The 113,046-nt window shown below is 72.4% G+C and carries 97 protein-coding genes and 3 pseudogenes (1 of these 100 cut by a window edge); 56 read left to right on the forward strand and 44 right to left on the reverse strand.

Annotated elements, in window-relative coordinates:
* Window positions 1-18 precede the first annotated feature (18 nt).
* Window positions 19-438 (reverse strand): organic hydroperoxide resistance protein, encoded by a 420-nt coding sequence (locus tag ACIQVL_RS04370; RefSeq protein WP_403428110.1) that lies wholly within the window; start codon window positions 436-438, stop codon window positions 19-21.
* Window positions 439-534: 96 nt separating this feature from the next.
* Window positions 535-1,533 (reverse strand): NADP-dependent oxidoreductase, encoded by a 999-nt coding sequence (locus ACIQVL_RS04375; protein ID WP_403474317.1) that lies wholly within the window; start codon window positions 1,531-1,533, stop codon window positions 535-537.
* Between the two features lie 91 nt (window positions 1,534-1,624).
* Between ACIQVL_RS04375 and ACIQVL_RS04380 the strand changes: the two genes are divergently transcribed.
* From ACIQVL_RS04380 to ACIQVL_RS04395, 4 genes are all read left to right on the forward strand, one after another.
* On the forward strand, window positions 1,625-2,074 hold the full coding sequence (locus tag ACIQVL_RS04380) for a MarR family transcriptional regulator (protein WP_362598700.1): 450 nt from the start codon (window positions 1,625-1,627) through the stop codon (window positions 2,072-2,074).
* A 119-nt stretch (window positions 2,075-2,193) separates the two neighbouring features.
* Window positions 2,194-3,081 carry a LysR family transcriptional regulator gene (locus ACIQVL_RS04385; protein WP_403474318.1) on the forward strand — a complete coding sequence of 296 codons (888 nt, stop codon included), beginning with the start codon at window positions 2,194-2,196 and terminating at the stop codon, window positions 3,079-3,081.
* An 85-nt stretch (window positions 3,082-3,166) separates the two neighbouring features.
* The gene (locus ACIQVL_RS04390) at window positions 3,167-3,946 is read left to right on the forward strand and encodes an inositol monophosphatase family protein (RefSeq protein ID WP_403474319.1); all 780 of its coding nucleotides are present in this window, start codon (window positions 3,167-3,169) and stop codon (window positions 3,944-3,946) included.
* Window positions 3,943-4,557, forward strand: a complete 615-nt coding sequence (locus ACIQVL_RS04395) for an NAD(P)-dependent oxidoreductase (RefSeq protein ID WP_403428102.1) — start codon at window positions 3,943-3,945, stop codon at window positions 4,555-4,557. Before ACIQVL_RS04390 ends, ACIQVL_RS04395 begins: the two co-directional genes overlap by 4 nt.
* 106 nt (window positions 4,558-4,663) lie before the next feature.
* On the opposite strand, the gene ACIQVL_RS04400 is transcribed toward ACIQVL_RS04395, so the two are convergent.
* Window positions 4,664-5,521, reverse strand: a complete 858-nt coding sequence (locus ACIQVL_RS04400; RefSeq protein WP_403474320.1) for a hypothetical protein — start codon at window positions 5,519-5,521, stop codon at window positions 4,664-4,666.
* A 201-nt stretch (window positions 5,522-5,722) separates the two neighbouring features.
* Between ACIQVL_RS04400 and ACIQVL_RS04405 the strand changes: the two genes are divergently transcribed.
* The 8 genes from ACIQVL_RS04405 (at window position 5,723) to ACIQVL_RS04440 (ending at window position 16,139) form a co-directional block, all read left to right on the forward strand.
* A complete protein-coding gene (locus ACIQVL_RS04405) occupies window positions 5,723-6,883 on the forward strand; it encodes a mandelate racemase/muconate lactonizing enzyme family protein (RefSeq protein WP_403474321.1) in 1,161 nt (386 codons plus the stop codon).
* On the forward strand, window positions 6,880-7,884 hold the full coding sequence (locus tag ACIQVL_RS04410) for a zinc-binding dehydrogenase (protein WP_403428098.1): 1,005 nt from the start codon (window positions 6,880-6,882) through the stop codon (window positions 7,882-7,884). Before ACIQVL_RS04405 ends, ACIQVL_RS04410 begins: the two co-directional genes overlap by 4 nt.
* Before the next feature lie 113 nt (window positions 7,885-7,997).
* A complete protein-coding gene (locus ACIQVL_RS04415; protein ID WP_403474322.1) occupies window positions 7,998-8,975 on the forward strand; it encodes a hypothetical protein in 978 nt (325 codons plus the stop codon).
* Window positions 8,976-9,093: 118 nt separating this feature from the next.
* Window positions 9,094-10,203 carry a multiple monosaccharide ABC transporter substrate-binding protein gene (gene chvE / locus ACIQVL_RS04420; protein WP_403428094.1) on the forward strand — a complete coding sequence of 370 codons (1,110 nt, stop codon included), beginning with the start codon at window positions 9,094-9,096 and terminating at the stop codon, window positions 10,201-10,203.
* A gap of 44 nt (window positions 10,204-10,247) precedes the next feature.
* Window positions 10,248-11,810 carry a multiple monosaccharide ABC transporter ATP-binding protein gene (gene mmsA, locus ACIQVL_RS04425; protein ID WP_403428092.1) on the forward strand — a complete coding sequence of 521 codons (1,563 nt, stop codon included), beginning with the start codon at window positions 10,248-10,250 and terminating at the stop codon, window positions 11,808-11,810.
* Window positions 11,807-13,051: a multiple monosaccharide ABC transporter permease gene (gene mmsB, locus ACIQVL_RS04430; RefSeq protein ID WP_403428089.1), complete on the forward strand. Its 1,245-nt coding sequence runs from the start codon at window positions 11,807-11,809 to the stop codon at window positions 13,049-13,051. Before mmsA ends, mmsB begins: the two co-directional genes overlap by 4 nt.
* A gap of 53 nt (window positions 13,052-13,104) precedes the next feature.
* Entirely contained in the window at window positions 13,105-14,259 is a 1,155-nt protein-coding gene (locus ACIQVL_RS04435) for an aldose epimerase family protein (protein WP_403428086.1), read from the forward strand.
* A 233-nt stretch (window positions 14,260-14,492) separates the two neighbouring features.
* Complete coding sequence (locus tag ACIQVL_RS04440) at window positions 14,493-16,139, forward strand: pyridoxal phosphate-dependent aminotransferase (protein WP_403474323.1); 1,647 nt, start codon at window positions 14,493-14,495, stop codon at window positions 16,137-16,139.
* A 36-nt stretch (window positions 16,140-16,175) separates the two neighbouring features.
* Here the strand turns inward: ACIQVL_RS04440 and ACIQVL_RS04445 are convergent, their stop codons facing one another.
* Window positions 16,176-17,117, reverse strand: coding sequence for an NADP-dependent oxidoreductase (locus tag ACIQVL_RS04445; protein WP_403474324.1), 942 nt, complete (start codon window positions 17,115-17,117; stop codon window positions 16,176-16,178).
* A gap of 110 nt (window positions 17,118-17,227) precedes the next feature.
* Here ACIQVL_RS04445 and ACIQVL_RS04450 point away from each other — a divergent pair, with 110 nt between their 5' ends.
* Entirely contained in the window at window positions 17,228-17,794 is a 567-nt protein-coding gene (locus tag ACIQVL_RS04450; RefSeq protein ID WP_403474325.1) for a TetR family transcriptional regulator, read from the forward strand.
* Window positions 17,795-17,833: 39 nt separating this feature from the next.
* Here ACIQVL_RS04450 and ACIQVL_RS04455 read toward each other — a convergent pair whose 3' ends face one another.
* From ACIQVL_RS04455 to ACIQVL_RS04475, 5 genes are all read right to left on the reverse strand, one after another.
* On the reverse strand, window positions 17,834-19,444 hold the full coding sequence (locus ACIQVL_RS04455; RefSeq protein WP_403474326.1) for a methyltransferase: 1,611 nt from the start codon (window positions 19,442-19,444) through the stop codon (window positions 17,834-17,836).
* A gap of 62 nt (window positions 19,445-19,506) precedes the next feature.
* Window positions 19,507-20,697, reverse strand: a complete 1,191-nt coding sequence (locus ACIQVL_RS04460; RefSeq protein WP_403474327.1) for a 4-hydroxybenzoate 3-monooxygenase — start codon at window positions 20,695-20,697, stop codon at window positions 19,507-19,509.
* A gap of 301 nt (window positions 20,698-20,998) precedes the next feature.
* Window positions 20,999-21,949, reverse strand: coding sequence for a UTP--glucose-1-phosphate uridylyltransferase (locus ACIQVL_RS04465; RefSeq protein WP_403428075.1), 951 nt, complete (start codon window positions 21,947-21,949; stop codon window positions 20,999-21,001).
* Between the two features lie 128 nt (window positions 21,950-22,077).
* On the reverse strand, window positions 22,078-23,370 hold the full coding sequence (locus ACIQVL_RS04470) for a CaiB/BaiF CoA transferase family protein (protein ID WP_403474328.1): 1,293 nt from the start codon (window positions 23,368-23,370) through the stop codon (window positions 22,078-22,080).
* 5 nt (window positions 23,371-23,375) lie between these two features.
* A complete protein-coding gene (locus tag ACIQVL_RS04475; protein WP_403474329.1) occupies window positions 23,376-24,602 on the reverse strand; it encodes an acyl-CoA dehydrogenase family protein in 1,227 nt (408 codons plus the stop codon).
* A 311-nt stretch (window positions 24,603-24,913) separates the two neighbouring features.
* Between ACIQVL_RS04475 and ACIQVL_RS04480 the strand changes: the two genes are divergently transcribed.
* On the forward strand, window positions 24,914-25,672 hold the full coding sequence (locus tag ACIQVL_RS04480) for an intradiol ring-cleavage dioxygenase (RefSeq protein ID WP_403474330.1): 759 nt from the start codon (window positions 24,914-24,916) through the stop codon (window positions 25,670-25,672).
* Between the two features lie 41 nt (window positions 25,673-25,713).
* Here the strand turns inward: ACIQVL_RS04480 and ACIQVL_RS04485 are convergent, their stop codons facing one another.
* Window positions 25,714-26,178: an ATP-binding protein gene (locus ACIQVL_RS04485; protein WP_403474331.1), complete on the reverse strand. Its 465-nt coding sequence runs from the start codon at window positions 26,176-26,178 to the stop codon at window positions 25,714-25,716.
* 120 nt (window positions 26,179-26,298) lie between these two features.
* Between ACIQVL_RS04485 and ACIQVL_RS04490 the strand changes: the two genes are divergently transcribed.
* From ACIQVL_RS04490 to ACIQVL_RS04500, 3 genes are all read left to right on the forward strand, one after another.
* Window positions 26,299-27,129, forward strand: coding sequence for a Scr1 family TA system antitoxin-like transcriptional regulator (locus ACIQVL_RS04490; RefSeq protein WP_403474332.1), 831 nt, complete (start codon window positions 26,299-26,301; stop codon window positions 27,127-27,129).
* On the forward strand, window positions 27,126-27,368 hold the full coding sequence (locus ACIQVL_RS04495; protein WP_403474333.1) for a DUF397 domain-containing protein: 243 nt from the start codon (window positions 27,126-27,128) through the stop codon (window positions 27,366-27,368). Before ACIQVL_RS04490 ends, ACIQVL_RS04495 begins: the two co-directional genes overlap by 4 nt.
* A gap of 270 nt (window positions 27,369-27,638) precedes the next feature.
* A complete protein-coding gene (locus ACIQVL_RS04500; protein ID WP_403474334.1) occupies window positions 27,639-28,160 on the forward strand; it encodes a hypothetical protein in 522 nt (173 codons plus the stop codon).
* Window positions 28,161-28,164: 4 nt separating this feature from the next.
* Here ACIQVL_RS04500 and ACIQVL_RS04505 read toward each other — a convergent pair whose 3' ends face one another.
* Window positions 28,165-28,635, reverse strand: a complete 471-nt coding sequence (locus ACIQVL_RS04505; protein ID WP_403428060.1) for a pyridoxamine 5'-phosphate oxidase family protein — start codon at window positions 28,633-28,635, stop codon at window positions 28,165-28,167.
* 87 nt (window positions 28,636-28,722) lie between these two features.
* Window positions 28,723-29,115 carry a nuclear transport factor 2 family protein gene (locus ACIQVL_RS04510; RefSeq protein WP_403474335.1) on the reverse strand — a complete coding sequence of 131 codons (393 nt, stop codon included), beginning with the start codon at window positions 29,113-29,115 and terminating at the stop codon, window positions 28,723-28,725.
* A 122-nt stretch (window positions 29,116-29,237) separates the two neighbouring features.
* Between ACIQVL_RS04510 and ACIQVL_RS04515 the strand changes: the two genes are divergently transcribed.
* Together ACIQVL_RS04515 and ACIQVL_RS04520 are read left to right on the forward strand one after the other, a co-directional pair.
* Window positions 29,238-30,029: a helix-turn-helix domain-containing protein gene (locus tag ACIQVL_RS04515; RefSeq protein ID WP_403474336.1), complete on the forward strand. Its 792-nt coding sequence runs from the start codon at window positions 29,238-29,240 to the stop codon at window positions 30,027-30,029.
* Window positions 30,030-30,121: 92 nt separating this feature from the next.
* Window positions 30,122-30,673 carry a hypothetical protein gene (locus ACIQVL_RS04520; RefSeq protein WP_403474337.1) on the forward strand — a complete coding sequence of 184 codons (552 nt, stop codon included), beginning with the start codon at window positions 30,122-30,124 and terminating at the stop codon, window positions 30,671-30,673.
* Here the strand turns inward: ACIQVL_RS04520 and ACIQVL_RS04525 are convergent.
* Entirely contained in the window at window positions 30,657-31,322 is a 666-nt protein-coding gene (locus ACIQVL_RS04525) for a Type 1 glutamine amidotransferase-like domain-containing protein (RefSeq protein ID WP_403474338.1), read from the reverse strand. The two genes, ACIQVL_RS04520 and ACIQVL_RS04525, sit on opposite strands and share 17 nt — an antisense overlap.
* A gap of 65 nt (window positions 31,323-31,387) precedes the next feature.
* On the opposite strand from ACIQVL_RS04525, the gene ACIQVL_RS04530 reads away from it, so the two are divergent.
* On the forward strand, window positions 31,388-32,374 hold the full coding sequence (locus tag ACIQVL_RS04530; RefSeq protein WP_403428050.1) for a GlxA family transcriptional regulator: 987 nt from the start codon (window positions 31,388-31,390) through the stop codon (window positions 32,372-32,374).
* Here the strand turns inward: ACIQVL_RS04530 and ACIQVL_RS04535 are convergent.
* Together ACIQVL_RS04535 and ACIQVL_RS04540 are read right to left on the reverse strand one after the other, a co-directional pair.
* Window positions 32,332-33,006, reverse strand: coding sequence for an RNA polymerase sigma factor (locus ACIQVL_RS04535; protein ID WP_403474339.1), 675 nt, complete (start codon window positions 33,004-33,006; stop codon window positions 32,332-32,334). The two genes, ACIQVL_RS04530 and ACIQVL_RS04535, sit on opposite strands and share 43 nt — an antisense overlap.
* Window positions 33,007-33,138: 132 nt before the next feature.
* The gene (locus tag ACIQVL_RS04540) at window positions 33,139-34,590 is read right to left on the reverse strand and encodes a carboxylesterase/lipase family protein (protein ID WP_403428046.1); all 1,452 of its coding nucleotides are present in this window, start codon (window positions 34,588-34,590) and stop codon (window positions 33,139-33,141) included.
* A 112-nt stretch (window positions 34,591-34,702) separates the two neighbouring features.
* Between ACIQVL_RS04540 and ACIQVL_RS04545 the strand changes: the two genes are divergently transcribed.
* Entirely contained in the window at window positions 34,703-35,680 is a 978-nt protein-coding gene (locus tag ACIQVL_RS04545) for an AsnC family transcriptional regulator (RefSeq protein ID WP_403428044.1), read from the forward strand.
* A 9-nt stretch (window positions 35,681-35,689) separates the two neighbouring features.
* Here ACIQVL_RS04545 and ACIQVL_RS04550 read toward each other — a convergent pair whose 3' ends face one another.
* Window positions 35,690-36,358 (reverse strand): DUF4360 domain-containing protein, encoded by a 669-nt coding sequence (locus ACIQVL_RS04550; RefSeq protein WP_403428042.1) that lies wholly within the window; start codon window positions 36,356-36,358, stop codon window positions 35,690-35,692.
* 182 nt (window positions 36,359-36,540) lie between these two features.
* A complete protein-coding gene (locus ACIQVL_RS04555) occupies window positions 36,541-36,999 on the reverse strand; it encodes an Rrf2 family transcriptional regulator (RefSeq protein WP_093503415.1) in 459 nt (152 codons plus the stop codon).
* 73 nt (window positions 37,000-37,072) lie between these two features.
* On the opposite strand from ACIQVL_RS04555, the gene ACIQVL_RS04560 reads away from it, so the two are divergent.
* Complete coding sequence (locus ACIQVL_RS04560) at window positions 37,073-40,054, forward strand: beta-galactosidase (protein WP_403474340.1); 2,982 nt, start codon at window positions 37,073-37,075, stop codon at window positions 40,052-40,054.
* Window positions 40,055-40,114: 60 nt separating this feature from the next.
* On the opposite strand, the gene ACIQVL_RS04565 is transcribed toward ACIQVL_RS04560, so the two are convergent.
* The 5 genes from ACIQVL_RS04565 to ACIQVL_RS04585 are packed head-to-tail and all read right to left on the reverse strand — an operon-like array spanning window position 40,115 to window position 45,858.
* Complete coding sequence (locus ACIQVL_RS04565) at window positions 40,115-41,626, reverse strand: alpha-N-arabinofuranosidase (protein WP_403474341.1); 1,512 nt, start codon at window positions 41,624-41,626, stop codon at window positions 40,115-40,117.
* Window positions 41,627-41,649: 23 nt separating this feature from the next.
* Window positions 41,650-42,708, reverse strand: a complete 1,059-nt coding sequence (locus ACIQVL_RS04570) for an arabinan endo-1,5-alpha-L-arabinosidase (RefSeq protein WP_403474342.1) — start codon at window positions 42,706-42,708, stop codon at window positions 41,650-41,652.
* Window positions 42,705-43,577 carry a carbohydrate ABC transporter permease gene (locus ACIQVL_RS04575; protein WP_403474343.1) on the reverse strand — a complete coding sequence of 291 codons (873 nt, stop codon included), beginning with the start codon at window positions 43,575-43,577 and terminating at the stop codon, window positions 42,705-42,707. Before ACIQVL_RS04575 ends, ACIQVL_RS04570 begins: the two co-directional genes overlap by 4 nt.
* On the reverse strand, window positions 43,574-44,512 hold the full coding sequence (locus ACIQVL_RS04580; RefSeq protein ID WP_403474344.1) for a carbohydrate ABC transporter permease: 939 nt from the start codon (window positions 44,510-44,512) through the stop codon (window positions 43,574-43,576). Before ACIQVL_RS04580 ends, ACIQVL_RS04575 begins: the two co-directional genes overlap by 4 nt.
* Window positions 44,509-45,858 (reverse strand): extracellular solute-binding protein, encoded by a 1,350-nt coding sequence (locus ACIQVL_RS04585; protein ID WP_403474345.1) that lies wholly within the window; start codon window positions 45,856-45,858, stop codon window positions 44,509-44,511. Before ACIQVL_RS04585 ends, ACIQVL_RS04580 begins: the two co-directional genes overlap by 4 nt.
* Before the next feature lie 255 nt (window positions 45,859-46,113).
* Here ACIQVL_RS04585 and ACIQVL_RS04590 point away from each other — a divergent pair, with 255 nt between their 5' ends.
* Genes ACIQVL_RS04590 through ACIQVL_RS04600 form a run of 3 tightly spaced genes read left to right on the forward strand, consistent with a single transcriptional unit; the run spans window position 46,114 to window position 49,368 of the window.
* Window positions 46,114-46,737, forward strand: a complete 624-nt coding sequence (locus ACIQVL_RS04590) for a toxin-antitoxin system, toxin component family protein (protein WP_403428029.1) — start codon at window positions 46,114-46,116, stop codon at window positions 46,735-46,737.
* A complete protein-coding gene (locus ACIQVL_RS04595; protein ID WP_403428027.1) occupies window positions 46,734-47,972 on the forward strand; it encodes an MAB_1171c family putative transporter in 1,239 nt (412 codons plus the stop codon). The genes ACIQVL_RS04590 and ACIQVL_RS04595 overlap by 4 nt, the downstream gene beginning before the upstream one ends.
* Window positions 47,965-49,368, forward strand: a complete 1,404-nt coding sequence (locus ACIQVL_RS04600) for an NAD(P)/FAD-dependent oxidoreductase (RefSeq protein ID WP_403474346.1) — start codon at window positions 47,965-47,967, stop codon at window positions 49,366-49,368. The genes ACIQVL_RS04595 and ACIQVL_RS04600 overlap by 8 nt, the downstream gene beginning before the upstream one ends.
* A gap of 210 nt (window positions 49,369-49,578) precedes the next feature.
* On the opposite strand, the gene ACIQVL_RS04605 is transcribed toward ACIQVL_RS04600, so the two are convergent.
* Together ACIQVL_RS04605 and ACIQVL_RS04610 are read right to left on the reverse strand one after the other, a co-directional pair.
* A complete protein-coding gene (locus ACIQVL_RS04605; protein ID WP_403428023.1) occupies window positions 49,579-50,439 on the reverse strand; it encodes an SMP-30/gluconolactonase/LRE family protein in 861 nt (286 codons plus the stop codon).
* Complete coding sequence (locus ACIQVL_RS04610) at window positions 50,436-51,209, reverse strand: IclR family transcriptional regulator (RefSeq protein WP_403428021.1); 774 nt, start codon at window positions 51,207-51,209, stop codon at window positions 50,436-50,438. The genes ACIQVL_RS04605 and ACIQVL_RS04610 overlap by 4 nt, the downstream gene beginning before the upstream one ends.
* A 175-nt stretch (window positions 51,210-51,384) precedes the next feature.
* Here ACIQVL_RS04610 and ACIQVL_RS04615 point away from each other — a divergent pair, with 175 nt between their 5' ends.
* The gene (locus ACIQVL_RS04615; protein ID WP_403428019.1) at window positions 51,385-51,939 is read left to right on the forward strand and encodes a hypothetical protein; all 555 of its coding nucleotides are present in this window, start codon (window positions 51,385-51,387) and stop codon (window positions 51,937-51,939) included.
* On the opposite strand, the gene ACIQVL_RS04620 is transcribed toward ACIQVL_RS04615, so the two are convergent.
* Window positions 51,920-52,795, reverse strand: coding sequence for a RimK family alpha-L-glutamate ligase (locus ACIQVL_RS04620; protein ID WP_403474347.1), 876 nt, complete (start codon window positions 52,793-52,795; stop codon window positions 51,920-51,922). The genes ACIQVL_RS04615 and ACIQVL_RS04620 overlap by 20 nt on opposite strands.
* A gap of 167 nt (window positions 52,796-52,962) precedes the next feature.
* Between ACIQVL_RS04620 and ACIQVL_RS04625 the strand changes: the two genes are divergently transcribed.
* The 10 genes from ACIQVL_RS04625 (at window position 52,963) to ACIQVL_RS04670 (ending at window position 67,888) form a co-directional block, all read left to right on the forward strand.
* A complete protein-coding gene (locus ACIQVL_RS04625; protein WP_403428013.1) occupies window positions 52,963-54,039 on the forward strand; it encodes a MerR family transcriptional regulator in 1,077 nt (358 codons plus the stop codon).
* A gap of 86 nt (window positions 54,040-54,125) precedes the next feature.
* Window positions 54,126-54,737: an O-methyltransferase gene (locus tag ACIQVL_RS04630; protein WP_403474348.1), complete on the forward strand. Its 612-nt coding sequence runs from the start codon at window positions 54,126-54,128 to the stop codon at window positions 54,735-54,737.
* A gap of 114 nt (window positions 54,738-54,851) precedes the next feature.
* Window positions 54,852-56,294: an acyl-CoA synthetase gene (locus tag ACIQVL_RS04635; protein WP_403474349.1), complete on the forward strand. Its 1,443-nt coding sequence runs from the start codon at window positions 54,852-54,854 to the stop codon at window positions 56,292-56,294.
* 4 nt (window positions 56,295-56,298) lie between these two features.
* Window positions 56,299-57,693 carry a carboxyl transferase domain-containing protein gene (locus tag ACIQVL_RS04640; protein WP_403428008.1) on the forward strand — a complete coding sequence of 465 codons (1,395 nt, stop codon included), beginning with the start codon at window positions 56,299-56,301 and terminating at the stop codon, window positions 57,691-57,693.
* 498 nt (window positions 57,694-58,191) lie between these two features.
* Entirely contained in the window at window positions 58,192-58,530 is a 339-nt protein-coding gene (locus ACIQVL_RS04645) for a CU044_2847 family protein (protein ID WP_403428006.1), read from the forward strand.
* The gene (locus tag ACIQVL_RS04650) at window positions 58,527-60,191 is read left to right on the forward strand and encodes a trypsin-like peptidase domain-containing protein (protein WP_403428004.1); all 1,665 of its coding nucleotides are present in this window, start codon (window positions 58,527-58,529) and stop codon (window positions 60,189-60,191) included. Before ACIQVL_RS04645 ends, ACIQVL_RS04650 begins: the two co-directional genes overlap by 4 nt.
* 35 nt (window positions 60,192-60,226) lie before the next feature.
* Window positions 60,227-61,252, forward strand: a complete 1,026-nt coding sequence (locus ACIQVL_RS04655) for an AAA family ATPase (RefSeq protein WP_403428003.1) — start codon at window positions 60,227-60,229, stop codon at window positions 61,250-61,252.
* Window positions 61,242-66,059 carry an SAV_2336 N-terminal domain-related protein gene (locus ACIQVL_RS04660; protein WP_403474350.1) on the forward strand — a complete coding sequence of 1,606 codons (4,818 nt, stop codon included), beginning with the start codon at window positions 61,242-61,244 and terminating at the stop codon, window positions 66,057-66,059. Before ACIQVL_RS04655 ends, ACIQVL_RS04660 begins: the two co-directional genes overlap by 11 nt.
* Window positions 66,060-66,195: 136 nt before the next feature.
* Window positions 66,196-67,233: a rod shape-determining protein gene (locus ACIQVL_RS04665; protein WP_403428000.1), complete on the forward strand. Its 1,038-nt coding sequence runs from the start codon at window positions 66,196-66,198 to the stop codon at window positions 67,231-67,233.
* A gap of 127 nt (window positions 67,234-67,360) precedes the next feature.
* Window positions 67,361-67,888 (forward strand): hypothetical protein, encoded by a 528-nt coding sequence (locus tag ACIQVL_RS04670; RefSeq protein WP_403428184.1) that lies wholly within the window; start codon window positions 67,361-67,363, stop codon window positions 67,886-67,888.
* A gap of 20 nt (window positions 67,889-67,908) precedes the next feature.
* On the opposite strand, the gene ACIQVL_RS04675 is transcribed toward ACIQVL_RS04670, so the two are convergent.
* Window positions 67,909-68,820: a DUF4231 domain-containing protein gene (locus ACIQVL_RS04675; RefSeq protein ID WP_403427998.1), complete on the reverse strand. Its 912-nt coding sequence runs from the start codon at window positions 68,818-68,820 to the stop codon at window positions 67,909-67,911.
* Window positions 68,821-69,760: 940 nt separating this feature from the next.
* On the opposite strand from ACIQVL_RS04675, the gene ACIQVL_RS04680 reads away from it, so the two are divergent.
* Window positions 69,761-71,464: a dolichyl-phosphate-mannose--protein mannosyltransferase gene (locus tag ACIQVL_RS04680; protein ID WP_403474793.1), complete on the forward strand. Its 1,704-nt coding sequence runs from the start codon at window positions 69,761-69,763 to the stop codon at window positions 71,462-71,464.
* Window positions 71,465-71,516: 52 nt separating this feature from the next.
* On the opposite strand, the gene ACIQVL_RS04685 is transcribed toward ACIQVL_RS04680, so the two are convergent.
* Both ACIQVL_RS04685 and ACIQVL_RS04690 read right to left on the reverse strand, forming a co-directional pair.
* Window positions 71,517-72,134 (reverse strand): DJ-1/PfpI family protein, encoded by a 618-nt coding sequence (locus tag ACIQVL_RS04685; RefSeq protein WP_403428181.1) that lies wholly within the window; start codon window positions 72,132-72,134, stop codon window positions 71,517-71,519.
* Window positions 72,135-72,193: 59 nt separating this feature from the next.
* Window positions 72,194-73,525, reverse strand: coding sequence for an alpha/beta hydrolase (locus tag ACIQVL_RS04690; protein ID WP_403474351.1), 1,332 nt, complete (start codon window positions 73,523-73,525; stop codon window positions 72,194-72,196).
* A 196-nt stretch (window positions 73,526-73,721) separates the two neighbouring features.
* On the opposite strand from ACIQVL_RS04690, the gene ACIQVL_RS04695 reads away from it, so the two are divergent.
* Both ACIQVL_RS04695 and ACIQVL_RS04700 read left to right on the forward strand, forming a co-directional pair.
* Window positions 73,722-76,988: an AAA family ATPase gene (locus ACIQVL_RS04695; RefSeq protein WP_403474352.1), complete on the forward strand. Its 3,267-nt coding sequence runs from the start codon at window positions 73,722-73,724 to the stop codon at window positions 76,986-76,988.
* 126 nt (window positions 76,989-77,114) lie between these two features.
* The gene (locus ACIQVL_RS04700; protein ID WP_403427992.1) at window positions 77,115-78,740 is read left to right on the forward strand and encodes a protease pro-enzyme activation domain-containing protein; all 1,626 of its coding nucleotides are present in this window, start codon (window positions 77,115-77,117) and stop codon (window positions 78,738-78,740) included.
* 84 nt (window positions 78,741-78,824) lie between these two features.
* Here the strand turns inward: ACIQVL_RS04700 and ACIQVL_RS04705 are convergent, their stop codons facing one another.
* Together ACIQVL_RS04705 and ACIQVL_RS04710 are read right to left on the reverse strand one after the other, a co-directional pair.
* The gene (locus ACIQVL_RS04705) at window positions 78,825-79,625 is read right to left on the reverse strand and encodes a hypothetical protein (RefSeq protein WP_403474353.1); all 801 of its coding nucleotides are present in this window, start codon (window positions 79,623-79,625) and stop codon (window positions 78,825-78,827) included.
* Window positions 79,626-79,778: 153 nt separating this feature from the next.
* Window positions 79,779-81,665 carry a hypothetical protein gene (locus ACIQVL_RS04710; RefSeq protein WP_403474354.1) on the reverse strand — a complete coding sequence of 629 codons (1,887 nt, stop codon included), beginning with the start codon at window positions 81,663-81,665 and terminating at the stop codon, window positions 79,779-79,781.
* A gap of 272 nt (window positions 81,666-81,937) precedes the next feature.
* On the opposite strand from ACIQVL_RS04710, the gene ACIQVL_RS04715 reads away from it, so the two are divergent.
* From ACIQVL_RS04715 to ACIQVL_RS04725, 3 genes are read left to right on the forward strand one after another with little or no spacing between them, the layout of a single operon-like run.
* Window positions 81,938-83,656 carry a GH25 family lysozyme gene (locus ACIQVL_RS04715; protein ID WP_403474355.1) on the forward strand — a complete coding sequence of 573 codons (1,719 nt, stop codon included), beginning with the start codon at window positions 81,938-81,940 and terminating at the stop codon, window positions 83,654-83,656.
* A 26-nt stretch (window positions 83,657-83,682) separates the two neighbouring features.
* Entirely contained in the window at window positions 83,683-84,117 is a 435-nt protein-coding gene (locus ACIQVL_RS04720) for a hypothetical protein (protein WP_403427983.1), read from the forward strand.
* Window positions 84,118-84,154: 37 nt separating this feature from the next.
* Window positions 84,155-84,901 carry a D-Ala-D-Ala carboxypeptidase family metallohydrolase gene (locus ACIQVL_RS04725; RefSeq protein WP_403474356.1) on the forward strand — a complete coding sequence of 249 codons (747 nt, stop codon included), beginning with the start codon at window positions 84,155-84,157 and terminating at the stop codon, window positions 84,899-84,901.
* A gap of 61 nt (window positions 84,902-84,962) precedes the next feature.
* Here ACIQVL_RS04725 and ACIQVL_RS04730 read toward each other — a convergent pair whose 3' ends face one another.
* The gene (locus ACIQVL_RS04730) at window positions 84,963-86,000 is read right to left on the reverse strand and encodes a helix-turn-helix domain-containing protein (RefSeq protein WP_403474358.1); all 1,038 of its coding nucleotides are present in this window, start codon (window positions 85,998-86,000) and stop codon (window positions 84,963-84,965) included.
* Between the two features lie 159 nt (window positions 86,001-86,159).
* A complete protein-coding gene (locus ACIQVL_RS04735) occupies window positions 86,160-87,146 on the reverse strand; it encodes an alpha/beta hydrolase family protein (RefSeq protein WP_403474359.1) in 987 nt (328 codons plus the stop codon).
* Between the two features lie 487 nt (window positions 87,147-87,633).
* Between ACIQVL_RS04735 and ACIQVL_RS04740 the strand changes: the two genes are divergently transcribed.
* Both ACIQVL_RS04740 and ACIQVL_RS04745 read left to right on the forward strand, forming a co-directional pair.
* Window positions 87,634-87,993 carry a hypothetical protein gene (locus ACIQVL_RS04740; protein WP_403427975.1) on the forward strand — a complete coding sequence of 120 codons (360 nt, stop codon included), beginning with the start codon at window positions 87,634-87,636 and terminating at the stop codon, window positions 87,991-87,993.
* A 181-nt stretch (window positions 87,994-88,174) separates the two neighbouring features.
* Entirely contained in the window at window positions 88,175-88,510 is a 336-nt protein-coding gene (locus tag ACIQVL_RS04745) for a hypothetical protein (RefSeq protein WP_403427973.1), read from the forward strand.
* A gap of 86 nt (window positions 88,511-88,596) precedes the next feature.
* Here ACIQVL_RS04745 and ACIQVL_RS04750 read toward each other — a convergent pair whose 3' ends face one another.
* A complete protein-coding gene (locus ACIQVL_RS04750; RefSeq protein WP_403427972.1) occupies window positions 88,597-90,192 on the reverse strand; it encodes a cation acetate symporter in 1,596 nt (531 codons plus the stop codon).
* The gene (locus tag ACIQVL_RS04755; RefSeq protein WP_403427970.1) at window positions 90,189-90,581 is read right to left on the reverse strand and encodes a DUF485 domain-containing protein; all 393 of its coding nucleotides are present in this window, start codon (window positions 90,579-90,581) and stop codon (window positions 90,189-90,191) included. Before ACIQVL_RS04755 ends, ACIQVL_RS04750 begins: the two co-directional genes overlap by 4 nt.
* Before the next feature lie 586 nt (window positions 90,582-91,167).
* Here ACIQVL_RS04755 and ACIQVL_RS04760 point away from each other — a divergent pair.
* The 3 genes from ACIQVL_RS04760 to ACIQVL_RS04770 are packed head-to-tail and all read left to right on the forward strand — an operon-like array spanning window position 91,168 to window position 94,719.
* Window positions 91,168-93,696: a nitrate- and nitrite sensing domain-containing protein gene (locus ACIQVL_RS04760; RefSeq protein WP_403474360.1), complete on the forward strand. Its 2,529-nt coding sequence runs from the start codon at window positions 91,168-91,170 to the stop codon at window positions 93,694-93,696.
* Window positions 93,693-94,127 carry a roadblock/LC7 domain-containing protein gene (locus tag ACIQVL_RS04765; RefSeq protein WP_403427966.1) on the forward strand — a complete coding sequence of 145 codons (435 nt, stop codon included), beginning with the start codon at window positions 93,693-93,695 and terminating at the stop codon, window positions 94,125-94,127. Before ACIQVL_RS04760 ends, ACIQVL_RS04765 begins: the two co-directional genes overlap by 4 nt.
* 16 nt (window positions 94,128-94,143) lie before the next feature.
* Window positions 94,144-94,719: a DUF742 domain-containing protein gene (locus ACIQVL_RS04770; protein ID WP_403474361.1), complete on the forward strand. Its 576-nt coding sequence runs from the start codon at window positions 94,144-94,146 to the stop codon at window positions 94,717-94,719.
* 16 nt (window positions 94,720-94,735) lie between these two features.
* On the opposite strand, the gene ACIQVL_RS04775 is transcribed toward ACIQVL_RS04770, so the two are convergent.
* A complete protein-coding gene (locus ACIQVL_RS04775) occupies window positions 94,736-97,645 on the reverse strand; it encodes an AfsR/SARP family transcriptional regulator (RefSeq protein WP_403474362.1) in 2,910 nt (969 codons plus the stop codon).
* A 197-nt stretch (window positions 97,646-97,842) separates the two neighbouring features.
* On the opposite strand from ACIQVL_RS04775, the gene ACIQVL_RS04780 reads away from it, so the two are divergent.
* The 4 genes and pseudogenes from ACIQVL_RS04780 (at window position 97,843) to ACIQVL_RS04795 (ending at window position 100,619) form a co-directional block, all read left to right on the forward strand.
* The gene (locus ACIQVL_RS04780) at window positions 97,843-98,700 is read left to right on the forward strand and encodes an IclR family transcriptional regulator (RefSeq protein ID WP_403474363.1); all 858 of its coding nucleotides are present in this window, start codon (window positions 97,843-97,845) and stop codon (window positions 98,698-98,700) included.
* Window positions 98,701-98,786: 86 nt separating this feature from the next.
* A pseudogene (locus ACIQVL_RS04785) lies at window positions 98,787-99,302 on the forward strand (MFS transporter); the annotation flags it as partial.
* Between the two features lie 133 nt (window positions 99,303-99,435).
* Entirely contained in the window at window positions 99,436-100,173 is a 738-nt protein-coding gene (locus ACIQVL_RS04790; RefSeq protein ID WP_403427959.1) for a hypothetical protein, read from the forward strand.
* The gene (locus tag ACIQVL_RS04795; RefSeq protein WP_403474364.1) at window positions 100,170-100,619 is read left to right on the forward strand and encodes a DnaJ domain-containing protein; all 450 of its coding nucleotides are present in this window, start codon (window positions 100,170-100,172) and stop codon (window positions 100,617-100,619) included. The genes ACIQVL_RS04790 and ACIQVL_RS04795 overlap by 4 nt, the downstream gene beginning before the upstream one ends.
* A 10-nt stretch (window positions 100,620-100,629) precedes the next feature.
* Here ACIQVL_RS04795 and ACIQVL_RS04800 read toward each other — a convergent pair whose 3' ends face one another.
* The 5 genes from ACIQVL_RS04800 to ACIQVL_RS04820 all read right to left on the reverse strand — a co-directional run bounded on the left by ACIQVL_RS04800 (window position 100,630) and on the right by ACIQVL_RS04820 (window position 105,627).
* Entirely contained in the window at window positions 100,630-102,675 is a 2,046-nt protein-coding gene (locus tag ACIQVL_RS04800) for a M48 family metalloprotease (protein ID WP_403427955.1), read from the reverse strand.
* A complete protein-coding gene (locus ACIQVL_RS04805; protein ID WP_403474365.1) occupies window positions 102,672-103,379 on the reverse strand; it encodes an RNA polymerase sigma factor in 708 nt (235 codons plus the stop codon). The genes ACIQVL_RS04800 and ACIQVL_RS04805 overlap by 4 nt, the downstream gene beginning before the upstream one ends.
* Window positions 103,376-103,630: a hypothetical protein gene (locus tag ACIQVL_RS04810; protein WP_403474366.1), complete on the reverse strand. Its 255-nt coding sequence runs from the start codon at window positions 103,628-103,630 to the stop codon at window positions 103,376-103,378. The genes ACIQVL_RS04805 and ACIQVL_RS04810 overlap by 4 nt, the downstream gene beginning before the upstream one ends.
* Before the next feature lie 64 nt (window positions 103,631-103,694).
* Window positions 103,695-104,042 carry a hypothetical protein gene (locus ACIQVL_RS04815; protein WP_403474367.1) on the reverse strand — a complete coding sequence of 116 codons (348 nt, stop codon included), beginning with the start codon at window positions 104,040-104,042 and terminating at the stop codon, window positions 103,695-103,697.
* Window positions 104,043-104,184: 142 nt separating this feature from the next.
* Window positions 104,185-105,627: an MFS transporter gene (locus ACIQVL_RS04820; RefSeq protein ID WP_403474368.1), complete on the reverse strand. Its 1,443-nt coding sequence runs from the start codon at window positions 105,625-105,627 to the stop codon at window positions 104,185-104,187.
* 202 nt (window positions 105,628-105,829) lie between these two features.
* On the opposite strand from ACIQVL_RS04820, the gene ACIQVL_RS04825 reads away from it, so the two are divergent.
* Window positions 105,830-106,711 carry a helix-turn-helix transcriptional regulator gene (locus tag ACIQVL_RS04825; protein ID WP_403474369.1) on the forward strand — a complete coding sequence of 294 codons (882 nt, stop codon included), beginning with the start codon at window positions 105,830-105,832 and terminating at the stop codon, window positions 106,709-106,711.
* A gap of 79 nt (window positions 106,712-106,790) precedes the next feature.
* On the opposite strand, the gene ACIQVL_RS04830 is transcribed toward ACIQVL_RS04825, so the two are convergent.
* Both ACIQVL_RS04830 and ACIQVL_RS04835 read right to left on the reverse strand, forming a co-directional pair.
* On the reverse strand, window positions 106,791-107,132 hold the full coding sequence (locus ACIQVL_RS04830; protein ID WP_403427943.1) for a hypothetical protein: 342 nt from the start codon (window positions 107,130-107,132) through the stop codon (window positions 106,791-106,793).
* Window positions 107,133-107,159: 27 nt separating this feature from the next.
* Window positions 107,160-107,312 (reverse strand): annotated as a pseudogene (locus ACIQVL_RS04835) (IS701 family transposase); the annotation flags it as partial.
* Between the two features lie 108 nt (window positions 107,313-107,420).
* Here ACIQVL_RS04835 and ACIQVL_RS04840 point away from each other — a divergent pair.
* The 3 genes from ACIQVL_RS04840 to ACIQVL_RS04850 all read left to right on the forward strand — a co-directional run bounded on the left by ACIQVL_RS04840 (window position 107,421) and on the right by ACIQVL_RS04850 (window position 110,745).
* Window positions 107,421-107,825 carry a type II toxin-antitoxin system PemK/MazF family toxin gene (locus tag ACIQVL_RS04840; protein ID WP_403427941.1) on the forward strand — a complete coding sequence of 135 codons (405 nt, stop codon included), beginning with the start codon at window positions 107,421-107,423 and terminating at the stop codon, window positions 107,823-107,825.
* Between the two features lie 763 nt (window positions 107,826-108,588).
* Window positions 108,589-109,047: a nitroreductase family deazaflavin-dependent oxidoreductase gene (locus ACIQVL_RS04845; RefSeq protein WP_403427938.1), complete on the forward strand. Its 459-nt coding sequence runs from the start codon at window positions 108,589-108,591 to the stop codon at window positions 109,045-109,047.
* A gap of 69 nt (window positions 109,048-109,116) precedes the next feature.
* A complete protein-coding gene (locus ACIQVL_RS04850) occupies window positions 109,117-110,745 on the forward strand; it encodes a CocE/NonD family hydrolase (RefSeq protein ID WP_403474370.1) in 1,629 nt (542 codons plus the stop codon).
* 331 nt (window positions 110,746-111,076) lie between these two features.
* On the opposite strand, the pseudogene ACIQVL_RS04855 reads toward ACIQVL_RS04850, so the two are convergent.
* Window positions 111,077-111,706 (reverse strand): annotated as a pseudogene (locus ACIQVL_RS04855) (carboxylesterase family protein); the annotation flags it as partial.
* Here ACIQVL_RS04855 and ACIQVL_RS04860 point away from each other — a divergent pair.
* On the forward strand, window positions 111,665-112,057 hold the full coding sequence (locus ACIQVL_RS04860) for an SDR family NAD(P)-dependent oxidoreductase (RefSeq protein WP_403474371.1): 393 nt from the start codon (window positions 111,665-111,667) through the stop codon (window positions 112,055-112,057). The pseudogene ACIQVL_RS04855 and the gene ACIQVL_RS04860 overlap by 42 nt on opposite strands.
* 104 nt (window positions 112,058-112,161) lie before the next feature.
* Here ACIQVL_RS04860 and ACIQVL_RS04865 read toward each other — a convergent pair whose 3' ends face one another.
* Window positions 112,162-113,046, reverse strand: partial view of an oxidoreductase gene (locus ACIQVL_RS04865; RefSeq protein WP_403474372.1) — the 3' portion only. Its footprint extends 39 nt past the window's final position; only the last 885 of its 924 coding nucleotides appear in the window; its start codon lies off the right edge, out of view; it ends in the stop codon at window positions 112,162-112,164.

Here is a 113,046-nt window from a genome sequence, read left to right on the forward strand (position 1 = left end):
CTACGCCAACGACGGACGTCAGGCCAGCGTCACGCCGATGTTCCCGCGTGTCGCCTTCGAGTACGGGCAGACCCCGTGCGCCTGCTCGACGAGGTCACGGGCGGCCTTCTCCTCGACGCCCGGAATCTCCGCCGAGATCTCGACGATGATCCCGAACCCCTCCGCGTTCCTGCCGAGCCCGACCTTCGCGGTCACCCGGGACCCTGACACGTCGACCCCGGCCTGTCGGGCGACGACCGCCAGCGCTCCCTGGAAGCACGCGCTGTACCCGGCGGCGAACAGCTGCTCCGGGTTGGTCCCGGCGCCGCTGCCGCCCAGTTCCTTCGGCGGGTTGACGACGAGGTCGAGCCGGCCGTCGTCGGTGGCGACCCGGCCGTCACGGCCGTTCTCGGCGGTGGCGACGGCGGTGTAGAGGACGTCGGACTGCTGAATGGGCATGCGGTTTCTTCTCTCCTCGGTCCGCCGCGACTCGCGCCCACGATCGACGGCGGTTTCGGAAAGAAGTTACCGCATGCCGGAAACGGCAGGCCAGACCTACAGCTTGACGATCATCTTTCCGGTGTTGTCGCCGCGCAGGACCCCGAGGAACGCCTCCAGGTTGTTCTCGATGCCCTCGACGACCGTCTCGCGGTACTTCAGCTGCCCGGAGGCCACCCACGGGCCGACCTCGGCGACGAACTGCGGCTGCAGGTCGTAGTGGTCGCCGACCAGGAAGCCCTCGATCCGGCCGCGGGTCTGGATGAGGCGGGCGAGGTTCTTCGGGCCGGGGGCGGGCTCGGTGTTGTTGTAGACGGAGATCATGCCGCAGACCGCGATCCGGCCGTCCCGGTTGAGCTGCCCGATGGCCGCCTCCAGGTGGTCGCCTCCGACGTTGTCGAAGTAGACGTCCACGCCGTCGGGCGCGGCCGCCCGCAGCTGCTCGGCGACCGAGCCGTTCTTGTAGTTGAAGGCCGCGTCGAAGCCGTACTCCTCGACCAGCAGCTTGACCTTGTCGTCGGAACCGGCCGAGCCGATCACCCGCGAGGCGCCCTTGAGCTTGGCGATCTGGCCGACCTGGCTGCCGACCGCGCCGGCCGCGCCGGAGACGAAGACCGAGTCGCCCTCCTTGAAGGAGGCGGTGCGCAGCAGGCCGGCGTAGGCGGTGAGACCGGTCATGCCGAGCACGCCGAGGTACGTCGACAGGGGCGCGGCGCCGGCGTCGACCTTGACGGCGTTCTTCGCGTCCATGACCGCGTACTCGCGCCAGCCGAAGAAGTGCAGGACGTGGTCGCCGGCCGCGATGCCCTCGGCGTTCGACTCGACGACCTCGCCGACCGCGCCGCCCTGCATGACCTTGCCCAGCTCGAAGGGGGCGGCGTAGGACTTGGCGGCACTCATTCGGCCGCGCATGTACGGGTCGACGGAGAGGTACTTGTTCCGCACGAGCACCTGCTCCTCGCCCGGTGTGGGGACCTCGGCCTCGACCAGGGCGAACTCCTCCGGCTTCGGCCAGCCGACGGGACGGCTCAGCAGGTGCCACTCGCGGTTGATCATGACATGCGCCTTTCCGAAATTACTTCAGTACCTGAAACAACCATGCGCCTGAATATTTCATGATGTCAAGTAACGCGGTACCCTGGAGCGCATGTCGTCCACACGGTCCACCCCCGCGCAGACCCGCCGCCCCGACGCCCTGACCCTGGAGGTCGTCGAGCTCATCGGGGACGTCGTGGCCCGTTTCTACGCGGACTACGAGGAGGCGGCGGGCGAGCACACGCTGACCGGGGCGCAGGCCCGGCTGCTCAGCCTGCTCTCGCTGGAGCCGCTGCCGATGCGGAAGCTGGCGCAGAAGCTGAAGTGCGAGCCGTCGAACGTGACGGGGATCGTGGACCGGCTGGAGGCGCGCGGGCTCGTGGAGCGCCGGCCCGACCCGGCCGACCGCCGGGTGAAACTGGCCGCGGCGACGGACGAGGGGCGCCGGGTCGCCCGCGACCTGCGCGAGGGGCTGCGCTTCGCGCGGGAGCCGCTGGCGGGGCTTTCGGACGAGGAACGACTGTCGTTGCGGGATCTGCTGCGCAGGATGCTCGACGCGTAGGCGCTTCGCCGGGAGGCCGCGGTGGGTTGTTCGTCGGCTGACCGCCGGTGGGGGCTTGTCGCGCAGTTCCCCGCGCCCCTTCGGGGCGCTGCCCAGCGGGGGAGCCTAGAGTCACCGGGATGCAGATGGATCTCAACCTCCTGACGGTACTCGACGCGCTGCTGGAGGAGGGGAGCGTGACGGGGGCGGCCGACCGGCTTCGGCTCTCCGCGCCCGCGGTCAGTCGGAGTCTGGGCCGGATCAGGCGGCTGACCGGCGATCAGATCCTGGTGCGTACCGGCCGGACGATGACGGCGACGCCGTACGCGCTGGCGGTGCGGGCGGACCTGCACCGGCTGGTACAGGAGGCGCAGGGGCTGCTGGCGCCGCAGCGGCGGCTGGATCTGGCCACGCTGGAGCGGACGTTCACCCTGCAGTTCCACGACGCCGTCACCACCGCGATCGGCCCCGGGCTCCTCGAGGCCGTACGGGACCGGGCGCCCGGTGTGCGGCTGCGGTTCCTGGCCGAGGCCGGTACGGACACGAACGACCTGCGGCACGGGCAGGTGGACATCGAGGTCGGCGCCACCGAGCCGGCCGCCCCCGAGATCCGTTCACAGACGCTGGGCGAGGACCGGCTGATGGTCGCCGTGCCCGGGGACCGTCCGGGCGGGCGGCTGACCCTCGCGCAGTACGCCGCGGCCGACCATGTCCTCGTGTCCCGGCGAGGCCGCCTGCGGGATCCGGTCGACGAGGCCCTGGAGGAGCACGGTCTCCGGCGCCGGACGGTCGCCGCGGTGCCGACGGCGGCGGCAGCACTGGATTTCGCGCGGGGCAACGACGTGCTGGTGACCGTGCCGGCGCGGATGTGCGGGGAGGCCGTCGCACAGCGGGGACTGCGGCTGACGGACCTGCCGGTGACCGTGGCACCCGTACCGCTGATCGCGGCCTGGCACCAGCGCTACGAGGACGACCACGCCCACCGGTGGCTGCGTGAGCAGGTCAGGGCCATGATTGCGTCTCGGTAAATCCAGAGTTGAGAACGTTGCACTGGACGCAACTACGGTCCGGGCCCTTCACTGGTGTCAACGCCGGCGAAGGGGAGGAAAACCCATGGAACTCCTGGAGAAAGTCGTCGAGATCGCCCGCGAGGCGGGCGAGCGGCTGCTGAAGACGTACTCGGCCGAGGCGCGCCCGAAGAGCCGCGCCGACATGTACGCCTTCGGCCGGCGGATCGAGGGCAGCACCAGCGAATACCTGGAGGCCGCGCTGCGCGAGCTGCGGCCCGGGGCCGGCTGGGTCACCGACGAGCTGGAGGGCAGCGACCTGCCCGCGGGCGAATGGTGGGCGACCGACGGGATCGAGGGGGCCGTCAACCACGTCCACGGGCTGCCCGAGTGGTCGGTCAACATCACGCTGATCCGGGACAACGTCCCCGTGCTGACCGTCGTGCGGATGCCGGTGCCGGACCTGACCTACACCGCCGTACGGGGCGAGGGCGCCTTCCTCGACGGGGTGCGGCTGCGCGTGTCGGAGAAGCGGAGCCTGGACGCGGCGGTCGTCACGGCCAGCCAGGCGCCCGGCAGCCCGGAGGCCAACGGGCGCTTCGGCGGCGCGGTGGCCGCGATGATGGGCGTGTCGCTGCTGGTGCGCAACACCATCCCGACCACGTTCCCGCTGCTGGCCGTCGCCTCCGGGCAGTACGACGTCTTCTGGCAGTACGAGCCCGACCTGCCGGGTGTCGCGGCCGGCGCGCTGCTGGTCTCCGAGGCCGGCGGAACCGTCACCGACCTGCGCGGTGAGCCGTGGCGGCCGGGCAGCCCCGACGTCCTGATCGCCGCGCCGGGCCTCCACGAGGCCGCCCGCGCCGTCCTGGGCGCCGTCGCGTCATGAACGTCACGATCCTCGGCGCGTCCGGCGGTACCGGACTGCAGCTGACCCGGCAGGCCCTCGAACGCGGGCACACGGTGGTGGCCGTCGCACGCGATCCCGGGCGGATCTCCGTGCCGGACGGGACCCGGCTGACCCGGATCGCCGCGGACGTCCGCGATGCGGCACGGCTGGCCGAGGCGCTGCGGGACAGTACGACCGTGCTGTCCGGGCTCGGCATCAGCGGCGGCAGCGAGCCGGGCATCCTGACGGCGGGCGCGCGGGCGGCCGTCGACGCGGGCGCCCGGGTGATCTGGCTCGGCGCCTTCGGCACCGGTGCGACCGCGCAGGCGGCCGGCGGGTTCACCCGCAACCTGCTGCGGACGTTCATGAAGTCCGAGATGGACGACCGGGTGACGGCGTGCGAGGTGGTGACCGAGGCCGGTGGCACGGTGTTCCACGCCGGGCCGCTGGCGGACACGCCGCTGAGCGCGAGCCGGCGCACGCTCGGCGTGGAGGAGGCGCCGAGGAGGTTCTTCCCGGCGCGGGTGGGGCGGGCGACGGTCGCGGCGGCGATGCTGGACGAGGCCGAGAGCGGGAGCCATCCGGGGCGGACGTTGATTCCGGTGGACTGAGGAAGGGTTTGCTGGGTTTGCTCCAGTGGACGGTTCGGGTGCGGGCGGATGGGGGCCGGTCACGCGGTTCCTCCCCCGGCGCCGCCTCAGGGGCGCGACGCCCCGCCTACGAACACCACCACAGGAACCGGGTGCACGTCTTGCTCGGGGACGGGGAGGGCGACGGGTCCGACGTCGTCGGGGTCGCCGTCGGGGTCGATCCCGTCGTGGATGTCGCCGTCGCCGTCGGCCTGCCGGTGACCGGGTTCGTCGTCGCCGACTGGGCGTCCGTGTCCTTCGGGGAGGCCGAAGGGGAGGCGGACGCCTTGTCCTTCGAGGAGGACGGGGACGGGGAGGCGGAGGGGTCGGCCGAGGCGGAGTCCGTCGCGCCGGTCGCGCCGGAGGTGTCGTCCAGGGGCTGGGCCGTCGTGGTCGGGGACGACGTCGACGTACCGCCGTCGGCGGTGTCGCCGCCCGCCGAGGCCGGGCCGGGGCTGGTGAACGGTATGGCGTCCGTACCGAGTTCGGCGAGGCTCAGGCCGCCGGCCGCCAGCACGCACGCCGCGGCCACCAGCAGGACCCTGCGGCGCCGGCGGCGATGGGCCGCGGCCTTGCGGTCGCGACGGCTCCCGTCGGGTGCGGACTGCGGCTCCTCGGGATCCTCGGCGAGGGCCTCGGCGGCCTGCCCCCGGCTCCGGCCGCCGCGCCCGCGCGCCGCCCGCCGCCGGTCGGCCCGGCCGACCGACGGCACTCCGTCGTCCTCGGCCTCGGCGTCCTCGGCCTCGGCGCCCTCGGTGTCCGCCGGGCCGTGGTCGTACCCGCCGCCGGCGAACCGCGGCTCCGTGTACGGGGTTTCACCGGGCGTGACCGGTGCGGAGGTGGACGCTTCCGGCGCTGACGCGCGTAGCGTTTCGGCGGCGGTGCCGCACCCCGGGCAGGCGAGGGCGCCGTTGAGGTGCCGTCGGCACGGGTGGCAGTAGTCCATGACGCGGGAAGACTAAGTTCCCCACGAGTCACTTAACCAGCCACCCCTGTGAAGGTTCTGTGGGGGACCGAAAAACGTAGCGCAAGCCTTGCCGAAACCGTTACCTGTTCGACCCATTGACACCCCTGCCGCCCCGTCCTTACTGTCACGCCAGCATTTCGAACGTGTGACGAAATCTCGAACAGCTGAGGGGCAACTGCCGTGCGCATCACCGGAATCAGCACACACGTGGTCGGGACGCCGTGGCGCAACCTGACGTACGTCCAGGTGCACACCGACGAGGGGATCACGGGAGTCGGCGAGACCCGGATGCTCGGTCACACCGACGCGCTGATCGGCTATCTGCGAGAGGCCGAGGCCAACCACATTCTCGGTTCGGACCCGTTCGCGGTGGAAGACCTGGTGCGCCGGATGAAGTACGGCGACTACGGCCGGGCGGGTGAGATCGTCATGTCCGGGATCGCCGTGATCGAGATGGCGTGCTGGGACATCAAGGGCAAGGCCCTGGGCGTGCCCGTGTGGCAGCTGCTCGGCGGGAAGGTGACCGACAGGGTCAAGGCGTACGCCAACGGCTGGTACACCACCGAGCGGACCCCGGAGGCCTATCACAAGGCCGCCCAGGGGGTCATGGAGCGCGGGTACAAGGCACTGAAGATCGACCCGTTCGGCACCGGCCACTTCGAGCTGGACCACGAGCAGACCCTGTACGCCGTGTCGCTCATCGAGGCCGTGCGGGACGCCATCGGGCCGGACGCCGAGCTGATGCTGGAGATGCACGGCCGGTTCTCGCCCTCCACCGCGGTACGGCTCGTGCGCGAGCTCGCGCCCTTCAAGCCGGCCTGGCTGGAGGAGCCGTGCCCGCCGGAGAACCTGAAGGCGCTGGAGAAGGTCGCCGCCAAGGTGGACATCCCGGTCGCCACCGGTGAGCGCATCCACGACCGCATCGAGTTCCGCGAGCTCTTCGAGAGCCAGGCCGTGGACGTCATCCAGCCGGACGTCGGCCATATCGGTGGAATCTGGGAGACCAGGAAGCTCGCCGCCACCGCCGAGACGCACTACGTGCTGGTCGCCCCGCACAACGTCGGCGGCTCGGTGCTCACCGCCGCCTCCCTCCAGGTCGGGTTCACCTCCCCGAACTTCAAGATCCTGGAGCACTTCAACGACTTCGCCGACGCCGAGATCAAGAAGGTCGTCAGGGGCGCCCCGGAGGTCGTGGACGGCTACTTCCACCTGTCGGACGCCCCTGGGCTCGGGGTCGAGTTCGACGCCGACGCGGCCGCCGAGTTCCCGCAGCAGCAGGCCCGGTTCGACCTGTGGGCCGAGGGCTGGGAGCAGCGCAAGCCGAAGGGGACGTCGAAGTGAGCTCCCAGGTCGTCGTCGAGGCGCCGGGCGTCCAGCGGGTCGAGGAGCACACGCCCCGCGAGCCGGGTCCGGGCGAGGCGCTGGTCGCCGTGCACGCGGTCGGGATTTGCGGAAGCGACCGCGAGGTGTACCAGGGGAACCGGCCCGAGGGGTACGTCCGGTACCCGCTGACGCCGGGCCACGAGTGGTCCGGGACGGTGCGGGCGGTCGGCGCCGGGGTGCCCGCCTCGCTGGTCGGGCGCAAGGTGGTCGGCGAGGGGTTCCGGAACTGCCAGGTGTGCGACCGCTGCCACGCCGGGGAGACCACCCTGTGCACCGACGGCTACGAGGAGACCGGCTTCACCCAGCCGGGCGCCATGGCCGCCACCCTCACCCTCCCGGCCCGCCTGCTGCACGCCCTCCCGGACGACGCCGACCTCACCGCCGCGGCCCTCCTTGAGCCCGCCGCCTGCATCGCGGCCGCCGCGCTCAAGGGCAACGCGCAGCCGGGCGAGCGGGTCGCGGTGGTCGGCACCGGGACGCTCGGGATGTTCGCCGTGCAGTTCCTGCGCGCGATCTCGCCGGGCGAGCTGCTGGTCGTCGGGACCAGGAACGACCGTGAGGCGCTCTCCCGGTCGTTCGGGGCCACCGACTTCCGCACCAGGGACCAGGAACTCCCCGACGACTTCGACGTCGTCATCGAGACCGCCGGGTCCGCGTCCGCCGCGCGCACCGCCGCCTCCCTGCTCAGGCGCGGCGGACGCCTGGTCCTGACCGGCATCCCGGCCGCGGGCGCCGACGGCCTGGACCCGACCGACCTCGTCGTACGGCAACTGGAGGTGCACACCGTCTTCGGGGCGCCGCCGGACGCCTGGTCGCACACGGTCCGCGTCTTCGCGGCCGGCCTCCTCGACCCGTTGCCGCTGGTCACGCACGAGCTGCCGCTGACCGAGTTCCCGCACGCCATCGAGCTGGTGGGGGCCGGTGATCCGAAGGTGGGCAAGGTGCTGCTCCGCCCCTAGGCGTACGCCGGCCGCGGCGTGCCCTGACCTCGCCGTGGCCGGCGTACCACCAAAGTCTTTCTCTGCCCCGAGCCGCGAACCTTGTCCGAAATACCGAACACGAAGGACAGCTTGTGACGACCGACGCTTCCGTTACGGCGGCCCGCCGACCCGGTGAGCAGGCGCTCGCCGCCCTCGGCCTGGGCGCGCCCGCTCTCGACCCCGCCGACGCCTCCGCCCACAACTTCCCGGGCGGCGGCAAGTGGCGCACCGAGATCCCCTCCTGCGAGGGTCCCGAGGCGCTGGCCGTCGTCCTCAAGGAGTCCTCGCGGCTCGACGTCCCGATCCACCGGATCAGCCAGGGCAGCGGCGTGTGGATGCTCTCCGACGCCGAGATCACCGAGATGGTCGAGGCGACCAACGAACGGGACATCGAGCTCTGCCTGTTCACCGGCCCGCGCGGCACCTGGGACATCGGCGGCTCGGTGCGCTCCGACTCGCGGGGGGCCGGGCTGCGCGCCCGCGGCCACGACGCCGTCGCCGGCTGTGTCGAGGACGCGGTCCGGGCGACCGAACTGGGCGTCAAGTGCCTGCTCGTCGCCGACGAGGGGGTGCTGTGGACGCTGCACCGGGCCCGGCAGGCGGGGATCATCCCGGCCGACACGACCCTGAAGGTCTCGGCGCTGGTCGGCCCCGTCAACCCGGCCTCGTACTCCGTCTTCGAGCACCTCGGCGCCGACTCGATCAACGTGCCGAGCGACCTGACGCTCGATCACCTCACCGAGATCCGGCGGGTGTCGGGCGCCCCCATGGACATGTACATCGAGGCCCCCGACGACCTCGGCGGCTACATCCGGATGTACGAGGTCGCCGAGCTGATCCGGCGCGGGGCGCCGATCTACCTGAAGTTCGGGCTGTCCAAGGCGCCCGGCATCTACCCGTGGGGCACGCACCTGCGGGACGTGACGCTGGACACCGCGCGGGAGCGGGTGCGGCGGGGGCGGCTGGCGCTGGACCTGCTGGCGCGGCACGGGGCGGACGGGGACATGGCGCCGCTGGGGTCGCGGCTGCCGGGGGTTCTCAACCGATTCCCCACCGAGGGTTCTGCCTGATGAGCGTCGGGAACTGCGGGTCCGTCGTGGCTGGTCGCGCAGTTCCCCGCGCCCCTACGGGGCGCTTCAAAACACCTGCAATGCATCTCAACGACGAGAAGAACAGGGACCGATCACCATGCGCACTCGTAGAAGCGCTCTCACCCTCATAGCCGGGGCCGCCTCCCTCGCCCTGACGCTGTCCGCGTGCGGGCAGAGCGGTGAGGGCGGCAGCAAGGAGGACAGCGGCAGTGCCAAGGGCGGCACGATCGGCATCGCGATGCCGACCAAGTCCTCCGAGCGTTGGATCGCGGACGGCAAGAACGTCGTCAAGGACCTGGAGTCCAAGGGTTACAAGACCAAGCTGGTCTACGGCGAGGACGACCCGGACCAGCAGGTCTCGCAGATCGAGAACCTGATCACGCAGGGCGTCAAGGGCCTGATCATCGCGGCCATCGACAACAAGTCCCTGAACAACGTGCTCCAGGAGGCCGCGGACGCCAACATCCCGGTCATCGCCTACGACCGGCTGATCCTCGGCACGAAGAACGTCGACTACTACGCGTCCTTCGACAACGAGAAGGTCGGCGTCGAGCAGGGCACCTACATCGTGCACAAGCTGGGCCTGGACAGCGGCAAGAAGGGCCCGTTCAACATCGAGCTGTTCGCCGGCTCCAACGACGACAACAACACCAAGTACTTCTTCAGCGGCGCGATGAGCGTGCTCCAGCCGTACATCGACAAGAAGCAGCTGGTGGTCAAGTCCGGGCAGACCGCGCTCAACAAGGTCACCACCCTGCGCTGGGACGGCGCGACCGCGCAGTCCCGCATGGAGGACATCCTCACCTCCTCCTACAAGTCCGCCAAGGTCGACGCGGTGCTCTCGCCGTACGACGGCATCTCGATCGGCATCATCGCCGCGCTGAAGTCGGACGGCTACGGCTCCGGCAGCCAGCCGCTGCCCGTCATCACCGGGCAGGACGCCGAGCTGGCCTCGGTGAAGTCGATCATCGCGGGCGAGCAGACGCAGACCGTCTACAAGGACACCCGGCAGCTCGCCAAGGTCGCCGCGACCATGGTCGACGACGTCCTGAACAAGAAGACGCCGGAGACGAACGACACCAAGACGTACGACAACGGCTCCAAGGTCGTGCCGGCCTACCTGCTGCAGCCGGTGAGCGTCGACAAGTCGAACTACGAGGAAGTCCTCGTCAAGGGCGGCTACTACACCGACGCCGAGCTCAAGTGACCCGAGTCCCCCACTAGTTGTCCTACTGATTGGAAGGCACGACCATGGCGGGACCCGTCCTGGAAATGCGCTCGATCGTCAAGACCTTTCCCGGCGTCAAGGCGCTGTCGGACGTCACACTGACCGTCCGCCAGGGCGAGGTCCACGCCATCTGCGGGGAGAACGGCGCCGGCAAGTCGACCCTGATGAAGGTCCTCTCCGGCGTCCACCCGCACGGCACCTACGAGGGGGACATCCTCTTCGAGGGTGAGCTCTGCAGGTTCGGTGACATCCGGGCGAGCGAGCAGCGCGGCATCGTCATCATCCACCAGGAGCTGGCGCTGTCGCCGTACCTGTCGCTGGCCGAGAACATCTTCCTCGGCAACGAACACGCCAAGGGCGGGTTCATCGACTGGCGCGAGACCCTGCGGCACGCCACCGAACTGCTGCGCCGGGTCGGTCTCGACGACCACCCGGAGACCCGCGTCACCGACATCGGCGTGGGCAAGCAGCAGCTGGTGGAGATCGCGAAGGCGCTGTCGAAGAAGGTGAAGCTGCTCATCCTGGATGAGCCGACGGCCGCCCTGAACGACGAGGACAGCGGCAAACTCCTCGACCTGATCCTGGAGTTGAAGAACCAGGGCATCACCTCGATCATCATCTCGCACAAGCTCAACGAGATCCGCAAGGTCGCCGACTCGGTGACGATCATCCGGGACGGCCACTCCATCGAGACCCTCGACGTGAAGTCGCAGGACACGACGGAGGAGCGGATCATCTCGGGCATGGTGGGCCGCGACCTGGACCACCGCTTCCCCGAGCGCACCCCCTACGAGGGCGCGGCGGACGCGGCGCCGGCGCTGGAGATCCGCGACTGGACCGTGCGGCACCCGATCGACCACGAGCGCAAGGTCGTCGACGACGTGTCGATCCACGTCCGGCGCGGCGAGATCGTCGGCATCGCGGGCCTGATGGGCGCCGGCCGCACCGAACTCGCGATGAACGTCTTCGGGCGGACCTACGGCCGCTACGACGGCGGCACGGTCCTCAAGGACGGCACCGAGATCCGTACCAAGTCGGTCGCCGAGGCGGTCGGGCACGGCATCGCGTACGTCACCGAGGACCGCAAGCACTACGGCCTCAACCTGATCGACACCATCAACCGCAACATCTCGCTGACCGCGCTGAACAAGGTCGCCCGGCGCGGGATCGTGGACGAGCACGAGGAGCGGCAGGTCTCCGAGGGCTACCGCACGTCCATGAACATCAAGGCGCCGACGGTCTTCGAGCCGGTGGGCAAGCTGTCGGGCGGCAACCAGCAGAAGGTCGTCCTCAGCAAGTGGATCTTCGCGGGTCCCGACGTGCTGATCCTCGACGAGCCGACCCGCGGCATCGACGTCGGCGCCAAGTACGAGATCTACACGGTCATCGACCAGCTCGCCGCGCAGGGCAAGGCGGTCGTCTTCATCTCCTCCGAGCTGCCCGAACTGCTCGGCATGTGCGACCGCATCTACACGATGGCCGCGGGCCGCCTGACCGGTGAGGTGCCGCGCGCCGAGGCCACGCAGGAAGTGCTGATGCGCCATATGACGAAAGACAAGGCGAAGGACAAAGAGGTATCGCGATGAGCACGGATGTCACCGCCAAGAGCCCGGCGCCGGCGCCGCCGGGCAGGAGCGGGTCGGCCGCCGACGGGAACCTGCTCCGGCTGGTCCTGGACGGGCTGCGCCGCAACATGCGCCAGTACGGCATGCTGATCGCGCTCGGCCTGATCGTCGCCCTGTTCGCGGTGTGGACGGACGGCGACCTGCTGCTGCCGCGCAACGTCTCCAACCTGGTCCTGCAGAACAGCTACATCCTGATCCTGGCCATCGGCATGATGATGGTGATCATCGCCGGGCACATCGACCTGTCGGTCGGCTCGCTGACCGCGTTCGTGGGCGCCTTCGCGGCCGTCCTGACGGTCAACCACGGCGTGCCGTGGCCGGTCGCGTTGATCCTGTGCCTGGTGATGGGCGCCGTGGCCGGCTCGATGCAAGGGTTCCTGATCGCCTACCTGGGCATACCGTCGTTCATCGTCACCCTCGCCGGGATGCTGCTCTTCCGCGGTCTGACCGAGATCCTGCTCCAGGGCCAGACCATCGGCCCGTTCCCGAACGGGCTGCAGAACCTGGGCAACGGCTTCCTCCCCGAGGTCGGCCCGGACACCAACTACCACAACATCACGCTGCTGCTGGGGATCGTGCTGATCGCCGCCGTGGTCTGGCAGGAGTTCCGGGACCGGCGCCGCCAGCAGGAGTTCGCCCTGGAGGTGCCGCCCACCCGGCTGTTCCTGCTGAAGCTGACCGCGCTGGTCGCCGCGATCCTCGTCCTCACCATGCTGCTCGCCAGCTACAAGGGCGCCCCGATCATCCTGATCGTCCTGGGCGCGCTGGTCGTCGGCTACGGCTACGTGATGCGCAACGCGGTCTTCGGCCGGCACATCTACGCGATCGGCGGCAACCTGCCGGCGGCCAAGCTGTCCGGCGTCAAGGACAAGAAGGTCTCCTTCTACGTCTTCCTGAACATGGGCGTGCTCGCGGCCCTGGCCGGCCTGGTGGTAGCGGCCCGGCTGAACGCGGCCTCGCCGAAGGCGGGCGACGGCTTCGAACTGGAGGCGATCGCCTCCTCGTTCATCGGCGGCGCCTCCATGAGCGGCGGTGTCGGCACCATCCTCGGCGCCATCATCGGCGGTCTCGTCCTCGGCGTGCTGAACAACGGCATGAACCTCCTCAGCGTCGGCACCGACTGGCAACAGGTCATCAAGGGCCTCGCCCTCCTCGCGGCGGTCGGCTTCGACGTGTGGAACAAGCGCAAGTCCGGTTCGTAGTCAGTCAGGGCCCCGCCGGAAGGCGGGGCCCCTCCTATATGCAGGAGCCGCACATGGAACTGAACAGACGCACGGTCATCGCAGGAGCCGCGGCAGCGGGCATCGCCGCCACCACCCTCGGCGCGGGCAGTGCCGAGGCCGCCTCGGGGGGCAGGAAGCCGGTGAAGGAGCTCTTCGGCACCCTCGCCGACGGGACCAAGGTCCACCGCTGGTCCCTGGAGAACGGCGGCACCCGCCTGAAGGTCCTCTCCTACGGCGGCATCATCCAGTCCCTGGAGATCCCGGACCGGCACGGCAGGTACGCCAACGTGTCGCTCGGCTACGACAACCTCGCCGCGTACGTCGCCGGGACCACCTTCTTCGGCGCGACCATCGGCCGGTACGGGAACCGGATCGCCAAGGGCCAGTTCACCCTCGACGGCAAGAGCTACCAGCTCTCCGTCAACGACGGCGTCAACAGCCTGCACGGCGGTGCCAAGGGCTTCAACACGAAGGTCTGGGACATCGAGGGCTTCACCTCGGGCTCCGACGTCGGCCTGCACCTGTACTACACGAGCGTCGACGGCGAGATGGGCTACCCGGGCACCCTGAAGACCAAGGTGACCTTCACCCTGGACCGGCACGGCGACTGGACCATCGACTACGAGGCCACCACCGACAAGGCGACCGTGGTCAACCTCACCAACCACACCTACTGGAACCTCGCCGGTGAGGGCAACGGCACGATCGAGGACCACGAGCTGACGATCGCCGCCGGCCGCTACACGCCCACCGACTCGGGCCTGATCCCGACGGGCGAGCTGGCCACGGTCTCCGGCACCCCCTTCGACTTCCGCAAGGGCAAGCCGGTCGGCCGGGACATCCGCGCGGGCCACCCCCAGCAGGTGCAGGCCAAGGGCTTCGACCACAACTGGGTCCTCGACAAGGGCGTCACCGCCAAGCCGGAGCACATCGCCACGCTGCGCGACCCGCGCTCCGGCCGCACCCTGAAGATCGCCACGGACCAGCCGGGGCTGCAGTTCTACTCGGGCAACTTCCTCGACGGCACCCTCACCGGCACCTCCGGCCGCACCTACCGGCAGGGCGACGGACTGTGCCTGGAGACCCAGCACTTCCCCGACTCGCCGAACCACGCGAGCTTCCCGTCGACGGTGCTGCGGCCGGGGCAGGTGTACAGGACCCGGACGGTTCACTCGTTCGGGGCCTGAGCCGAGACAGCGTGGGCGCGGCCGGTAAGGGGCTGGTCGCGCCCACGCGCGTGCGTGACGGGGCGCCACATCGCAAGGTTCCAAGAAGAAACGTAAACTCACACTTTTTTCACACGGGTTGAACAGCGCCGCACCCGCCCCCGTACTCAAGGGCGGCCCGTGCTCCCCCGCGCGGGCCGCCCAAGACGACGGGCCCGGACGTCCCCATCGGGCCCGCCTCATACGGAGGTTAAATGGCCGGCAACGTCACCTCGTTGTTCCGCAGCGGCGCCCACAGCCCGTCGATGGCTGCGCTGGCACGCGAGGGAGGCGACGGAACCGGCCCGGTCGACTTCTGCATCCCCTGTAACCCCTACTTCCCCACCCCGGCCATGATGGAAACGATGGCGGCCCGGCTGAAGGACATCATCACCTTCTACCCGAGCAGCGCCGACACCATCACCGCCGAGCTCTGCAACCTCCTCCAGCTCCCCCCGCAGGCCGTGGCCATGGGCAACGGGTCCACCGAGCTGATCACCTGGATCGACCACCTGCTGGTCCGCGAGTCCCTCGCCATCCCCGTCCCCACCTTCGGCCGCTGGACCGACCAGCCGATGGAGACCGGCAAGCGCGTCGACATGTTCCCGCTCCAGGAGTCCAACGGCTTCGCGCTGGACCTCGCGCAGTACGCCGAGTTCATCCGCAAGCGGGGCACCAGGGTCGCCGTCATCTGCAACCCCAACAACCCCGACGGCGGCTTCCTGCACAAGCAGGCGCTGGTGCAGTTCATGGACGCCATGGCCGACCTGGACCTGATCGTCATCGACGAGTCGTTCCTGGAGTTCGCCGACGCGGAGGCCGAGCCGAGCGTCGTCCAGGAGGCGATGCTCCGCCCGAACGTCATAGTCCTGCGCAGCCTCGGCAAGAACTTCGGCCTGCACGGCATCCGGTTCGGCTACATGGTGGCCAACCCCTCGCTGGCCGGCAAGGTCCGCTCGATGCTCCCGAAGTGGAACCTCAACGCGTTCGCCGAGTACGTCGTCTTCATGCTCAAGGAGCACGGCACCGAGTACGCGCAGAGCCTGCTCCAGGTCCGCAAGGACCGCCTGGAGATGGCCAGCCAGCTCGCCACCCTGCCCGGCCTGACGGTCTACCCCTCGCAGGGCAACTTCCTCTTCGTGCGCCTTCCCGTCGGCGCCGAGGGCACCGTGGTGCGGGACCGGATGCTCACCGAGCACCGGATCCTGGTCCGCGAGTGCGGCAACAAGATCGGGTCTTCCAGCCGCTTCCTGCGTCTCGTGGTGCGCCCCGAAGTGGACGTGCGTCGCCTGGTGTCCGCCATGGAACAGGTGCTCTACGGGACCAGGAGGGGAGCCGCCGTGCCCGAGCTGAGCACCGGGACCAGCTACAGCTCGGGTACGGCGGCGGTGGACCGGCTGGTGAGCGAGACCAACGGGGCGGGCATCCCGCTCGCGCAGGCCGTCGGCGCGATGTCCGTCCCGGGGCTCGCCGCCGCTCCCGCCGCCGGCGTCGGCATGCCGCTCCCCGTCGCCGCGCAGCAGGGCGGCGCCGGGATGCCGATGCCGGCGGCAGCCATGCAGATGCAGCAGCCTCAGCAGATGCAGCAGCCGATGATGGCCCCGGTGACACCGATGGCCCCGATGGCACCCGCACCCGCCCCGATGCCCATGCAGATGCAGGCCCCCGCCCCGGCACCGGCCCCCATGCAGGCCGGTCCCACGCCGCCCGGGGTACCGGCCCGGGGCGGCCTCACCGCCGCGCAGGTCCGGGGGATGACGGCGCCCGCGCCACCGGTCCCGAACCTGGCTCCGGCCCCGGCCACCGGCTGGCCGAACGCCCAGAGCTGGCCCAACGCGGCGGGCATGGGCCAGGTCGGCTAGTCACGCCGTTCCTCCCCCGGTCTTCGGCCGGGGTGTTCATCCGGTCGTGATGATGAGCTTGCCGCCCTTGGGTGTGCGGTCGCGTTCGAGTTCCGTGAGCGCCTCGATCGCCTGGCCGAGGGGCACGACGCGGGCGACCGGCAGTCGCAGTGCCCCCTGCCCGGCGGCCTGTGCGACCGCGTCGAGGTCCTCCACCCTGGTCTTCGCGATCAGCACCTGGTACGACCCCTGCAGGGTGCTTCTCACGAACTTCCCCGGAGTGGGGTTGATGTCGATGATGCGGCCGCCGGGCCTGAGCAACGTCCGGGCCGCCCTGACCGGCAGCGTGCCGGCGGTGTCGAAGACGACGTCGAACCGCCCCGCGAGTTTCGTCGCGTCGAAGTCGAATCCGACGACCGGGGCGATACCGAGGTCGTGTGCCTCATGCGCGGCGGTACCGCGGCAGCTGCCTCCCACGGAGACGCCGTGCGCCAGGGCGATCTGGGCGGCGGACCGGCCGACTCCGCCGAGGCAGCCGTGGACGAAGACGCTCTGCCCTGCTTGCAGCCTGCCCTTGCCGATCACGGCCTGAAAGGCCGTGAGCCCGACGATGGGGAGCGCGGCGGCTTCCTCCCAGGTGAGATTCGCGGGCTTTCGCACGACTGCCTTCTCCTCGGCGACCACCATCTCGGCGAACGCTCCCGCCGCCTTGATGCTCGCCCCGCCGAGGACTTCGTCGCCGATGCCGAGCCGAGTGACGCCGTCGCCGACCGCCGCCACGACGCCCGAGAAGTCGTGCCCCAGGCCGCGCGGGAACTTCCGGCCGGTCATGATCTTCAGCTCGCCGTTGCGGATCTTCCAGTCCATCGGGTTCGCGGCCGCCGCCTTCACCCGGACCAGAACCTCACCGGGGCCGGGCCGGGCCGGCTCGAAATCCTCGTACCGCATCAGCTCGGGACCGCCGTACCGGTGGTACTGGATGCGCTTCAACGTCGTCATGGCGAACACCCTCACGCAGTGATGTCATCAGGTGACATCACCCTACTATGGTGATGTCACCTGATGACGTCAATACGGGAGCCGATGCGCGACGGCACTAAACTCACGGCATGGGACGATGGGCGCCTGGAGCCGGCGACCGACTGCGCGAGGCCGCACTGGCCCTGTACCTCGAGCGCGGCTTCGAGCAGACGATGGTGACCGACATCGCCGAGCGGGCCGGGGTGACCTCCCGCACCTTCTTCCGCTACTTCGCCGACAAGCGCGAGGTCCTCTTCGACGGGACGTCCGCGCTCACGGAGATCTCGCTGGCCGCGCTGGAGGCGGCGCCCGCCACGGCGTCGACGCTGGAGGTCGTCGCGGCGGCGCTGGACGCCGTGGCCGACATGATCGGACATGACCGTGAGCTCGCGCGGAAGCGGCAGTCGGTGATCATGTCCAACACCGATCTGCGCGAACGCGAGTTGATCAAGATCGCGAACATGTCGGCCGCGCTCGCCGACGGGCTGCGCGCACGGGGCGTCGACGGCATCGAGGCGGGCCTGGCCGCCGAGGCCGCGTGCGCGGTGTACCGGGTCGCCTTTCAGCGGTGGGTCGACGCCGACGACGGTCTCGACCTGAGTGACGCCATCCACCAGTCGTTCGCCCAACTGCGCGCCCTGACCGCCTCCGCCTGATCCACCGTGCGCCGCACGGCCCGGGCACGCGGCGCCGCGCTACCCCCGCACGGCGTGCAGCAGCGAGGCTCCCAGCGGCAGTGCGTGGCAGGCCACCGGTGCGAAGCCCGTCTCCGCCAGGAGGCGCCCGTAGTCGGCCTCCGTCCGTTCCCGGCCGCCCACGTTGCACAGCATGTGGAGGTCCCAGGCCGCCGCCGTGCTGCTGGGCAACAAGCGTTCGACAACGAGCAGTTGGCTGCCCCCGCGCATCGTCTCCGCGCAGCGCCGCAGGATGGTGCGGCAGCGGTCGTCGGCCCAGTCGTGCAGGACGCGGGAGAGGAGGTAGACGTCGCCGCCGGGCGGGACGGAGTCGGTGAAGTCGCCCTCGGTGAAGGCGCAGCGGCCGGACAGGTCGGCCAGGTGAGAGCGGGCCGCCGCCAGGGCGTCGGCGCGTTCCAGCAGGACGCCCTCCAGGTGGCCGTGGGCCCGCAGGATCCGGCCGAGGAGGGCGCCGTTGCCGCCGCCGACGTCGACGACGCGTCGTACGCCGGAGAAGTCGACGAGGTCCGGTACCGGTGTGAACATCTCCGCGCTCGCCGCCATCGACCGGTGGAAGAGGCCGGCGAGTTCGGGGTGCTCGGCGAAGTAGTGGAAGTGGTGCTTGCCGTAGCGGTGGGCGAAAGCTTCCTTCCCAGTGCTGACGGCGTACGGGAGTCCGGCGAAGGAGTCGTAGAACGGGCCGCCGTAGAGCAGTGCGAGGGGGTGGAGGGAGTGCTCGGTGCGGGTGCGGAGGGGTTCGCCGAGGGCGGTGAGGTGGTGGGTGCCGTCGGGGGACGACGTCAGCAGGCCCAGGGAGGCGAGGTAGCGCAGGAGGCGGTGCAGGGCGTCCGGGTCGGTGCCGGTGAGGGTCGCGAGCGTGGGGGCGTCGAGGGCGGGGTGGGCGGCGAGGTGGTCGGCGATGCCCAGTTCGGCCATGGTGCGGACGGCCTGGGTGGCCCAGGCGCCGGTCATGACGCCGAGGAGGGCGAGGGTGGGGTCGGGCAGGGGTTCCTGGCGGCCGGGGAGGCGGAGTTCGAAGCGGCGGTGGCCGGCGGTGCGGAAGTAGAGGACGGTGACGTTCTCGTGGTTGTTGTAGCCGCCGCCGTCCGGGACCGCGCCGCCGCGTTCCGTCAGCAGGGTGCGCAGTCCGGCGGGGATCACCCGGCCCGGTGCGGTCACCGCGAAGGCGTGGTGCGACTCGTGGCCGGCCGCCCGCTCGTCGGCGGCGACCGCCTCCAGCGGGGAGCCGGGCGGCACGGGCAGCGCGAAGATCTCCACGGTCCGCCCGGCCACCGGCACGTGCACGATCCCGACCGGGCTGTCGCCGAGAGCGGCGCCGTAGCGGCGGGCCAGCCGGCCGCGCACCACCACGCTCGGGGTGACGGGACCCGGGTCGAGTCCGGCGCTCCGCAGGTCGTCGCGGAGCCCGTCGAGGGAGGCGGGGAAGACCAGTACGGCGGTGTGGTCGTAGCCGAGGTGGCGGGCGACGTCGGCCCGCTCGTCGGCCGTCAGGCCGGGCAGCAGCCCGGCGAGGACCTGGTCCGTGTCGTGGTCGCGGACGTGGTCGGCCGCGCGCCGGATCCGGTCCAGGTCGGTTTCCGTCAGACATGCCTGTACGACGGAGATGTTCATGAAGGGTTCCCGATGATCGTGGGGCAGGAAGCACCGGGGGCGGCAAGAGCCGGCCCCGGGGGTCAGATGCCGGTGTAGTTCTCGGCGAAGAAGTCCTGGTGGGCGCGGGAGGTCCGCAGGCTCTCCAGGCGGGCGTACTGCAACCGGCGGCCGTAGCGGGCCTCGTCGTCCTGGCCGGCCGGGCCGTGCAGCAGGCCGCTCATCCAGTGCGAGAACTCGTGGGCCCGCCAGACGCGGGGCAGGCAGTCGGCGGCGTAGCGGGCGAGGCCGGTCGCGTCGCCGTGGGCCAGTGCAGCTTCGAGGGCACGGGCCAGCAACTCGGCCTGGAGGACGGCGAGGTTGGCGCCCTTGGCGGCCGAGGGGCTGATGAGTCCGGCGGCGTCACCGGCCAGCCACAGCCGGCCGGCGCCCGGGGAGTCCAGGACGTCGGAGCGCAGGTCGACGACCGCCTTCTCCAGGACCGGGCCGTGGCGCAGCGGCCCGAACTCGGCGGTCCGCAGCCGGGTCGCCAGCTCCGTCCAGATCCGGTCCTCGCTCCAGTCGGCGGGGTCGGTGCCGCGCGGGCACTGGAGGTAGTACCGGGTGACGGTGTCCGTGCGGGCCATGTGGCCGGCGAACCCGCGCTCGTGCAGGGCGTATCCGACGGCCTCCAGGCTGGGCGGGGCCGCGACCAGGACGGCCAGCCAGGAGACCCCGTGGTCCCTGCGGGCGGTCCGGGTGCCGCGGGCCGTCAGCGCGGCACGGCCGGTCCCCCGGTGCCCGTCGCAGCCGGCGACGTACCGCCCGGTGACCTCGGCGCCGCCGCGCACCCGCACCCGGGCCGCCGCGGCCGCCTCCGTCTCCTCGGGCTCCTCGGTCACGTCCGCCGCCTCGGCGCCGAACCGGATCTCGCCGCCGCGCCGCAGGTATGCGGCGATCAGGTCCCGTACGAGTTCCTGCTGCGGGTAGACGGTGTGCGGCTCGCCGAGGCCCAACTTGCCGTAGTCCAGGGTGAACTCGCCGCGGTCGCTGCGGAACAGGCAGGTGGTGTGGGTCTTCCCGCGGGCCAGCAGCCCGTCGGCCAGGCCGTGTTCCGTCAGCACGCGCACGGAGTGGGCGGCCAGGAATCCGGCGCGGGCCCTGCCCTCCACCGCGGCACGGTCGCGCCGCTCCAGGATCACGCAGTCGACGCCGCGGTCCAGCAGCAGGTTCCCCAGTACGAGCCCTGCCGGGCCGGCGCCGAGGATCACTACACCGACCTGTGCTGTTGCCATGCCCCGCCCCTGGAGTTGCCCTCTGTCCAGAAGGTTCATATCAGCCGCGCCCCTTACATAAGGGCAGAAAGCGGACTAATTACCCCTAAAGGGTTGCCTGAGGTGACGAGAGCTGCCGGGAACCGCCGCGAACCAGGGCGGAAACGACACGGTGCCCGTCCGCATCGAATGCGAACGGGCACCGGAGAGAGCGCCGGGCAGGCCTTGCACCTGCATTTCCCCGCAGGAAGCGGGGCGTCTTTCCTTGGACCACCAACGCAGCACCAGTCACTGCGAGTTGCGGCGACCAGCTCTGAAACGATCATACCGTACGCTGCACGTCCCCCTGCAACTCGGCGTCGCCCACGCCCTCGCCCTCGCCCTCGTCGAGCTTGCTGACCAGACCGCGCAGCACGGGCCCGTACTCGGGGTGGGCGAGGGCGAACGCCATCTGCGCGACCAGGTAGTCGGCCGGGTTGCCCGTGTCGTACCAGCGGCCCTGGATGACCTGCCCGTACACGGCCCGGCTGCCGGCGTAGGCGTTGATGGCGTCGGTGAGGTACACCTCGCCGGTGCGGTGCTCGTACCAGCGGCGGGTCTGCTCGCGCAGCTCGTCGATGATGCCGGGGGTGACGACGTACCCGCCGATGGCCGCGTACGGCGACGGCGCGTCGGCCGGCGCGGGCTTCTCGACCAGGCCGGTGATGCGCAGCTGGCCGTCGCCGAGGTCCTCCTTGACGATGGGCACGCCGTAGCGCTGGGAGTCGGCGGGGTCCATCGGCAGCAGGGCGAGGACCGGGCAGCCGGTCTGCTCGTAGGCGCGGATCAGCTGCTGGGCACGGGGCACCTCGGCGACGAACACGTCGTCGGGCCAGAGCACGAGGACGGGCTCGTCGCCGAAGGAGCGGGCGGCGTTCAGGACGGGCGTGCCGTTGCCGTACGGCCCGTACTGGTCGAGGTAGGTGATGTGCCCCTTGCGGGCCAGCTCGGCGACCTCCTCGACGGCGTCCGCGTAGGCGGTCTTGCCGTCGGCGCGCAGCTGCTCCACGAGGGCGGGATTGGGCCGGAAGTGGTCCTGGATCAGGCTCTTGCCGCCCGAGACGACGATGGTGATGTCGGTGATCCCGGAGTCCACCAGCTCCCGCACGGTGTGTTCGATCACCGGTTTGTCGCCGACGGGGAGCATCTCCTTCGGCGTGGCCTTGGTCAGGGGCAGCAGGCGGGAGCCCAGTCCGGCGGCGGGGATCACGGCCCTGCGGATCGTCGGGGACATCAGGTCTCTCTCGGTCGGGCGGCACGGGGGTACGTGGACGCTACCAACGGACCCTGTCCCACCCGGGAACACCGACCGGCCGGACCCCCACGTCCAGACGACTTCCGGGCGAAGCCGAGATGAAGAGTTCAGTGCGGCGGCTCCTGCGGCGGTGTGCCGGGGACCGCTCCCCCGGCGTGCAGTCCGGCGATCTCGGCGGGACCGAATCCCAGCTCGGCGAGGATCTCGTCGTTGTGCTCGCCCAGGTCCGGCGCCCGTTTCGCCGGCACCTTCGGCACCCCGCGGAGGACGACCGGACTGCTCACCGTCTCCGGCAGCCCGTCGACTCCGGCCAGCGGCACGACGATGCCGTTCTCGCGCAGCTGCGGGTCCCGCGCGGCCTCTTCCGGTGTCTGGATGAGGCTGTAGGTGATGCGTTCCCGGTCCAGCGCCTCCTTCCAGTGGGCGAAGGGCCGCGAGCGGAACGCGGTGTCGAGCAGCCCGGCCAGCGCGGCACCGTGCCGGACCATGCCCTCCAGGTCGGCGAACCGGGGGTCCTCCAGCAGTTCGGGGTGCCCGACGGCGCGTGCCAGCCCCGGCCAGCGCGCGAGTGAGGCGACCAGCATCAGCCATTCGCCGTCCGCGGTCCGGTAGGGGTTGTTCAGCGGGTTCGCCGGTGCCTTCCGGTCGTGCAGCTCGAAGGGGGTGCCGTCGGCGAGGGCGCCGGCCACCAGGGTTCCGGTGGCCCACACGCCGGTGGCGAGCAGTGACGTCCCGACGTCGGCCCCCTGTCCCGTCCGCTCCCGGCGGTACAGGGCGGTCGTGATCGCCGCGTAGACGGTGATCGCCGTCGTGTAGTCGCCGCTGCCCCAGACCGGTACGGTCGGCGGGGCGCCCGCGTCGCGGGTGGAGGCCAGCAGGCCGCTGCGCGACCAGAAGGCGGTCAGGTCGAAGCCCGGCTGCCGGGCGTCGGGACCCGCGTCCCCGAAGCCGGTGAGGTCGGCGTAGACGACCCTCGGGTTCCAGCCCGAGACCTCCTCGTAGCCGAGGTGCAGCTTCTCGCGCGTGCCGTGCGGGAAGTTGGTGATCACCACGTCGGCCCACTCGACGAGGCGCTTGAGGACCTCGACGGCCGCCGGCGACTTCAGGTCCAGCACCATGCCCCGCTTGTTGCGGTTGGCGAGGTGCCAGCTGTAGTTGGCCTCGGCCCGCGGACTGGGCGGCACGGAACTCAGCCGCCGCTGCGGGTCGCCCGCCCCCGGCGGCTCGATCTTGATGACGTCGGCCCCGAAGTCGGAGAGCACGGTGGCCGCTGCGGGTCCCGCGATGAACGAGGACGCGTCGAGAACCTTCAGGCCGGTGAAGACGGACTCGGGCGTCACGGATTCGGGCTTCACGGATTCGGGCTTCACGGATTCGGGCTTCACGGATTCGGGCGTCATCGCCGTCACTTCACGAAGGCGCTCAGGCCGTCGGTGACGGCGCGTCCCACGATCAGGGTCTGGATCTCCCGGGTGCCCTCGTACGAGTAGAGCGCCTCGGCGTCGGCGACGAAGCGGCCGACCTTGTAGTCGAGGACGATGCCGTTGCCTGCCAGCAGTTCCCGCGCCCAGCCGACGTTCTCCCGCATCCGCACGGTGCAGTACGCCTTCGCCAGCGCGGAGTGCTCGTCCCGGTAGATCCCGGCGTCCTGCAGCTGGGCCAGCCGCGTCACCATCCCGCACGAGGCCGTGGCGTTGCCGAGCATCTTCACCAGCAGGTCCTGGACGAGCTGGAAGCCGCCGATCGGGCGCCCGAACTGCTCGCGCTCCTTCGCGTACCGCAACGCGATCTCGTACGCGCCGAACATCACGCCGACGGCCTGCCAGGCCACCCCGCTGCGCGTCTGGCGCAGGATGCCCGCGGTGTCCTTGAACGAGTTCGCGTTCTGCAGCCGGTTGGCCTCCGGAACGCGGCAGTCTTCGAGCACGATGTCGGCGTTCTGCACGATCCGCAGCGCCATCTTGTTCTCGATCTTCGTCGCGGTGAACCCGGGGGTGTCCTTCTCCACGACGAAGCCCAGCACGTGGTTCGTCTCGGTGTCCCGCGCCCAGATGACGACCAGGTCGGCGAAGGTCGCGTTGCCGATCCACCGCTTGGCTCCGTCGAGGACCCAGCCGTCGCCGTCGCGGCGCGCGGTCGTCCGCAGGCCGCCGGCCACGTCGGAACCGCCGTGCGGCTCGGTCAGCCCGAAGGCCCCGATCTTCTCGAAGCGGCTCATCGCCGGCAGCCACCGCCGCTTCTGCTCGTCGGAGCCGCAGGCGAGGATCGAGCCCATGGCGAGCCCCGTGTGCACGCCGGAGAAGGTCGCCAAGGACGCGTCGGCGTGCGCGAATTCCAGCGCGAGGAATCCCGAGAGGAGATTGCTCGGCTTCGACTCCGTGGAGTCCGGGTCCGCCCAGTCCACGAGCCCGAGTCCGCCGAATCCCGCCACCAGTTGGAAGGGGAACTCGGCGCGCGCCCAGTAGTCGTCCACGAGGGGAGCGGCCTGCGATTCGAGAAATGCACGGACGCGCTCGATCTTCTCCCGCTCGCCGTCCGTCAGCAGTTCCTCGAAGGAGTAGAAGTCGGCGGGAAGCAGCCCTTTGCCCAGGTAGGGGCCGGACGGCGTCGGCAGGAGCGGGGTGGGGCCCATGGAAATCCTCCTCCAGCACTGCGGGACAGGGTGGTGACGTCGAAGCCCCTCGCCACCCGGCACTGTCCGTGCGGTGTCTCGGTTCTCCGGCGCGATTAGACCCGTATTCCGGGCCGATTCCCGCGAGCCCTCGCCGTTCAGGGGGTGCCATCGTCGCGGCGAACTACCCTAATGGCCCCTTTACCCGCCCGTTGTCCGTGATGCCGGACGCCGGCCCGCCAATCCGGCTGTCTCAACTCCGGACTTGACGGCGGGTCGCTTTACGGAACTGACAGCCCGCCGACAGGAGCCCTTCCTATGGTGCCGTGTCCATGACAGACACCTCAGATGACGCCCGCACCGTCGGACGCCGTACCGTACTCGTCGCCACCGGGACGACCGCCGCTGCCCTGGCCGTAGGCGCAGTGGTCTCGACCGAGGCCCCCGCGGCAGCCGCCGCCCCCGACCTCCAGCCGGCCGCCGCGGCGGCGGTCTGCACCCTCACGGAGGAAATGACCGAAGGCCCCTACTACCTCGACGGCGCGCTGGTCCGCACCGACATCACCGAGGGCAAGGCGGGCATCTCGCTCAAGCTCGCCCTCACCGTCGTCAACTCCGCCTGCACCGTCGTCCCCAACGCCCTCGTCGAGGTCTGGCACACCGACGCGCTCGGCGAGTACTCCGGCTACGTCGGCAACAACGGCCACAGCGAGGCCGACGACGGCACCTTCCTGCGCGGCGGCGTCCTCACCAACTCCAGCGGCGTCGCCAACATCACCACGATCTACCCGGGTTGGTACCGGGGCCGCTGCATCCACATCCACGTGAAGGTCCACACGGGCGTCACCCTGACCTCCGACGGCTCCTTCACCGGCGGCAGGACCGTGCACACCGGCCAGCTCTTCATCGACGAGACCATCACCACGACGGTCGCCAAGGTCTCGCCCTACTCGACCAACACGACCACCCGCACCACCCTCGCGCAGGACTCGATCTACGACGACGGCGGCGCCGGCTCCGGCCTCATGACCGTCACCGGCTCCACCACCGCCGGCTACACCGGCACCCTCACCCTGGGCGTCTCGACCTGACGCCCCCGGACCCCGGGAGGCACGCCTCCCGGGGTCCCCGCTCAGGGCCTGCGACGAAGCGGCAGGTCCACCTCGGCCCGTACGGTCTTGCCGGGTGCGCCGTCGCAGTCCCGCTCCAGCACCTCCCACCGATCGGCCAGCGCGTCCACGAGCACGAGCCCGCGCCCCCCGGCGTCCAGCGGCCCCGACGGCCGCACGTCCCGGGGGCCCGGCGGCCGCCGTTCGGCCCGGGTGTCGGTGACCTCGACCCGCACGCTCCCCGTCACGAGCGAGAGCCGCAGCTCGAAGTCCCGCCCCGGCACACGCCCGTGCGTCACCGCGTTGGCCGCCAGCTCCGCGACGATCACCGACACCTTGTCGATCACCTCCGCCGACGCGAACCGCCCGCCCCACGCGTGGAGTTGCGCGACCGCGAGATGCCGCGCGAGCCGGGCACCCCGCGGGGTGCCGCTGAGCCGCTGGGCGAGTGTCCGACTGACGGTGACGATGACGGGGGGTGCGTCCATGCCCCCAATCTGGCGCCAGGAACCGGCACTTCTCCAGGTGGGAGCCGCGTACGCCGGGCCCGCGTACACGGTCACGGACTGGACCGTACCGGTGACGCGCCGTCACCATGGGGCCGGGAGGTGGCCTACGTGGGCGATGGAGCGGAGCCGGAGTCGTCGGACAGTCTGCGGACCTTCGGGGCGGTGGTCCAGGCGTTGCGCGAACACGCCGGGCTGAGCAGGGAGGAGTTCGGGGAACGCGTGCGGTTCTCGAAACACACGGTGGCGTCGGTGGAACTGGGGAGGAGGATGCCGGACGAGTCCTTCGTGGAGGCCGCGGAGGAGGCCCTGGGCAACACGGGGGCCTTGCGGCGGGCGGCGGGGCATGTGGCCCGGCAACCGGGGCTGGCGGCTTGGTTTCGGCGGTGGGCCCAGCTGGAGCAAACCGCCATCACTCTGTACACCTACGAGTGCAGGATGATTCCGGGCCTGTTGCAGACAGAATCGTATGCGCGAACGCTGTTCACGGGGCAGTTGCCGCCGCTGGACGACGAACAGATCGAAGCCCGATGGACAGCACGTGCCGAACGGCAGGAGTTGCTCCGGAGCATGCCAAACACGGCGTTCGGCTTCATCCTGGAGGAGCACCTGTTCCGTCGGCGCACAGGCGGCGTCGACGTCACACACGAACTCGTGAATCACGTGCTGGAGATCGCCGAGTTGCGCAACGTGGAGATCCAGATCATGCCGACGATCCAGGAGTCACATGCTGGGCTCGCAGGCCCGATCCAGCTACTCGAATCCGCCGAAAACAAGTGGTTCGCCTACTGCGAAGGACAGCGAGGCGGCCTGCTGGTCCCCGACCCGAAAGAGGTCAGCATCCTTCAACGCCGCTATGCCAGGATGCGCTCACAGGCTCTTACGCTGGAAGACTCCCGGAGCTTGTTGCAGCGGATGCGAGGGGACTTATGAGCACCACCGAACTGGCGTGGTTCAAGAGCAGCTACAGCAGCAGCGGCGACGGCGACTGCATCGAAGTCGCCCTCTCCTGGCACAAGTCGAGCTACAGCAGCAGCGCTTTTGGCGACTGCGTCGAGGTAGCCCCCTGCCCCACCACCATCCACATCCGCGACTCCAAGAACCGCCGGGGCCCCCACCTCGCCCTCTCCCCCGCCGCCTGGGCCGACTTCCTCACGCACGCCGGAAAGTGACCGCGGGGCCGCCCGCTTCTCTTTCATGGTCGTGCCTCCGCGACCCGAGTAAAGGGCGCTGCGCGGAGGCACGACACTGGCCGGAGAAGCGGGTGGCCGCACGGCCCTTCTCCGACAGGCGTGCACACCGGTCGGCCTTCGGTGCCTCGTCCGCCTACCGATCGCGCGACGGCCACATGACTCGCGCACTTCTCCCCCACCTGGCCTACACACGCCCTGAACGGCGTGATTTGATCCCGGTACCGCAAGGCCAACGGGGGAGATCCAGCCATGTCCAGACGCCTTTTCGCCGCGCTCCTCGCGCTGAGCGCCGCCGCCCTCACCTCGTGCTCCGACGGCGGGGGCGCGGCCCTCGACGGCGCCGGGCAGGGCAGCAACCTCGTCGGGTACGAGCACACCCAGGTCGGCAAGGAGTACTGGGTGACCATGCCGGAGATGTCCAACAGCTCGGGGAAGCCGCTCACCGTCCTCAGCGCGGAGATCGTCCATGTGCCGGCCGGGCTGCGCGTCACGGGCTACCGGGTTGTCGGCGCCGGCACCGGTGGTCATCCCTACGGGGTGATCCCCGTGGGCGTCACGAACGACAGTGCCCGTCCTCACCAGGGCGGTTCGATCCCGATCAAGGCGCACGGCTCGTCGGACCTGTACTACGAGGCCCGGGTCAAGGTGACCGGCACGGTGCACGGTGACCTGACCACCTGCCGCTACGGGTACCGGCAGGGCTCCACCACGTACCACGAGGACATCGGCTGCGACACCCGGATCCGCCTCGGCGAGCCGGTGACCGGCTGAGGCCCTAGACCAGCCACTTCCCGTCGCGCATCAGGGTCCGCCCGGCCAGCTCGGGAACGGTTCCCCATGCCTGCAGCACCTGCGGGGCAACCTGGAAGAAGACGTACGACGGGTGGTCCTCGCGGGGGTCCCAGCCGTCCTTGGCGGCGAAGGAGTCGCCCACGCCGGCCGGAAGCTCCTCCCGGGTCAGCATGCGCGCGGTGCCGTGGACCAGGACGACGTCCCGGGTGTGGCCGAAGGAGAGCCGGACCCGGCCGGAGGCAAGGAGGTTGCGCCCGGTCGGGTTGGTGTCGCGGGTGGCCAGCCACACGCTTTCGCCGTCCCACCAGAAGGCGAGCGGAACGAGGCACGGCTCGCCGGTGCCGTCGGCCGTGGCGACCCACACGTCGTTGTCGCGCGCGAGCCGCTCCAGGGCCTCGCGCTTGCGCTGCTCCTGGCTTCGGGGTTCGCCGGGGCGAGAGTCAACTGATGCCATGCGGCGAGGTTATGACGCGACGCGTCCGGTCACATCCGGCGGCGGGACTAGGGCGCGAGGCGTAGGGCCGTACGCGTACGGCCCGGCCTAGTCGTGCGCCGCGGGGTCGAACCCCTCGGGTGCCCGGTCCAGGAAGACCGTGACGGAGCTGATCCGGCCGTCCTGCTCAAGGTGCAGGACGTCGGTTCCGGTGGCGAAGGAGGTCTCCGCGCCGGCGCCGGTCAGGATCTCCCAGCGGAGCCGGGCGCGGCCGTGGTGGACCTGGGGCTGCTCGCGCAGGCGGAGGGCGACCGGGCCCATGTGGGCGGCGAACTGGTTGCGGAAGTCGATCAGCGCCTGTGTCCCGCTGAGGACTCCGATCTGGGCGCGGTACTCGACGCCGTCGGTGAAGGCGGCCTCGGCGCAGGCGCGCTGCTCGTGCTCGGTGCCGGTGTTCCAGAACCGTACGTATTCGTCGAGCCGTTCGGCGATCTCGGTCATCGTGGTCGTCCCTTCGCGGTGAAGTGGCCTGTCGGCTCCCGACTTTGCGGGTGTGCGGTGCGCGCTGTCGATGACCTGCGAGGTCATTGCCCCGGGCCGGGCCGCCGGGCAGCCTGGGGTGCATGACGACGACCACCACCGAGCCGGTCGGGGTGCTGGTGCGGCGCTGGCGGGAGCGGCGGCGGCGTTCACAGCTGGACGTGTCGCTCGCCGCCGAGTTGTCGACCCGGCACCTGAGCTGCATCGAGACCGGGCGGGCCAACCCGAGCCGGGACATGATCCGGCGGCTGTGCGACGAGCTGGACGTGCCGTTGCGGGAGCGCAACGCGCTCTACCTGGCGGCCGGCTTCGCCCCGGTGCACCGCGAACGCGCCTACGCCGATCTCGGCGCGGCACGCGAGGCGGTGGAGGCGGTGCTCGCCGGGCACGAGCCGAATCCGGCGCTCGCGGTCAACGTGCGGTGGGAGCTGCTGGCCGCGAACCGCGCCATGGGGCTGTTCCTCGGTGACGTCCCGGCGGAGGTCACCGGGCCGCCCCTGAACGTCCTGCGGGCGACCCTGCACCCCGACGGCCTGTCCAGGCGCATCCGCAACCTCGCCCAGTGGCGTGCGCACGTACTGCGCCGGGTCCGCCGCCAGCTGGACCGGACGTCGGCCACCGGCCTCGCCGGACTCCTCACGGAACTGGAGAGCTACCCGGCGCCCGGCGCGGCCGCGCCCGGGGACAGCGGATCCCCCCACGACGACCTGGTGGTCCCTCTGCGCCTGTCCTCCGACCACGGCGACCTCGCCCTCCTCTACACCACCACCGTCTTCGGTTCCCCGCGGGACGTCACCCTGGACGAGATCGCCATCGAGACCTTCTTCCCGGCGGACGCGCACACGGCGGCGGCACTGCGGGCGATGACCATGTGACCGGCCGGATGACGCACGGCCCCACCGGAATCGGGAGGCCTGGTCCGTTGGCGGTGTGAGAGGGTGCAGTTCCGTCCGGGGCAGGGGGAGATGTGGGGCTGGTCCACGGCTACGACATCTATCTGCGCCCTCGGAATGTCGCCAGGGCGTTGGCCGGTCTGGCCGAACTGGCGCCACCGGGGCGTGCCGTGCCGCCGCTTGAGGTCGGTCTGCCCGGTGGCGACCGCCTCGTGCTCCCCTTCACGTCCCGTTCCAGGAGCGAGCCGGTCGACTGCGCCACGAGCGACACGCTCGAACTCGACCTGTCCCTCATGTTCGACGCCGACGACACCCTGCGCGACTACGCGCAGCGCAACGGCCTCGTCCTCGGGGCGGACGGGCGTGTCCGGATCGGGTACGTCTACGCGACGATCCGGTTCGAGTCCCTCCTGGACCCTGATTACGCGTCGGTGGAGTGCTGGGCGGCGACGTCGGAGATGAGTCGTCTGTTCGCGCGGTCGGCCGGCATCAGGAAGGTGTTCACCGACCTCGCCGCCGACAGCGGCGGAGTGTGCTGCCTGTTCGACACCGACGACGGCGCCCCCGAGCAAGTGTGCTGGCTGAAGGGTGAATCCGCCGAGGAGACGTTCATCCCGCCGGGTTGAACAACTTCCAGTTCCCCTCGGAGACGACCTCGACGCCGTCGTCGGTGACCTTGACGGCGGTCTGGGCGTCGATGGCGTAGGCCGGGCCCGCCATCCCGGCGGCCCAGCGTTCCGCCTCGGCCATGGTGTTCTCCGGGGTGCCCAGGTGCGGGAAGAGGGCGAAGTCGACGACGCCCAGCGCGCTGTCGTCGCCGGTGGGGGGCTGCCAGCCGACGAAGAAGTCCCCCACGCGGGGCGTGAGCGCCATGCTGCCGGCGCTGAGCCCTACGTAGACCGTGTCACGCAGCGTCGGGAGGAGGTCGGCCAGTCCGGACTCGCGCATCCAGTGGCACAGGTACAGCGCGTCGCCGCCGTTCACCAGGAGGACGTCCGCGTCCCGGACCCAGGAGACCCAGCGCTCCCGGTCGATGCCGGGCAGCGCGGTGAGCTCCAGCACGCCCACCGACTTCCAGCCGAGCCCCGTCATGGGGCTGGGGGACCGTCCGCTGAGGAAGCGCCACGGGCCGCCCGGGTCTCCGTACGGGCCCCCGTACCCGGCGGTGGGGATGCAGAGGGCGTCGGCCTCGGCGATCGGTTTGCCGAGCAGGTCGACCAGCGCCGCCCGGATGCTCTCGTTGCTGACACCGGAGTCGGTGAGGAGCAGCTTCATCAAGCCCCCGCTGAGTAGGGTTGCCGTTTGCTGGCAGGATAGGCACCGAGCGATAGGATCGTGCCATGTCCGCCGACATCGACTTCCTGCCCGCCCGCCCGCACCGCGTCGTCGTGCTCGCCCTCGACGGGGTCTACCCCTTCGAGCTGGGCATCCCGAACCGGGTCTTCACCTGCGTGCCCGGCGCCTACGACGTGGTGACGTGCGCGGCGACGGAGGACCGTACGGTGGCGACCAACGCCGACTTCACCGTCACCGTCGGGCACGGGCCCGAGGCGCTGGAGAGCGCGGACACGGTGGTCGTACCGCCGTACGACATGGCGCGGATCGCCCAGGAGCTGCCCGGACCGGTCGCCGCCGCGCTGGCGCGGATCCGGCCCGGGGCCCGGATCGTCTCCATCTGCACGGGGGCGTTCGCGCTCGCGGCGGCCGGGATGCTCGACGGGCGGCCGGCGACGACGCACTGGGCGCTGGCGCCGCGGTTCCGGCGGATGTTCCCGCAGGTGGCGCTGGATCCGGACGTGCTGTTCATCGACGACGGGGATGTGCTGACCTCGGCGGGGGCGGCCTCCGGCGTCGACGTGTGCCTGCACGTCGTGCGTTCCGACCACGGCAGCGCGGTCGCCAACAGCGTGGCCCGGCAGTGCGTCGTACCGCCGTGGCGGGACGGCGGCCAGGCGCAGTACATCGAGCTGCCGGTGCCGGACGAGGGCGCCACCGGCACGTCGGCCACCCGGGCGTGGGCCCTGGAGAACCTGGAACGGCCGCTGGCGCTGCGGGAGTTGGCCGATCACGCCCGGATGAGCCGGCGCACCTTCGCCCGCCGCTTCCAGGAGGAGACGGGGACGAGCCCCGGGCGCTGGCTGATCCAGCAGCGGGTGCGGCGCGCCCGCGACCTCCTGGAGACCAGCGAGCTGTCGGTCGACCGCATCGCCGCCGAGGTCGGCTTCGCCACCGGCACGTCACTGCGGCAGCACCTGCACGCGGCGATCGGCGTCTCCCCGCAGGCCTACCGCAGCACGTTCCGGGCCACGGCGGTGAGCAAAGGCTGAGCGGCAGGGTCCGAGCGGCCGGCACGGGCGCGCCGGCCCGCGTCGGCGTGCGGGGCGTCCACCGTCGCCGCCAGGGCGAGGGCGAGTTTGACCCGGCCCTGGCTGAGGCGGCTGCGGACCGTGCCGACCGGGACCCCGCAGGCGACCGCGACCTGCTCGTACGAGGCGCCGGTGGGGGTGAGGTAGCGCAGGACCAGCGGGGTGCGCAGGGCAGGGGAGAGCCGGTCCAGAGCCGTCCAGACCCAGTCGCGTGCCGCGCGGCGCTCCAGCCACTGCTCCGGACCCGCCTCGGGCGACGGGATGTCGGCCTCCTCCATCGGCCGGAACGCGACGCGGTCGCGCAGTACGCGCCGGCTCGCGTTGCGCACGACGGTGCGCAGCCAGGCGCCCACCGCGGCCGGGTCACGGACGTCCCCGATGCGCTGCAGCGCCGTCAGCGCGGCGTCCTGGAGCACGTCGTCGACGTCCGCGCCCGGGCCCAGCACACACAGCGCGACCGCCCGCATCCCCGCCCGGTGCCGTTCCAGCAGCTCCCCGAGGGCGGCGGCCTCGCCGGACTGGGCCGCCTCCGTCAGCGTCGCGTCGTCGGCACCCGTGTTCCGGGCCGCCTCCCGGCGAGAGCTTGCCCCCACAGCTGCACCTTCTTCCTGTAGGTGGGCGTCTTCGGCTGCGATCCAGCCTGGTGGAGGGCGTCACGGCGGTCTTTCGCTCCGGCGCGCGGTCCTTGCGCCGGAACGCATCGCGCCGGGGGCGAGGGCCGTCGTTCAGCCGAAGTGGCGGACGCGGGCGGCCGTCCCGGGGGCGTACGGGAGCCAGTCGTGCACCGAGCCGGTCCTGACGAACTCGGCGACGGCGGTGGCGAACTCGTGCCCCAGGGCGCGCTGGGAATCCCCGACGGCGCCGAGCATCGGACTGTCCGGGTAGGCGTCGAACGTGTTGAAGAGGAAGGGCAGTTCGACGCAGTGGGCGGCGCCGAGGGAGTGCGGGTCCTCGGCCGGGCGGTAGTCGAACTCGTAGACGTGGGTCACGTTGCCGCCGGCCGCGTGGTGGTCGGCGATCCGGAGCGAGCCGTCGCGGAAGAGGGTGTCCGTGCCGATGGCGGTGAAGATCTGTGCGGGGGTCCTCTGCGGGAGCCGGGCGGCGTACGCGTCATAGAACTCCCGGGCCCGGTCGCCGGCCTGGGCGGACAGGAGGTCCACGGCGCCGGTGGGGGTGAGGTTCTGCACGGCCGGTTCGAACGCGAAGAAGGACGTGGCCTCGTCGGCGGTGGTGCCGATGAGCAGCGGCTTGCCCTCCAGGGCGCCGTCGGCGAGCGCCCGCTGCCAGGTACGGGGCAGACCGGGGGCGCCGAGCACCGGGTACATGGGCGGGGCGGCGTTGCCGGGGCGGGCGAGCTGTCCCGCGAGCCGCCAGTAGGCGGACAGGAGCTGCTCGGCGGGCAGGGCGCGCAGGGCCCTCGCGGTGTCGGCGCCGGCCGGGACGCCGAGCAGTTCCAGGTAGGCCTCGGCGTTCGCGGCCGCGTCCCCGGGGTCCTGCGGGGCCAGGCCGAAGGGGCCGCTCTGCGCGAGCACCCGGGTGACGAGGCCGGAGGTCTCCGGGTCGAGCGCCAGGTACAGGGTGGAGTAGGCGCCGGCCGACTGGCCGCCGACCGTCACCTCGCGCGGGTCGCCGCCGAAGGAGGCGATGTTGTCCCGCACCCAGCGCAGCACGGCGGCCTGGTCCTGGAAGCCGAGGTTGGCGGTGCCCTCATCCGGGAGGTAGAGGTAACCCAGTGGTCCCACCCGGTAGTTGGCGGTGACGACCACGATGTCGCCGAGAGCGGCGAGGCGACCGCCGTCGTACCAGTCCCAGCCGCCGGAGCCGCTGGTGAAGCCGCCTCCGTGCCACCAGAGCAGGACCGGCCGGGGCCTGCCGTCCGCCAGGGCCCCGCGCGGCGCGAAGACGTTGACGGTGAGGCTGCCGTCCTCGTCCCAGTCCGGCTTCCGGTGTCCCATCACCTGCTCCAGGCGGGACGGGCCCTGCGGGACGGCCGGCCCGGCCTCGACCGCCTGCCGCACCCCGGTCCAGCCCGGGTGCGGCCGCGGCGCGGCGAACCGCAGCTCGGCGACCGGCGACGCGGCGTACGGGATGCCCCGGAAGGAGACCGCCCCGCCTTCCGTGATCCCCTGGACCCTGCCGCGCTCCGTGGCCACGACCGGGTTCTCGATGTCCGCCATGGTGCTCACCTCTCTCGGTTCGGTTGCGATGTCTCCGATCCTCAACGCGAGTGTGGAGATGAGCCAGAAAGGAGGCTGCCGATCGAGAAAGCACGCCATATGATCCATGGGTATGGAGAAAGCACGTCATCGCCTGGACGAGACCGACAGCCGGATCGCCGCCGCGATGCTGGCGGCCCCGCGCGCCTCCTGGCGCACGGTCGGCCGGGTCCTCGGGGTGTCGGAGCGGACCGTGGTGCGGCGGGCCGCGCCGCTCTACCACGACGGCACGCTACGGGCCACGGCCGTCCGCAACCCGGTGTGCTTCCCCGACCTGATCCCGCTGGCCCTGCGCATCCGGTGCAAGCCCAACCGGATCGGCGCCATCGCCGCCACCCTGGCCCGCCGCCCCGACACGATCTGGGTGGACGTCCTCGGCGGCGGTGACGAGATCTGCACGATCCTCTTCCTGGACGGGCCGGACGCCCGCAACAACCTGCTGCTGCGCGACCTGCCGGCCACCGCGGCGGTGCAGTCGTGGACCTCGCACGCGCTGCTGCGGGTCTTCCCGGCCGGTTTCGACTGGAGCGGCGGCATGTTGTCGGAGGCGGAGCTGGCCAGTCTGCGCCCGGAGCTGCCGGAGGCCGGCCCGCGCCTGGCGCTCACCCCCGCCGACCACCAGCTGGTCGCCGGGCTGGTCGAGGACGGCCGGGCCTCCTACACCTACCTCGCCCGCCGCGCCGGCGTCAGTGCCCTGACCGCCCGCCGGCGCCTGGCGGCGCTGGCGGGCGGCATGGTCCTCAGGCTCGCGACCGAGGTCGATCTCGCCCGGCTGGGCATCCGTACCGAGGCGTTGTTGTGGATGACGGTCGCCCCCGGCGGTCTGGAGGAGACCGGCCGGCGGCTGAGCCGCCATCCACAGGTGCGGTTCGCCTCGGCCACCACCGGCTCGGCCAACCTGCTCGTGGCCGTCGCCGCGACCGACCTCGACGCGCTCTACCTCTTCCTGAGCGACACGATCGGTGCCCTGGAGCACGTCTCCACGATGGAGGTCACGCCCATCCTGACCGGGGTCAAGCGGACCGGACTGGTCCGGCCCGGGAGCCTGTGACCGGCCGGGCTACTTGCTGGGGCACTGCTTCCAGGCCAGGTGGTAGACGGTGCTGATCTCGCCGTCGGTGGAGTCCATGGTCATGAAGCTGACCTTGCCGGGGTTCGCGCTCCCGGCGTTCACCCGCAGCTCGGTGTTGATGTTGAAGTTGCGCTGGACCCCGCAGGGCGCCCAGACCAGCTGGGCCCAGTCGGTGGTGTCGGTGGCCTCCCAGTTGTCGTTGTAGGGGCCGGTGAAGGGGTGGTTGGCGAACGCGGTGTTCGAGGAGCCCTGGAAGTAGTACGAGGCACGCTGGGTACCGGTGGCGCCCGGCTGGAGCGACGCGAAGCCGCGGTAGTCGGCGCTGGCGATGGCGTAGGTGAAGCCGCCCGGCACGTGGACGACCAGGTTGAGCTGGCAGTTGCGGCGGAAGACGGTCGGGTCGGAGTTTCCGCCGGCCTGGGCGAGGTAGGCGCTGTAGGTGACGGTGAAGGCCTCGTTGTCCTCGGACACGGCGACGGCCGTGGTCCCCTGCGGACAGCCGGAGCCGTTCACCGTGGCGACGTTGATGACGATCTTGTCCGGCGGCGGGTCGTCGAAGACGGGCGACGACGAGGCCTGGGCCTGAGCGGGCAGCCCGGCGGTGAGCAGCGCGGCCAGCGCTCCGCCGAACAGGAGGCGATGTCTCCTGGGTCCCATGGTTTCTCCGGTTCGGTGATTCGAGTGGGGGGTTGCACCCGCGGCCGTCCGTAGTTCACTTTTGAAGAACCTGTGAGTTTCCTGTGAAGACCGGGGCGCTCGCATCGTAGGAACCGTGGCATGAACCGGTCAGGGCGAACTCCGGCCATTCACAACGCCGGATTTCACACCTCGCCGCAGGCTCAGGGGTTCTCCCAGGCCGCCGGCTCCGCCGCCAGCGCGCGGACCGGCTCCGGCAGGGCGTCCGCCGCGATGTCCGCCACCGTGACGCCTTCGAGGATCCTGCGGACGTTGGCGCGCAGGGCGATCCACAGGGGCAGCAGCGGCTGGGCGGTGCCGGTGTAGGCAAGACCCGTCGGGCGTTCGCCGCGCACCGAGACGATCGGGCCGTCCACCGCGCGGATCAGGTCGGCCACGGTGATCGCGGACGCCTCCCGCGCCAGCCGGTAGCCGCCGCCCCCGCCACGCCGGCTGTCGACGATCCCGGCGCGCCGGAGGTCACCCAGAATGCCCTCAAGGAACTTGTGCGGGATGTCCTGGGCGCCGGCGATCTCCTCCGCCTTCACGGGGCCCTCCCCCTGCCGTACGGCGAGCTCCAGAACCGCCCGTACCGCGTAATCCGCTCGTGCCGAGATCCTCATGCGTCCATTGTGGGGCGTCCTCCCGTGGACAATGGCCGCACCCGCGCCCCGTAAGATCGCCCGGGAGGATCCCTTGGCGCTCAGCAGACGTACCTTCAGTGCCCTCGCCGGCTCGACCGCGCTCGGTTTCGCCCTGGGCGGCAGCGGCGGCCCCGGGGCGCCCGCGGCCTACGCGGCCCGCAGTGTGCCGACCGGCCCGGCACCGGCCGCGCCGAGAGCGGACGGACAGCGGCACACCATCGGCTACGACCACTACTCCCTCGTCGTGGACGGGCGGCGCCTGGTGGTCTGGTCCGGCGAACTGCACCCCTTCCGCCTCCCGAGCCCGTCCCTGTGGCGGGACGTCCTGGAGAAGATGCGGGGGCACGGCTACAACACGGTCAGCATCTACGTGGCGTGGAACTACCACTCCGCCGCGCCCGGGACGTACGACTTCACCGGCGTCCGCGACCTCGACCTGTTCCTGCGCACGGCCGCCGAGACCGGGCTGTACGTCATCCTCCGCCCCGGCCCCTACATCAACGCCGAGGTCGACGCCGGCGGCTTCCCCGGCTGGCTCACCGCCACCGCGGGCGCCGCCCGGGGCACCGACCCCACCTACCTCGGCCACGTCGACCAGTGGCTGACCGCCGTCAACCGCATCGTCCGCCGCCACCAGCACACCGACGGCGGCGGCACCGTCCTGCTCTACCAGATCGAGAACGAGTACGACGGCCACGTCGCCGACCCGAGCGGCCCCGCCTACATGTCCCACCTCTACAAGAAGGTGCGGGCCGACGGCATCGACGTCCCCCTCTTCCACAACGACAAGGGCCGCAACGGCTACTGGATCCCCGGCTCCTTCGACACCGGCGGCGAGAAGGGCGGGTGGCTGTACGGCTTCGACGGCTACCCCTCGCCCTCCCAGCCCCCGCCGGACTGGGGCGGCTTCGGGATCGGCGGCCTCAAGGGCGGCGCCACCGCGAGCCCGCGCACGCCCGGCTTCGTGCCGGAGTACGGGGGCGGCTGGTTCGACCCGTGGGGCGGGGTCGAGTTCGGCGGCAAGGGGTACGCCGAGTCCCGGCGCACCCGCGACGCGGCCTACGAACGCCGCTTCTACCTCACCAACCTCGCCAACGGCCTCACCCTCCACAACGTCTACATGACCTACGGCGGCACCACCTGGGGCTGGCTGCCGGCGCCGGTCGTCTACACGTCGTACGACTACGGCGCCGCCATCGACGAGGCCCGCAACGTCACGACGAAGATCGCGCCGATGCACCAGCTCGGCCACCTCCTGCAGCGCGTCCCGGACTTCGCGAAACTGGACCGCGCGGCCGACGTCCACGTGGGGGGGCTGAAGACGTACCACCTCACCAACCCGGACACCCGGGCCCACGTCTACGTCCTGCGCAACGACGGCGCCGAGGAGGTCACCTCCACCCTGCGCACCGCCGACGGCGACGACGTCGAGCTGACCGTCGCGGGCCACGACGCCCGGCTCGTCACCACCGGCCTCTCCCTCGGCAAGCGGAAGCTGCGCTACTGCACCGCCCAGCCGATGTTCGTGCTCACCACGGGCCGCCAGGACATCGCCCTGTTCACCGGCCGCTACGGCGAGATGGCGCACCTCGTCCTGGAGTGCCCGACCGAGCCGCTGGTCCAGCGCCTCGACGCCGAGGCGGCCTGGGTCTACGACCAGGGCGTCCTGCACGTCACCGCGCCGCTCGGGCAGGGCGGGCTCACCCGGGTCCTGGTCCAGCGCGGCGACAGCGACACCCCGCTGCTCCTCCTCTTCGCCGACGACGCGACCTCCGTACGGCTGTTCCCGTACGACACCCCGTCCGGCACGCTCCTGGTCTACGGCCCGGCGCTGCTGCGCCACGCGAAGCTCGACGGGTCCGCCGTCCACCTCACCGGGGACATCGTCGGGGCGAGCGGCGTCGAGGTCTGGGGGCCGCGCGGGATCGCCTCGGTCACCTGGAACGGGCAGCCGGTACGGACCCGGGTGACCGTCTCGGAGAGCCTGGTCGCCCTGGCGGAGATGCCGGCGGCGCCGCTGCCGGAGCTGCCGGTGCTCACCGGCTGGCGCCGGAAGACCGAGAACCCCGAGGCCGCGACCGGCTTCGACGACTCGGCGTGGCCGGCCGCCGACAAGAAGACGTCGTTCAGCACGACGGCCGTCCCGGCGGGTCAGCCGGTGCTCTTCGCCGACGACTACGGCTTCCACTACGGGGACGTCTGGTACCGGGGGCACGTGGCCGGCGACCTCTCGGACCTGGAGTCCGTCTCCCTCGCCTACAGCACGGGCACCCAGGGCATGCTGATGGCCTGGCTGGACGGGGTGCCGCTGGGCTCGCACCGGATGCCGGTGCCGGATGCGAAGACGGTGCGGAAGGGGAGTTGGACGGCCACCGCCGAGTTCTCCGCCGACGGGCTGAAGAAGAAGCGGCGCAAGAGGCCGGCGCACGTGCTGTCCGTGCTGGTGCGGCGGATGCAGCACGACATGGACGGCGCGTCGCTGGACACCCACAAGGTGGCGCGCGGGCTGACCGCCGCCTCCTTCAAGGGCGTCTCGCCGAAGGTGAGCTGGCGGATCCAGGGGGCCCTCGCACCGGATCCGGTGCGAGGTCCGCAGAACAACGGCGGGCTGTACGGGGAGCGGGAGGGCTGGCACCTGCCCGGGTTCGCGGACGGCGGCTGGGAGGCGGTCACTCTTCCGCGCGCCGACCGGGGGATGGGGGTCACCTGGTACCGGACCGGGTTCCGGCTGTCCGTGCCGGGCGGGGTGGACGCGTCGGTGGGGCTGGTGCTGGAGGACGATCCGGCGCGGGCCTACCGGGTGCAGATCTTCTTGAACGGGTGGAACCTCGGGCAGTACGTGAACGATGTGGGGCCGCAGCACACGTTCGTGCTGCCCAACGGGATTCTGCGAACCCGGGGTTCGAACACGTTGGCCCTGGCTGTGCTTTCGGACGGCACGAGTGAGGTTGGGCCGGGGGTTGTGCGGCTTGAGCTGCTTGGCAGTTCGGTCGGGGGAGTTTCCGTGGAGACGGTTCCCTCCCCCGGCCGTTAGCTGCGGGTTGCGGGGACTGAGCGCGCAGTTCCCCGCAACCCTGAAGGGGCGCGTTCGCCCTTACGCCAGTCGGATCGTGTTCCAGGACAGGGGTTCGAGGACGGCGGTCAGGGTGCCGTCGGTCAGTGCCGTGCCCTTGGCCGGGTGCGGGGTCACCCGGTCCGGGGCCGTGAGGGTGTTGCGGGCGTCGGGGTCGGCGTCCGCGAGGACGCTGTGTTCCGTGACCTGGGCCAGGGCGAGGCCGCTCAGGGCGATCTCCAGGGGCAGCGGCTCCGTCCGGCTGCGGTTCACGGCGAAGACGGTGACCGTGCCGTCGTCGGCCTTGACCGCTGTGGCGTGCAGGAGGTCCGTCTCGCCGTACTTCTTCGTGTCGTATGTCGGTGAGTCCACGCGTACGTCCAGGACCCGGCCCCTGCCGTACCGCGAGGCCTGGGCGAAGGGGAAGAACGTCGTCTGGCGCCAGGCCGGGCCGCCGGGCTCGGTCATGATCGGGGCGATGACGTTGACCAGCTGGGCCAGGCAGGCGACCGTGACGCGGTCGGCGTGCCGCAGCAGGGCGATGAGCAGGGAGCCGAAGACCACCGCGTCCAGGACGCTGTAGTTGTCCTCCAGGAGGCGGGGGGCCTCGGCCCAGTCCCGGTCGGCGGAGTTCTCGATCTCGTGCCACCGCGAGGTGTACCAGACGTTCCACTCGTCGAAGGAGAGGTTGATCTTCTTCTGCGACTTCAGCCTGGCGCCCACGTGGTCGCAGGTGGCGACCACGTTCTCGATGAAGGACTCCATGTCCACGGCGGAGGCCAGGAAGGAGTCGAGATCGCCGTCCTGGGGCTCGTAGTAGGCGTGCAGGGAGATGTAGTCGACCAGGTCGTACGTCTCCGCGAGGACCGTCGCCTCCCACTCGGCGAAGGTCGGCATGGACTGGCTGGAGGAACCGCAGGCGACCAGTTCCACGGACGGGTCCATCTGGCGCATGGCGCGGGCCGTCTCGGCGGCGATGCGGCCGTATTCCTCGGCGGTCTTGTGGCCGGTCTGCCAGGGGCCGTCCATCTCGTTGCCCAGACACCAGACCTTGATGCCGAAGGGGTCCTTGTCGCCGTGCGCGGCCCGGAGGTCGGAGAGGGCGGTGCCGGAGGGGTGGTTGGCGTACTCCTGGAGTTCCAGGGCCTCCGCCACGCCGCGCGTGCCGAGGTTGATCGCCATCATCGGCTCTGCCTGCGGACCGACCTTCTTCAGGAAGGCGATGTACTCGGCGAGTCCGAACCGGTTGGTCTCCGTCGACCGCCAGGCCAGGTCGAGGCGGCGGGGCCGGTCCTCGACCGGGCCGACCGAGTCCTCCCACTTGTAGCCGGAGACGAAGTTGCCACCGGGGTAGCGGAGGGTGGTGACGCCGAGTTCGCGGACCAGGTCGAGGACGTCTTGGCGGAGACCGGCGGGGTCGGCCGTGGGGTGGGTCGGTTCGAAGATGCCGGTGTAGACGCAGCGGCCCAGGTGCTCGACGAAGGAGCCGAAGAGCCGGGGGTTGACTTCGCCGGTGGTGAAGGCGGGGTCGAGGGTGAAGCGGGCGGTGCGCAATGTTCGCCTTTCGGGGTGGGGTGTTACTGGATCGTGGGCGAGTGCAGGTGATCTGTGGCTGGTCGCGCAGTTCCTCCCCCAGCCTTCGGCCGGGGGTACCCCCAGCGCCCCTGACGCAAGCTGGGCCAGCCGTCCTTTGTCCAGTTCAGGGGGTTGAGCCCGAGCTTTGGGGTGCCGTTGTCGTCGGCGTCGTAGTAGTGGTAGGCCAGCCACGTCCTGCCGTTCGTGAGGAACGTCGACTCGCCGCCGGGGCCGATGTAGCGGCCGTGGGAGGCGAGGAGGAGGTCGCCGCCGCCCTCCAGCATCGGCGTGCCCGTGCTGTCGGTGTACGGGCCCGTCACCGTTGTCGAGCGGCCCACTCTGATCTTGTACGTCGAGTTCACGCCCGCGCAACAGGCGTCGTACGAGGCGAAGAGGTAGTAGTAGCGGCCGTGGTGGAGGATCGAGGCGCCTTCGACGGCGTAGGGGGCGTCGGGGCGGGTGGCCAGGTGGGCGACGGTGGCTCCGGGGATCGCCTTGCCCGTCGTCGGGTCGAGTTCCACCATGCGGATGCCCGTCCAGTACGAGCCGAACGCCATCCACAGCTTGCCGTCGGCCCGGGTGATCGCCGGGTCGATGGCGTTCCAGGGGTCGGTCGTGTCGGAGGTGAAGGCGGTGCCGTGGTCGGTCCAGGTGCCGGGGAGGCCGGTCGGGGAGGTGGCGACGCCGATCGCGGAGTGGTTGGTGCCCCAGGAGGAGACCGCGTAGTAGAGCCAGTAGCGGCCGTCGCGGTAGGAGAGGTCTGGGGCCCAGGGGTCGGCGGTGGAGTTGTAGTCGTACCACCAGCTCGGGGGTGTGGTGAACGCGTTGCCGGCGTCGGTCCAGTCGCGGAGGTTCGTGGAGAGGCGGGCGCCGATGACGCCGCCGGTGGAGTAGGCGACGTAGCCGCCGGTCCCCAGGTGGATGACGGTGGGGTCGTGGATGATCTGCCGGCCGGTCAGGGGGAGGGGGTCGGGGTAGCTCTCGGCCGCCTGCGCCGCGCTGGGGAGGAGGGCCAGGAGGGCGGCCGTCGCCACGGCCGTCAGCGCTCTGCGTACGCTCACTGTCCCGCCAATCCCGTGTGGGCGACGCCCGCCACGATCTGCCGCTGGAAGAAGACGAAGACGACGATCAGCGGCAGGCCCGCCATGAGGCCGCCGGCCATGAGCTGGGCCCACTGGATGCCGTAGGAGTTCATGACGGTCGCGATGCCGTTCGGCATGGTCATCAGGTCGGGGTTGTTGGTCACCATGTACGGCCACAGGAAGTTGTTCCACGAGGCGATGAAGGTGAAGATGCCGACCGCGGCGAGGGAGGGGCGGGAGAGCGGGACGACGACGGTGAAGAAGATCCGCCAGCGCCCGGCGCCGTCGATGAAGGCGGCCTCCTCCAGTTCGCGCGGGATGCCCTGGAAGAACTTGTAGAGGATGTAGACCATGGCCGCCGGAGCGCACTGCGGCAGGATCATGCCCCAGTAGGTGTCGACCATGCCCATCTGCTGGACGGTGGTGAACAGGGGGACGCCGAGGACCGCCGGGGAGATCATCAGGCCCGTCATCACCAGGCCCATCAGGGCGGCCCGGCCCCGGAACTCGGTGCGGGCGAAGCCGTATCCGGCGAGGGCGGCGACGGTGACCACGACGGCCGTCACCAGGATCGACACCACGAGGGAGTTGACGAACCAGTTCGTGATGTTGCCGGTCTGCCACAGGGCCTTCCAGGCCTGGCCGGTCCACACCTTCGGCAGCCAGTGCGGCGGGATCTCGGCGGCCTCGGCCTCGGACTTGAACGAGGTGAACAGGGCCGCGGCGATCGGGGCCACGAAGACGGCGGAGACGGCGACGCCGAGGAGGGTGAGGACGATCTGGCCGGGTGTCCAGGGCCTGCGGGTCCGGAGGCGGGGCTCGGGGCGGATCTGGGTGGTGGTGGTCATCGGGTGGCCTCCTCACGGTTGCGCAGCAGCGCCATGCGGCCGAGGGCGACGGCCGCGATGATCACGAAGAAGATGACGGACATCGCGGAGGCGTAGCCCACGCGGTAGCTGGTGAAGCCCTGTTCGAGGGTGTACTGGACGAAGCTGCGGGTGGAGAGCTCGGGACCCGGGCCGAAGTCCATCATCACGACCGCCTGGTCGAAGAGCTGGAGCGAGGCGAGGACCTGGAGCGCGATCACCAGGCCGGTGATGTGCCGCAGCATCGGCAGGGTGATGTGGACCGTCCGGTGCCAGGCGTTCGCGCCGTCCAGCTTGGCGGCCTCGTAGAGGTGGCCGGGGATGCCCTGGAGGGCGGCGAGGTAGAGGAGGAAGGAGAAGCCGACCGTCCACCACAGGGTGGTGATGACGATGGCGAGCATCGCGTACGACTTGTCGGTCAGCCAGGGGGTGTCGAGCCCGAAGGTCTCGTTGAGGAGGCCGATGCCCTGGGTGAACAGCCACTGCCAGATGTTGCCGGCGACCGTGGAGGGGAGCAGGAAGGGGGCGAAGAAGCAGAGGCGCCAGAGCCATTTGCCGCGCTCGATGTGGTGGGCGAGCATCGCGAGCAGGAAGGCGAGCACCGTGATGGCCGGGACGACGAGCAGCGTGAAGTAGGCGCTGTGCCCGAGCGCGTCCCACATGGCCTGGTCGTGCAGCGCCTCGCGGTAGTTGTCGAGGCCGACGAAGCTCGCGCCGTCGCCGGAGATGTTGGCGTCGGTGAGGCTGAGGTAGACGCCGCGCAGCAGCGGCCAGACCACGAAGAGCGCGAAGAGGGCCAGGAACGGGGCGACGAACCAGCCCCCGTGCTGGAAGCCCTGCCTGCGGCGGACGGTGGCGGAGGCGGCGGCGGTCCGCGCCCGCACGGGTGCGACGACGGTCCCTGCACTGGTCGTCATGCGGCCGTACCTCCCTGCGCGGCGGTCCTGCCGTCCATCGGGTTCTTCGAGGCGAGGAGTTCGACGAGGTGTTTCCGCATCGTCTGCGCGACGGCGTCCGGCCTGGCCGAGCCCGTCGTCGAGGAGACGACCAGCGGGCCGAGGTCCTGGGCGAGGACGCCGGTGGAGCCCGCGAACCACACCTTCGGCTCGGTGGCCTGGTGGTACATCGCGGAGGCGTACTCGTGCTGCGGGGTGAGCTTCTTGTACGCGGCGGTGGACAGCGTCGGCGTGTACGCCGGGATGTGGCCGCCGGCCGCCCACTGGAGGGCGTGGGTGACGACGTACGCGGCCAGTTCGTGCGCGGCCTCGTTCGTGGCGCCGCCGCGGCCGGACTGGTGCGGCAGGACGAAGGAGTGCGACTCGGCGTGCGTGGCCTGTCTGCCGAAGACGGGCGGCAGCGGGGTCGCGCCGTAGTCCAGCTCGGCGCCGGAGAAGACGGGCACCGACCAGTTGCCCTCCCAGGTGAAGGGGGCGCCGTTGATGAACTGTTCGCCGGTCGGCGCGCCCGGGATGACGTAGCCGTCGGTGACGTGCTTGCGGAAGAACTCCAGGACCTGGGTGGCCTTGCCGGTGTCGAAGAGGACCTCGGTGTTGTCGGCGCTGAACCACGTGCCGCCGAGCTGGGTGTAGAAGGCGACGAAGAACCACCACTGGAAGTTCTGGTCGTTGGTCCACAGGCCGATGGTCTGCAGGCCCTTCTTCTGGACCGCCCTGGCCGTCTTCAGGACGTCGAACCACTCGTCGGTGGAGGTGACCGGGACCATCAGGCCGTCGTCGCCGAGCAGGCCGGCCTTCTTCAGGACGTCCCTGCGGTAGAAGCAGAGCTGTACGTGGATGTCGAGCGGGAGGGCGTAGAGCTTGCCGTCGATGACGCCGCGGTTCCACAGCGCGGGGCTGTAGTCCGCCTTGTGGACGCCGTACCTGGCGAGGAGGTCCAGGTCCCACGGGTCGAGGAGGCGGCCCGGGGAGAAGCCGGCGACCCGGCCCATGTGCATGACGCCGAGTTCGGGGGCGCGGTTGCCGGCGGCGGCCATGGCGAGCTTGGTGTAGAAGGGGTTGCCCCACTGGAGGGTGGAGTCCTTCACGTCGATGCCGGGGTGTTCCCTGCGGAAGGCGTCCAGCATCGCGATCATGTTGGCGCCGTCGCCGCCGCTGAAGAGGTTCCAGTAGCGCACCCGGGTGTCCGCGCCGGAGGCGAGCGCGTCGGCGCCGGTGCCGAGCGCGGCGAAGCCGAGGCTGCCGGCGACCGCCAACCCCCCTGCCGTGGCCAGTAGCTGCCTGCGGTTCAGGCCAGGTCGTCCCATGCCCTGCCCTTACTGTAGAAGTCCATGTTCGAAATCTCGTATGGCGCTCGTAACTTCGAACGGGACCGTAAAATCGAAGCGCTTGCGCGTCAATGGGTCGCGCGTGACTTTCATGCATCGGGCAGTCGTTGCCCGGTGAACCACCGCTCGGACTCCCGGCCCCGGATGGCATGACGCGGACACATCCGGACGCGTAGTCTCGGACGGGCCGACGCGGCGCGGTGACCGCCGATGGGGCGGTGCGAAGGGGGAGCGATGGACTTGGCCGGCGCGCGGCACCGGTGGGCCCGGATCGCCGCGGGGCTGCGGCGCTCCCGGCCGGCCGCTCAGCTGCGGCGGTCCCGGGCGAACGTACGGATGCGCCGGCTCGCCGCCGACCTCACCGCCGCCGTCCGCGCCCGGTCCCAACGGCCCGCCGACGTGAGGGAACTGTGCCGTGCGCTGTGCGACGAGACGAGCCTCGGACGCGGCGGCCGGCCGGTCGAGCTGCGTTTCGAACGGTTCCCCGACGAGATCGAGGTCACCGGACTGTGGGTGGAGTTCCAGGAGTTCGACCTGGTGATCGTCGAGGAGCGGGCCGAGGCCGTACAGCAACTGGTCATCCTGGGCCATGAGCTGTGGCACATGCACGCCCGTCACACGCATCACCACGCGGCCGCCGCGAACGCCCTCGCCGGGCGGGCGGGCTGGGACTCCCTCGCCCTGACCGTGGCCGCCCGCAACGGCTCCCGGGCGGCCGACGAGGCCGAGGCCGACGACTTCGGGCACCGGCTCGCGGCCGCGCTCCGGCCCTTCCTGCCCGGCCGGGGCGGCGGGACACCGCCCGACCCGGTCCAGCGCTCCCTCGGCTACCCCGGACGGGAAGGCGGACCCCGGTGACGTACCCCGCACTGGCCGAGGGCCCGACCGCGTTCCTCACCGGGCTGTACATCTCCTTCTGGCTGCCGGGCCTCGTCCTCACCGCGGCCCTGGTGATCAAGCTGCCCAGCATCCTCAAACTCTGGCGGGACCCGCTGCTGCGTGCCGTCGGCGGCCTGCTGCTGTTCGCCTGCGCGGTGTTCGCCTTCGCCGCTCCGGCCACCATCGCCTGGACCAACCGGGTCACCGGCGTGCCGAACATCTCGGCGCCCCTGGTGTACTCCCTGATCACCGCCCTGTCCGCGTCCTGGCTGCTGCTGGTCGTGCACTGGCGCAACGGCCACACCGACCGCCGGGAGCAGACCCGGCGCGCCACCCGCTGGGTGGTCAGCGTGTACGCGGCCGTGGTCGTCGCCCTGTGGGTGCTGTTCGCGCTCGCCGACGTGCCCGTGGAACAGGTCCGGAACCTGGACACCTACTACGCCGGTACGCCGTTCATGCGCGAGGAGATCCTGCTCTACCTCCTCGCCCACACCGTGGCCTGCGCGATCACCACCCGCCTGGTGTGGAACTGGATCCGCACCGACGGACTCGACGCCTGGCTGCGCTGGGGGCTCAGGTTCCTGGGCATCGGCTACGCGACGAACCTGGTCTTCAGCGCGGCCAAGTTCACGGCCGTGGTGGCCCGCTGGACCGGTCACGACCTGGACTGGCTGAACACCAACATCGCGCCGTCGGCCGCCTGCATCGCCGCCACGTTCGTCGCGATCGGCTTCATCGTCCCGCACGCCGGCCAGTACTTCCACGACCGCTGGCTGCTGCGCCGCCGGCACCGCGCCCTGAAGCCGCTCGCCCGGCTGATGCGGACCGTCACGGGCGGCCGCGAACCGCTCGCCCTGCGCGCCACCGCCGAGATGCGCCTGATCCGCCGCGAGACCTACATCCGGGACGCGCTCCTGCAACTGTCCCGGTTCCTCGACGAGAACCTGCGCGGCCGGGCCCACGACGCCGCTCGCGCCCTCGGCCACGAACCCGGCCGGGCACAGGCCCTCGCCGCCGCCGTGACGGTCCTGGAGGCCGTGGAGAGCGGACGGCACGCCCCGGACGACGACGGCGGCGGCACGGCCGAGACCGACACCTCGTACCTGCTCCAGGAGATCCAGGCCCTCTCCGAGGTCCTGCGCCACCCCGACGAGATCACGGCGGTACGCACCCGCGCGACCGTCCCGGCAGAGAGCATGTCCGCGCATGAGTGAACGTCCCTCCCCCGCCAGAACCGCCGTGGTCCTGGGGGGATCCCACACCGGCATGCTCGCGGCCCGGGCCCTGGCCGGCCGCGCCGACCGGGTCGTCGTCGTGGAACGCGACGAGCTGCCCGCGACGCCCGCTCCCCGCAAGGGACTTCCGCAGGCCCGGCACGCCCACATGCTCTGGTCGGGCGGCGTACGGGCGATGGAGGAGCTGCTGCCGGGCATCACCGCGGCCCTCCTGGACGCCGGGGCGCGCCGGGCCCCGGTCACCACGGACATGGTCGCCCTCTCGGCCCAGGGCTGGTTCCGCCGCTGGCCCGAGTCCCACCACGTGCTCCTGGCCGGCCGGGACCTGCTGGACGCGACGGTCCGCGCGCGGGTCCTCGCGGACGGGCACGTCGAGGTGGCCGGGGGCACGGAGGTGCTCGGGCTCGCGGGCGGCGCGGCGGCGGTCACCGGCGTCCGGGTGCGGGACCGCGCCGGCCGGGAGCGGACCATCGGGGCCGACCTGGTCGTCGACGCCACCGGCCGGGGGTCCGGCGCCCCCCGCTGGCTCGCGGACCTCGGGCTGCCCGCGCCGGCGCGCCGCGAGGTCGACACCGGTCTCGCCTACGCCAGCCGGCTCTACCTCGCACCCGAGCAGGCCCGCGACGGCTTCCCGGTGATCAACGTGCAGCCGGACCCGCGGGACGGCGGCCCCGGCCGGGCGGGCTTCCTGCTGCCCATCGAGAACGGCCGCTGGATCGTCACCCTCAACGGCACCCGCGGGGGCGAACCGACGTCCTCCGCGGCGGACTTCGTCCCGTTCGCCCGCGACCGGCTGCGCCATCCGCTCATCGGCGACCTGCTCGCGCAGGCCGAACCGCTCTCCGACGTCGCCGTCACCCGCGCCACCGTCAACCGCCGGTACTTCTACGAGCGGATGCCGGCCTGGCCCGACAACTTCACGGTCCTCGGCGACGCCCTGGCCGCGTACAACCCCGTCTACGGCCACGGCCTGGCCGTGGGTGCGCAGAGCGCGCTGCTGCTGCGGGAGCTGACCCTGCGGCACGGCCTCGGTACGCCCGGCCTGGCCCGGCGCGTCCAGAAGGCCGTCGCCCGGCCGGTCGGGGCGGCCTGGGACCTCGCCATCGGGCAGGACGTGTTCTATCCGGGCGCCACGGAGAACGGGCCGACGGCCCGGGACCGGATCGTGTCCGCCTACGTGTCCCGCCTCATGTACACGGCCACCGGCAACGGCCGCATCGCCCGCCGCGTCACGGACGTGACCTCCCTGGAGCGCCGCGCGGAGGTACTGCTGACCCCGTCCGTACTGCTGGCTGCGCTGGCAGGACCACTGAAACCGGCCCTGCCCGGACCACCCCTCACCGCGGAGGAACTGAAGAGAGCCGGCCTCCAGTAGCGCCCCTCCAGCAGCGCCCCGTCAGAGGCGCGGCCAACCCCCACAGCCTGACAACGGCCGCTCGGCAACGCCCCTTTTAGGGGCGCGGGGAACTGCGCGATCAGCCCCCACCGGCCCGCAGGCGAAAGGCGGCCCTGCCGCGCTGGGCAGTCGACCGGCCGCGGCGCCGTCGTGGCCGGTCGCGCAGTTCCCCGCGCCCTGACGGGGCGCTCAGCCCAGGAACGCCGGTTGGGCGACGCCCTTGCCCGCACCCGGGATCACCAGGAGGGAGCCCGCCGTCGGGTGCGGGCGGTCGAGGCCCACGCGGGCCGTCGTGACGTAGAGGTCGGTGAGGTCGGCGCCGCCGAACGCGCAGGCCGTCGTGAGCGTGGCGGGGAGGCTGATGACGCGGTCCAGCTCGCCTGCCGGCGTATAGCGGCGTACCGCCGCCCCGCCCCACAGCGCCACCCACACACAGCCGTCCGCGTCGACCGTCAGGCCGTCCGGGAAACCGGCGTCCTCCTCGATCGTCACCAGCGGGCGGCGGCCGACGGGGAGTCCGTCGACGCAGTCGAAGACGTCCACCCGGCGGGTCGGCGTGTCGACGTAGTAGACGCGGCGGCCGTCCGGGCTCCAGCCGATGCCGTTGCTGACGGTGACGTCCGGCAGCAGCGTCGTCACCGTGCCGTCGGGGGCCACCCGGGAGAGGGTGCCGCCCCCGGTCGCCTCGTCGTAGCGCATCGTGCCGGCCCACAGGGAACCGTCGGGGGCGACGGCCGCGTCGTTGGCGCGGCGGCCCGGGACCTGCTCGCGGTGCAGCCAGCGGAACGTGCCGTCGGGGTCGAGGAGGCCGACGCCGTCCCGGAGGTTGAGGACCAGGCCGCCGCCCGCGCGCGGCTTGACCGCGCCGACGTGCTGGTCGGTGGTGCGGATCGTGCGGCGCCCGGTCGTGGGGGCGTAGGTGTGGATCCGGGAGCCGAGGACGTCGATCCATATCAGGCGGCCGGTCGCCGGGTCCCAGGTGGGGCCCTCGCCGAGGGTCGCCTCCACGGCGACCGCGACCTCGTACGCCGTCGTCACCGTCGTCGTCATGCCACGCTCCGGTGGCCGAGGCGCTCGGAGAGTTCGGCGGCGCCCTTGGCCGCGAGCTGCTCCAGTTCGCCGCGGCGCTCGTCGCTCCAGCGGATCATCGGGACGGAGATGGACAGCGCCGCGACGACCTGCCCGGTGCGGTCGCGGACCGGCGCGGCCACGCAGGAGACGTCCGGGTTGGACTCGCGGCTCTCCACCGCGATCCCGCGGGCGCGGATCTCCGTGAGGGCCTCGCGCAGGGCGCCCGGCTCGGTGATGCTGTTCGGGGTCATCGCGACGAGGTCGGCGTCGTCCGGGATGCGCGCGGACAGCTCCGGCTCCGGCAGCGAGGCCAGCAGCATCTTGCCGACGGACGTGCAGTGGGCGGGCAGCCGGCGGCCGGCGGCGGAGACCATGCGGACCGCGTGCGTGGAGTCGACCTTGGCGATGTAGATGACGTCGGTGCCTTCGAGGATCGCCACGTGGACGGTCTCGTCACAGGTCTCGGCGACGGACCGGGCGACCTGCTGGCCCTCGGCGGCGAGGTCGAGCTGCTCGGCGTACCGGCTGCCGAGCTGGTACGGGCGGACGCCGAGCCGGTAGCGTCCGGGCTGTCCGGGTACGGGCACGATGTACGACCGGGCGGAGAGCGTGGTCACCAGCTCGTGCACGGTGGTCCGGGGCAGCTGGAGTTTGCGGACTATGTCGGGGGCGGAGAGGGTCCCGTCCCCGTCCAGGAAGAGCTCAAGAATGTCGAGAGCCCGGGTCACGGCAGGCACGAGGCGTCCCACGTCCGGCCCCCTCCCTTGGGTCTAGGCGCCGGATATCGTGCGGCGCGCGTCTCAGCTGCGGAGCCGTTCGAGATATCAACAGGCGATCGGCATGACGAACACAGGCTAGCCATCGGGGATTCCACGGGCAATGGCCTGGAGGAACCCGAGTAGCGGCGCGTGCACCATGGGTGGCATGCAACTGGACTTCCAGCTGGTGCTGCTGCGCCGCATGGCCGACCACAACCCCGACCTCGTGGAGGACGCCCGGCGCACGCTGGGCGCGTCGCTCGCGGACATGCGGGAGGCCAACAAGCGCTGGCAGGCGATGGCCCGCTCGCCCCGGTCCCGCTCGGCCGCGGCCCGCTACCGGTCCGTGCTCGGCCCGCCCGAGTGGGAGACCAAGCGCACCGTCGGCGACCTGGAGTGCGCGGCCTGGCAGTGGCCGCTCCCCCTCTGGCCCACCCTGCGTTTCGAGGTCATGGTCGCCCCCGGCGGCGCGGTCTGGAACGAATGGCTGGTCCGCGCCCCCGACGTGCCCGCCCCGAGACTGGAGGGCTACGCCGACCTCACCCCCTGGTCCTGCACGGTCGACGAGGCCGCCCGCGCCTTCGCCCCCGCCCGCCCCCTGGAGGGCACGGCCCCGACCCGGTGGGGGCTCACCTTCAAGGTGCCCGACGGCCGTCAGGTGGTCGCCGAGTTCACCTGGGGCCTGCTGCAGCGCACCGCGGTCATCGACGAGCCGCGGTGAGGATCGCCTCGGTCACCCCGGCCACCGAATCCGGGTGCAGGAACAGGAAGAGGTTCGGCTCGACCAGCTCCAGCTCCATCACCTGCGGCCGCCCGTCCGCGCCGTCGACCAGGTCCACGCGGGCGTACAACAGCTCGGGCGCGTCCGGTACGGCGGCCAACGCGCGCTCCGCCACGGCGAGTTCGGCCGGAGTCGGGGTCCAGACCGCCAGGTCCGGGTGGGCGACCTTGTCCGCGTCGTACGCCGTGCCCGGCCTGAGCACCGCCCGCTTGCGGCTGGCGTGCAGGAGCCGCCCGCCGAAGAACTGCAGCGCCCGCTCGCCGCTGACGTCGATCCCGGAGACGTACGGCTGGACCATCGCGGTCAGCCCCTCCTCGTGCATCCGGGCCAGGTGCCGTACGGCCGTCCCGTGCTCGCCGGGGGTGTAGCGGGCGGCGAACCGGGCGCCGGCGCCGAAGGTGGGCTTGACGACGAAGTCGCGGTCGGCGGGCAGGCCGGCGGCCGGGTCGCCGGGGGCCAGATACCGGGTCGGCACGACGGGCACACCGGCCGCCGCGAGGTCACCGAGATACCGCTTGTCGGTGTTCCACCGCACGACGTCCGCCGGGTTCGCGATCCGGGTCGCCTTCCCCACCCGCTCCACCCACGGCAGGAACTCGTCCGTCCGCCAGGCGTAGTCCCAGGTGGAGCGGATGACGACCAGGTCGAAGCCGCCCCACTCCACCTCGGGGTCGTCCCACGGCCGGGCGACGGCCTCCGCCCCGGCCGCGGTCAGCGCCGCCAGCAGCACCGGCAGGTCCTGGTCCTTGCCGGGTTCCGTGCCGGGGTCGTAGGTGGCGAGGGCTATGCGGGGCACGGCGGGGGCTCCCTTGGCTGTCGGCGTCTGCGTTGCGTCCTCCGGCAGGCTAACCCGGGAACGCCGTTGACCTTCACCCTCGGTGAAGCCCCAGCATCGACACGGACGACGAGGACGCGAGCGCGGAACGCAAGCGCGGAACGGCAGGGAGACGGCATGGAGACGGCATGGAATGGCTGACCATCGGGGCCTTCGCGAAGGTCAGCCGGCTGTCGCCGAAGGCGTTGCGGCTGTACGACGAGCTGGATCTGCTGAAGCCCGCCCGGGTCGACCCGGAGACCGGCTACCGGTACTACGCCGGCGCGCAGCTGGAGCGCGCCCGGCTGGTGGCCTGGCTGCGGCGGCTCGGCATGCCGCTGGCGCGCATCCGCGAGGTGTGCGCGCTGCCGGCGGACCGGGCCGCCCGGGAGGTGCGGGCGTACTGGGCCCGTGTCGAGGCGGACACCGCCGTACGGCGGGACCTGGCCGCGTTCCTCGTCGACCACCTGTCCGGAGAGTCGAGAAGGGACACGACGAACATGCTGGAACTGGAACTGCGTTATGCCGCCCACTCGGACCGGGGGCGTGTCAGGCCGTCCAACCAGGACACCGCGTACGCGGGGCACCGGCTGCTGGCCGTCGCCGACGGGTGCGGGCCGGCCGGGGCATCGGCCAGTGCCGCCGCCGTGGCGGCGCTCAAGCCCCTTGAGGAGGCGGAACTGTCGGCGGGGAACGTGCTGAACCTCCTGGAGGACACGGTGCGTTCGGCGGCCGAGGCGGTACGGGAGGTGGCGGAGGGGAGCGCGGACGTGGGTACGACACTCACCGCGCTGCTGTGGACCGGGTCCCGGCTGGCCCTGGTGCACATCGGGGACTCGCGGGCGTATCTGCTGCGGGACGGGGAACTGTTCCGGATCACGCACGACCACAGCGTGGTGCAGTCGCTGATCGACGAGGGCCGGCTGACGCCGGAGGAGGCCGACAGCCATCCGCAGCGCATGCTCCTGGCGAAGGCCCTGCCGGGCGACTCCGCCGACACCCCGGACCTCAAACTCAAGGAGACCCGCCCCGGCGACCGGTACCTGGTCTGCTCGGACGGCCTGACCAGGCAGGTCCCCGACGAACGGATCCGGGACCTGCTGGGCGGGGGCGAGCCGGCGGACGCGGTGCGGGTGCTGATCAGCGCGGCCAACGAGGCAGGCGGCACCGACAACGCGAGCGCGGTCGTGGCCGACATCATCGCCCACCCACCCGTCCCGGCCTGACAGTCGGACAGGAGGCCGGGGAAGAACGGGGCCGGACCGGAGTGAAGAGCCGCCGCCCAGGACACCCGCCCGGTAGAAAGTCCGCCATGACACTCCACGGAACCGACGCCTACACCGGCCTCTCCGGTCTTCCTCCGCTCGTCGGGCGGGCCCTCGATGCGGCCCGGTCCCAGTCCTTCGGCTGCTCGTGCCGGCCCGAGCAGGGGCGGCCGCTCCAGGTGCTGGCCGGTGGGGTCGGCGGGTCCGGTGGGCGGATCGGGGAGACCGGGACCGGGTTGGGGGTGGGGCTGGCCTGGCTCGCGTCGGGGGCGCGGGCCGGGGTGCGGCTCTTCGGTGTGGAGCGGGAGCCGGAGCGGGCGCGGGCCGCGGCCGAGGTGTTCCGCGAGCGGGCCGAGGTCACGGTGGCGTGCGCGGACTGGCGGGACATCGCGGCCTACGGGCCCTTCGAGCTGCTCGTGCTCGACGGGGGCGGGCAGGGCAAGGTGCCCGGCGACCCCGCCGCCGATGTGGAGCGGCTGCTGGTGCCCGGTGGCATGGTCGTCGTCGACGACTTCACCCCCGTCGAGCAGTGGCCGCCCCGGTTCGGCGGGGGCGTCGACCGGGCGCGGCTGCACTGGCTGGAGCATCCGGCGCTGCGGGCGGTGGAGGTGCGGCTCGCGTCCGATCTGTGCGCGGTCGTCGGGACGCGGCGGCGGTGAGGGCCGGGCAGTGTGATCGACGTCGTGGTGCGGAGCGCGGGTGGGGCGGCCCCGGAGGGTGGCGGCTGGTGTAGGAAGAGGCTGTCGAGGTTCCGAACGGTGAGGAGTCGTCGCGTGTCGTTTCTGTTTCCGGCCCTGGTGGACGGTCCGGGCGGGAGGGTCGCCCTGCGGTTCGGGGCGCGGTCGTTGACGTACGGGCAACTCGGCGCCGCGGCCGGTGCCCTCGCCGGCCGGGTCCGGGACGCCGACCGGGTCGCGGTGTGGGCGACGTCGGAGCTGGAGACGGCGGTGGCCGTGGCCGGCACCCTGCTCGCCGGGCGGGCGGCCGTACCGCTGAACCCCAGGTCGGGCGAGAAGGAACTCGCGCACATCCTCGCCGACAGCGCGCCGGCCGCCGTGCTGGCCGCGCCCGGCGCCGAACTCCCGTCGGCGCTCGCCGGGTTGGCGCGGATCGACGTCGACGTGGCGGCCGTGGGGCCGCTGCCCGAGGACCGTACCGCCGAGTCCGACCCGGCCCTCGTCGTCTACACCTCCGGCACCACCGGCCCGCCCAAGGGCGCCGTCATCCCGCGCCGGGCGCTCACCGCCACCCTGGACGCGCTCGCCGACGCCTGGCAGTGGACCGGGGAGGACGTCCTCGTCCACGGCCTGCCGCTGTTCCATGTGCACGGGCTCGTGCTGGGCATCCTCGGGCCGCTGCGGCGCGGCGGATCGGTCCGGCACCTGGGACGGTTCGACACCGCCGGGGTCACCCGCGAACTGGACGACGGCGCGACCATGTTCTTCGGCGTGCCGACCATGTACCACCGCATCGCCGAGGCGCTGCCCGCCGACCCCGCCCTGGCGCAGGCGCTCGGCCGGGCCCGGCTGCTGGTGTCCGGCTCGGCCGCGCTGCCCGTCCACGACCACGAGCGGATCGCGGCGGCGACCGGACGTCGGGTCGTCGAGCGGTACGGCATGACGGAGACCCTGATGAACACGAGCGTCAGGGCCGACGGCGAGGCCCGCGCGGGCACCGTGGGGGTGCCGCTGCCGGGGGTGGAGCTGCGGCTGGTGGAGGAGGACGGGACCGGGATCGCGGCGTACGACGGGGAGACCGTCGGGGAGATCCAGGTGCGCGGCCCGAACCTGTTCACCGAGTACCTCAACCGGCCCGACGCGACCGCCGCCGCCTTCACCGCCGACGGCTGGTTCCGCACCGGGGACATGGCGGTGCGCGAGCCGGACGGCTATGTGCGGATCGTCGGGCGCAAGGCCACCGACCTGATCAAGAGCGGCGGTTACAAGATCGGCGCCGGGGAGATCGAGAACGCGCTGCTGGAGCATCCGGGGGTGCGGGAGGCCGCGGTCACCGGGGAGCCGGACGCGGACCTGGGCGAGCGGATCGTCGCCTGGATCGTCCCGGCGGAGCCTCAGTCGCCGCCCTCCGCCGAGGAGCTGGCGGACCATGTCGCCGGGCGGCTCGCCCCGCACAAGCGACCCCGCGTCGTCCGCTACCTGGACGCACTCCCCCGCAACGACATGGGGAAGATCATGAAGCGGGCGCTCGGTGTCTGAGCCGGTGCCAGCGCCCGGGTCCGCACCCGCGCGGCTCTCCGCCCGCCGGATCCTCGCCCTGGTCACCGACCCCGGCACCTTCGCCGAACTCCCGCACCCGGCCCGGCAGTCGGCGCCCGACGGCCCGCTCGGCTGGCAGGGGTACGACGCCTCGCGCGCCCGCGCCGCCGGGCGCACCGGCGAGGAGGAGTCCGTCGTCGTCGGCACCGCGCGGGTCGAGGGCACGGCGGCGGTGCTGATCGCGTTCGAGTTCGGGTTCCTCGGCGGCTCGCTCGGCGAGCGGACCGGCGACCGGCTGGAGGCGGCCTACGTCCATGCCCGCGCCCACCGGCTCCCGGTCGTACCGCTGGTCGCCACCGGCGGCAGCCGGATGCAGGAGGGCATGCTCGCCCTGTCCCAGCTCCAGCGCGTGGCCCGCCAGTCGGTGCTGACCCGGGAGGCGGGGCTGGCGCAGGTCGCGGTCCTGCGCGACCCGACGACCGGCGGCGGCTGGGCCACCCTGGGCGCCGGCGCCGACGTGATCCTGGCGCTGCCCGGCGCCCAGGTGGGCTTCGCCGGCTCCCGGGTCCGCCCGCCGGACGCCGACCCGGCCGCGTACACGGCCGAGGCACAGTTCGCGGCCGGGGCGGCGGACGCCGTGGTGCCCCCTGCGGAGCTGAAGGCATCGCTCGGGCTGTGGCTGCGGCTGCTGACCGCTCCCGCCCCGACACCCGCCGACCCGCCGCCCGCCCTCGGCGGCAGCGCACTGCCCGCCACCGGCTGGGAGGCCGTCCGGCGGGCCCGCGCCCCGCACCGCCCACGCGCCGAGGCCTACCTGGACGCCTACTTCACCCGCCGGGCCGCCCTCGTCGGCGACCGGTGCGGCGGGAGGGACCCGGGCGGGATGCTGTGCGGGTTCGGCGAGCGGGCGGACGGCCGTACGGTCGCCTTCGCCGCGCAGACCGGGACGGCGACCAGGCCCGCCGGGTACCGCACCGCCGCCCGCCTGATACGGCTCGCGGACCGGCTGGGGATCCCCGTGCTGACGCTCGTCGACACCCCGGGCGCCGCGAACGACGCCGAGGCGGAACGGCAGGGTGCGGGCGCCGCCATCGCGGAGCTCTTCGGCGAGGTCGCGGCGGCCCGGACGCCGATCACCACCCTCGTCGTCGGGGAGGGCGGCTCGGGCGGCGCCCTCGCGCTGGCCGCGCCCGGCAACACCTGGGCCACCCCGGACAGCTACTTCTCCGTCATCGCACCGGAACTGGCGGCGGCGCTCCTGAAACGCTCCCCCGAGGACGTCGAGACCACCGCCGGCCAGCTGCGCATCCGGCCCCAGGACCTGGTGGAGCTGGGGGTGGTCCGGGGCATTGCGGGCACCCTCCCGGACGGCGTCGCCGCGCCCACACCGCCCGGCTGACCTCCCGACCACCGCCCGTCCGCCCCCTGCCCGTCTGCCCGTCTGCCCATCCGCCCGTCTGCCCGTCTGCCCGTCTGCCCATCCGCGCGCCCATCCGCCCGTCTGCCCATCCGCGCGCCCATCCGCCCGTCTGCCCATCCGCGCGCCCATCCGCCCGTCTGCCCATCCGCGCGCCCATCCGCCCATCCGCCCGTCTGCCCGTCTGCCCGTCTGCGCGCCCATCCGCCCGTCCGCCCATCCGCGCACCCATCCGCCCGTCCGCCCATCCGCGCACCCATCCGCCCGTCCGCCCGCCCATCCGCCCGTCCGCCCCCCTCGGTGCCATCACGTCGGCCCATCCGAAGAAGTGTCACGGGGCCAGTACCACGCGGGCGTTGGGCGCCGGGGCGGAACCGGCGCGTCCGGGCGGTTTCCGTCGCAGCGGGCAGACACGGGCCGTCGCCGTCGGTGACAATGGACCGGTTACGGGGTCGAAGACACGGGGGAGCCAGAGGCGCCATGGCGAGGATGATGGAGTTCAAGACCGAGGACGGCGCCGTCGTCGTCGTGGAGTCGGCCGACGCGGTGCCGGGCAGCCGTCCGGTGTCCCGCGACGGTGGTTCGGGACCGGCCGCGCAGGCCACCCGTTCGTTCGAGGGCGCCCTGGACGGGGTGCGGGCGGCGGCCCAGTCCGCGCTGCGGGTCTTCCGGGACGGCACCCTGCGACCGGACTCGGTGCAGCTGGAGTTCGGTGTGAAGCTGACGGCCGAGGCGGGCGCCGTGATCGCCAAGGGTGCGGCCGAGGGCCAGCTGGTGGTACGGCTGAGCTGGGCCTCCGGGGCTGCCGACGCGACATGAGCGGCGCTGCCTGGCACGCCCGGATCGAGTGCGGGGGCACGGTGTCCGGAGCGGGCTTCCTCGTCGCCCCGCGCACGGTGCTGACCTGCGCGCATGTCGTACAGGACCGGGACTGGGCGCCGCTGACCGTGAGCTTCCCGAACCGCCGGGACCTGGGCGGGCTGACCGCGACCGTGGCCGTGCACGGCGGCTGGGCGGGCGGCTGGACCGACCCGGGCGACCTCGCCGTCCTCGAACTGGACCGCGAGGTGCCGTTACGGCCGGCCCGGTTCGCACCGCCGGGCGCGGAGCAGGGCGGGGCGCACCTGGTCGCCTACGGCTTCCCGGAGGGCTACGGCGAGGGCGTGCAGGCCCGCTACCGTGCCGTGTCCCGGACGCTGATCGCCGACGAGTGGCTGCAGTTGGAGGCCGCCTCGGCACACGGGCAGCCGCTGGCGGGCGGGTTCAGCGGGGCGGCCCTGGCGCTGCCGGACGACCGGGTGGTCGGGATGGTCGTGCAGGCCTCCGACGAGGCGGGCGTCCGGATCGGGCGGATGCTGCCGACGGAGGTCATGGCCCGCTACTGGTACGACCTGGGCGCCCTGGTCCCGGCCGCCGAGACCGACACCCCGGCCGCGACCGGGCTGCTGCACACGCTGGTACGGCGGGCCGAGGAGGCCGGCGTGGACTGCCGTCCCGACCAGCTCTACCGGGACGCTGCGGGCCCCTTCGCGCCGGATCCGCCCCCGGACGGGTTCCCCTCGCTGCGGGAGGCCGCCGCGTACGTGCAGTGGCAGGTGGACGACCCGGAGGCGGTGCCGAGGTTCGCCGACCGGCTGCGGGCGCTGCTGGAGCCGCGCCCTCCGGTGTCCGCGCGGGCGGCCGCCTGGGCGCCCATCGTCGTCGAACTGGAGCGCAGCGGCGAGAGCCAGGAGCAGGTCACGGTACGGGTGTCGGCGTACCGGGAGGGGCAGCGCCGGCCGGTGGGCGTGGCGCGGCTGCCGCGCGGTGACGTGCGGGCCTACGTCCAGCAGCGCGTCGACGACGCCTTCGGCCACCTCGCCCAGGACGCCGAGGCGCTGCTCACCTTCGTCCTGCCCCGCGAGTGGCTGAACGAGCCGGTCGCGCACTGGGAGTGCGGCCCCGAGGACTCCACCCCGCTCGGCTGCGCGCACCCGCTGGTGGTGACCGACCGCTCCCGGCACCGCAGCGCGCGGCTGCGCCACCAGCTGGCCGGCCGGTGGCGGGCCCTGGAGCGCAGTCCGGGGAAGGCGGTACTGCACCGGGTCGACTGCGGCAGCGCCGAACGCCCTCTCAGCCTGCGCAAGCGGCTGCGGGACGCGGACGCCGACCTGGCGGGTTTCGGCGCCCCGCCCGACGCGGCCCCGGAACACTTCGAAGCCGGCGTGAACTTCCCGGTCCCGGTGCTGCTGTGGCCGCAGACCGGCTGCGCGAACACCGACCACGCGGGTCCGTGCGCGGGCAGCGCCTTCCTCGACGCCCTCGGTCCGCAGGTCGCCGGGGTCCCCCCGGCCGAACTCCCGCGCCGGATCTGGCATCTGCGGGAAGAGGCGGCGGCCACCGACCCCGACGGCCACTGGGCGAGAGACCTGCAGCTCCTCTGGGACGACCCCCGCTGCTACCCCGAACCGCCCGCCAGTCTGCACACCCCCGTCGCCTGACCCCGCCGCCCCCGCACCCGACGAGAAGGACCCCCATGCCCCTGTGGCCCGTCTACACCGGTACGAAGGAGCCGCACGACGGCATCACCGCGCTGCCCGCGCCGCCGCCCTGGCGGGCCTTCGACGGCGGCCCGGAACTGGCGACACCCGCCGACGCCGACGACACCTCGGCCACCTCCCCGGACCGCACCCACCGCGCCGCGACCTACCAGGCGACCCCGCGCACGGTCCAGCTCGTCAACGCGGCCCTCTACCTGCGCCGCCCGCTGCTGGTCACCGGCCCGCCCGGCACCGGCAAGTCCTCCCTCGCCTACGCGGTCGCCCGCGAGCTGCGGCTGGGCCCGGTGCTGCGCTGGAACATCACCAGCCGCAGCACCCTGCACGACGGCCTCTACCAGTACGACCCGCTCTCCCGCCTCTACGCGGCCCGCCAGTCGGCCACCGCCCTCGCCCCCGGCGCCCCCGTCCCCGAGTCCGGCGTCGAGGACCATCTGCGGCTCGGCCCGCTCGGCACCGCGCTCCTCCCGTACGGCCGCCCCCGCGCCCTGCTCATCGACGAGATCGACAAGAGCGACCTCGACCTGCCCAACGACCTCCTCAACGTCCTGGAGGAGGGCCAGTACGAGATCCCGGAGCTGGTCCGCGCCGCCCGGCACTCCCCCGCCGCCGAGGTGATGGTCGACGGCACCGACGAACGGGTGCGCGTGGAGCGCGGCCGGGTGCGCTGCCGGGCCTTCCCGTTCGTCGTCCTCACCAGCAACGGCGAACGCGAGTTCGCGCCGGCCTTCCTGCGCCGCTGTGTCACGCTCCGGCTGCGCCAGCCCGACGACCGGCAGCTCGCCGGCATCGTCCGCGCCCACCTCGGCGAACCGGACGCCTACGCCGAGTCGCTGATCACCCGGTTCCTGTCCCGGGTCGGCGGCGGCGACCTCGCCACCGACCAGCTCCTGAACGCGATCTACCTGGCCCGGTCCTCCGACCTGAGCACCGAGTCGCTGGACGAACTGGCGGAACAGCTGATGCCGTACCTCGGCGAGGCCACCCGGACCGATGCCTTCTGACCACCCGGCTCCGCTCGCCCGCCTCGCCGACCTGCTGGCGCACGCGGGGGACGGTGCGCGCCCGACGCCACGGGAACTGGCCGAACTGCTGTGGCTGGCGGGACGGATGGGCCGGGAGGAGGGGGAACCGGCGGGTCCGCCCGAGGAGGCTCCCGTACCGGCCGAACCGCCGTCCGCGAGGCCGGCCGCCGGTCCACCGCCGGGGCCGCACCCCGGCCCGGCCGAGCCCTCCGTCCCGGGGAACCCGTGGGAGCCCGCCCGCACCCCGCTCCACCTGCCCTCCCCGACCCCGGCCACCGGCCCGTACGCCGCCCTCCTGGCGCCCGCGCCGCCCATGCTGCGCCACCCCCTGGCCCTGCAACGCTCCCTGCGCCCCCTCAAACGCCGTACGGACGCCCCGTCCGGCCACCGGCTCGACGAGCCCGCCACCGCCGACCGCATCGCCCGCCTCGGCGCGGCCCCCGAGTGGTGGCTCCCCGTCCTGCGCCCCGCACAGGAACGCTGGCTGCGGCTGAACCTGGTGTACGACGACGGTCCGACGATGCCGGTCTGGCACCCGCTGCTCCGTGAACTGCACGCGGCGCTGGCCCAGTCGGGGGTGTTCCGGACGGTGGCCGTGCACCGGGCCGGCGCGGACGGTGCGGTGCGCGGCGCGGAGCCGCCCGCGGAGGGGCGGACGGTCACGCTCTTGATCAGCGACTGCATGGGCCCGCAGTGGCGACCGGGCGCGGCGGGAGCCCGGTGGTACGCCACCCTGCGGCGGTGGGCGGGGCAGATGCCGCTGGCGGTGGTCCAGCCGCTGCCCGAACACCTGTGGCGCGACACGGCGTTGCCGGCCACGCCCGGCCTGCTGTCGGCGCCGTTCCCGGCGGCACCGACGGCCGCGCTGACCTTCACGCCGTACGAGGGGGCGGCCCCGGAAGGCGCGCCGGTGCTGCCGGTGCTGGAGGCCGGACCGCGGTGGCTGGCGAACTGGGCGGGGCTGGTGGCGTCGGCGGGCGGGACCCGGTTCCCGGGCGCGGCCGCGCGGTTGGACGCCGAGGTCCGGGGCGACTCCCTGACCGACGTGTCCCGCCTGTCCGCCGAGGAGCTGGTCCTGCGGTTCCGGGCGACCGCGTCCCCCGAGGCGTTCCGGCTGGCGGGGCATCTCGCCCTCGGCCGGCCCGATCTGCCGGTCATGCGGCTGGTGCAGCGGGCGGTGGAGCCGGACCCGCGGCCGCAGCACCTGGCGGAGGTGATCCTGAGCGGGGTGCTGACGGCGGTGCCGGGGCCGCCGGGATCGTACGCGTTCCGGCCGGGAGCGCGGGAGCTGCTGCTGCGCGGCCTGCCGCGGGCGGCGCGCAGCAGCACGAGCGAACTGCTGGCCCGGGTGGGCGGGTTGATCGAGGAGCGGGCGGGGTCGGTGGCCGGGGAGTTCCGGGCGGTGGCTCCGGTGGCCGGGGGGACGTCCGCGGCGGGCGAGGGCGGGGCGTTCGCGACGGTGCGGGCGGAGAGCGTGCGGCGGCTGGCCGGGGGTGGGACCGGGGCGGCCCCGGTGACGCGTGGAGTGGGCGAGCGGTACCGGCTGGTGCGGCAGCTCGCGCCGGGCGGCTCGACGTGGCTGGCCGAGGACGTCGAGACCGACCGGACGGTGACGGTCAGGCTGCACGAGCCGTTCCGGGAGCGGGGCCGGCGCGAGAGGTTCCTCGGTGACGCCGGACGCCTGCGGTCGCTCGCGCATCCGAACGTGGCGGCCGTCCTCGACTTCGGGCTCGACGACGCGGCACCCTACGTCGTCACGGAATGGCTGGACGGGATCGCCCTGAGCAAACTCGCGCCGACCGACGGCGAGAGTCTGTCCGCGCCGCTCATCACGTCGATCGGAGCCCAGCTGGCCGACGCCGTCACGGCACTGCACGCGGCGGGCCTCGCCCACGGCTCGATCGGCCTGCCCGGCGTGATTCTGCTGCCCGACGGAACCGCCAGGCTCACCCGGTTCGAACCGGGCAGGGCCTCGGGGCCGGCCGGGCAGGGGCAGGACCTGCGGGCGCTGCGGACCCTGCTGCTGCGGCTGACCGCACCGGGCCGCCGGCCGCCGGCCTCCTCCCTGGCGCCGTCGGAGCTCGAACACCTTCCGCGCTCCGTCCAGGGGGTCTACGCGAACGCCCTGAACATGCTGGCGTCGAAATCGCTGCGCGTCCAGCGGCAGGGGCTGGAACTGCTGACGGAGCCGCACCTGCGGCATGCGGCGGGCGACGTGTACCGGACTCGCTTCTACCACCTTCTGTCGCAGCCGCTCCTGGGACTTCCCCACGACCGCAGGGAAGTCGACCCCCTCGCGGGCGCGGTACTCGCCATGCTGCTGCTCAAGCACGGTCGCGTGGTGACCCGCGACGAGCTCGGCAGAGGTCTCTGGAATGCGGGCGAGGAACCGCGGGACGCGACGGCCGAGCTCGCCCTGATCGTCTCCCGGCTGCGCGGTGTCCTCGGCCCGGGGGTCCTGGCGAGGCATCCCGACGGCTGTGCCCTGCACGTCGGCGACGACTACGTCGACCTGCTGGAGTGCGAGGGGCTGGAGCGCCGGGCCACACAACTGGCGGCCGAGGGCCGGCTCACCGACGCCCGGGGCATGCTCGACCAGGCGCTGCAGCTGTGGAGGGGCCCCGAGGCCCTCCCCGGCATCCCCGGCCCCGCGGCCCGCACCGCCCGCACCCGCCTCCTCCGGCTCCGCCTCGCCCTGCACCGCAAACGCGCCGAACTGGACCTGGACCTGGGCGAATACGAGCGCGCGGCCGTGCAGCTCACCGATCTCCTGCGGACCCACCCCTCCCGCGAGGACCTGCTGAGACTGCTGCTCATCGCGCTGCAACGCCTCGGCCGTACCGACGAAGCGCTGGACGTCTACGAGGAGTACGAGCTCGCCGGCGGCACCGACCCCGAACTCCGTGCGATCGGGCACGAGTTGCGCGCCGAGTTCGACGAGCCGGGCGACGGGGGCGAGTACGAGCCCCCGGCCCCGGAGATCCGGGCGCCCGACGAGCCGGAGGAGGGTTCCTTCCCCACCGAGGAGTCGCTGCCGTCGATCTTCGCGATCGAGGAGGAGGCGGCCGCACGCCGGGAGGCGCCGCTGCCCCAGAACGTCGTACCCGAGAGCCTGTTCGCGGTGGAGGATCCGCTGGGCGAGGTGGAGCCGCTGGGCGAGGAGGAACCGCCCGAGGAGACCGGGGACGGCCCCGGCGCCGACTTCGAGGATCACGCCGGGTGGCCGCCCCCGCCGACCTACCGCACCCTCGTCACCTACGAGTTCGCCGGCACCCCCCAGCATCCGGACGACGTGGCGGCGCTCGGCCGTGCGGTCACCCGGCTGGTGGCGGACGGCGGGCTGACGGCGGGCGAGTACGTGATGACCGCCCGCGGCAACGGCTTCTCGGTGCTGACGGAGCCGGACGTCTCCGGGCTGCCACTGGTCCTCGCCACCATGCGGCGGTTCGAGGACGAGGTGCCGAGGCTGGGAGGGCCCGGCTGCCTGGCGGTCTTCTCCTGCGTGCAGCAGGACGGCCGCACCGAGGCGCCGGCCCTGTCGGCAGTCCGGCGCACGCTGGACGCGGCCGACGACCGACGGGGCATCGTCGCCGTACCGCAGCTGCTGCGCGACGAGCTGGAGGACGACACCGACCTCGCCCGGTCCCTGCTGCCCTTGCGCCGTGGGACCGCCGGGGGCTGGTACCGGCTGTGCCCCCCGGCGCGTCCGCGCTACGAGGGCTCGCTCGGCGTACCACCCGTGCACGGGCCCTACCGGCTGCCGGACGGCGGCCTCTGGCCCGAGCCGGCGGGAGAGACCAGGACCGTCGTGTACGAGGTCGGGGGCGACGGCAGGTTCAGCTTCACCCGGGTCCCCGAGGCGACCGGCTACTACGAGGTCACTCTGACCGAGCACCGGCTGGAGCTGGACGTCTCCCAGGGGCCCTTCCGTGCCGTGGGAGAGGCACGATGGCGCATCACGGACCTGGTCCAGGTGGCCGCCCTCGGCATCCTCACCGCCCCGTCCGAGGTCGTGGTGAACTGCCTGCGGGGGCGGCTTCGGTACCTGTCCGACCACTACCCGCGTACCTATGTCGGCCAGGCACAGGCGGAACTCGGGACCGGACCGGGGCGGAGCGCACCGCGTGGCCTGTCCATCCACTGGGATCTCACGCTGACGGCGACACACGTCCCCTACCCGGTGCCGCCGGTCCGTCCGGAGCGGGTCGACCTCAACGCCCGTCTGCGCCGGGCGGACGCGGTCATGTTCGGCTTCGACGGCACGCTGGTCCGGCTCCACCCGGACGACGTGCAACGGCAGATCCCGCTCCTGGCCCGGCTGCTCGGTCCGGATCCGCTCGGCCGGCCCTCCGTGCTGGACCCGCAGCACGTCTCCCCGGAGCTGCGCGCGCGGCTGACGGCCATGGAGTCGCAGGTCGCCGAGCGGTCCGTGCCCCTCGCCGACGCCGACCTCGCGGTCCGTACCCTCGCCGACATGGGCCTGACGCTGGCGGTCGTCACCGGCTGCGATCCGTACACGGCGACCGCGTATCTGCGCCGGCGCGGGCTGCTGGACTGCCTGCACGGCGGCGTCCACGGGCGCGAGGGGGTGTACGCACCGCTGACGACCGACCCGCACGTCGTGGCGCAGGCCCTGCGCCACCTCGGCGTGCGCCCCTCGAAGTGCCTGATGGTCGGCGCCACCGAGGCCGAGCGGGCGGCGGCCCGGCAGGCGGACATCCCCTACTTCCACGTCGGCGGCGAACCCGGCCTGCGTCCCCTCATCGAGGCCGCCCGCGCGCTGTAGCCGGGAAACCCCCATTCAGCGGTGCCCCGCCCGGACCCTCACCGCAGGCGCACCGCTGCGATCCCCCGGAGGATGCGAAGCAGGCCGCCGACCGGCGGTGCCACCCCGCACGGCCCGCGCACCGGGAGGATCTGCCGTGACCGTCAGTCTGGAGCAGTTGCGCCGCTGCCATTTCGCCGTCGATCTGGGGGCCGCACGCACCCGGGTGTACGTGCGGGGCATGGGCCTGGTCGTCGACCAGCCTTCCGTCGCCGCGATGAACACGCGTACCGGTGCCCTGATCGCCGTCGGCGAGTTCGCGGAGAAGATGACGGGCCGCACCCCCGACTACATCCGTGTCGTACGGCCGATCTCCGGCGGGACCGTCGTCGACATCGAGATGGCCCAGCGCATGCTGCGCCAGCTGCTCGGCGACAAGATCCGCCGTTCGCTGCGCCGCAAGCCCCGGCTGCGGGCGGCGGCCTGCACCCCGCACGACGCCGACCCGCTGGCCCAGCGGGCGACCATCGAGACGCTGGTGGGGCTGGGGGCGCGGCGGGTGGAACTGGTCGACACGCTGATCGCCGCGGCGGTGGGGTGCGGGCTGCCGGTCGAGCGGCCGGAGGCGAGCATGATCCTCGTCTGCGGGGCCGCCGCGACCCAGGTCGCCGTGCTCTCGCTCGGGTCGATCGTGTGCGCGGAGCGGATGCCCGTGGGCGGGGAGGCCGTGGACAACGCGATCGTCCAGCACCTGCGGCACGAGCACGAGCTGATGCTGCCGAACCAGGCGGTACGCCCCCTGCAGCTGGCCCTGGACGGCACCGGGCTCACCCCGGAGGGCCCCGCCTCCACCGAGATCCAGGGGCGGGACGTGGTCACCGGGCTGGCCCGCAGCGTGCGGGTCGACACCGCGGCCGTCCGGGAGGCCATCCAGACGCCCCTCATGTCCGTCCTGGACGGGATCGGCAAGGTGCTGCGCGACTGCCCGCCCGACCTGGTCGCCGACCTCGCCGACCGCGGGATCGTGATGGTCGGCGGCTCGGCGCTGCTGCCCGGCTTCGACCAGCTGCTGCGGGAGGCCACCGGGATGCCGGTGCACATCGCGGAGCGGCCGGACGTGTGCGCCGTCCAGGGCATCGGGGCGATGCTGGAGGGCCGGATCGAGCCGCTGGTGCTGGACCCGCTGGCCGCCTGAACACCGGTACCCGCCGACCGGGCACCGATGTGAGCCGACGCGCCCCGTGCGCGCCTCGTCACTCCTCGATTAGGGTGGACTCACCGATGGTGACGGGAGGGGACGTTCCGTGACAGCCGACATCACCATGTTCACCGACCACCTCGCCGAGACGGCACCGGTCCCCCGCCTCGCTGTCACCCGCGTCGGCGTGACCGGACACCGTGTGATCCCGCCGTCCGTCCTGCCCTACGTCCGCTCCGCCCTGCGCCGGCACCTCAGCCGCACCGACGTGGCCCTGGAGGCACTCAGCTGCCTCGCCGCCGGCACGGACCAGCTCTTCGCCGACCTCGCCCTGGCCCACGGCGTCCCGGTGACGGCCGTGATCCCGGGCATGGACTACGAGGCCCACCTGGGGGACGAGGCGGCACGGGCCGCGTACCGCAGGATCCTGCGGCGCTGCGCGAACCGGGTCGAGCTTCCTGTCCAACCCACCCACGAGCAGGCGTACTTCGCGGCGGGCCAGTGGATCGCGGAGCGCTCCGACGAACTGCTCGCCGTGTGGGACGGCCGTCCGGCACGCGGTCTGGGCGGCACGGGTGACGTGGTGGCGTACGCCCGGCGAATCGGGGTGCCGGTGACCGTGCTGTGGCCGGACGGGGCACTGCGCGACTGAGCGGGCGCGGCGGGCCCGCCTCAGGTGCCGAACCGCACCAGCCACTCCGTGTGCGCGGGGGACATCAGGCGCTCCGCCTCCCCCACCGCATCGGCCCAGCCCGCCTCCGTGACCGTGGTGTTCATGGCGATCCGGGTGGTCTCCAGGTCCTGCTCGATGAGCGAGTGCGCCTGTGTCAGCGGGCCGTGCCGCTGTACCTCCTGCCAGGCGACGCCCGCCGCGGCGGCCGCGCTGAGCAGCCCCGCGAGGTCGGCACCGCCGAGCAGGCCACCGGTCCGCAGCAGCGCGGCGGCCAGGGCGAACAGCGTCAGCGCGGCGGTGACGGTGGACCAGCGGGCGGCGGCGCGGTGGGCGCGGGAGGCCCGGTTCTTGTACCAGACCGTCTGCTCCAGGAGCCGGTCGCGCAGGTAGAGGTCCCGGCGGGCCGCGTAGGACTTGGCCCGCTCCGCGCGCATCCGCGGGGTGATCTGGCCCTCCCCTCGTTCCGCGGGGGCACGGGAGTCCTCCCAGCCGCAGTTGCGCAGCTCGTGCAGGCGCTGCTCGAGGCGCTCGGCGAACACCGCGTCAGGATCGACGACATGGGAGTGGAGAGAGCCGCCGTGCACCATGTACTCCCAGGCCAGCGACTTGAGCAGCTCGGCGGCCGCCCGGTGCGCCTGCCAGTGCGCCCGGGACCGACGCCGAGAGGTGCTCAGGCCGAGGGCTATCGTCAGCCCGTACAGCACCGCGGCGAGCACCGCCATGACGTGACCGGACGCCTGCTCGGTCAGCACAGCCGCGGTGGTGGCCAGCAGCAGAACCAGCAGATGCGTACGGACGGCGCGGAACGCGTCACTCTGGTGGCGCAAGGCGCTCTGGTCGCTCACCTGGAACAGTGGCGGCAGATCTGCACTGGACAGGGTGGTGCTCGGTACAGGCGTCGCTGCTCCCATGTCTCCCCCGGAATTCACTGCCCACCGTAGTCTTCGGCACGCCCACGAAAAGCGAGCCTGACAGACTAATAAGCGCGGAAACCGGATCCGTGCACAAGAGGCTGGCAGGGCATCTCTGCCCTATGGTTCACGTCGGCACGACCGGACTTGCCCGTACACCCAAGGAGGTCGGGGGCCGGTCGGCAACGGCCTGCCGTAGTGGGCGAGGAGCGCCTCCGGGGCGTAGCCGCCGCCGAGGCGCGGCGTCGCGGGGCGGGCCGTGTCGGCTCCCGGATGGTCACGGCGGGCGCCTTTCTGCCGCCGGATCGCGCACGTGCCTGGTGGCCGCCGGTCCGAACCGGCTCGCGTGGCCGCGGGTGCGGGGCGTGGGTGCGGCCGGTGCGTACCGGCCCGCACACCGGTACTAGTACGGCAGGATGCGCCCGGAGGGCGTCCTGCGGTCGATCTCCTGCCCGCGGGGAGCGGGCCGACGAACAACGCGTACGCGGATCCGACCGTCCATGACGCCCTCCTCTTGCCGAGCCCTGACCGGTGCCTGCTGTCCGGTAGGAGGGCTCTGCCCCGCACATGGCGGGTCCAAGCCTGGCGCGGGGCAGGAAAGTTGGCGGGGCCATGCGGGCCGGGGCCGGACCGGGGCCGCGGGGTCCCGGCGGTCAGGGCACGGGAGGGCGCGGCAGCGGGCGCCGGAGCCCCGGCCCGGCCGGCACGCCACCCGCCCAGCGCGCCGGCACCGGCACCCGTACCCGCACCGCCCCAGGTGTCGAGCAGACACCGGACCCGGACCCGGACTCCGGGCAGGCCCCCGCCGTGGACGTCGAGTTGACGCCACAGCCGTAACGCGGCAGCCGGGGCGGGCCGCCCGGGCACCGTTTCGCGGCCGGGTGCGGGCACGGCCTAAGGTCGTCCGGTGACGAACACCAGCGCGACGCGTTCCGACGGCATCGACGGCATACGCCCGGCGCCGGAGTCCCCGGCGTGGCCGGACCGGCTGCGCCGGTTCGGTTACGCCGGGGTCCCGCGCACGGGCACGCGCACCGGTGTCCGGGAACGCCTGGTCCCGCCCTTCCCCGAGCCCCCCACCCGGCTCTGGCGACTCCTGGGCCTCGGCCCGGACCGGGCGCGGCGGCTCGCGCGGGCGACGGAGTGGCTGGGTCCGCTGCTCGTCGCCGCCCTGGCCGGCGTCCTGCGCTTCTGGCACCTCGGCCGGCCGCGGGACCTCGTCTTCGACGAGACGTACTACGCCAAGGACGCCTGGGCGCTGCTGCACCTCGGTTACGAGGGCACCTGGCCGGACCGCAAGACCGCCGACCCGCAGATCCTGGCGCACCCCCAGGTGATCTCACTCTCCGACACCGGTTCCTTCGTCGCGCACCCGCCGACCGGCAAGTGGGTGATCTCCGTCGGCGAGTGGCTGTTCGGCCTCGACCCGGTCGGCTGGCGCTTCATGACGGCTGCCCTGGGCACCCTGTCGGTGTTCATGCTGTGCCGCATCGGCCGCCGCCTGTTCCGTTCGACGTTCCTCGGCTGCCTGGCCGGGGCGCTGCTGGCGATCGACGGCCTGCACCTGGTGATGAGCCGCACCGCCCTGCTCGACCTCGTCGTCATGTTCTTCGTGCTGGCGGCGTTCGGCTGCCTGCTGATCGACCGGGACCGGTTCCGGGCCCGGCTCGCGGCGGCCCTGCCGGCCGACGCGGAGGGCCGGGTGCGCCCGGACGCGGACACCGGCGACCGCGCGAGGCCGGGCCGGCGGCCCTGGCGCCTCGCGGCCGGCGTGCTGCTGGGCCTTGCGGCCTCGACCAAGTGGAACGGCCTGTACGTCCTGGTCTTCTTCGTGGTGCTGACGCTGCTGTGGGACGTCGGCGCCCGGCGCGTCGCCGGGGCCCGCCACCCGTACCGGGCGGTCCTGCGCCGGGACCTCGGCCGGTCGGTCCTCGCCCTCGTCCCGACCGCGCTCCTGACGTACCTGCTGTCCTGGACCGGCTGGTTCCTGTCCGACGACGGCTGGGGCCGGCACTGGGCGGACGGCCGCGGCGGCACCTGGTCGTGGATACCGGCCCCGCTGCGCAGCTTCTGGCACTACGAGTATCTCGTCTACCAGTTCAACGTGAACCTGCACACGCCGCACAAGTACCAGTCGAACCCCTGGAGCTGGCTGGTCCTCGGCCGTCCCGTGCTGTTCGCCTACGACTCCCCCCAGCCGGGCCAGGACGGCTGCTCCACCGCGGCCGCCTGCACCCGCACGGTCCTCGCCCTGGGCACCCCCATGCTGTGGTGGTCGGCCTGCCTCGCCCTCGCCTACCTGCTCTACCGGTGGGCCCTGCGCCGCGACTGGCGGGCCGGCGCGATCCTCTGCGCGGTGGCGGCCGGTTACCTGCCCTGGTTCCTCTACCAGGACCGTACGGTCTTCTCCTTCTACGCCGTGGTCTTCGTGCCGTACCTGTGCCTGGCCGTGGCGATGATGATCGGGGCCCTGCTCGGGCCGCCCGGCGCGTCGGAGCGGCGACGGCTGCGGGGCGCGGTGGCCGCGGGGGTGCTGGTGCTCCTCATCGCCTGGAACTTCGTCTACTTCTACCCGGTCTACACCGGGCAGACGATTCCCTACACCGGCTGGCAGTCCAGGATGTGGCTCGACACCTGGATCTGAGGCCCGAGCCGACTCCGACGCTCGGCCCCGCCGTTCGGCTCCGACGCTCGGCTCAGCTCGGTACCGCGGGCGCCGTCTCGCCGGTGCGGACGGCGCGCAGGACCCGCTCCACGGTCTCCTGCTTCTCGCCGACGGGTGCCGTGTAGCCGATGACCTCGCGCACGGCCTCGTCGCCGAGGGTCCGGGAGATCACCCAGGCGCCGAGGTACTGCGAGGCCATGCAGCCGCCGGCCGTCGCGATGTTCCCCTCGCTGTGGAACGGCGCGTCCAGCACGGTGACGCCGCAGGCCTCGACCCAGGGCCGGCTGACGGTGTCGGTGCAGGCGGGCCGGCCGTCCAGCAGGCCGAGCCGGGCCAGCACCAGGGCGCCGGAGCACTGGGCGCCGATCAGCTGCCGGGCGGGGTCGAGCGGCAGCCGGGAGACCAGCCGGTCGTCGGCGACCACGTCCCGGGTCCGCACCCCGCTGCCGACCAGCACGACATCGGCCTCGGCCACGAACTCCAGCGGCCGCTGCCCGGTCACCTCGACACCGTTCATGGACGTGACGACCGGGGCGGGCGTCGTGATGAACGCCTGCAGCCCCTTCTTGCGGCACCGGTTGACCAGCGCGGCGGCGATGAAGGAGTCCAGCTCGTTGAATCCGTCGAAGGTGACCACGGCTACCTGCATCGTCACTCCCCACTCCGCTGGCCGGACACCGGCTGCCCACTCTACGGGCAGCGCACAGGTCAGCGGTGTGCCGTGGCCGTGGGAGTGGGCTCCGGGCCCTCCGCGCGCAGCGAGCGGTGGCCGTGGCCTGGAGTCGGAGTGGCAGCGGGGTGCGCGGTGGGCTTGCCCGCTGCCTCGGTCACCGGCTTCTTCGGGTGGTGCAGGGGCACGACGTCCTGCGGGAAGGTCAGCTGCTCGTTCATCCACTTCAGGGCGGCGGGCATCTCCCGTACCCAGGTGGGGAAGTTGTGGCTGCCGCTCTCGGGGAGGATGGAGGCGACCCGCATGGGCGCCTTGACGGCCTTGATGAAGGCCTGGGTCTCGGCGTAGCCCTTCTCGCCGTGCTTGCTGTTGGCGACCAGGACCGAGACCTGGGGCACGGGCAGGTGCTTCAGCCGCCACATCAGGTCGTGGCCGTCGATCCGGGCCTGGCGGCCGGGACCGCTGCCGAAGAGGTTGCCGGTGGTGGGGTCGTCCTTGACCCGGTAGTCGGGCGACAGGGCGACGGCCGTGGTGTAGACGCCGGGGTCGCGCATGGTGAGCTGGAGGGCGCAACTGCCGCCCGAGGAGTACCCCATGACGCCCCAGGAGCTCGCGTCGTGCCCGGCCCGGTAGACGGACTTGATCGCGTCCGGGAGGTCCTTGGCCAGGAACGTCTCGGTCTGCGGTCCGCCGGGTACGTCCACGCACTCGGTGTCGCGCGGCGGGGCGATGGTGGGCCGGATCATCACCATGATCGTCGGCTGCATCTGTCCCTTGCGCTGGAGTTCGCCGGCGGTCTGCGAGACCCGCAGGTGCTGGACGAGGTTGTAGATGCTGCCCGGGTAGCCGCTGAGCGCGACGACCACCGGGAACCGCATGCGGTGGTACGCCTTCTGGAAGTACTGCGGCGGGAGGTAGACGAAGGCCGGGTCGACCACACCGGTGCGCCGGCCGATGACCTTCACGGACTCCACCCGGCCGACGGCCGCGGCGGGCCCGCTCGGCAGCCCGCTCACCCGGCTCAACTGCTGGTCCCCGGCGGGCTGTACGAGCGACGCCCCGTGGACGCTGCTGATGCCGTTCACCGAGCCGCCGCCGTTGCCGCCGGCCGCCTGGGTCACGCCGACCGGGGCGGTGTCGACGTTGCCCAGCAGTTCGTTCCAGGAGCCGAAGAACTGGTACGACGAGTTCACCGCGCAGGCGAACGCCGCGACGATCGTCACCTGTGTCACCGCGACGGCCCCGAGCCGCCCCAGCACCTGCCACAGCCCCGGCCTGGCGAACCGCGGCCACAGCCAGACCAGCAGCGCCACACACAGGGCGGCCAGCGCCGCGAGCGCGTATACGGTCGTTCGACTGGTCAAACCCATGTCACTCAGTCCCTGTTTTCCCTGCCCGTGCTTCGTTGCTTCCGCACAGGAGGAGGGCGGAAGAGCCTTCCGCGTTCCGTAACGAGGGATTCAGGAGGAAGACATGACCTGTTAGGCCATGTCGGGCAAGGGGACCGCCACCGCGAGGTGACGGACGTCATTGACACACCCGATCACCCGGGGTTGTCATGAACACATGCAACTGACCGGGCGCCGAGCGCTTCTCGACGCCGCCCGGGTCCAGGTGGCGGCCCGCCCCGGACTGCTCCTCCACGGTCCCGCCGGCATCGGCAAGTCCGCGCTCGTGGCGGCCCTCACGGCGGACCCGGCCGCCGGGACCGTCCTGCACTGCGCGCCCGCCGAGGCGGACGCCCGGCTGCCCTTCGCCGGACTGGTCGACCTGTTCGCGCGGGTCCCGGAGAGCCGGCTGGACCACCTGCCGCCGGAGCCCCGGGCGGCGCTGCGGTCGGCCCTGCTGCGCGGCGGCGCACCCGCGGACGGCCGCGGCCTGCTCGCCGTGCGGGTCGCCGTCCTCGACGCGCTGCGCGCCCTGGCGGCCGAGGGCCCCGTCCTGCTGGTCGTCGACGGCCTGCAGTGGCTCGACGAACCGACCGCCGAGGTCCTCGCCCACGTCGTACGACGGCTCGACGCCCCGGGGATACGGATGCTCGCCGCCGAGCGGGCGCCGGACGGCGGCCGGCCCGAGCGACTGCGCTGCTGCCCGCCGGGCACCGTCGAACTCCCGGTGCCGCCCCTGACGGACGGCGAGACGGCCCACCTGGTCCGCACCGACCTCGGCGCCGACCTGCCCCCGGCACTGCTCCGGGCGGTCCAGCGGACCGCCGCCGGAAACCCGTACTACGCACGGGAGTTGGCACGCGCCGCCCGGCACGCCCCGGCGCCCGCCGGGTCCGGCGCACTGCCGCCGGTGCCCGCGGGGCTGCGCGCCCTCCTGCTGGCGCGGGCCCGTGCGCTGCCCGAGCCGGTGCGGCGCACCCTCCTCGTCGCGAGCGCCGCGACCCGCCCCAGCCTCACCCTGCTGCGCGCGGCCGGGTTCCCGGACCCGGCCGCCGACCTCGCGGAGGCGGAACGGCTCGGCATCGCGACCGCCGACGCCGACGGGGCCGTACGGTTCCGCCACCCCGTGCTGCGGGCGGCCGTGCACGCCGACGCCTCCGCGCAGGGGCGGCGGCAGGCACACGCGCTGCTGGCCCGCGCGGTGCCCGAACCGGTGGAGCGGGCCCGCCATCTCGCGCTCGCCCACCCCTACGAGGACGAGGACACGGCCCGCACGCTGATGGCGGCGGCCGGTTCCGCGCGCCACGACGGCGCCTCCGGCACCGCCTTCGAACTGGCCGCCCTCGCCGCCCGCCGCACCCCGGCCACCCACCCGGCCGAACGCGCCGAACGACTGCTGGCCGCCGCCGAGTACGCCTGCGACGCCGGGCGCACCGAGGAGGCGGGCGAGGCCGCCGGGGCCGTGCTCGCCGGGTCCAAGTCGGCGGCGCAGCGGGTGCGGGCCCGGCTGGTCCTGCTGCAGTGCGCCGGGCAGGCGCTGGAGGGCGCCGAGGACCTGATCGCGGACGGCCTGCGGGACGCGGCCGGCGATCCGCGCGCCGAGGCCCGGCTGCACCACTGGGCCGCCGTAAGGGGCCTGCTGTGCGGGGAGTTGACCCAGGCGGCCGGGCATGCCCGGCAGGCGGCCACGGCCGGTGACACCGGGACCAGGATCGACGCCCTCGCCACCCTGGCCCGGGTACGGTCCCTGGCCGGCGACCCCATCACCGCCGACGCCGCACTGACGGAGGCACTGACCCTGCTCCACCACAATTCGGCAACGGCACCACCCCAAAGCGACACAGACAACCACCCAACCAACCACAACAACACCGCGCCCAAAGCCCACCCCGGCCCAGCAACGCCCCTCAGGGGCGCGGGGAACTGCGCGACCAGCCACAACGGCGCCACACCCGAAACCCACCCCAACCCGACAACACCCCCCAGGGGCCCGGGGAACCGCGCAAACAACCACAACGGCGCCACACCCGAAACCCACCCCAACCCGACAACACCCCCCAGGGGCCCGGGGAACTGCCCAAACAACCACAACGACGCCGCACCCAACACACACCCCAACCCGACAACACCCCCCAGGGGCCCGGGGAACCGCGCGAACAGCCACGACGGCGCCGCAGCCGGCGCACAGCCTGTCGCGGCGCTCCCGGCGGAGCGCCCCGGCGGTCCGGAGAGTCGGCGGCTGATCCGGATGCGGGCGATCCTCGCCCTGGACTCCGACCGGGTGACCGAGGCCCGCGACCAGGTCGTTCCGCTGCTCGGGGCGACCGGCGAGCCGGCCGGCGCCGAGGACACCGTCGCGACCCTGGTGGCGCTGACCCGGATCCAGGTACGCGCCGGTCACTGCCGGGAGGCCCTGCGCACCGCCGCCCGCTGCTCGCGCGCCCTGGCCGGGGCGGCCCCGGCGCTCTACGCGGCGGCCCTCGCCGCGACCGCCGGCGGCACCGCCGAGGAGGCCCGCCGGCTGGCCGCGCAGGCGGTCCGCGCCTCGGAGGCCGACGGCGACCGGTTGTTCCTGCTGCGCGCCCTCGCGGTTCTCGGCCAGGCCGAACTGCTCGGCGGCGATCCGCGCGGGGCGGCCGCCGCCGTCGAGGCACTGCAACGCGTCCGGGAACTCGGCGAGGCGATGTGCGCCGCCGACCCGCCGCTGCTGCACTGGTACGGCGACCTGGCCGAGGCCCTGGTCGTGCTCGGCGAGACGGAGGCGGCCGGGGCGGTGCTCCACGACGCCCGCGCCCGCGTGGGGGACGAGGCACCCGGCAGTGTCCTGGCGGCGCTGGACCGGGCGGCGGGACTGCGCGAGGCGGGGCTCGGCCGGGCCCGGGAGGGCGCGGTACGGCTGCGTGCCGCCGTCGACCGGCTGCGCCCGCTGCCGCTCCCCGTCGAACTGGTCCGCACCCTGATCGCGCTCGGTGCGGTCGAGCGCCGCGCCCGCCGCCGGAACGCGGCCCGGCAGGCGCTCGCCGAGGCCCTGGAGACGGCGACCCGGATCGGCGCGGCCCCGCTCGCGGGCCGGGCCAGGGACGAACTGGCCCGGCTGGCCGCCGGGGAGCGCGGCGCCGAGGCGGGCGCGACCGGGCCCGACCTCACGCCCACGGAGGCGCGGATCGCCGAACTGGTCGGCGGCGGGGCGACCAACAGGGAGGTCGCCGCCGAGCTGTTCATCAGCGTCAAGACGGTCGAGGGGGCGCTGTCGCGGGTCTACCGCAAGGTCGGCGTCCGCTCCCGCACCGCGCTGGCGCACGCGATGGCCGTCGCCGTCATCGCCTCGGGCGCAGCGGCCGTGGACGCCGGCGACGACGATCCACCCGGCCCCAGCGCCCAGACGGTGACGGTGAGTCAGGTCGCACGGGCCCGGCTCCCCCGCCCGCTCGACACACGCCGTTGACGTGACATCGGCAGTTAACACACAACGCAAGGGTTCCCCCGCTTACGGGGGTGGGGCCGCAGTTCCTACGGTGATCCCGTTCCGCTTCCGGAACACTCCCCACCCCCCACCTCCGGAGGAACTTCGGTGAAGTCACGCCTGAAAATGCTCGGTCTGGTCGCCGCGCCGGCGCTGATCACGGCGGTCGTCCCCGCCGCCTACGCGGCCGACGCCCCGCACACCGCCCGCGCCGCCGTCGCCGGGGACGTGCTGCCCGGCCTGAAGCACGACGCGTCCCGCACCGGCGAGGTCGCCGCGGGCAAGCGCATATCGGTGGCGATCAGCCTGACGCCCAGAGGCGGCAGCGCCCTCGACACCTTCATAGCGAAGGTCAGCGACCCGCACTCGGCCGCCTACGGCCACTACCTGACGAAGGGTCAGTTCGCGGCCCGCTTCGGCCGGACCGACGCCGAGGTCAAGCAGCTGAAGGAGTACCTGCGTTCGCAGGGCGTCACCGTCGGCAAGGTGCACTCCGGCAACCTGCTCGTCGACGCCAGCGGCACCGCCGCCCAGCTGCAGAAGGCGTTCGGCACCCGGCTGTCGACCTGGAAGGACGCCACGTCCGGCCGCTCCTTCTACGCCAACGACAGCGCGCCGACGCTGCCGTCCTCCCTCGCCGCCATCGTCAGCGACGTGGCCGGCCTCAACAACCGCGTCCAGCTGCACCACCAGGCGACCCCGCACACCGTCTCCCCGCACAACGGCCCCGGCGGCGGCTACACCCCGGCCCAGCTCAAGGGCGGCTACAACGTCTCCGGCACGTACACCGGCAGCGGCCAGAAGATCGCGCTGCTGGAGTTCGACGGCTTCCAGCAGTCCAACATCACCAAGTACGACACCAACTACAGCCTCGGCTCGCCCACCCCGACCGTGTCCAAGGTCGACGGCGGCTCCGGTTCGCTCGGCGACGGACAGGTCGAGGTCGAGCTGGACATCGAGGTGCTGCACGCGATCGCCCCGAAGGCGAACGTGACGGTCTTCGAGGGCCCCAACTCGGACGCCGGCGAGGTCGACACGTACCAGGCCATCGTCGACAGCGGCATCCCGACCACCTCGATCAGCTGGGGCGCGGCCGAGTCGGCCCGCACCACCTCCAACATCAACGCCGTGGACGCCGTCTTCAAGGCGGGCGCCGCCGAGGGCCTCGGCTTCTACGCGGCCTCCGGCGACGACGGCTCCGACGACGCGGGCGACGGCGGCACCTCCGTCGACTACCCGGCCAGCGACCCGTACGTCACGGGCGTCGGCGGCACCAAGCTGACCGTCACCTCGTCGAACGCCTTCAGCAAGGAGGTGGCCTGGTCCGGCGGCGGTGGCGGCAAGTCCACCGTCTTCAAGATCCCGAGCTGGCAGACGGCCGTCCAGAAGAGCGCGGGCGGCGGCTACCGCCAGGTCCCGGACGTCTCGGCGCACGCCAACCCGAGCCCCGGTGTCTCCATCTACTCGCAGGGCTCCTGGTCCTCGGTCGGCGGCACCAGCGCGGCGGCCCCCGAGTGGGCGGCGTTCGCGGCCCTCTACAACCAGCAGGCCGCGGCGGCCGGCAAGGCCAACCTCGGCTTCGCCAACCCCGCGCTGTACGCGGCGAGCGGCACCGGCTTCCACGACATCACCAGCGGCAGCAACGGCGCCTACTCGGCGGCCACCGGCTGGGACTTCACCACCGGCTGGGGCTCGTACAACGCCGCGACGCTGGCGGCGAAGCTGCTCGGCTGACGGCGCACGCCGCACGTCGAACAACGCACCGCCCCCGCGCGGACCGGGACCACTTCCCGGCCCGCGCGGGGGCGGCCGCCGTTCTCACCTGACGTCGACGAAGTCGCCGGCCGCCGTGGCCGCACCGGTGGTGCCGGTACCGGCGAAGACGAACCGGAAGTAACCGTCCCCTGCGGCCCTGGTGGTGGTCCGCAGCGCTCCGGCGCTGCCGCTGGTGACGGTCTTCAGGGTGGTGTAGGTGCTGCTGCCCTTCTTGCGGAACTGCAGCCTGACGGGCTGCCCCTGGTAGCCGGTGTAGCTGCCGCTCTCCCAGTTCGCCCGGCTGAGCCTGCCGGTGACGGTGACGGTCCTGCCCTTCTTCACCGGCTCGGGCGAGGCGTTCACCGTCACCTCGGCCAGCCGCTTGACCCGGGCCGTGCCCGCCGCGTCGGTCTCCGTCCAGTCGTCGGTGCGGTCCTGGGCCCCGGCGAGCACCTTCCAGGTACCGGCGAGAGCGTTGTGGCCGAGGTCCCGCGCGGCGTCGACGGCGATGCTCACCCTGCAGGCGGCGGTGGTGGGGTCGGTGGCCGACACCGTGCAGGTACCCGTCGGCGGATACTGCGGCAGCATGCCGTCCTCGTCGTCGGTGTTCGGGCCGTGCCACAGGTAGGCCCAGGAGGCGGCGACGCCGTCCGGGTCGGTCGCCGTCCAGGTGATGGTGACGGTCTTCCTGGTGGTGAGGCCGAGGGCGAGGTCCTTGCCGCCGTTGACGACGACGTGCGAGAACACCGTGTCACCGGGCGCGGCCCGGTCCGCCGCGCGGGCGGCTGCCGGGAGCACCGACGCGGTCAGGGCGGAGAGGGCGGTGGCCAGGGACAGGGCGACGACGGCCGGGCGGATGCGCATGGGATCCCCCTTCGGGATCGACGGCCCGCCGCCTCCGTACGGCGGGTCCTGATGCTGTGTCACATCCGCTAGACAGGCGAGGGACGGCCATGGTTGCCCCGCAGTTCCCACCGCGTTCACCGGAGGTCGGCCGGGCTGCCGCCCCGACGGGGGTCAGGACCTGCGCAGGACCCGGTTGGCCCCCGCCACGACCGTGGACGCGAGCACCCAGCCCACGCTGACCAGGACGACCACCACCCACTGCATGGCGCCGTGCGAGCTGTACGACCGCTCCTGCCCGAAGTCGACCACCGGAAGCAGCAGGTCGAGGGTGTACACGGCCGGCTGGAAGTCCGGGGGCGTGCCGTCGCCGTAGGGCAGCGGCGGCCAGGTCGCGAACAGCACGGTGCCGGCGGTGAAGCAGACGGCGAGCAGCAGCACCGCGCGCAGCGGCCGGTATCCGTAGCCGACGGTGAGGTCCTGCAGCAGGCTCCAGATCCGGGCGGGCCAGGCCAGGGTGGCCCGCCTGCGGCGCTGTCTGGCGAGCAGGACGAGGCGGGCGTCGGCGTCCCGGCCGTGGCGCCGGTAGCTGGCGGCCAGTTGCTCGTAGGGCTGCGGTGCGAAGCCGGCCGGGTCGCGGTCGAGCCAGGTCAGCCGGCGGTGCCCGGGCAGCGCCGGCTTGGTGCTGTCGTAGGCGAGGCCCTCCAGGACCAGCGAGCGGGGCCAGCCGGCCGGGTCGTCGCGGAGCACGCCGATCCGGGTGTGGCTGAGGTCGACGATGCCGCGGGGTGCCTCGCGTGGCTTCAGCGTCAGCTCGGCGGCCGCGGACCGCCGGCAGATCAGGGCCCGCTCCCCCGCCGGTACGTCCAGCAGGGCGTTCTCGAAGCAGAGCCTGGCCCGTACGGAGATGCTGCTGAGGGAGATCCGGCCGTGCGCGGTCAGCCCGTCGCAGCAGTTGAACTCCGCGCCCACCTCTATGCCGTTGGCCCGCAGGGCGGCGGCCCCGGCGCGGCCGGTCAGCTCGGCGCCCTCGAAGAGGGCCGAGCCGCCGACCCGGGCGTCGCAGAGGTCCACGGTGCCCTGCGAGACGAAGCCCTCCCGGCAGTCGAGGTCGCCGCCGACGTGCAGCCGGTGGGCCCTGAGCGCGGTGCCGGCCGGGTGGTGCAGCCGGGCCCGCCGCAGTACGACGCTGCCCCGCACCGCGGTGTCCCGCATGTCGACGCTGCCGCGCACCGCGAGCCCGGAGCCGGCCTGTATGTCGCCGCCGACCGAGGCGCAGAGCAACTGCAGGGCGGGGTCACCGCCCTGGGCGTCGGGGCCGGTCAGGGTGGCGTCCTCCAGGTGCAGCGAACCGCCGATCGAGGCGCCGTAGAGGTTGATCCCCCCGTCGCTGGAGAATCCCCGGTCGAGGTAGAGGCCGCCGCCCACGGTCAGTTCGGGGGCCTGGAGGCAGGCCCGCTCGCCCTGGAGCCGGGCGCCGCGGAAGCCGAGGGTGTCCTGCACCCGTGAACTCATCAGCCGGACCGGACCGGTGCACACCAGTCCGGTCGCCGAGAGGTGTTCCTCGACGGCGAGCGACTGCGCGTCGACGGCCGCGGTGCCGTCGGGCGCGTGCACCGTCGAGCGGTCGAGCAGCAGATGCGTGCCGACGGTCAGGGAGCGGAGGTTCAGGGTGCCGTCGAGGGTGCAGCCCACGAACTCGCACTCCTGGCCGACCCGCGCCCCGGCCGCGCTCAGCCCCGGCAAGGCGCAGTCCTTCAGCTGGAGGACACCGAACTGCCCGCCGTCGAAGCAGGGCACCTCGTCGAAGCCGCAGGAGTCGAGGCGTATCGCGCCCTGGACGGCCGCCTCGGCCAGGTCCAGGGTGCCGGTGATCAGGGCGCCGCGCAGCCGGAGCCGGGCCAGCCGCCCGGGGACGGGGCGCGGCGCGGCGACGAGCAGCCACCGCAGGGCCTCGGCCCGCACCTCCGGCACGTCCTCGCACCACTCGCCCCGCCGGTACGCCTCCCACAGCCGTCGCTCGTGCGCCTCCCAGCCGTCCGGCGGGCCGTCGTCCGACACCCTGTGATCCCCCTCTTCACACCAGTCCCCGCACGCGGCTGCGAAGCAGGACGTTGCTACCCGACCGGCGGGGCGGTCACTCCTGCCGACCGCGGTCGCTGTCACGGCCGTCGTCCCACGCCCGTCCCAGCGGCCGTCCGTCCCCGCAGGTCACCGGGGCGTGACCATCCCGGCGTCCCGATCCGGGGCGAGGGGATCCGGACCGCGGGGCCGCCGCTGCCAGCATGACCGGGCCGGGGCCTCCCGGCCAACTCACAAGAGGGGGAACACAGATGGGACGGAGGACGCTACTGCGGGGTCTGACCCTCGCCGTGGCAGCGGTCCTGCCCCTGTACGGACCGACGGCGGTGCACGCGGCCCAGTCCGCGACCGCCACCACCGCGACCGCCACCACCGCCACGGCCGCCGCCACCGCGGTCGCGGTCTGCGGGCACACCAGTGAACAGCCCACGCTGCGGCAGGGATCGACGGGGGACCCGACGACCGAGGCGCAGTGCGAACTCGATCTCGCGACGAAGCCGAGCCGGTACACGCCGATCGCGGCGGACGGCTCGTTCGGCCCGGCGACGGAGACGCGGGTCAAGGAGTTCCAGGCGTGTGCCGGGCTGAGCGCGGACGGCGTGCTCGGCCCGCAGACCTGGGCGGCGCTGAACGCCTGGGCCGCCGCACCGCACACCTGCACCACCCAGGGCACGTCTGCCACGGCGCAGGCGGCCGTGTGCGGGCACACCGACACGCGCCCGACCCTGCGCCAGGGCGCCAACGGCGTCGAGGTCAAGGAGCTGCAGTGCCGGCTGAACCTGGCCATGGAGCCGTTCCACTACCCGCCGCTGACGATCGACGGCGACTTCGGGGGCGGCACCGAGGGCCGGGTCGTCGAGCTCCAGCACTGCGCGGGCCTCAGCGCCGACGGTGTCGTGGGCCCCAACACCTGGGCGAAACTGGCCGACTGGTCCGGCCGTAACACGTACTGCACGCCACCGCGCCCGGCCGGCTACCCGATCGACGGTCTGGACACGGCCAAGTACCAGCACCCGGGCGGCGCGCCGATCGACTGGAAGGCCGTGCGGGCCTCGGGCGTCGAGTTCGCGACGATCAAGGCCACCCGCGGCCTGAACGTCACCGACGAGTACCTCGCCACCGACCTGCCGGCGGCCAGGGCGGCGGGACTCGCCGTCGCGCCCTACCACTTCTACACGGGCACCGCGGCCGACACGGGCGGCGCGCAGGCCGACCGGTTCATCGCCGCGGTGCGGGCGACCGGCTACACCGGGCAGCGCGCGGGCGACCTGCCGCCGGTGTTCGACCTGGAGCGCATGGACGACGGCACCGGACGCTGTCCCACCTACGGCACGGTGGCCGACGCCAAGGCCTGGCTCGACAAGGTGGAGGCGGCCTTCGGCCGCACCCCGGTCATCTACACGCAGAAGTCCTTCCTGGACGACTGCCTGGGCTCGACGACCGCCTTCGCCCGGTATCCGCTGCAACTCGCGGACTACCGCCAGTCGATCACCCAGCCGCCGCTGCCGAACGGCTCGACGACCTGGGCGATGTGGCAGTACACCGACGCCGCGCTGTTCCCGGGCATCAAGGCCCCGGCGACCGCCGACGTGTTCAACGGCACCCAGGCCGACCTGGACCGGCTGGCCAACCGGAGCAGTACCGCGACGGCGTCCGCCTCCGTCGCGGCCGCGGCCGCGACGACCTGCTACGGCGGGGCGGTGACCGTGCGCTACGGGGACGTCGTCGACTTCGGCCCCTACTGGACCACCAGCCGCTGCAACGACATCAACATGCGGGTCACCGGCGGCACCGCGGACTACGTGAACGCCTGCGTGAAGTTCGCGAAGACCGGCACCTGCAACCACTGGACCAAGGTCGGCCGCAGCTGGACGACCATCGCCACCGACGTGCTGGACGGCACCAAGTTCACCGTCCCCAACGGCGTGCCCCTGGAGGGCGACGACGCCGTCATGCAGATCGCCTTCTGACCCCCGCCGGCCGTACGGAGACCACCATGATCCGCAACAGAACGCTCGCCTCGGCCCTGTGCACCGCGGCCGCCCTGCTGGGCGTGGGCGCCGTGCCCGCCTCAGCACAGACCTCGGCCACCGCCGGCGCCGCGGCCGCAGCCACCAGTTGCTACGGCGGCGCGAAGACCCTGACGTACCACTACCAGGCGGCCGCCAAGGAGTACGGCACCTACACCACGTCCTCGCGGTGCAACGACATCAACCTGCGGCTCATCACGGACGAACCGGGCGTGTACCTGGACGCTTGCGTGGTGTTCGTCGACCACACCAGCAAGTGCAACAACGGTGACGCGTACACCACGCACGGTACCGAGTGGGGAACCGTCGCCACCGACGTCAAGGACGGCACCCACTTCGTCCTGCGCGTGCACGCCTACGACATCGACGCGCAGAACGTCACGTTCCAGATCGCCTACTGACCTCCTCTGACCTGCTCGAAAGCTCGAAAGGACGACCATGACCTCCTCCCGTCCCCTGGACCGCCGCACCATGCTGCGCGGCACGCTGGCCGCCGGTGCCGGCATAGCCTTCGGCCAGCTGCTGTTCTCGGGCACCGCTCAGGCCTATTCCTGGTCGCGCACCCTGACCCAGGGCGCCACCGGCGCCGACGTGACCGAACTGCAGATCCGGATCGCGGGCTGGGCGGCGGACAGCGCAAGCCACAGCCGGGTGAGCATCGACGGGGACTTCGGCGCCGGTACGGCCGCCGCCGTACGCCGGTTCCAGGCGGCGTACGGTCTCGGCGTCGACGCCGAGGTCGGCCCCAACACCCAGGCGAAGCTCAACTCCCTGGAGCAGTCGGACGGTTCCACGCTCCACTTCAACTTCAGCGAGTTCGTGAACCAGTCGGACGGCACCTTCAACGGCGGCAAGCTGAGCGCCTCTCAGGTGAAGGAGAACGTCCGCCGCTGCATGTACAAGCTGGAGGCGCTGCGCAAGAAGCTGGGCGACAAGCCGATCACGGTCAACTCCGGCTTCCGCAGTATCGCGCACAACGCCGAGATCGGCGGGGCCAGCGACAGCATGCACCTGTACGGCACGGCGGCCGACCTGGACGTGCCCGGGGTGGCCACCAAGACCGTCTACCAGAAGGCGGAGACCTGCGGGTTCTCCGGGCTGGAGACGTACACCGTCGACCACCAGCACGTGGACAGCAGGGCCGACCTCGGCCGTGACTGGTGGTGGGAGGACGGCACGGTCTGACGCCGCTCCCGGGGGAGCGGAGCTCCGGGTACCGCCGCTTCGGTACCCGGAGCTCCGGGCTTCAGCCCGCCGGTGTGCTCTTCTGTGCGCTGCCGGGCGTGCTGCTGGGCGTGCTCTTGAGCGCCGCCTCGCAGGAGGGCCAGTCGTGGAAGTCGTGCCGGACGCTCCACAGCCGGTGGGCCGCCCTGATGTTCCAGTCCGGGTCGAACGCCCGCAGCGGGGTGCCGTCGAGGTCCCGCAACCGGGCGTCGGAGATCTGGAACACGCCCCAGTTGCGGCTGCCGTTGGTGTTCGGCAGCACGTACAGCGGGTCGAGGAACGACGCGCAGCGGGCGACGGCCACGGCGGTGCCGGGATCCTCCGTGAACACCTCGCGGATCCGCTTCGCCACCCTGGCCGGCGGCCAGGTCGTCATGCTCACCCGCTGCGTGTAGAGCGCCTTCTTGGTGGCGTCGTCGACCACGTTGGTGGCCGGCAGCCCCGCCAGCACCTGGAACGCGGTCACTCTGCGCAGGGTCTCCGGTCCGAAGTCGCCGTCGACGGCGAGCTTGCCCTTCGCCCGCGCCAGCAGGGTCTGCACCTCGCGCACGCAGGCGTCGTGCTGCCCCATGCTCACGGTCCTGCACGCCGAGGAGTCCAGCACCCTGTCGCCGGACGCCGGTGCGGCACCCTCCGGCGCGCTGCCGGGCAGCCACACGAAGCCGGCCACCAGCACCACCACGACCGCGGCGGCCAGCACCGCGACCCGCGGGGACAGCTTGTCGGGCACCCTGAACCGCCGCGTCCGCCCGGTCTCCGGCGGGGCGGGGGTGATGTCCTCCGGTTCGGCGGCCACGGACGCCGGCGCGTCCCGGTCGGTGTCCGCCAGCGCCCACAGCCGGTGCAGTTCGCGGAGTTCTTCCGCGTCGGCCCCGCACACCTTGGCGAAGGCGTGCACGACGCGGTAGTCCACCGGCACGCTGAGGCCGGAGCAGTACCGGTGCAGACTGGAACCGCTGACGCCCGCCTCCTTGCCGAGGCGGTCGTATCCCCGGCCGCTGCGGTCCTTCAGCATCCGAAGGCGGGCGGCGAACTTCTCGGTATGCGGAGAGGCAACCACGCGTCCCCCGTTGCTCAAACCTCTACTGACGAGTAGAAGCTACACCGCGGAAATGGGGCGCGTACGTTCTTCCGTTGTCCTGACACGATCACCAATAGCCTTTTCAGTAAAGCTATTTGACAACTCGTCAAACAAATCGCCTCGCATTACCCTGGCGGCCTACTTGCACTCGACCCGTCCCGCCGGGGCGGTTCCGGTCGTCAGCGCCTCGCACGCCTTGTGCCAGGCGTAGGGGGCGGACTGGAGCTGGGTGCGCAGATAGGCCGCGGTGAGGTGGCCGAGGGCGGCGACGCGCTCGGGGTTCTCGTCGGTGGTTTCGTCGGCGTCGTATCCCGATATGCCGCCGAGCAGGTGCTCGGCGCCGAACAGGGTGAACAGGGTCTTGGGGGCGGGGGCGAGGTGGTAGGGGTCGGCGTGCCAGCCGGGGCCGATGTCGGTGAAGTGCGCGGAGTCGTCCTTGTCGCCGGCGACGACCAGAGTGGGTGCGGTCATCGTGGAGAAGTCGGTGCCGTGGAAGAACGGCACCTTCTCGGCCATCCACCCGGTGAGGGCGTCGCCACCTCTGCCGGGTGCGGCGAGCAGCACGCCCGCCCTGATCCTGGGGTCCCGCAGGTCCGTTTCCGCCCCGGTGTCGGGGTCGGTGGTCCGGGCGCCCAGCAGGAGGCTCGCGGTGTGGCCGCCAAGGGAGTGCCCGGCGACCGCGATCCGGTCGTGGTCGAGGCGCCCGGCGAGCCGCGGCACGGTCTTCTCGATCTCGTCGAGCCGGTCGAGGACGTGGCTCATGTCCTCGGCGCGCGAGCGCCAGAAGAAGGGGGCTCCGGGGGCGTCGGCGAGCCGCCGGGCCAGGGTCCGCGAGCTGAGGTGGGTGGGCTGGACGACGGCGAAGCCCGCGGCCGCCCAGAGGTTGGCGAGGGGCGCGTACCCGTTCAGCGAGGAGAGGTTGTGGGAGCCGCCGTGCCCGTGGGAGAGCAGGACGACGGGCAGGCCGGTCCCGGTCGCGGGCACGGAGACGCGGACCTGGAGGTCCACGGGGCGTCCGGGCACGGACAGGGTCACCGGGCTGTACGAGAGGACGGGAGCGGGCGGCCCGAAGACGGCGGTGCCGGTGTCGGCGGTGCCGGTGTCCGTGTCGGTGGATGCACTCATGACGAGCGGTTCCCTTCTGCGTCCGGTCACAGCCAAGCAAAACGGGACGCTGTCCCGATTACTATCCGGGACGGCGTCCCGCTTTGTCAAGCGGCACCGGTCGAGCCGCCCACCGCGGAGCTACTTCACGGCGCCCGGCCGGACGGCGAAGCAGGTCCACCTCGTGGCCCGCAGCCTTGCCCGCAGCCTTGTCCGCGGCCTTCCAACCCCGGCGCCACCGAGATCCCGGACCCCGGACCGGGGCCACGCCCTCACGATGGGCAGCGGACGGCAGCAAGTCGCCGAGGCGGCCCTGACGTTCGCCCGCCGCTTCACCCGTCCCCCCGGCCCCCCGCGCGCCCCCGTCCGGGGCTCACTTGACGAACCCGACATCCGGAATAATTCCGGCAAAGACACTCCATGCGAAGGTCCGCTTTCTTCGGCGCCTCTCCCTCTACACTTTCGCCCGTCACACAGCGTGAGGAATAAAGTGAGAAGCGTAAACGAAATGCTGCGATCGCAGCGCCCCTTTGTTCTCCGCGCGGCGTTGATCACCGCGCTCGTCGTACAGTCGGCCGCACTCGTCGTCCAGGACTCGGAGATCGACTCTCTCCGGGCACAACACATGGACCTGCAAGGACACCAGGTCGAGGTCGGTCCATCCGGTCCGCCCGGCCCCGAAGGCCCGTCCGGCCCCGCCGGCCCGCCCGGCAAGGACGGGGTGGACGGAAAGGACGGGCAGGACGGGCAGGACGGCTCGAACGGACTTGACGGGAGGCAGGGCAAGGACGGAAAGGACGGCAAGGACGGCAAGGACGGGCAGAACGCCGTAGCCACTCCACGGCCGACCGGAACCAGCACCCGTTGAGCTCCCGGAACCACTGCGGGAACGTCGAGGGCGGGGCCCCCGGGCCCCGCCCGCGGCACCGCCCCGCACCACCGGACGCCGCCCCCGATGTCCCACGAGAAGGTCCGCCTTCTCCGACGCCCCGCCATCCGCACTTTCGTCGTCACACAGCGTGAGAGACATTGTGAGAAACGTAAAGGAAATGCTGCGCAGACCGTGGCGCCCCCTGGTGTTGGGCGCCGCGCTGGGCACCGCGCTGGTCGCGCAGTCGGCCGCACTCGTCGTCCACCAGCTGCAGATCGACGACATGTGGACGCAGAACACCGACCTCCAGAGCTACTACTCCGACCCCGGCCCCTCCGGACCGCCCGGCCCCTCCGGTGCCCCCGGACCGCACGGCCCCTCCGGACCGCCCGGCAAGAACGGCAGGCCCGGCCGCCACGGGCGGGACGGATTCGACGGAAGGGACGGCCACGACGGCCACGACGGAAGGAGAGGGCACCGCGGAAGGACCGGGGCACCCGGCAAGGTGGTGTGACATCACCGCCCGCCCGCGGACGGGCGGGGCCGGGACGGCGCGGCGGACCTCCGCAGGCACAGCACTGCAGGTCCTGCCGCGATCGGCTACCGCCGGGCGCCGATTCCGGTCAGCGCCCGGACTTCCATCTCCGCCTGCTTGTCCGGGTCCGCGGGGCGCCTGCTGAGCACGGTGCCGAGGTATCCGCACACGAACGAGAGCGGAATCGACACGACGCCGGGGTTCATGAGCGGGAAGCAGTGGAAGTCGACGCTCTTGACGATCGACGTGGGGGTACCGGAGACCGCCGGCGAGAGAACGATGAGCACGAGGCAGGACACCAGCCCGCCGTAGATGCTCCACAGCGTCCCCGAGGTGTTGAAGCGCTTCCAGTACAGCGTGTAGAGCATCGTCGGCAGGTTGGCGGACGCGGCGAGCGCCAGGGCCAGTGACACGAGGAAGGCGACGTTCTGGCCGTCGGCCACGATGCCGCCGACGATGGCCAGCAGACCGACCACGACCGCGGTCAGGCGGGCGACCCGGATCTCGGACCGGGGATCGGCCTTGCCGCGCCGGATCACGTTGGCGTAGACGTCGTGGGCGAACGAGGCCGAAGCGGCCAGGGTCAGACCGGCCACCACCGCAAGGATCGTCGCGAAGGCCACCGCCGAGACGACTCCCAGGAGTACGACCCCGCCGATCCGGAAGGCGAGCAGGGGCGCCGCGGAGTTCTCCCCGCCCGGGGCGTGCACGATCGCGTCGGTACCGACCAGTGCGGTGGCGCCGTAACCGACCACCAGGATGCCCAGGTAGAACGTGAACATCGACCAGGAGCACCACACCACCGACCTGCGCGCCTCCTTGGCGTCGGGCACGGTGTAGAAGCGCATCAGTACGTGCGGCAGGCTGGAGATGCCCAGGACCAGTGCCAGGGCCAGCGAGACGAAGTCGAGCCGGCTCGTCGCGTTGTGGCCGTACAGACTGCCCGGCTCCAGCAGCCGCTCGCCCAACGGGCTGTTGTGCGTGGCCTGTTCGAGGAGCGCCGAGAAGCTGAATCCGAACTTCCCGATGATGAACACGCTGATGAAGGTCACGCAGACCAGGAGCAGGCCGGCCTTGATGATCTGCACCCAGGTCGTGCCCTTCATCCCGCCCACCAGCACGTAGAGCAGCATGACGACGCCCACTCCGCTGATCAGGAGTGCCTGTCCGCCCCTGGTGTGCACGTCCAGCAGCAGGGCGACCAGCCCGCCGGCACCGGCCATCTGGGCGAGCATGTAGAAGAACGTGATCACCAGGGTCGCGTTGGCCGCCGCGGCCCGCACCGGGCGCTGCCTCATACGGAAGGCCATCACGTCGCCCATGGTGAACCGCCCGGTGTTGCGCAGTCTCTCCCCGATGAGCAGCAGGGCGACCAGCCAGGCGACGAGCCATCCGACGGAGTAGAGGAATCCGTCGTAACCGTGGACGGCGATCGCCCCGGAGATTCCGAGGAAGGAGGCCGCGGAGAGGAAGTCCCCGGACATCGCGATGCCGTTCTGCGCACCGGTGAAGGCGCTGCCCGCCGCGTAGTAGTCGGATGCTGTCTGGTTTCTGTTGGTGACCCGGTAGACGATGAACAGGGTGATGGCGACGAATACCAGGAAGACACCCAGATTGAGCGCGGGGCTGCCGGTCGGGCCGGCGGCGATCTGCTGTGTCATCCCCTGTCGCCCCCCGCCAGCTCCTGGATCCTGTCCACTTCCGGATCGAGCTTCTTCCCTGCGAAACGCCGGTACGTCAGGACGATCGCGACCGTGGACGCGAACTGCATCAGGCCGAGAACGGTGCCCATGTTGATTTCGCCCGTCACCTTGCGGCTCATGAACCCGTGGGCATATGCCGAAAGCAGAGCGAACGTCATGTACCAGCAGAAGAAGAGCACACTCATCGGGAAGACGAACAGCCGTAGCCGTCTGCGCAGCCGGGCGAACTCCTCGCTCTGCTGAATCGCGGAGTAGTCGGGCTCGCCCTCGTGACGGAGCCCGGTGAACTCCCCCCCGGCAGGCCGCTCGGACACTTCGGAGGCGGGCGCCCCTGCCGGTCTGGTCACGTTCCTCGTTCCTGGGATGCGGGCAGGAGGGCGCACGGACGCTCTCCTGCGACGAGCGAAGGAAGCGGCAGACCGTGGCCCCCGGGCGGTGGAGAGTGTAGTGAGATACCGCGTACCGTCAACCAACGCCGCACGACTCGGGCGTTGAGCGGCGAAACCCACTCGGGTGTCCCGACACGCCCTCCGAGAGCCGTTCACTCATTCGACGCCATGAGAAGTCCGGTGCCCCGAGAAGTCGCGAAGCGGAGGCGGCTTGATCTTCTTTTTGCCCAGCGGTTACCGAAACGGCCCGCGGCAGCACGGCGTCACCGACCGGCCCACGAAATCCGGAGAACATGCGGGTAACGGTTTGATTCGCCGGCGGCAGGGCCGGGGAACGGCATTGTTGCCGTTTGCCCCGCTGCCCTAAGCTCGCCTCGGTTCCACCGAAGTTGTCAGATCGGGACACCGTGTGCGGGCACCCGGGAGAGAACACCATCGTGACAGGTCCCTGCAAGCAAGCTGTTCCGAGCACGGAGTTCATGTCGTGACCGCGGCCGGGCATACCACCACACGTCCAGTACGACCGTCGCTGTGGGCTTCGCTGGTGCAGTGGCGGAACTGGCGGCTGCTCGTGAAACTGACGGCGGTGCTGCTCGTACCGGCCCTGCTCGCCGTCGGCCTGGGCGTCGTGCAGATCCATGACGACGTGACCCGCGCCAACTCCTACGCGGACCTGCAACGCCTGGTCAGGATGCGCGGTCAGCTGCGGACGCTGCTGCAGGCCCTGCAGATGGAACGCACGATGTCCGTCGAACTGCTCGGCGCCGACACCGCCGGCGCCGTCGACGACCCCGCCGGCCTGCGGCAGCAGACGCGGAGTGTCGACAGCGCCCGGACCGCCGTCGCCCGCACGGAGCAGCAGCACGCCTCCCTCACGGGCGTCGCGGCGAATCGTTACGCGGACGCCGTCGGCCTCCTGGCCCGCCTGCCTGCCCTGCGCGCACAGGTGGCGTCCGGCAGCATCGGTTCCTGGACCGCCCTCGGCGACTACGGCACGATCATCACGGGGCTGCTCGATCTGGACCAGGCACTCGTCAGCGGGTTCATCAGCCCTGAACTCACCAGATCGGCAACCGCGTTGTACGGCCTGGAGGGGGTCGAGGAGCAGATCCACCTCGAACACGCGATCCTGCTGCTGGCTGCCGGCCGGGGCCGTCCGACGGCCCCGACGCTCCTCAAGGCGCTGCAGGAGGCCGACCTGCGGCTGCGGGACGGCCTCGCCGCCTTCCGGGCCGTGGCCACCCCCGCCGAGCTGAGCGGCTACCGGCGGACGGTCACCGGCCCGGCGGTCAGCCGGCGCGCGCACGTGGTGAGCGACGCGCTGGCCGCCCTCCGGGAGCCTGCCGCGCAGGAGCAGGAGCACGCCACCACGCCGCTGCGGGTCCCGGTCGAGAGCTGGAACCGCGACTCGGAGACCACCGGTGCGCTCGTCGACAAGGCGGCGGACGGCTTTCTCCGCACCATGCGCACCACGTCGGCCAGGATGCAGGACCGGACGAGCGACCAGGCGGGTCTGGCGTCCGTCATCCTCTTCGCGGTGCTGCTGCTCGCCCTTGCCATCGGTCTCGGGATCGGCCGGCATCTGCTGCGGTCGCTGACCGTCCTGCGCTCGACCGCACTCGACGTGGCGGAGCACCGGCTGCCCGCCGCGGTCGAGAACATGCGCGAGGGGCGCAAGGCGGACACCGTCGTGGACGCCGTGCCGGTCCACACCACGGAGGAGTTCGGGCAGCTCGCCAGAGCGTTCGACACGGTGCACGCCGAGGCGGTGCGGCTGGCGGCGGAGCAGGCCGCGCTGCGCGGTGACCTCAGGGACACCCTGGTCAACCTCTCCCGGCGCAGCCAGAGCCTGGTGGACCGGCTGCTGCGGCTGATGGAACAGCTCGAACGGCACGAGGAGGACCCGGAGCAACTGGCCAGCCTCTTCACGCTCGACCATCTGGCGACGCGTATGCGGCGCAACAACGAGAACATGATGGTCCTGTGCGGCAGCCCCCTGGTGCGCTCCTCCCAGAGCGCGGCGGCGGACACCGTGCTGAGGGGTGCGGTCTCCGAGATCGAGCACTACCGGCGCGTCCTCGTCCGGCCCGGCCCGCCGGTCGACGTGATCGGGTACGCGGCCGGTGACCTGGGGCGGCTGGTCGCCGAACTGCTCGACAACGCCACCACGTTCTCCCCGCCGCACACCCAGGTGGTCGTCGGCGGCACCCGGGAGCTCGACGGCTCGCTGCTGATCGAGATCCAGGACGAGGGAATCGGGATGAGCGCGGGCGACCTCGCCAGGTCCAACCGGCGCGTGGCGACGGGCACCGCCGCGGACACGCCCGCGTCCCGGCAGCTGGGCCTGCTCGTGGTCGGCCGCCTGGCCACCCGGCACGGCATCGCCGTCAGTCTGAGCTCGCAGCCGGACGTCAAGGGAGTGCTGGCACGCGTGCGGGTACCGGCGAAGCTGGTCACGGCACAGGCACCGACGGCCGGCACAGACCAGAAAGACCAGACAGACCGCATAGACCAGACAGACCGCACGGACCGCACGGACCGCACGGACCGCACGGACCAGCCTGCCACCGCGTCCGGACGCCGTTCCGGCGCGCTTCCGGTACGGACGCGCGGCGGCCGGAAGGGCCCCGGTGACACACCGTCACGCCCGCCGCAGCGGCCGTTCGCCGCCGCCACGGTGACGGCAGGGCCCGCCCCGGCCGACGACGACGGCGCGCCCGGGGTACCCGCCGCACCGTCGTGGTTCACCGTCGCCACGACGGAGGAGCCCGCACCCGCACCGCCCGCGCCCACACCGTCGGCGGCCGCGGCCGCCGACAGGCCTGCGGCCGGGCGCGACGCGGAGGGGCCCGACCGGACGGCCGGCCGCACGCAGGCCGGGCTGCCCAGAAGGGTGCCGCGCACCCGATCCGCTCCGGCCGGGGCCGAGCCGCCCGCCGCCGGGGACGGGGCGGCCGCGAGCGCGAAGGCCGGCCGCGCCCAGAGCTTTCTCAGCAGCTACCAGTCGGGCATCCGTCGGACCCAGCCCGACCAGACGCACAACTCATCGGAAACGGGCAGGAAGAACCCATGACTTCACCCCAGTCGCCGGAGGTGAGCCAGTTCGGATGGCTGGTCACCAACTTCACGCAACGCGTTCCGCATGTGGCGCACGCCGTCGTGATCTCGGCCGACGGACTGCTGCTCACCGCGTCGGACCAGTTGGCGGGCGACCGTGCCGAACAGCTCTCCACCGTCGCGGCGGGGGCCGTCAGCCTCATCCAGGGTGCCGCCGACTGCCTGGACACGGGGAAGGCGCTGCGCACCGTGGTCCAGATGGAGCACGGCAACATGCTGATGATGTCGATCCGGGACGGGTCCTGTCTGGTCGCCCTGGCCGCTCCGGACTGCGAGATCGGCCAGATCGCCTACGAGATGACCGTGCTCGTCGACCAGGTCGGCGAGCTGCTGACCCCGGAACTGCGCACCGAGCTGCAGCAGTTCCAGCAGGCCGCGGCCCGCTAGCCCGGACGAGGAGACCATGAGCACCGGTGAAGGACCGCCCGGCCCTCGAAGAGACCAGGACGCGAAGGACGAACAGACCTTCGCCGACGTGCTCAACGCGTTCAGTCTCGGCACCGGACGACGCCGGCGGAAGACCTCCGGCACCGGTGACGCACCGCGGCCCGCGGTGCGCGACGAGGAGGCCGCGCCGCCGCCCGCGGCCGAGCCGAGCGCACCGACGGACCACCAGCAGGGCACGTGGGAGCCGGGGGCGGCGGCCGCGGCATTCGTCCGGGCCTACGTGTGGACCGGCGGCCGGACCAGGTCGGACCACCACTTCGAGGTCGAGACCCTGGTCACCGCCGCCGGTCCGGGCGGCGTGCAGGAAACCGTCACCCAGTGGGACCACGCGGTGCTCGACCTGTGCCGGGAGCCGAGGTCGGTGGCCGAGGTGGCGGCACTCCTGGCGGTGCCGCTGGGCGTGGCCAAGGTGCTCCTCGGTGACATGGCGGACCGCGGAGTGATCCACGTCCACGAGACGGCGACCGACGCCGGCGATGTCCCGACCCAGGCACTGATCGAGAGGGTGCTGTCCGGACTGCGGCGGCTCTGACGGCCGGCGCACCCGCTCACCGGAGCAGGCGCTGGTGTATCTCCGTCCGCAGCTCCTCCTGTTCCGGCAGGCCCAGTTCGGCGGCGACGGCCAGGGCCCGGGTCCAGGTGTCCTGCGCGCGGGCGGACTGGTCGATGCTGTCGTAGCAGTCGCCGAGGCGGGTCAGGCATCTGGCCTCGTGGTTGCGTTCCCCTGTGGTGTGGAAGAGTTCCGCCGCCTTGTGGTAGCAGTCCACCGCCTGCTGGTGCTGGCCGACCTGATGGTGGATGTGGCCCAGGCTGTCCCAGGTGTGGGCCAGCCCGTTGAAGTCCTCCGACGCCAGGGCCAGGGCCAGGGCCTGTCGGCAGTGGCTCAGGGCGCGGTCGTAGTCGCCCAGGTGCGCGAGTTGCCAGCCCATGTGGTTCAACGCGGCCGACTGGCCCGCCCGGTCACCCGCCGCGCGATAGTGCCGCAGGCTGCGCCGGGCGTGCTCCAGAGCCTGTTGGCGGTCGCCCTGCGTCCCCGACAGGCGGGCGAGGTGCTGGCATGTCCGGGCCTGCCCGGCCTCGTTGCCGAGGGCGGCGAACAACTCCAGTGCCTGTGTGTAGTGTTCACGCGCCGATGCCGGACGCTGCAGGCGGTCGAGGGCCAGTCCCAGTGTGCGGTGGGCGCAGGCCTGGCCGGCGCGGTCGTCCTCCAGCCGCGCCGCCGCCATCGCCCGCTGGCCGGCGTCCTCCAGCGCCTGCCAGTATCCGTGCCGGTCCAGGTAGGTGGTGACGACCGCGGTCAGCCGCCAGACATGGCCCTCGAAGCCCTTCGGTGCCAGGCGCACGATCTCCAGGAGCACCGTGCACTCGGCCGTGAACCAGGCCAGCGCACGGTCGTAGTCCGCGGGGTCGCCCACGTTGGCTCCCGGCCGGGCCGCCGGCAGTTCGATCGGATTGGGCTGCGGGGTCACCAGCGCGTCGGCCGCTCGCGCGGTGTACAGATAGTGGTCCAGCATGCGGTACAGCGCCTCCCGCCGCACCTGCTCGTCGTCGCACTCGGCGACGAGTTCGCCCGCGTACACGCGCACCAGGTCGTGGAACGTGTACCGGCCCGGCACCTGCTCGGACAGCAGGTGCCCCCTGGTCAGCTCGGACAGCAGCTCCCGGGTCTGCCGCGGCGGGATTCCCACCAGCGCGGCGATCGCGGGCAGTCCCGCGTCCGGTCCCGGATGCAGGCCGAGCAGTCGGAACAGCCGTGCCGCACCGGCGCTGAGGGCGCGGTACGACCAGGAGAGGACGGCCCGCACCTGGCTCGCCACCTCGCCCGCGTCCAGCGCGTCGAGCCGGTGGCGCTCCTCCCGCAGCTCCCGTGCCAGCGTGCTCAGCGGCCGGTGCGGCGGTGCCGCCGCCCGTGCCGCGACCACCGCGAGCGCCAGCGGCAGGCCGGCGCACCAGGCGACGATCTCCTGCACCGCGTCGGGCTCGGCCGCCAGCCGGTCCGCCCCGACGCGTTCGGCCAGGATCTTCCTGGCCGCGTCGGGACCGAGCACGTCCACGTACAGCATGTGGGCGCCCTCCGAGACGGCGAGTCCGGTCAGCCGGTTGCGGCTGGTCACCAGCGCCATGCAGCCTGCCGCACCCGGCAGCAGCGGCCGTACCTGCTGCTCGTCCCAGGCGTTGTCCAGCACGACGAGGACCCGCCGCCCCGCCAACAGGCTCCGGTACATGCCCACCTGGGCCTCCAGACCGGACGGGACGCGTTCCGGGCGCACGCCGAACGCGTCCAGGAACCCGCGCACCGCCTGCGTGGGCGTGACCCTCGAACTGCGGGGATCGAACCCCCGCAGGTTCACGTAGAGCTGCCCGTCGGGGAACTCGCTCGCGACCTGGCGCGCCCAGTGCACCGCGAGCGCGGTCTTCCCGATCCCCGCCATACCGGAGACGGCCGATATCACCACCGCGGGAGACTTCCCCGGGGCCTGGCCGAGGCTCGACAGGAGCCAGGCCATTTCCTCGTCGCGTCCGGTGAAACCGCGCACCACGAGCGGGAGTTGGGCCGGGGTGACCCCTGGCTGCCGCTTCTCCGGCGGCCAGAGTGCCGGGCCGGGCCGCGGCGGTGGGGACAGTGCGGGCGCGGGCGTCGCCCGGGACGACGGCGGCGCCGGCCGCGCGGTGGCGGTCCGCAGTGCCGGTTCCGGGCCGGCGGACGGGGACCGGTGGCCGCTGAGGATCGCCTCGTGGACCGAGCGCAGTGCCGGTCCGGGATCCGCCCCCACTTCCTCTGCCAGCCACCGCCGTACGTCGGCGAAGCAGTCCAGTGCCTCCGCACTGCGCCCGCTGTCGTGCAGGGCCCGCATCAGCATCTCGGCCAGGGACTCCGTCAGCGGGTACGCGGCCAGCAGGTCGGTGAGCGGACCGATGACCGCATCGGGGTCGCCGCGGCGCAACTCGATCCGGGCCCAGCCGACCGCGGCGTCCACCCGCTGGCGCCGCCACGTCTCCCGCATCCGCGCCGCCCACTGCCCGTGCAGTCCGCTCAGCGGCTCCCCGCGCCACAGGCCGAGCGCCTGACGCAGGAGTGCCGCCCTCGTGTCGTCCGGCAGCTCCGGATCCTGACCGCGGTCGACCAGCTGCCGGAACAGGTGCACGTCCACCTGCTCGGGGTCGGCGTCCAGCACGTAGCCGCTCGAACGGCGCACCAGGCGCAACGGCCGCTCACCGCGGTCGGCCGCCTGCACGCACACCTGCCGGATCCGGGCGATGTGGGCGTGCACGGCCCGCCGCGCAGCGTTCGGCGGGCCGGCGTCCCAGACCCGGTCGATGAGCGTGGCCACCCCGACGGGCCTGCCGATCTCCACGGCCAGCGCGGCCATCACCGTACGGCGCTGCGGGGGTCCCACCTCCGCCACGTGCTCCCCGACCGACAGTTCCACAGACCCCAATAAGTGCACCTGCACCATGCTGTTCGCTCCCCTGCCCCCCGGCACCTGATGCCATCTTTCACCTTCGCCCGTAATTTCCGACAGGCATTCGACAACGTTTCGGCACATGCCCGGATGCGAGCCTTCTGACGTACTGCCGGACTGATGCTCCATGCGCGCGACGGGGGTTGAGGGGCTTGAACGGACGCGGCGGCACCGGTGCAGATGCACCGCACATGGCGGGCAGACACGACGCGCCGGACATGCGGGGCAGGGCGCAGGTGCGGGAACGGCCCGCGGAACCCCGGCGCGCACCGACGGCCGGGGCACTGGCCACGGCGGCGGTGACGAGGACGACGAAGGCGGCGCCGTCGGCGGCGGCCATGCCCGCGGCGCCGGGCGCCGCGGGCCGCAGTGTGCTGGAAGGCGCCTTCGGGCTCCTTGAGGCGGTGGAGCGGGCCGGGGAGGCGGGGCCGACGAGGCTGGCGGCGGAGTGCGGCCTGCCGAAGTCGACCGCCCACCGGCTCCTTGAGCAGCTGGCCGAGCTGGGCGCGTTGGAACGGCACGGCGGCAACTACCGGATGGGGCCGCAGATGTTCCGCCTCGGGCACCGGTGGCAGCCCTACCCCGGGCTGCGATCGGCCGCGCCGCAGCCGATGCGCGGCCTGGCGGAACTCACGGGGGCCGCCGTGGGGATCTGCGTGCTGTGGAAGGGGCAGACACTGGTCCTGGAATGGGTGCCCGGCACGGGAGCCGGGCAACCGGTGGAGTGCCGGCGCGGGACGGTCTGGCCGTGGCGGTCGGCGGCGGGCAAGGTACTGATGGCCGCTGCCGGTCCCACCGCCCTGCCGGGCCCGCCGCCCGCGTCCTGGTCGCGGGAGGCCTCCGTCATCAGGGCCCGCGGCGCCGCCTTCGACCGGGAGGAACTCGTGCCGGGGGTGTGCTGCGTGGCCGTACCGCTGCGCGGACGGCCGGGGCAGGCGCCGCTGGCGTCCCTGTGTGCCGTGACCGATCCGGCGCACCGTCTGGAGCGGATCGCCGACGCTGTCACGCGCACCGCCCAGGTCATCAGCACGAGCTTGCGGGGGCGGTGACCACGGACACCCGGGGGGCCGCGGAGCAGGATCCTCCGTCGTTGTGGCGGAACCGGGACCACAACCTGTGGTGGTCCGGTACCGCCGTGTCCACGCTGGGCACCAGCGTCTCCAGGCTGGCGTTCCCGCTGCTGATGCTGGTCTCCACGGGTTCCGCCGCCGCGGCCGGTGTGGTCGGGACGTGCGCGAGCGCCGGACTGGCCGCGGGCCTGCTGCCCGCCGGCGTGGTCGCCGACCGCTGCCCGCGCCGGGCGCTGCTGGTGGGGGCCTCCCTGATCCAGCTCACCGTGATGGGAACCGTCTGCTGGGAAGTGGCCGCCGGGCGCCCGTGGTTGCCGCTGATCGCCTCCCTGGCGCTGGTGCAGGGCCTGGCGTCCGCGGTGTTCGCGGGTGCGGCGGCACCGCTGGTGCGACGGATCGTCCCGGGGGCGCAGCTCAGGGCCGCCTTCACCCGGGCGGAAGTACGGGACCACAGTGCCCAGTTGGCCGGAGCACCGCTCGGCGGCACGCTGTTCACGCTGGCCCGCTGGGCGCCGTTCCTCGCGGACGCCCTGTCGTACGCCGCCGTCACTGTGGCCTGCCTGCTGATCCGTACGCCGATGGGTCCGGACCCGGCCGAACGGGCCGCCCGCCCCGCAACGGTCCCGCGACGGCCCTGGGGCTCTTCCTTGCCGGAAGCGGCACCGCCACAATGGGTGGCCGGTGCCGGTGGATCCGATCCCTGGGAGGTCCCGCATGGCGTCGCACCCCGTGCCCCGGCGGAAGGCCGGTGCGGCCGGCCCGGTGGATCGCCGGTCCGGGCCGCTGCCTGCTCCGGGACGCGCCACGGGGGTGGACGCTCCCGTGCACGACGCCGCGACGCTCCGGTTCGTCGACCGGCCCGGCCGCGAGTACTGGTGGCGTCAGCTGAGCGAGGCGGTCCGCGACCGGATGGTCACCAGGGTCGGACCGATCGTCGAGTGGTGGGCGTACTGCCACCCCGCGGACAACGAGCGTCCGTACGCGGTGGTGTTCGGTGAACGGGGTCTCGCCGTGGCCACACCGACCGTCAACGACCGGGGCGGGCCCGCGCAGTTGCTCACGGTCGTGCCGTTCGTACCGTCGTCGTTGCGGCACGCGGTGGTCGTACAGAAACCGGCACGGGCACGCTCCGGCCGTCTCGCGTTGCCGGTCGGCGACGCGCCGCGGGAAGACTGCGCGGAACTGCCGCTGCCGGAGCGCCTGCGCGGGTTTCTCGGCAACCTGCCCGTGGAGGCGCAGGCACGGTTGCAGTGGCCGTTCGTCAACGGCGATGTGTTCGACCGGGGCGACTGCTTCTACTGCGGGGACGACGACGAGCTGGACGTCTGGTGCTACCTGGCCGGACGCCGGTGGGTGACATTCGTGTCCGGGCACGGCTCGGCCCTGTCCGGTCCCGCGCACCGCGCGTCGTGGCGGCTGGTCTGCCGGCAGGCCGAGGTGGCGGCCCGGTGACCGCCGCGGACGAACCGGACTTCTACCTGGTGCTCGGTGTACCGGCCGATGCCACCAGGACCGAGATCGTGCGCGCGTTCCGCCGCCGCGCACTGGCCCACCATCCTGACCGCGGCGGCGACGCGGAAGCCTTCCGGGACGTGCACCGGGCCTACGAGACGCTGTCCGACCCGGTGCGGCGCAGGGCGTACGACCGCCGCCGCCAGGCGCCGACGCGCGCTGCGCCCGGAACCTCCGCCGGGCCGCCGCCGGCGGCGGCCGACCCCTTCGCGTGGTCCTCCGGCGCCGGCCCGCACCCGGGCGCAGGCTCGAACCCCGTCGGTGACCAGGAGATGTACGCCGGGTCCTTCCCGGCGTACGACCCGGGCTGCTCGTGGCGGCGGGCCGACCGGTTCGCCTGGTGGAAGCCCGTCGACGAACCGCGGCCGAAACGACGCCGCCGCTGAGCCGCTCCGGTCACCCGCAGTCCGCCGTCCGGTTCCCGGAGCCCTGCCCCTGCGCCGGTACCAGCAGCATCCGTCCCACCGCGAGGTCGGTTCCCCTTCCCAGGTCGTTGAGTTCTCGCAGGTCCTCGACGCTGATGCGGTACGTGCAGGCGATGCCGGACAGCGTGTCCCCGGGTACGACGACATGGATGCGGAAGTGCAGGCTCGGCGTCGGGAGCGGAACCAACGGGGTGTGGATCGGCACCGGCACGGTGAAGCCCGGCTCCGGCTCGAGACTGGGATAGCGGAGCCCCGGCGTGTACTGCGGGGACAGCGTCGTCGGCAGCCCGGTGCGATAGGACTGCGGGTAGGGCGAGGAGGAGTCGGAGCCGATCAGCGCGACCCCCCAGACCACGCCCGCGACGATCAGGGCCCCCATGGTCACCTTGGCTACCGTGCGTTGCCGCGCGAGTTCCTCGACGACCAGGTTCGGCGCGCTCCTGGTGCTCCGCCGGGCCCTCGCCCGGCCGGCCGGTGCGGCCACGGTACGCAGGGCCAGTACGACCGGCGCCTCGATGTCGAGGCCGAGGCGCGCGAGTTCGGCGCGCAGGGCCGGCACCGCCGTGCGGTCGCGTGCGGCTCCCGCGACGAGATCGTCCAGCCGCCCGCGCGGGTCCCGGGGGCAGTCCAGGAGGTAGCCCTGGGTCCAGCTGAGCACCCAGCGCGCGCGGCCCGCCCCGGCCAGCGCCTGCCCGGTCAGCGCGTACAGGGCCTCGGCGAGCTGTTCCTCGGGCTCGGGTGCGTCGGTGAGACGGCGTGTCAGCTCCGTCTGCTCCCCGCGTTCCAGCAGGCCGAGAACGGTGGCGAGAGTGGGGCGCGCACTCGTGGGGGTGTCGCGTGCGGCGTCCAGCAGGAGGCTCGCGAGTTCGATGGCGAACGCCTCGGCGGCCAGGCCGGCCCAGGCCGTCCGGGGCAGTGCTGTCGCCGAGCGGCCTGCTTCGCCGAGCATCGTCCGCTGCACCCGGGGCACCGGTGACGGGTCGGCGACCAGCGGCCCCTCCTCGGCAACGGCCCCGGGGCGCCCGGCGGGCCGCGCCTCGATCAGGGCCAGCCGTCGGGCCAGCGGCGGATGGGAGTCCAGCGGGGAACGGTTCGCCTCGACCGGGTGCGCACGCAGTTCGGCCATCCGCTTGCGCACCAGCGGGTCGCCCACCATGGCGGCGAACACGTCGAACACGTCCTCGGGCACGAACCCGAGTCGCTGCACGGGCCGCAGATACCGGCTCTCGAACCCGGCCCAGGTGATGCCGAGCGCGTGGACGGCGCGCAGCGCCCGGGCGGTCGCCTCCGGACCGACCGCGGCGACGGCCTCCGCGTCCGCCTCCAGTTCCTGGCGTCGGCGTACCGCCAGCGACAGGCGCAGATACACCCAGGCGTAGGCACCGATCGCCGCCTGGAACAGCCAGGCGTACCCGAGCCGGGCCTCGTCCGACCGCGCGGTCATCCGCAGCCGGAACAGGGTGGAGCGCAGCGACGCGGCCCCCCTGTACGTGATCGCGCCGAACCGGGTGTGCCGGCCCGCGTAGTGGCCGAGTTCGTGGCAGAGCACGGCCCGCAGCTCCACGGGCTTCAGCCAGAGGAGCAGGGGCACGCCCAGGTGCATGGTCCGCTCCCCGACCGCGAAGCCGAGCAGCCGCGCATCCTCCGACACGGATGCGTTGGCCTGCGGCGTCAGGCAGATCCGGCTGGGTGGCCGGGTGCGCAACTGCCCGGCCAGATCCTCGACGAGCCGCCACAGGCCGGGCGCATCGGCACGCTGCAGGACAACGGCGTCGGGCGAGGGCTCCTCCGTGCGGCTCACCGTGGCTATCCCGTACAGCAGGGCGGAGGCCGCCGGGATGCTGCCGCCCAGGACGAGCGACCAGTTGCCGGCCTGTGAGGGCATCTCGGTCATCCCCCAGAACGTGAGACCGACGAGTGCCGCGTCGGCCGCGAGGAGAGCGAACGCCACGACGTAGAACCCGGCGAGCATCCCCACGGCGAACAGGCCGCGTAACCACCCCAGGACGGCGGTCACGGTCTCTTCCCCAGCCTGCGGGCCAGAGCCGCCCGCGCCCGGCCGACCCTCTCCGGGTCCGCCTCGACGGCCGCCCGCAGCCATGCCTGCGCGTTGCGCAGTGCCATGACGACGGGGTCGCTGCCGAGGCCGGTCCGGCCCACGCCCGGCCGGCCCGGACCGGCCGGCGCCGGGCCGGACATGAACGGGTCGTGCCGGCTCGTGTCGTCCCCGGCCATGTCCAGCGCCTCCTTGAGGGTCCGGCGCGCCTTGGACACGTTCGCGGCGACGCCGCCGCGTGTCATCCGCAGCGTCTTGGCGATCTCGCTCTGGGACCAGCCGTGCAGACAGAAAAGCACCATGGTGACCCGCTGCCGTGGCGGCAGGCCGGCCAGCAGCCGCAGCACCTCGCGAGCCTCCGCACTCTGCTCGGGGCCCGCCTGGACCGGCACCGGCAGGTCCGGCAGCCGGTCCTGCCCCGTTCTGCGCCTGCGGTGCGTCTTCCACAGCCGCTGGACCGAGACCCGGTACACCCACGCCTCGGGCAGGTCGTACCCGGCGATCCGGTCCCAGGCCCGGTAGGCCTCCAGGAACGCCTCCTGAGTGACGTCCTCGGCGTCTTCACGGCTGCCGCAGAGCATGATCACCTGCGCCAGGACACGTTCGTACGCGCACGCGAAGAAATCCTCGAAGTCCCTTTGCTCCAGGGCTTGTTCGGCACTCACCGGCCCGCTCCTGCCGACTCGGCGGCCGGAGCGGCGGCCGGCTCGGCGGCTCTCGCCGAACGCGCGGTCAGCATGTGGCCGTCGGCGCGCGTGACCTCCACCGTGCCGCCGGGCCCGGCCGCCCGCACGACCGTGGCCAGCGCGTGCGCCCACGCGCGCTCCCGCGCCGGCTGCGTCCACAGCGCCGCCAGTGCGTACACCAGCCGTACGAAGGCCAGCACCACGACCACCACCACAGGTTCGGCATCCATTTCAGAGTCCCTCCACAGGATCACAGCAGTGACACTCTGATACAGCCGTCAACGCCCAACTGGTTTACCCAGGACCGGAATTGCCGGTCCTGCAGCACGCCCTGCACCACCTGGCCGCGACACCGTCCGGCCGCAGCACCGGGCTCTGGGCGGCGAGCGGCTGTTCGCGGTCGCGGCGGGCGAGGGCCGCGCAGGCGGCGAGGGTGCCGCCCGCGCTGTCGGTGCTGACCACCGTGCACCCCGAGGTCCGCGCGAGGTCCATGACGGGCCCGTGCCGGTGCTCGACCGACCCGGCCTGCCAGCTGCCGCCGTGCGCCCGGACCAGCCAGCCGTACGACCGCGGTCCGGGCCGGTAGATCCGTACCGGTAGGCGACGGGTCCCCGCGTCCAGCCGGCCCGGCCGCCACTGCACCTCACCGGACCACCGGCCGTCCGGGCGTACAGCCCTGTCCCTGTCCCTGTCCCTGTGTTCTGTCCCTGTGTTCTGTCCCTGTGTTCTGTCTCTGTCCCTGTCCGGAGCGGCCAGGCCGGCGCGGGGTTCGTACCGTCGTGAGTCACTGTGCACGCGACCGCGCACCACGCAGGAACACGGCGCTGGTGAGGGTGCCGAGGAGAACGAGGGCGGTGTTGACCGCGATGGCCGTCTTCAGTCCGCCGAGGACGGCCGAGGCGCCGGTGCCGGTGCCGGTCATCGCGGCGGTGGCGATCGCGCTCATGATCGGCGTGCCCATGGTGATGCCGATCTGCTGGGTCATGGTCGCGAGCCCGGTGGCCAGGCCCTGTTCCTGGTCGGCGAGGCCGGAGGTGGCGGTGACCATGAAGCCGACGATGACGAGCATGTTGCCGACACCGCCGGCGAAGGTGGCGACCAGCAGCAGCCAGAGCGAGGAGTGGGCGGCACCGAGGCCGAGCAGGGCGGCCGTGGACACGGTCTGCAGGATGCCGCCCGTGATCAGTGTCCGCCTGCTGCCGGTCTTCCCGATGACCTTGGGGGCGATGGAGCCGCCGACGACCGTTCCGATGCCGAGCACGCCGAAGGACAGACCGGCGGCCAGCGGGGAGAAGCCGAGGACCTCCTGGAGGTAGAGGGTCAGCAGGAAGACCAGGGAGGTCTCGGTGAGAAAGGCGATCAGGCCGGCGACGTTGCCCCAGACCACCGAACGCACGCCGAGCACGCCGAGCGGCACCAGCGGGGCGCTCACCCTGCGCTCGACGGCCCAGAACACGATCAGCAGCAGCACCCCGGCCGCCAGCGGCAGCAGGGCGTTCGCGGAGCCCCAGCCGTGCTCACCGGCCTGGGTGAGGCCGAGGACGACGGCCAGCAGGCCGAGGGTGACACTGACGGCGCCGGGGACGTCCAGCTTCGGGCGCTCGTCGGGCCGGGACTCCTTGATGACCGTCGGGGCGACGACCAGGACGGCGAGGGCGACGGGCACGTTGATGAAGAACGCCCAGCGCCAGGAGAGCAGGTCGGTCAGCAGGCCGCCGAGGATCGCGCCGGTGGTGAACCCGGCGGACATCAGGGCCCCGTTGAGTCCGAGGGCCTTCTCCCGCAGCGGACCCTCCGGGAACGAGGTCGTCATGAGCGAGAGGCCGGCCGGGGTCACCGCGGCGGTCGCGAGTCCCTGGAAGACACGGGCTGCGATCAGCACCTCCGGGTCCTGCGCCAGACCGCCGGCCAGCGAGGCCGCGCCCAGCACCACCAGACCGCCGAGGAAGAGCCGACGGCGACCGAAGAGGTCCGCGACCCGGCCGAACAGCAGGGTGAAGCCCGCCGCGCACAAGGCGAACGCGGTGCCGATCCACTGCAGATGTGCCAGCGAGAAGCCCAGGCCCTCGCCGATCACCGGCAGCGCCACGTTCAGGATGGAGAAGTCCACGGCCAGCATGAACTGGGCCGCGAGCAGCAGCACCAGCACCAGCCGCAGGCGCGGGGTGAGGACGGCCGGGGCCGTCCCTACGGCCGCATGGGCCGTGTCCGATTCAGTGACGGACATGACGTCGAGTCCCTTTCGTTCGAGCATCTGCGGTGCGTCTGTCGTGCGCACCGCCGGGAAAGAGACTCGTCTCGGCCCGGGACCCCAGCCAGCACCCTGTCTCGCACAGCCCGCGCAAGGGTGGTCATCACACGACCACCCTTACGGCTCACGACCGGCGCGGCGGGCGGGCATCATGGAGGGGAGTGATCGGGAGGCATCGATGGACGCTCCGTCCGAACTGGGGGACTTCCTCAGGTCCCGCCGTGCCGCACTGCGTCCGGAAGCCGTCGGCATCACCCCGCATCCGACCCGCCGCCGGGTCAGCGGGCTGCGCCGCGAGGAACTGGCCATGCTCGCCGGGGTCAGCATCACCCACTACACCCGTCTCGAACAGGGCCGCGCCCTCAGCGCCTCGGACTCCGTGCTGGACGCGATCGCGCGCACCCTGCGGCTGACCGACGACGAGACCGCGCACCTGAAGGATCTGGCCCGCCCCACCACCACCGCGGCCCGCCGCACCGCACCCCGCGCGGAGCAGGCCGGCCCCTCGGCCCGGCAGCTGCTGGCGGCCATGTCCGAGGTTCCGGCGCTGGTCCTGGACCGCCGCAACGACGTACTGGCCTGGAACCGGCTGGGGCACGCACTGCTCGCCGCGCATCTGCCCGCGGACAGCCCCGAGACGCCGGGCACCCGGCCCAATGTGACGCGGATGCTGTTCCTCGACGACCGCTACCGCGCGCTGTACACGGACTGGCACGACGAGGCGCAGCTCGCGGTCGCCTCGCTGCGGCTGATCGCCGGCCGGCACCCCGACGACCGCCGGCTGACCGAACTCGTCGGCCAACTCACCGTTCAGTGCGACGAGTTCGCCGCCCGCTGGGCCCGTCATCCGGTGCGCACCTGCACCTCGGGGGTGAAGCAGCTGCGTCACCCGTTGGTCGGCACGATGGACCTGAGCTTCGAGAACCTCCTCATCCCCGGCTCGTCCGGCCAGCGCCTGATCGCCTACACGGCCGAACCCGGCTCACCCTCCGAGGCGGCTCTGCGCCTGCTGGGCAGCGCAGCCGCACCCGAGGTCGAGAGCACTTCCGCGACGTTCTGAGGCGAGCTCGCACCGATGGGACAGGACGTTCCCCACCGCCGTTGCGATGGAGAAGATCAAGGACAGCACAGCCCTGGTGTCACCCGAGGCCGGCAGGTCGGTCGGGGTCGAGCGCAGGGGCGGGCCCCAGGTCGAACTCGCAGATCTCCATTCCCACGAATGAGGTGCGGTCCCGGTCGAGTTGAAGCCATACCCGGGGCTCCTCCTCGTCGTCGAGGTGTATCCAGGCGCTGCCGGCATGGGCGGCGGGAGCGGTCCGCAGGTAGGTGCAATTCACGTTGCACCCGCACCATCCGTGAAAGGGCAACCGCAGCAGAGCCTGGGCCAGGGCGGATTCCCCCTCGGCGGCCAGCGCCGCCTCCAGAAACGACACCAGTCCGGGATAGACGTCCGCAATCAGCGGCGCTTCCATCTCGCTCACTCGATCAGGCTAGTACTCCAGCCGCAGGTTCCTGCGCGGCAGGTCCGACAGCAGCCCGAGCACCAACCGCCGTACCCGGAGCCGGGGTTCGGCCCGAGCGAACCGTCCCGCGATCCGGCTCATCAGGCCCTCGAACGCCTCCTGCCAGCGGGCCGGGTCTACGCTGTGACCTGCGGCCACTGCATGTCCTCAGTCTTCACACACCGATGATCAACGGTGACCGCCCCCGTCTCCACAGCGCGTCAGGGTCGCGCAGCGTCCGCCTGCCGTCCCGTGTCAGGAGGACATGTGCAGCGTGGCGAAGTCTGGTGGGTCGAGTTCGACGAGCGGCGGCTGGTGGTACTCCTGTCGGGAGTCGACGCGTCCGGGATCCGGGTGATGCAGGTCGTCGCTCCGGCGGGCGTCGACATCAGCGGCCTGGGCATCGAGGTGGCAGTGGGTGCCGTGGACGGACTGCCCTTTGAAGGCGTGCTGCGGTTCGCTCTCCCGTGTCCGGGCTTCACCCCTTGCACGTGGCTGACCACGGTGTCCCGGGACGACCTGATCGAACGGGCGGGCGTCCTGTCCTCCGCGAAGCTCATCGAGATCGAGGACGCCCTCCGTCTCGCTGGGCAGAAGAAGGAATGGACCCCGGCAACGACCGCGAAGCTCAGCGAGATGAGGGACGCCCTCCGTCGCGGTGGGCTCGGGTAGACGGAGAAGGGACGGAGGCCCCGATGACGTGGCCGGTCTCGCCCGGATGATCGACGACGTCGGCCACCTGTCTCCTCGGCGCCCCTCACCATCGAGATCACGATCTGCGACTGGAGTACCAACTGTGCCCAGCAGCCCTGTGAGCACGGTGGTTGAGACGAGCTCCTGCGGGAGGCGCTCGCACAACACCCTGTTCGTCTCGACACCGTCTGCCGTACGTGTCGGCTCCAGGAGCCACAACAGGTCGGGGCGGAACGGGACCAGACCATCGCGCCCTCCTCCGGCCGAACTGCCCCTTCACCAGGGGGACCTGCGCGATGGCCTGCCCGCGGTCAGGACGCGATGACGGCAGGTGGGTGCACGCTCCGGCGAGACACCCGCACGTTCCACGGCCCTTACCGCCCGCAGCACCCGACGGGACGCCGTCCGGCACGCAGTACCGCGGGGGTCCCTGTCCCATCGGTTCCTCTCTTCCTCTCTTCCTCTCCGCCCGCGTCCGGTCTCACCGAAGTGATCGGCCGCCTCCCGCGGCGCGGTGTCGGGCGCGGGCACTCCCGAGGCCAGGACCGTCCTGGTCGGTCCCGAGGCTCGGAAACCGCCAGGTGGTACTGCTGGTCTCAGCCTCGCGTCTGGTGGCGTCGGGTTCCCGAAGAGCACGATGAAGATCCGAGCCCGGAGCCCCGGCGCGGGCAGGGCGTGGGCACGGCACACCGCGCGCCGCACGGCTCGGGAACCGTCCATCCCCTCCCCCGCCGGAGAGACAATGGCTGACACGACCGGTTTCAACGAACGCAATATCGAGGAGTTCCGCGCGAACCACGGGCAGCTGGGCGGCGGGTTCACCGGGGCCCCGGTGCTGTTGCTGCACACCGTGGGGGCGCGCTCAGGTGCCGCCCGGGTGAATCCGATGATGTACCTGGCCGATCAGGGCCGTTATCTGGTCTTCGCCTCCAAGGCGGGCTCCGACCGGAATCCGGACTGGTACCACAACCTCCTCGCGCATCCCGCGGTCCGGATCGAGGTGGGTGACGACGAGATCGCCGTACGGGCGGAGGAGCTGCGTGGCGCCGAGCGCGACACCGCCTTCGCGGAGCAGGCCCGCCGTTACCCGGGCTTCGCGGCTTACCAGCGCAGGACGCGACGGGTGATCCCCGTCGTCGCGCTCATTCCCACCGGCGAGGGCACAGCGCCCGCCGACCGCACAGGACCGACGCCGTCGTGAGCATGGCCGTACTCCAGCCGTGACCGCGACCGCCCCGCACCCCCCGGAAGAGCCTGGAGAACGACTGTCATGGTCGATGTGAACGTGGCCCCCTTCGAGACCGAGGTCCGCACCCGCGCCGGAGATCTCGTCCGTGCCGACGTCTACCTTCCCACCGACAGCGAGGGGCCGTTCCCGGTCGTCCTCGGCGCCTCCCCGTACCAGCAGGCGCTGCGGCACCTGCCGCCGCACCCCGTGTTCCCGTTCATCGAGTACGGCCCCATCCAGCTCTACCTCGACCACGGCTACGCCTACGTCGCCATGGACGTGCCCGGCACCGGCCGCTCCGAGGGCACCTGGGACCCGGTGTCGCGCGGTGAGGGCGAGGCCGTCCACGACATGATCGAACACGTCGCCGCCGCGACATGGTCCACCGGCGCGATCGGCATGATCGGCATGTCCCACTACTGCTGGAGCCAGTGGAACGCCGCCCGCACCCGCCCGCCGCACCTGCGGACGATCGTCGCGTACGACGGCGCCACCGACATGTACCGCGACTGGATGTACCACGGCGGCATACCGGTCCAGGGCTTCCTGAGCACCTGGCTCTTCGGCTCGGTACTGGTCCAGCACCAGATCGACGGCATCGACTTCCACGTCGGCGACAAGCAGGACTTCGTCTACGACGTCCTCTCCCATCCCCTGGACGACGAGTGGCAGCGTCGCCGCTCACCGTTCTGGGAACTGCCGGAGATCGACATCCCCGTGTTCTCCATCGGCGTGTGGGGGAAGGCCGCGCTGCACCTGCGCGGCAACTTCTACGGCTTCGAACGCGTGCGGGGTCCCAAGAAACTGCTGGTCGCCCACCCCGACAGCTTCGCCGCCGCGCAGCGGTACTACTTCGACGAGGACTTCCACCGCACCGAACTGCTGCCCTGGTACGACCACCATCTCAAGGGCGCCGACAACGGCGTGATGGACAAGCCCGACGTCCGCTTCTACGTCAACGGCGAGGACACCTACCGCTCGGCGTCCTCCTGGCCGCCCCCGGACGTGCGGACCAGCACCTTCCACCTCGCGGACGAGCAGAGCGGCGCCGTCCGCTCCCTCAACGACGGGACGCTCACCGAGACCGGGCCGACCTCGGACCGGGCGTCCACCTCCTGGTCCTACCCGGACCCCGGATGGATGGCCGGCGTCACGGTCTTCGACAAGCACGGCGTCCCCGACCACGTCGCGCGGGTCAACACCTTCACCACCGCGCCCATGACCGAGGACCGTGAGTTCACCGGCCACGCCACCCTGACGCTGTACGCCTCCACGGACCAGGCCGACATGGACGTCATCGTCAAGCTCTCCCTCGTACCCGGCGACCCCGGAGCCGGATTGCCGATCAAGGTCAGCCAGGGCTGGCTGCGTGCCTCCCACCGTGCCGAAGACCCCGAACTCACCAGCGACATGCGCCCGTTCCACCTGCACAACGCCCTGGAGCCGGTGGAGCCCGGGAAGGTCTACGAACTCCGCATCGAGATGCTGCCGCTGTCGTTCCTCGCCCGTGCGGGCGACCGCATCCGGCTGGAGATCACCAACCAGGACTCGCTGATCACCGACGCCCCCATGACCCACTTCTACGGCCAGAAAGCCGGGACCGACACCTACCACCACGACCGGTCGCACCCCTCGGCACTGCACCTGCACGAACGCCCGCGCCCCCGGTAGGGCAGCGTACCGGGGGCGCCGGACCTCCCCGGCTTCACTGCCCACCGCCAGCCCGACTCACCCGGTTCCTCGACCGTTCCCACGCCGACGCTTCCCGGTGTGGCGGGAAAGGGCTTGACCGCTCCGGGCGGCAGCTTCCCCCAGCGCACGGTGTTGTCCAGCGGTTGACGCCCGCAACCGTCAGCCGCACCAGAATCCGGCCGCTCCGGGGTACGGGCTTGGGGATGTCGGCCGGGTGCAGCACGTCACAGTCACCGAACCGGTCGTACTGGATTGCTCGCATGGTCATGGCCTTCCGCACCTACCTGATCTGATCTTTGGCTGACGGTCGTCAGCTCAGCAGCGGGAGAGGCGGGAAGTCGTGGCCTTCCCACAGCTTCCTCGACGCCTCTTCCGGGTACTGCCTGACCTCCGGCTCGACATCCAGCACCTGCACCAGCCGCTCCTGCGGGTCGTACGTCGGCCAGCCCGGGTCTCCGGTCCTCGCGAACGCCGTCCACGCCGAGCGGAAGCGGGCCGACAGTTCCTTCGCCTCCCGCGTGACCTCGGCGCCGTCGAACAGCAGGCGGCCGAGGTCCGCCTCGAACGTGCCGAAGAGCAGTGGAAGGGTCCAGGCCGTGGCAGGAGCCGAAGACGCCGCCGCTGCCCGGCGCGGACCAGGTCAGTTCGTAGACGTGGGCCCGGCCGCCGCCCGCCACGTGTGCCTCGGCCAGGTGCAGGGACGGCATACGGAACAGCCAGTCCGAGAAGACGTACTCGAACAGCTCGTCGGTGTGGCCTGGGGGTACGCCTCGCGGTAGGCGCGTTCCCCTGCCTCGCCGCCGGGGGCGAGCACGCGCAGGAGCCCGGTCGCCCGATCGTCCGTGGCCTTCCCCCGAAGGCCCGCCGGCAGGAAGAACAGGCGGTACTCCTGCGTGTTGTGACGGGGGAGAGCCTGCCCGCCGTCGTCGCCGCCGGCGGCGGCTCGATCGTCAATGTCTCCTCGGCCGGCCCCTTCCTGGGAGGCCCTGCCCCCACCGCCTACAGCGCCTCCAAGCACGCGCTGCACTCGCTGACCCGTCACACGGCTCGCACCTGGGGCAAGCGGGACGTGCGCGCCAACGCCGTCGCCCCGGGCGCGGTCCTGACGGAGGCGGCCGCGAGGGTGGTGACGGACGAGGCCGCGGAGGAGTTCCTGCAGGACACCGCCCTCCCCCGTCTCGGCCGGCCGGACGACCTCGCCTCCATGCTCGCCTTCCTCCTGTCCGACGAAGGCAGCTGGATCACCGGCCAGATCCTCTCCGTCGACGGCGGCCTGACCATGCGCGAGTAGTCATTCGAATGAGAAGGACGGGAAATCAGCTCACTTTCCGCCCGCCGGACGCCGAAGACCGTCTCGTGAGCGATGCGCCCGTGAGGCGAGGGCTGCCGGTTCGGTCAGGCTGGTGCGGACAGGTTGTAGCGGATACCGGTGAGGCTTTCGGACAACTCCCACAGGCGCTGTGCCGTGGTGGGATCCTCTGCGGCAGGATCGGGTTTGACGGGGGTCGGGTGGCCCCGCATTTCGCGTAGTCCGTCAGGGCCGTAGAACTGTCCGCCGCGCGCGTCGAAGGCGGTGCTCGCGTATAGCTGTGGCAGGACTCCCATGGTCACGTTCTGCGCAAGGAGCCGGTTGCCGATGCGTCCGGCGAGGCGAGGAAGTCCCCTCGGGCCGGTGGTGGCCAGGTTGGTGGCGGTGTAGCCAGGGTGTGCGAGCAGGCTGCGTACCGGGCTGCCGGCAGCGCCGAGGCGCCGGTGCAGTTCGAGTGCGAAGACGGTCTGGGCGAATTTGGCCTGCTGATAGAACTCCTGCGGCGCGTAGTGGCGGGTGCCGTTGAGGTCGTCGAAGTGGATTCGGCCGCCTCGGTGCATCATCGAGCTGACCGTCACCACTCGCGGGTCGCGGCCCGTGCTCAGGGTCCGAAGCAGGAGCCCGGTCAGAGCGAAATGACCGAGGTGTCCAGCGGCGAACTGGCTCTCGAATCCCTGCGGGCTCAGCGAGTGGGGCGGTGCCATCACGCCCGCGTTGTTGATCAGCACGTCGACGGGAACCCCGTCGGCGTGCAGGGCCGCGGCGAAGCCGCGCACCGACTCGAGATCGGCCAGGTCCAGGTCGCGCACCTCCAGACGCGCGCGGGGCTGTTCGTCGTGGATCCGTGCGGCGGCCTCATGTCCCTTGTTCAGACTGCGGACGGCCATGACGACGCGCGCGCCGTGCTGGGCGAGGGCGCGGGTGGCGGCCAGGCCCAGGCCGCTGTTGGCACCGGTGACGACGAAGGTCCG

It is taken from the genome of Streptomyces sp. NPDC090499 (genome assembly GCF_044769305.1).
Lineage (GTDB): Bacteria > Actinomycetota > Actinomycetes > Streptomycetales > Streptomycetaceae > Streptomyces.

Excerpts from the sequence above, each read along its gene's own strand:
- ACIQVL_RS04370 (WP_403428110.1), bottom strand. The coding sequence starts at position 438 with ATGCCCATTCAGCAGTCCGACGTCCTCTACACCGCCGTCGCCACCGCC.
- ACIQVL_RS04375 (WP_403474317.1), bottom strand. The coding sequence starts at position 1,533 with ATGATCAACCGCGAGTGGCACCTGCTGAGCCGTCCCGTCGGCTGGCCG.
- ACIQVL_RS04380 (WP_362598700.1), top strand. The coding sequence starts at position 1,625 with ATGTCGTCCACACGGTCCACCCCCGCGCAGACCCGCCGCCCCGACGCC.
- ACIQVL_RS04385 (WP_403474318.1), top strand. The coding sequence starts at position 2,194 with ATGCAGATGGATCTCAACCTCCTGACGGTACTCGACGCGCTGCTGGAG.
- ACIQVL_RS04390 (WP_403474319.1), top strand. The coding sequence starts at position 3,167 with ATGGAACTCCTGGAGAAAGTCGTCGAGATCGCCCGCGAGGCGGGCGAG.
- ACIQVL_RS04395 (WP_403428102.1), top strand. The coding sequence starts at position 3,943 with ATGAACGTCACGATCCTCGGCGCGTCCGGCGGTACCGGACTGCAGCTG.
- ACIQVL_RS04400 (WP_403474320.1), bottom strand. The coding sequence starts at position 5,521 with ATGGACTACTGCCACCCGTGCCGACGGCACCTCAACGGCGCCCTCGCC.
- chvE (WP_403428094.1), top strand. The coding sequence starts at position 9,094 with ATGCGCACTCGTAGAAGCGCTCTCACCCTCATAGCCGGGGCCGCCTCC.
- mmsA (WP_403428092.1), top strand. The coding sequence starts at position 10,248 with ATGGCGGGACCCGTCCTGGAAATGCGCTCGATCGTCAAGACCTTTCCC.
- mmsB (WP_403428089.1), top strand. The coding sequence starts at position 11,807 with ATGAGCACGGATGTCACCGCCAAGAGCCCGGCGCCGGCGCCGCCGGGC.
- ACIQVL_RS04435 (WP_403428086.1), top strand. The coding sequence starts at position 13,105 with ATGGAACTGAACAGACGCACGGTCATCGCAGGAGCCGCGGCAGCGGGC.
- ACIQVL_RS04440 (WP_403474323.1), top strand. The coding sequence starts at position 14,493 with ATGGCCGGCAACGTCACCTCGTTGTTCCGCAGCGGCGCCCACAGCCCG.
- ACIQVL_RS04445 (WP_403474324.1), bottom strand. The coding sequence starts at position 17,117 with ATGACGACGTTGAAGCGCATCCAGTACCACCGGTACGGCGGTCCCGAG.
- ACIQVL_RS04450 (WP_403474325.1), top strand. The coding sequence starts at position 17,228 with ATGGGACGATGGGCGCCTGGAGCCGGCGACCGACTGCGCGAGGCCGCA.
- ACIQVL_RS04455 (WP_403474326.1), bottom strand. The coding sequence starts at position 19,444 with ATGAACATCTCCGTCGTACAGGCATGTCTGACGGAAACCGACCTGGAC.
- ACIQVL_RS04460 (WP_403474327.1), bottom strand. The coding sequence starts at position 20,697 with ATGGCAACAGCACAGGTCGGTGTAGTGATCCTCGGCGCCGGCCCGGCA.
- ACIQVL_RS04465 (WP_403428075.1), bottom strand. The coding sequence starts at position 21,949 with ATGTCCCCGACGATCCGCAGGGCCGTGATCCCCGCCGCCGGACTGGGC.
- ACIQVL_RS04470 (WP_403474328.1), bottom strand. The coding sequence starts at position 23,370 with ATGACGCCCGAATCCGTGAAGCCCGAATCCGTGAAGCCCGAATCCGTG.
- ACIQVL_RS04475 (WP_403474329.1), bottom strand. The coding sequence starts at position 24,602 with ATGGGCCCCACCCCGCTCCTGCCGACGCCGTCCGGCCCCTACCTGGGC.
- ACIQVL_RS04480 (WP_403474330.1), top strand. The coding sequence starts at position 24,914 with ATGACAGACACCTCAGATGACGCCCGCACCGTCGGACGCCGTACCGTA.
- ACIQVL_RS04485 (WP_403474331.1), bottom strand. The coding sequence starts at position 26,178 with ATGGACGCACCCCCCGTCATCGTCACCGTCAGTCGGACACTCGCCCAG.
- ACIQVL_RS04495 (WP_403474333.1), top strand. The coding sequence starts at position 27,126 with ATGAGCACCACCGAACTGGCGTGGTTCAAGAGCAGCTACAGCAGCAGC.
- ACIQVL_RS04500 (WP_403474334.1), top strand. The coding sequence starts at position 27,639 with ATGTCCAGACGCCTTTTCGCCGCGCTCCTCGCGCTGAGCGCCGCCGCC.
- ACIQVL_RS04505 (WP_403428060.1), bottom strand. The coding sequence starts at position 28,635 with ATGGCATCAGTTGACTCTCGCCCCGGCGAACCCCGAAGCCAGGAGCAG.
- ACIQVL_RS04510 (WP_403474335.1), bottom strand. The coding sequence starts at position 29,115 with ATGACCGAGATCGCCGAACGGCTCGACGAATACGTACGGTTCTGGAAC.
- ACIQVL_RS04515 (WP_403474336.1), top strand. The coding sequence starts at position 29,238 with ATGACGACGACCACCACCGAGCCGGTCGGGGTGCTGGTGCGGCGCTGG.
- ACIQVL_RS04525 (WP_403474338.1), bottom strand. The coding sequence starts at position 31,322 with ATGAAGCTGCTCCTCACCGACTCCGGTGTCAGCAACGAGAGCATCCGG.
- ACIQVL_RS04530 (WP_403428050.1), top strand. The coding sequence starts at position 31,388 with ATGTCCGCCGACATCGACTTCCTGCCCGCCCGCCCGCACCGCGTCGTC.
- ACIQVL_RS04540 (WP_403428046.1), bottom strand. The coding sequence starts at position 34,590 with ATGGCGGACATCGAGAACCCGGTCGTGGCCACGGAGCGCGGCAGGGTC.
- ACIQVL_RS04545 (WP_403428044.1), top strand. The coding sequence starts at position 34,703 with ATGGAGAAAGCACGTCATCGCCTGGACGAGACCGACAGCCGGATCGCC.
- ACIQVL_RS04550 (WP_403428042.1), bottom strand. The coding sequence starts at position 36,358 with ATGGGACCCAGGAGACATCGCCTCCTGTTCGGCGGAGCGCTGGCCGCG.
- ACIQVL_RS04555 (WP_093503415.1), bottom strand. The coding sequence starts at position 36,999 with ATGAGGATCTCGGCACGAGCGGATTACGCGGTACGGGCGGTTCTGGAG.
- ACIQVL_RS04575 (WP_403474343.1), bottom strand. The coding sequence starts at position 43,577 with ATGACCACCACCACCCAGATCCGCCCCGAGCCCCGCCTCCGGACCCGC.
- ACIQVL_RS04580 (WP_403474344.1), bottom strand. The coding sequence starts at position 44,512 with ATGACGACCAGTGCAGGGACCGTCGTCGCACCCGTGCGGGCGCGGACC.
- ACIQVL_RS04585 (WP_403474345.1), bottom strand. The coding sequence starts at position 45,858 with ATGGGACGACCTGGCCTGAACCGCAGGCAGCTACTGGCCACGGCAGGG.
- ACIQVL_RS04590 (WP_403428029.1), top strand. The coding sequence starts at position 46,114 with ATGGACTTGGCCGGCGCGCGGCACCGGTGGGCCCGGATCGCCGCGGGG.
- ACIQVL_RS04600 (WP_403474346.1), top strand. The coding sequence starts at position 47,965 with ATGAGTGAACGTCCCTCCCCCGCCAGAACCGCCGTGGTCCTGGGGGGA.
- ACIQVL_RS04605 (WP_403428023.1), bottom strand. The coding sequence starts at position 50,439 with ATGACGACGACGGTGACGACGGCGTACGAGGTCGCGGTCGCCGTGGAG.
- ACIQVL_RS04615 (WP_403428019.1), top strand. The coding sequence starts at position 51,385 with ATGCAACTGGACTTCCAGCTGGTGCTGCTGCGCCGCATGGCCGACCAC.
- ACIQVL_RS04625 (WP_403428013.1), top strand. The coding sequence starts at position 52,963 with ATGGAATGGCTGACCATCGGGGCCTTCGCGAAGGTCAGCCGGCTGTCG.
- ACIQVL_RS04630 (WP_403474348.1), top strand. The coding sequence starts at position 54,126 with ATGACACTCCACGGAACCGACGCCTACACCGGCCTCTCCGGTCTTCCT.
- ACIQVL_RS04645 (WP_403428006.1), top strand. The coding sequence starts at position 58,192 with ATGGCGAGGATGATGGAGTTCAAGACCGAGGACGGCGCCGTCGTCGTC.
- ACIQVL_RS04650 (WP_403428004.1), top strand. The coding sequence starts at position 58,527 with ATGAGCGGCGCTGCCTGGCACGCCCGGATCGAGTGCGGGGGCACGGTG.
- ACIQVL_RS04655 (WP_403428003.1), top strand. The coding sequence starts at position 60,227 with ATGCCCCTGTGGCCCGTCTACACCGGTACGAAGGAGCCGCACGACGGC.
- ACIQVL_RS04660 (WP_403474350.1), top strand. The coding sequence starts at position 61,242 with ATGCCTTCTGACCACCCGGCTCCGCTCGCCCGCCTCGCCGACCTGCTG.
- ACIQVL_RS04670 (WP_403428184.1), top strand. The coding sequence starts at position 67,361 with ATGTTCACCGACCACCTCGCCGAGACGGCACCGGTCCCCCGCCTCGCT.
- ACIQVL_RS04675 (WP_403427998.1), bottom strand. The coding sequence starts at position 68,820 with ATGGGAGCAGCGACGCCTGTACCGAGCACCACCCTGTCCAGTGCAGAT.
- ACIQVL_RS04685 (WP_403428181.1), bottom strand. The coding sequence starts at position 72,134 with ATGCAGGTAGCCGTGGTCACCTTCGACGGATTCAACGAGCTGGACTCC.
- ACIQVL_RS04690 (WP_403474351.1), bottom strand. The coding sequence starts at position 73,525 with ATGGGTTTGACCAGTCGAACGACCGTATACGCGCTCGCGGCGCTGGCC.
- ACIQVL_RS04695 (WP_403474352.1), top strand. The coding sequence starts at position 73,722 with ATGCAACTGACCGGGCGCCGAGCGCTTCTCGACGCCGCCCGGGTCCAG.
- ACIQVL_RS04705 (WP_403474353.1), bottom strand. The coding sequence starts at position 79,625 with ATGCGCATCCGCCCGGCCGTCGTCGCCCTGTCCCTGGCCACCGCCCTC.
- ACIQVL_RS04715 (WP_403474355.1), top strand. The coding sequence starts at position 81,938 with ATGGGACGGAGGACGCTACTGCGGGGTCTGACCCTCGCCGTGGCAGCG.
- ACIQVL_RS04720 (WP_403427983.1), top strand. The coding sequence starts at position 83,683 with ATGATCCGCAACAGAACGCTCGCCTCGGCCCTGTGCACCGCGGCCGCC.
- ACIQVL_RS04725 (WP_403474356.1), top strand. The coding sequence starts at position 84,155 with ATGACCTCCTCCCGTCCCCTGGACCGCCGCACCATGCTGCGCGGCACG.
- ACIQVL_RS04735 (WP_403474359.1), bottom strand. The coding sequence starts at position 87,146 with ATGAGTGCATCCACCGACACGGACACCGGCACCGCCGACACCGGCACC.
- ACIQVL_RS04740 (WP_403427975.1), top strand. The coding sequence starts at position 87,634 with ATGCTGCGATCGCAGCGCCCCTTTGTTCTCCGCGCGGCGTTGATCACC.
- ACIQVL_RS04745 (WP_403427973.1), top strand. The coding sequence starts at position 88,175 with ATGCTGCGCAGACCGTGGCGCCCCCTGGTGTTGGGCGCCGCGCTGGGC.
- ACIQVL_RS04750 (WP_403427972.1), bottom strand. The coding sequence starts at position 90,192 with ATGACACAGCAGATCGCCGCCGGCCCGACCGGCAGCCCCGCGCTCAAT.
- ACIQVL_RS04765 (WP_403427966.1), top strand. The coding sequence starts at position 93,693 with ATGACTTCACCCCAGTCGCCGGAGGTGAGCCAGTTCGGATGGCTGGTC.
- ACIQVL_RS04770 (WP_403474361.1), top strand. The coding sequence starts at position 94,144 with ATGAGCACCGGTGAAGGACCGCCCGGCCCTCGAAGAGACCAGGACGCG.
- ACIQVL_RS04775 (WP_403474362.1), bottom strand. The coding sequence starts at position 97,645 with ATGGTGCAGGTGCACTTATTGGGGTCTGTGGAACTGTCGGTCGGGGAG.
- ACIQVL_RS04780 (WP_403474363.1), top strand. The coding sequence starts at position 97,843 with ATGGCGGGCAGACACGACGCGCCGGACATGCGGGGCAGGGCGCAGGTG.
- ACIQVL_RS04790 (WP_403427959.1), top strand. The coding sequence starts at position 99,436 with ATGGCGTCGCACCCCGTGCCCCGGCGGAAGGCCGGTGCGGCCGGCCCG.
- ACIQVL_RS04810 (WP_403474366.1), bottom strand. The coding sequence starts at position 103,630 with ATGGATGCCGAACCTGTGGTGGTGGTCGTGGTGCTGGCCTTCGTACGG.
- ACIQVL_RS04820 (WP_403474368.1), bottom strand. The coding sequence starts at position 105,627 with ATGTCCGTCACTGAATCGGACACGGCCCATGCGGCCGTAGGGACGGCC.
- ACIQVL_RS04825 (WP_403474369.1), top strand. The coding sequence starts at position 105,830 with ATGGACGCTCCGTCCGAACTGGGGGACTTCCTCAGGTCCCGCCGTGCC.
- ACIQVL_RS04845 (WP_403427938.1), top strand. The coding sequence starts at position 108,589 with ATGGCTGACACGACCGGTTTCAACGAACGCAATATCGAGGAGTTCCGC.
- ACIQVL_RS04850 (WP_403474370.1), top strand. The coding sequence starts at position 109,117 with ATGGTCGATGTGAACGTGGCCCCCTTCGAGACCGAGGTCCGCACCCGC.